101 protein-coding genes (2 of these 101 running past the window's edge) are annotated in these 113,025 nt (G+C 71.2%); 51 read left to right on the top strand and 50 right to left on the bottom strand.

Annotation, left to right across the window (positions count from 1 at the left end; genetic code table 11):
- A protein-coding gene (locus ACWGO0_RS04740) for a PLP-dependent cysteine synthase family protein (protein WP_453527948.1) crosses the window boundary here: on the top strand, nt 1-920 show its 3' portion. Its footprint begins 214 nt before the window's first position; only the last 920 of its 1,134 coding nucleotides appear in the window; its start codon lies beyond the left edge, outside the window; the stop codon is at nt 918-920.
- A 181-nt stretch (nt 921-1,101) separates the two neighbouring features.
- On the opposite strand, the gene ACWGO0_RS04735 is transcribed toward ACWGO0_RS04740, so the two are convergent.
- The 4 genes from ACWGO0_RS04735 to ACWGO0_RS04720 form a co-directional block, all read right to left on the bottom strand.
- The gene (locus ACWGO0_RS04735) at nt 1,102-1,590 is read right to left on the bottom strand and encodes an SRPBCC family protein (RefSeq protein WP_453527945.1); all 489 of its coding nucleotides are present in this window, start codon (nt 1,588-1,590) and stop codon (nt 1,102-1,104) included.
- An 86-nt stretch (nt 1,591-1,676) separates the two neighbouring features.
- On the bottom strand, nt 1,677-3,716 hold the full coding sequence (locus tag ACWGO0_RS04730; RefSeq protein ID WP_453528135.1) for a hypothetical protein: 2,040 nt from the start codon (nt 3,714-3,716) through the stop codon (nt 1,677-1,679).
- Between the two features lie 82 nt (nt 3,717-3,798).
- Nucleotides 3,799-4,251: an SRPBCC family protein gene (locus ACWGO0_RS04725; RefSeq protein WP_453527942.1), complete on the bottom strand. Its 453-nt coding sequence runs from the start codon at nt 4,249-4,251 to the stop codon at nt 3,799-3,801.
- 76 nt (nt 4,252-4,327) lie between these two features.
- Nucleotides 4,328-5,164, bottom strand: coding sequence for a DeoR/GlpR family DNA-binding transcription regulator (locus tag ACWGO0_RS04720; protein WP_453527939.1), 837 nt, complete (start codon nt 5,162-5,164; stop codon nt 4,328-4,330).
- Nucleotides 5,165-5,410: 246 nt separating this feature from the next.
- Here ACWGO0_RS04720 and ACWGO0_RS04715 point away from each other — a divergent pair, with 246 nt between their 5' ends.
- A complete protein-coding gene (locus ACWGO0_RS04715; RefSeq protein ID WP_453527936.1) occupies nt 5,411-7,849 on the top strand; it encodes a hypothetical protein in 2,439 nt (812 codons plus the stop codon).
- On the opposite strand, the gene ACWGO0_RS04710 is transcribed toward ACWGO0_RS04715, so the two are convergent.
- From ACWGO0_RS04710 to ACWGO0_RS04695, 4 genes are all read right to left on the bottom strand, one after another.
- Complete coding sequence (locus ACWGO0_RS04710; protein ID WP_453527933.1) at nt 7,819-10,257, bottom strand: right-handed parallel beta-helix repeat-containing protein; 2,439 nt, start codon at nt 10,255-10,257, stop codon at nt 7,819-7,821. The two genes, ACWGO0_RS04715 and ACWGO0_RS04710, sit on opposite strands and share 31 nt — an antisense overlap.
- Before the next feature lie 142 nt (nt 10,258-10,399).
- A complete protein-coding gene (locus tag ACWGO0_RS04705; RefSeq protein WP_453528133.1) occupies nt 10,400-11,008 on the bottom strand; it encodes an Rv1733c family protein in 609 nt (202 codons plus the stop codon).
- 141 nt (nt 11,009-11,149) lie between these two features.
- Nucleotides 11,150-11,998 (bottom strand): MOSC domain-containing protein, encoded by an 849-nt coding sequence (locus ACWGO0_RS04700; protein WP_453527930.1) that lies wholly within the window; start codon nt 11,996-11,998, stop codon nt 11,150-11,152.
- A 20-nt stretch (nt 11,999-12,018) separates the two neighbouring features.
- Complete coding sequence (locus tag ACWGO0_RS04695; RefSeq protein ID WP_453527927.1) at nt 12,019-12,483, bottom strand: DUF6643 family protein; 465 nt, start codon at nt 12,481-12,483, stop codon at nt 12,019-12,021.
- A gap of 259 nt (nt 12,484-12,742) precedes the next feature.
- Between ACWGO0_RS04695 and ACWGO0_RS04690 the strand changes: the two genes are divergently transcribed.
- The gene (locus ACWGO0_RS04690; RefSeq protein WP_453527924.1) at nt 12,743-14,032 is read left to right on the top strand and encodes a TerD family protein; all 1,290 of its coding nucleotides are present in this window, start codon (nt 12,743-12,745) and stop codon (nt 14,030-14,032) included.
- A gap of 16 nt (nt 14,033-14,048) precedes the next feature.
- Here ACWGO0_RS04690 and ACWGO0_RS04685 read toward each other — a convergent pair whose 3' ends face one another.
- The gene (locus ACWGO0_RS04685; protein ID WP_453527921.1) at nt 14,049-15,230 is read right to left on the bottom strand and encodes a glycosyltransferase; all 1,182 of its coding nucleotides are present in this window, start codon (nt 15,228-15,230) and stop codon (nt 14,049-14,051) included.
- A gap of 58 nt (nt 15,231-15,288) precedes the next feature.
- Here ACWGO0_RS04685 and ACWGO0_RS04680 point away from each other — a divergent pair, with 58 nt between their 5' ends.
- Both ACWGO0_RS04680 and ACWGO0_RS04675 read left to right on the top strand, forming a co-directional pair.
- Nucleotides 15,289-16,074, top strand: coding sequence for a glutamate racemase (locus ACWGO0_RS04680; RefSeq protein WP_453527918.1), 786 nt, complete (start codon nt 15,289-15,291; stop codon nt 16,072-16,074).
- A gap of 70 nt (nt 16,075-16,144) precedes the next feature.
- Nucleotides 16,145-16,711 carry a hypothetical protein gene (locus tag ACWGO0_RS04675; RefSeq protein WP_453527916.1) on the top strand — a complete coding sequence of 189 codons (567 nt, stop codon included), beginning with the start codon at nt 16,145-16,147 and terminating at the stop codon, nt 16,709-16,711.
- Nucleotides 16,712-16,770: 59 nt separating this feature from the next.
- Here ACWGO0_RS04675 and ACWGO0_RS04670 read toward each other — a convergent pair whose 3' ends face one another.
- Nucleotides 16,771-17,850 carry an O-antigen ligase family protein gene (locus tag ACWGO0_RS04670; RefSeq protein WP_453527913.1) on the bottom strand — a complete coding sequence of 360 codons (1,080 nt, stop codon included), beginning with the start codon at nt 17,848-17,850 and terminating at the stop codon, nt 16,771-16,773.
- Between the two features lie 213 nt (nt 17,851-18,063).
- Between ACWGO0_RS04670 and lnt the strand changes: the two genes are divergently transcribed.
- Nucleotides 18,064-19,692: an apolipoprotein N-acyltransferase gene (gene lnt / locus ACWGO0_RS04665; RefSeq protein WP_453527910.1), complete on the top strand. Its 1,629-nt coding sequence runs from the start codon at nt 18,064-18,066 to the stop codon at nt 19,690-19,692.
- Nucleotides 19,693-19,701: 9 nt separating this feature from the next.
- Nucleotides 19,702-20,184 carry an NUDIX hydrolase gene (locus tag ACWGO0_RS04660; protein ID WP_453527907.1) on the top strand — a complete coding sequence of 161 codons (483 nt, stop codon included), beginning with the start codon at nt 19,702-19,704 and terminating at the stop codon, nt 20,182-20,184.
- Nucleotides 20,185-20,283: 99 nt separating this feature from the next.
- On the opposite strand, the gene ACWGO0_RS04655 is transcribed toward ACWGO0_RS04660, so the two are convergent.
- Nucleotides 20,284-21,672 carry an MFS transporter gene (locus ACWGO0_RS04655; protein WP_453527904.1) on the bottom strand — a complete coding sequence of 463 codons (1,389 nt, stop codon included), beginning with the start codon at nt 21,670-21,672 and terminating at the stop codon, nt 20,284-20,286.
- Nucleotides 21,673-22,012: 340 nt separating this feature from the next.
- Between ACWGO0_RS04655 and ACWGO0_RS04650 the strand changes: the two genes are divergently transcribed.
- Nucleotides 22,013-23,782, top strand: a complete 1,770-nt coding sequence (locus ACWGO0_RS04650; RefSeq protein WP_453528130.1) for an ABC transporter ATP-binding protein — start codon at nt 22,013-22,015, stop codon at nt 23,780-23,782.
- 42 nt (nt 23,783-23,824) lie between these two features.
- Here the strand turns inward: ACWGO0_RS04650 and ACWGO0_RS04645 are convergent, their stop codons facing one another.
- A complete protein-coding gene (locus ACWGO0_RS04645; protein WP_453527901.1) occupies nt 23,825-24,634 on the bottom strand; it encodes a hypothetical protein in 810 nt (269 codons plus the stop codon).
- Between the two features lie 127 nt (nt 24,635-24,761).
- Nucleotides 24,762-24,974, bottom strand: coding sequence for a hypothetical protein (locus ACWGO0_RS04640; protein ID WP_453527898.1), 213 nt, complete (start codon nt 24,972-24,974; stop codon nt 24,762-24,764).
- Nucleotides 24,975-25,040: 66 nt separating this feature from the next.
- Here ACWGO0_RS04640 and ACWGO0_RS04635 point away from each other — a divergent pair, with 66 nt between their 5' ends.
- The gene (locus ACWGO0_RS04635) at nt 25,041-25,607 is read left to right on the top strand and encodes a GNAT family N-acetyltransferase (protein ID WP_453527896.1); all 567 of its coding nucleotides are present in this window, start codon (nt 25,041-25,043) and stop codon (nt 25,605-25,607) included.
- A gap of 124 nt (nt 25,608-25,731) precedes the next feature.
- Here ACWGO0_RS04635 and ACWGO0_RS04630 read toward each other — a convergent pair whose 3' ends face one another.
- The 8 genes from ACWGO0_RS04630 to ACWGO0_RS04595 all read right to left on the bottom strand — a co-directional run bounded on the left by ACWGO0_RS04630 (nt 25,732) and on the right by ACWGO0_RS04595 (nt 33,835).
- A complete protein-coding gene (locus ACWGO0_RS04630) occupies nt 25,732-26,529 on the bottom strand; it encodes an enoyl-CoA hydratase/isomerase family protein (protein WP_453527893.1) in 798 nt (265 codons plus the stop codon).
- A complete protein-coding gene (locus tag ACWGO0_RS04625) occupies nt 26,526-27,773 on the bottom strand; it encodes a cytochrome P450 (RefSeq protein WP_453527890.1) in 1,248 nt (415 codons plus the stop codon). Before ACWGO0_RS04625 ends, ACWGO0_RS04630 begins: the two co-directional genes overlap by 4 nt.
- A 107-nt stretch (nt 27,774-27,880) precedes the next feature.
- A complete protein-coding gene (locus ACWGO0_RS04620) occupies nt 27,881-29,260 on the bottom strand; it encodes a cytochrome P450 (RefSeq protein ID WP_453527887.1) in 1,380 nt (459 codons plus the stop codon).
- Nucleotides 29,261-29,270: 10 nt separating this feature from the next.
- Nucleotides 29,271-29,831: a GTP-binding protein gene (locus ACWGO0_RS04615; protein ID WP_453527884.1), complete on the bottom strand. Its 561-nt coding sequence runs from the start codon at nt 29,829-29,831 to the stop codon at nt 29,271-29,273.
- Between the two features lie 3 nt (nt 29,832-29,834).
- On the bottom strand, nt 29,835-30,218 hold the full coding sequence (locus tag ACWGO0_RS04610; RefSeq protein ID WP_453527881.1) for a DUF742 domain-containing protein: 384 nt from the start codon (nt 30,216-30,218) through the stop codon (nt 29,835-29,837).
- Nucleotides 30,211-31,056: a roadblock/LC7 domain-containing protein gene (locus tag ACWGO0_RS04605; protein WP_453527879.1), complete on the bottom strand. Its 846-nt coding sequence runs from the start codon at nt 31,054-31,056 to the stop codon at nt 30,211-30,213. The genes ACWGO0_RS04610 and ACWGO0_RS04605 overlap by 8 nt, the downstream gene beginning before the upstream one ends.
- Entirely contained in the window at nt 31,053-32,234 is a 1,182-nt protein-coding gene (locus ACWGO0_RS04600) for an ATP-binding protein (protein ID WP_453527876.1), read from the bottom strand. Before ACWGO0_RS04600 ends, ACWGO0_RS04605 begins: the two co-directional genes overlap by 4 nt.
- A gap of 341 nt (nt 32,235-32,575) precedes the next feature.
- Nucleotides 32,576-33,835 carry an MFS transporter gene (locus tag ACWGO0_RS04595; protein ID WP_453527873.1) on the bottom strand — a complete coding sequence of 420 codons (1,260 nt, stop codon included), beginning with the start codon at nt 33,833-33,835 and terminating at the stop codon, nt 32,576-32,578.
- A gap of 57 nt (nt 33,836-33,892) precedes the next feature.
- Between ACWGO0_RS04595 and ACWGO0_RS04590 the strand changes: the two genes are divergently transcribed.
- On the top strand, nt 33,893-34,867 hold the full coding sequence (locus ACWGO0_RS04590) for a helix-turn-helix domain-containing protein (RefSeq protein WP_453527870.1): 975 nt from the start codon (nt 33,893-33,895) through the stop codon (nt 34,865-34,867).
- Nucleotides 34,868-34,886: 19 nt separating this feature from the next.
- Here the strand turns inward: ACWGO0_RS04590 and ACWGO0_RS04585 are convergent, their stop codons facing one another.
- On the bottom strand, nt 34,887-35,234 hold the full coding sequence (locus tag ACWGO0_RS04585) for a DoxX family protein (protein ID WP_453527867.1): 348 nt from the start codon (nt 35,232-35,234) through the stop codon (nt 34,887-34,889).
- Nucleotides 35,235-35,332: 98 nt separating this feature from the next.
- Here ACWGO0_RS04585 and ACWGO0_RS04580 point away from each other — a divergent pair, with 98 nt between their 5' ends.
- Both ACWGO0_RS04580 and ACWGO0_RS04575 read left to right on the top strand, forming a co-directional pair.
- Nucleotides 35,333-35,824, top strand: a complete 492-nt coding sequence (locus ACWGO0_RS04580; protein WP_453527864.1) for a MarR family winged helix-turn-helix transcriptional regulator — start codon at nt 35,333-35,335, stop codon at nt 35,822-35,824.
- A 140-nt stretch (nt 35,825-35,964) separates the two neighbouring features.
- Nucleotides 35,965-37,236 carry a lectin gene (locus ACWGO0_RS04575; protein WP_453527861.1) on the top strand — a complete coding sequence of 424 codons (1,272 nt, stop codon included), beginning with the start codon at nt 35,965-35,967 and terminating at the stop codon, nt 37,234-37,236.
- A gap of 43 nt (nt 37,237-37,279) precedes the next feature.
- Here ACWGO0_RS04575 and ACWGO0_RS04570 read toward each other — a convergent pair whose 3' ends face one another.
- Nucleotides 37,280-37,648 carry a nuclear transport factor 2 family protein gene (locus ACWGO0_RS04570; RefSeq protein WP_453527858.1) on the bottom strand — a complete coding sequence of 123 codons (369 nt, stop codon included), beginning with the start codon at nt 37,646-37,648 and terminating at the stop codon, nt 37,280-37,282.
- A gap of 89 nt (nt 37,649-37,737) precedes the next feature.
- Between ACWGO0_RS04570 and ACWGO0_RS04565 the strand changes: the two genes are divergently transcribed.
- Nucleotides 37,738-38,541, top strand: coding sequence for a helix-turn-helix domain-containing protein (locus ACWGO0_RS04565; RefSeq protein WP_453527856.1), 804 nt, complete (start codon nt 37,738-37,740; stop codon nt 38,539-38,541).
- Nucleotides 38,542-38,753: 212 nt separating this feature from the next.
- Nucleotides 38,754-42,353, top strand: a complete 3,600-nt coding sequence (locus ACWGO0_RS04560; protein WP_453527853.1) for a hypothetical protein — start codon at nt 38,754-38,756, stop codon at nt 42,351-42,353.
- A 127-nt stretch (nt 42,354-42,480) separates the two neighbouring features.
- Here the strand turns inward: ACWGO0_RS04560 and ACWGO0_RS04555 are convergent, their stop codons facing one another.
- From ACWGO0_RS04555 to ACWGO0_RS04540, 4 genes are all read right to left on the bottom strand, one after another.
- Complete coding sequence (locus ACWGO0_RS04555) at nt 42,481-43,797, bottom strand: phytase (RefSeq protein WP_453527850.1); 1,317 nt, start codon at nt 43,795-43,797, stop codon at nt 42,481-42,483.
- Nucleotides 43,798-43,911: 114 nt separating this feature from the next.
- Complete coding sequence (locus ACWGO0_RS04550) at nt 43,912-46,122, bottom strand: HelD family protein (protein ID WP_453528127.1); 2,211 nt, start codon at nt 46,120-46,122, stop codon at nt 43,912-43,914.
- 176 nt (nt 46,123-46,298) lie between these two features.
- Nucleotides 46,299-47,027, bottom strand: coding sequence for a hypothetical protein (locus ACWGO0_RS04545; RefSeq protein WP_453527847.1), 729 nt, complete (start codon nt 47,025-47,027; stop codon nt 46,299-46,301).
- A gap of 49 nt (nt 47,028-47,076) precedes the next feature.
- Nucleotides 47,077-48,453, bottom strand: coding sequence for a lipase family protein (locus ACWGO0_RS04540; RefSeq protein ID WP_453528124.1), 1,377 nt, complete (start codon nt 48,451-48,453; stop codon nt 47,077-47,079).
- 215 nt (nt 48,454-48,668) lie between these two features.
- Between ACWGO0_RS04540 and ACWGO0_RS04535 the strand changes: the two genes are divergently transcribed.
- From ACWGO0_RS04535 to ACWGO0_RS04525, 3 genes are all read left to right on the top strand, one after another.
- Nucleotides 48,669-49,217: an FABP family protein gene (locus ACWGO0_RS04535; RefSeq protein ID WP_453527844.1), complete on the top strand. Its 549-nt coding sequence runs from the start codon at nt 48,669-48,671 to the stop codon at nt 49,215-49,217.
- Nucleotides 49,218-49,410: 193 nt separating this feature from the next.
- A complete protein-coding gene (locus ACWGO0_RS04530) occupies nt 49,411-50,274 on the top strand; it encodes an alpha/beta hydrolase family protein (protein WP_453527841.1) in 864 nt (287 codons plus the stop codon).
- Between the two features lie 87 nt (nt 50,275-50,361).
- Nucleotides 50,362-51,771: a carboxylesterase/lipase family protein gene (locus ACWGO0_RS04525; protein WP_453527838.1), complete on the top strand. Its 1,410-nt coding sequence runs from the start codon at nt 50,362-50,364 to the stop codon at nt 51,769-51,771.
- Between the two features lie 23 nt (nt 51,772-51,794).
- Here ACWGO0_RS04525 and ACWGO0_RS04520 read toward each other — a convergent pair whose 3' ends face one another.
- From ACWGO0_RS04520 to ACWGO0_RS04510, 3 genes are all read right to left on the bottom strand, one after another.
- A complete protein-coding gene (locus tag ACWGO0_RS04520; protein WP_453527836.1) occupies nt 51,795-52,910 on the bottom strand; it encodes a PucR family transcriptional regulator in 1,116 nt (371 codons plus the stop codon).
- A gap of 110 nt (nt 52,911-53,020) precedes the next feature.
- Nucleotides 53,021-53,383, bottom strand: coding sequence for a hypothetical protein (locus ACWGO0_RS04515; protein ID WP_453527833.1), 363 nt, complete (start codon nt 53,381-53,383; stop codon nt 53,021-53,023).
- A 122-nt stretch (nt 53,384-53,505) separates the two neighbouring features.
- Nucleotides 53,506-54,051 carry a MarR family winged helix-turn-helix transcriptional regulator gene (locus tag ACWGO0_RS04510; protein ID WP_453528121.1) on the bottom strand — a complete coding sequence of 182 codons (546 nt, stop codon included), beginning with the start codon at nt 54,049-54,051 and terminating at the stop codon, nt 53,506-53,508.
- Nucleotides 54,052-54,245: 194 nt separating this feature from the next.
- On the opposite strand from ACWGO0_RS04510, the gene ACWGO0_RS04505 reads away from it, so the two are divergent.
- Genes ACWGO0_RS04505 through ACWGO0_RS04485 form a run of 5 tightly spaced genes read left to right on the top strand, consistent with a single transcriptional unit; the run spans nt 54,246 to nt 61,126 of the window.
- On the top strand, nt 54,246-55,403 hold the full coding sequence (locus tag ACWGO0_RS04505; protein ID WP_453527831.1) for an acyl-CoA dehydrogenase family protein: 1,158 nt from the start codon (nt 54,246-54,248) through the stop codon (nt 55,401-55,403).
- Nucleotides 55,403-57,061, top strand: a complete 1,659-nt coding sequence (locus tag ACWGO0_RS04500; RefSeq protein WP_453527828.1) for a thiamine pyrophosphate-dependent enzyme — start codon at nt 55,403-55,405, stop codon at nt 57,059-57,061. The genes ACWGO0_RS04505 and ACWGO0_RS04500 overlap by 1 nt, the downstream gene beginning before the upstream one ends.
- On the top strand, nt 57,058-58,239 hold the full coding sequence (locus ACWGO0_RS04495; protein ID WP_453527825.1) for a Glu/Leu/Phe/Val dehydrogenase dimerization domain-containing protein: 1,182 nt from the start codon (nt 57,058-57,060) through the stop codon (nt 58,237-58,239). The genes ACWGO0_RS04500 and ACWGO0_RS04495 overlap by 4 nt, the downstream gene beginning before the upstream one ends.
- Nucleotides 58,236-60,332, top strand: a complete 2,097-nt coding sequence (locus ACWGO0_RS04490; protein WP_453527822.1) for an acetate--CoA ligase family protein — start codon at nt 58,236-58,238, stop codon at nt 60,330-60,332. Before ACWGO0_RS04495 ends, ACWGO0_RS04490 begins: the two co-directional genes overlap by 4 nt.
- Nucleotides 60,329-61,126 carry a glucose 1-dehydrogenase gene (locus tag ACWGO0_RS04485; protein ID WP_453527819.1) on the top strand — a complete coding sequence of 266 codons (798 nt, stop codon included), beginning with the start codon at nt 60,329-60,331 and terminating at the stop codon, nt 61,124-61,126. The genes ACWGO0_RS04490 and ACWGO0_RS04485 overlap by 4 nt, the downstream gene beginning before the upstream one ends.
- Nucleotides 61,127-61,186: 60 nt before the next feature.
- On the opposite strand, the gene ACWGO0_RS04480 is transcribed toward ACWGO0_RS04485, so the two are convergent.
- The gene (locus tag ACWGO0_RS04480; RefSeq protein ID WP_453527816.1) at nt 61,187-62,746 is read right to left on the bottom strand and encodes an APC family permease; all 1,560 of its coding nucleotides are present in this window, start codon (nt 62,744-62,746) and stop codon (nt 61,187-61,189) included.
- Between the two features lie 134 nt (nt 62,747-62,880).
- Between ACWGO0_RS04480 and ACWGO0_RS04475 the strand changes: the two genes are divergently transcribed.
- The 4 genes from ACWGO0_RS04475 (at nt 62,881) to ACWGO0_RS04460 (ending at nt 67,877) form a co-directional block, all read left to right on the top strand.
- Complete coding sequence (locus tag ACWGO0_RS04475; protein WP_453527813.1) at nt 62,881-63,501, top strand: TetR/AcrR family transcriptional regulator; 621 nt, start codon at nt 62,881-62,883, stop codon at nt 63,499-63,501.
- A gap of 94 nt (nt 63,502-63,595) precedes the next feature.
- Nucleotides 63,596-64,990 carry a flavin monoamine oxidase family protein gene (locus tag ACWGO0_RS04470; RefSeq protein WP_453527810.1) on the top strand — a complete coding sequence of 465 codons (1,395 nt, stop codon included), beginning with the start codon at nt 63,596-63,598 and terminating at the stop codon, nt 64,988-64,990.
- Nucleotides 64,987-65,859, top strand: a complete 873-nt coding sequence (locus tag ACWGO0_RS04465) for a TetR family transcriptional regulator C-terminal domain-containing protein (RefSeq protein WP_453527807.1) — start codon at nt 64,987-64,989, stop codon at nt 65,857-65,859. The genes ACWGO0_RS04470 and ACWGO0_RS04465 overlap by 4 nt, the downstream gene beginning before the upstream one ends.
- A gap of 53 nt (nt 65,860-65,912) precedes the next feature.
- A complete protein-coding gene (locus ACWGO0_RS04460; protein ID WP_453527804.1) occupies nt 65,913-67,877 on the top strand; it encodes an oxidoreductase in 1,965 nt (654 codons plus the stop codon).
- Nucleotides 67,878-67,904: 27 nt separating this feature from the next.
- Here the strand turns inward: ACWGO0_RS04460 and ACWGO0_RS04455 are convergent, their stop codons facing one another.
- The gene (locus tag ACWGO0_RS04455; RefSeq protein ID WP_453527801.1) at nt 67,905-69,278 is read right to left on the bottom strand and encodes an MFS transporter; all 1,374 of its coding nucleotides are present in this window, start codon (nt 69,276-69,278) and stop codon (nt 67,905-67,907) included.
- A 289-nt stretch (nt 69,279-69,567) separates the two neighbouring features.
- Here ACWGO0_RS04455 and ACWGO0_RS04450 point away from each other — a divergent pair, with 289 nt between their 5' ends.
- The 11 genes from ACWGO0_RS04450 to ACWGO0_RS04400 all read left to right on the top strand — a co-directional run bounded on the left by ACWGO0_RS04450 (nt 69,568) and on the right by ACWGO0_RS04400 (nt 79,757).
- Nucleotides 69,568-71,052 carry an aldehyde dehydrogenase gene (locus ACWGO0_RS04450; RefSeq protein ID WP_453527798.1) on the top strand — a complete coding sequence of 495 codons (1,485 nt, stop codon included), beginning with the start codon at nt 69,568-69,570 and terminating at the stop codon, nt 71,050-71,052.
- 202 nt (nt 71,053-71,254) lie between these two features.
- The gene (locus tag ACWGO0_RS04445; RefSeq protein ID WP_453527796.1) at nt 71,255-72,199 is read left to right on the top strand and encodes a VOC family protein; all 945 of its coding nucleotides are present in this window, start codon (nt 71,255-71,257) and stop codon (nt 72,197-72,199) included.
- Nucleotides 72,196-72,993 carry an aspartate dehydrogenase domain-containing protein gene (locus tag ACWGO0_RS04440; RefSeq protein ID WP_453527793.1) on the top strand — a complete coding sequence of 266 codons (798 nt, stop codon included), beginning with the start codon at nt 72,196-72,198 and terminating at the stop codon, nt 72,991-72,993. The genes ACWGO0_RS04445 and ACWGO0_RS04440 overlap by 4 nt, the downstream gene beginning before the upstream one ends.
- Complete coding sequence (locus tag ACWGO0_RS04435) at nt 72,990-73,781, top strand: alpha/beta fold hydrolase (RefSeq protein WP_453527791.1); 792 nt, start codon at nt 72,990-72,992, stop codon at nt 73,779-73,781. Before ACWGO0_RS04440 ends, ACWGO0_RS04435 begins: the two co-directional genes overlap by 4 nt.
- 10 nt (nt 73,782-73,791) lie before the next feature.
- The gene (locus ACWGO0_RS04430; RefSeq protein WP_453527788.1) at nt 73,792-74,313 is read left to right on the top strand and encodes a cupin domain-containing protein; all 522 of its coding nucleotides are present in this window, start codon (nt 73,792-73,794) and stop codon (nt 74,311-74,313) included.
- Nucleotides 74,306-75,061, top strand: coding sequence for an SDR family oxidoreductase (locus ACWGO0_RS04425; protein ID WP_453527786.1), 756 nt, complete (start codon nt 74,306-74,308; stop codon nt 75,059-75,061). Before ACWGO0_RS04430 ends, ACWGO0_RS04425 begins: the two co-directional genes overlap by 8 nt.
- A 19-nt stretch (nt 75,062-75,080) precedes the next feature.
- The gene (locus ACWGO0_RS04420; protein WP_453527783.1) at nt 75,081-75,869 is read left to right on the top strand and encodes an SDR family oxidoreductase; all 789 of its coding nucleotides are present in this window, start codon (nt 75,081-75,083) and stop codon (nt 75,867-75,869) included.
- Nucleotides 75,870-75,878: 9 nt separating this feature from the next.
- A complete protein-coding gene (locus tag ACWGO0_RS04415; protein ID WP_453527780.1) occupies nt 75,879-77,504 on the top strand; it encodes a thiamine pyrophosphate-binding protein in 1,626 nt (541 codons plus the stop codon).
- 38 nt (nt 77,505-77,542) lie between these two features.
- Nucleotides 77,543-78,481: a PDR/VanB family oxidoreductase gene (locus ACWGO0_RS04410; protein WP_453527777.1), complete on the top strand. Its 939-nt coding sequence runs from the start codon at nt 77,543-77,545 to the stop codon at nt 78,479-78,481.
- Nucleotides 78,482-78,507: 26 nt separating this feature from the next.
- The gene (locus ACWGO0_RS04405; RefSeq protein WP_453528118.1) at nt 78,508-78,738 is read left to right on the top strand and encodes a recombinase-like helix-turn-helix domain-containing protein; all 231 of its coding nucleotides are present in this window, start codon (nt 78,508-78,510) and stop codon (nt 78,736-78,738) included.
- Between the two features lie 2 nt (nt 78,739-78,740).
- On the top strand, nt 78,741-79,757 hold the full coding sequence (locus tag ACWGO0_RS04400; protein ID WP_453527774.1) for a Rieske 2Fe-2S domain-containing protein: 1,017 nt from the start codon (nt 78,741-78,743) through the stop codon (nt 79,755-79,757).
- Nucleotides 79,758-79,760: 3 nt separating this feature from the next.
- Here the strand turns inward: ACWGO0_RS04400 and ACWGO0_RS04395 are convergent, their stop codons facing one another.
- The 5 genes from ACWGO0_RS04395 to ACWGO0_RS04375 all read right to left on the bottom strand — a co-directional run bounded on the left by ACWGO0_RS04395 (nt 79,761) and on the right by ACWGO0_RS04375 (nt 85,039).
- Nucleotides 79,761-81,047, bottom strand: coding sequence for a hypothetical protein (locus ACWGO0_RS04395; protein ID WP_453527772.1), 1,287 nt, complete (start codon nt 81,045-81,047; stop codon nt 79,761-79,763).
- Nucleotides 81,048-81,135: 88 nt separating this feature from the next.
- Nucleotides 81,136-81,570: a hemerythrin domain-containing protein gene (locus ACWGO0_RS04390; protein ID WP_453527769.1), complete on the bottom strand. Its 435-nt coding sequence runs from the start codon at nt 81,568-81,570 to the stop codon at nt 81,136-81,138.
- A 184-nt stretch (nt 81,571-81,754) separates the two neighbouring features.
- The gene (locus ACWGO0_RS04385; RefSeq protein ID WP_453527766.1) at nt 81,755-82,798 is read right to left on the bottom strand and encodes a M36 family metallopeptidase; all 1,044 of its coding nucleotides are present in this window, start codon (nt 82,796-82,798) and stop codon (nt 81,755-81,757) included.
- Nucleotides 82,799-82,920: 122 nt separating this feature from the next.
- Complete coding sequence (gene lpdA, locus ACWGO0_RS04380) at nt 82,921-84,324, bottom strand: dihydrolipoyl dehydrogenase (protein WP_453527764.1); 1,404 nt, start codon at nt 84,322-84,324, stop codon at nt 82,921-82,923.
- Between the two features lie 91 nt (nt 84,325-84,415).
- Nucleotides 84,416-85,039 (bottom strand): sigma-70 family RNA polymerase sigma factor, encoded by a 624-nt coding sequence (locus ACWGO0_RS04375; RefSeq protein ID WP_453527761.1) that lies wholly within the window; start codon nt 85,037-85,039, stop codon nt 84,416-84,418.
- A 78-nt stretch (nt 85,040-85,117) separates the two neighbouring features.
- On the opposite strand from ACWGO0_RS04375, the gene ACWGO0_RS04370 reads away from it, so the two are divergent.
- Complete coding sequence (locus tag ACWGO0_RS04370; RefSeq protein ID WP_453527758.1) at nt 85,118-85,957, top strand: alpha/beta fold hydrolase; 840 nt, start codon at nt 85,118-85,120, stop codon at nt 85,955-85,957.
- Here the strand turns inward: ACWGO0_RS04370 and ACWGO0_RS04365 are convergent.
- Nucleotides 85,885-86,808, bottom strand: coding sequence for a LysR family transcriptional regulator (locus tag ACWGO0_RS04365; protein ID WP_453527756.1), 924 nt, complete (start codon nt 86,806-86,808; stop codon nt 85,885-85,887). The two genes, ACWGO0_RS04370 and ACWGO0_RS04365, sit on opposite strands and share 73 nt — an antisense overlap.
- Before the next feature lie 113 nt (nt 86,809-86,921).
- Between ACWGO0_RS04365 and ACWGO0_RS04360 the strand changes: the two genes are divergently transcribed.
- Both ACWGO0_RS04360 and ACWGO0_RS04355 read left to right on the top strand, forming a co-directional pair.
- Entirely contained in the window at nt 86,922-87,776 is an 855-nt protein-coding gene (locus ACWGO0_RS04360; RefSeq protein WP_453528116.1) for an EamA family transporter, read from the top strand.
- Between the two features lie 52 nt (nt 87,777-87,828).
- Nucleotides 87,829-88,635: an NmrA family NAD(P)-binding protein gene (locus tag ACWGO0_RS04355; protein ID WP_453527753.1), complete on the top strand. Its 807-nt coding sequence runs from the start codon at nt 87,829-87,831 to the stop codon at nt 88,633-88,635.
- 38 nt (nt 88,636-88,673) lie between these two features.
- Here ACWGO0_RS04355 and ACWGO0_RS04350 read toward each other — a convergent pair whose 3' ends face one another.
- The 3 genes from ACWGO0_RS04350 to ACWGO0_RS04340 all read right to left on the bottom strand — a co-directional run bounded on the left by ACWGO0_RS04350 (nt 88,674) and on the right by ACWGO0_RS04340 (nt 92,065).
- Complete coding sequence (locus ACWGO0_RS04350) at nt 88,674-89,555, bottom strand: ABC transporter permease (RefSeq protein ID WP_453527750.1); 882 nt, start codon at nt 89,553-89,555, stop codon at nt 88,674-88,676.
- The gene (locus ACWGO0_RS04345; protein WP_453527747.1) at nt 89,552-90,463 is read right to left on the bottom strand and encodes an ATP-binding cassette domain-containing protein; all 912 of its coding nucleotides are present in this window, start codon (nt 90,461-90,463) and stop codon (nt 89,552-89,554) included. Before ACWGO0_RS04345 ends, ACWGO0_RS04350 begins: the two co-directional genes overlap by 4 nt.
- Nucleotides 90,464-90,574: 111 nt before the next feature.
- Nucleotides 90,575-92,065, bottom strand: coding sequence for an esterase (locus ACWGO0_RS04340; protein ID WP_453527744.1), 1,491 nt, complete (start codon nt 92,063-92,065; stop codon nt 90,575-90,577).
- Between the two features lie 215 nt (nt 92,066-92,280).
- Between ACWGO0_RS04340 and ACWGO0_RS04335 the strand changes: the two genes are divergently transcribed.
- Both ACWGO0_RS04335 and ACWGO0_RS04330 read left to right on the top strand, forming a co-directional pair.
- Nucleotides 92,281-92,976 carry a type 1 glutamine amidotransferase domain-containing protein gene (locus tag ACWGO0_RS04335; protein ID WP_453527741.1) on the top strand — a complete coding sequence of 232 codons (696 nt, stop codon included), beginning with the start codon at nt 92,281-92,283 and terminating at the stop codon, nt 92,974-92,976.
- 155 nt (nt 92,977-93,131) lie between these two features.
- Nucleotides 93,132-94,004, top strand: coding sequence for an aldo/keto reductase (locus tag ACWGO0_RS04330; RefSeq protein ID WP_453527738.1), 873 nt, complete (start codon nt 93,132-93,134; stop codon nt 94,002-94,004).
- A gap of 44 nt (nt 94,005-94,048) precedes the next feature.
- Here the strand turns inward: ACWGO0_RS04330 and ACWGO0_RS04325 are convergent, their stop codons facing one another.
- On the bottom strand, nt 94,049-94,531 hold the full coding sequence (locus ACWGO0_RS04325) for a MarR family winged helix-turn-helix transcriptional regulator (protein ID WP_453527735.1): 483 nt from the start codon (nt 94,529-94,531) through the stop codon (nt 94,049-94,051).
- Nucleotides 94,532-94,646: 115 nt separating this feature from the next.
- Between ACWGO0_RS04325 and ACWGO0_RS04320 the strand changes: the two genes are divergently transcribed.
- Nucleotides 94,647-95,057, top strand: coding sequence for an organic hydroperoxide resistance protein (locus ACWGO0_RS04320; RefSeq protein WP_453527732.1), 411 nt, complete (start codon nt 94,647-94,649; stop codon nt 95,055-95,057).
- Nucleotides 95,058-95,060: 3 nt separating this feature from the next.
- Here the strand turns inward: ACWGO0_RS04320 and ACWGO0_RS04315 are convergent, their stop codons facing one another.
- Both ACWGO0_RS04315 and ACWGO0_RS04310 read right to left on the bottom strand, forming a co-directional pair.
- Nucleotides 95,061-96,071 carry a PHP domain-containing protein gene (locus ACWGO0_RS04315; RefSeq protein WP_453527729.1) on the bottom strand — a complete coding sequence of 337 codons (1,011 nt, stop codon included), beginning with the start codon at nt 96,069-96,071 and terminating at the stop codon, nt 95,061-95,063.
- 132 nt (nt 96,072-96,203) lie between these two features.
- Nucleotides 96,204-98,096, bottom strand: a complete 1,893-nt coding sequence (locus ACWGO0_RS04310) for an ABC transporter ATP-binding protein (RefSeq protein WP_453527726.1) — start codon at nt 98,094-98,096, stop codon at nt 96,204-96,206.
- Between the two features lie 193 nt (nt 98,097-98,289).
- Between ACWGO0_RS04310 and ACWGO0_RS04305 the strand changes: the two genes are divergently transcribed.
- The 3 genes from ACWGO0_RS04305 to ACWGO0_RS04295 all read left to right on the top strand — a co-directional run bounded on the left by ACWGO0_RS04305 (nt 98,290) and on the right by ACWGO0_RS04295 (nt 100,239).
- A complete protein-coding gene (locus ACWGO0_RS04305) occupies nt 98,290-98,787 on the top strand; it encodes a peptidylprolyl isomerase (RefSeq protein ID WP_453527723.1) in 498 nt (165 codons plus the stop codon).
- A 99-nt stretch (nt 98,788-98,886) separates the two neighbouring features.
- Nucleotides 98,887-99,504 (top strand): DUF6629 family protein, encoded by a 618-nt coding sequence (locus ACWGO0_RS04300; RefSeq protein WP_453527721.1) that lies wholly within the window; start codon nt 98,887-98,889, stop codon nt 99,502-99,504.
- A gap of 42 nt (nt 99,505-99,546) precedes the next feature.
- Entirely contained in the window at nt 99,547-100,239 is a 693-nt protein-coding gene (locus tag ACWGO0_RS04295) for a ribonuclease H family protein (protein WP_453527718.1), read from the top strand.
- Between the two features lie 27 nt (nt 100,240-100,266).
- Here ACWGO0_RS04295 and ACWGO0_RS04290 read toward each other — a convergent pair whose 3' ends face one another.
- The gene (locus ACWGO0_RS04290) at nt 100,267-100,617 is read right to left on the bottom strand and encodes an ATP-binding protein (protein WP_453528113.1); all 351 of its coding nucleotides are present in this window, start codon (nt 100,615-100,617) and stop codon (nt 100,267-100,269) included.
- Between the two features lie 179 nt (nt 100,618-100,796).
- Between ACWGO0_RS04290 and ACWGO0_RS04285 the strand changes: the two genes are divergently transcribed.
- The 3 genes from ACWGO0_RS04285 to ACWGO0_RS04275 are packed head-to-tail and all read left to right on the top strand — an operon-like array spanning nt 100,797 to nt 103,178.
- A complete protein-coding gene (locus tag ACWGO0_RS04285; RefSeq protein ID WP_453527715.1) occupies nt 100,797-101,633 on the top strand; it encodes a Scr1 family TA system antitoxin-like transcriptional regulator in 837 nt (278 codons plus the stop codon).
- Between the two features lie 53 nt (nt 101,634-101,686).
- Complete coding sequence (locus ACWGO0_RS04280; RefSeq protein WP_453527712.1) at nt 101,687-102,778, top strand: PP2C family protein-serine/threonine phosphatase; 1,092 nt, start codon at nt 101,687-101,689, stop codon at nt 102,776-102,778.
- Nucleotides 102,779-102,836: 58 nt separating this feature from the next.
- The gene (locus ACWGO0_RS04275; protein ID WP_453527709.1) at nt 102,837-103,178 is read left to right on the top strand and encodes a YkvA family protein; all 342 of its coding nucleotides are present in this window, start codon (nt 102,837-102,839) and stop codon (nt 103,176-103,178) included.
- A gap of 3 nt (nt 103,179-103,181) precedes the next feature.
- On the opposite strand, the gene ACWGO0_RS04270 is transcribed toward ACWGO0_RS04275, so the two are convergent.
- Nucleotides 103,182-104,522: a DUF6777 domain-containing protein gene (locus tag ACWGO0_RS04270; protein WP_453527706.1), complete on the bottom strand. Its 1,341-nt coding sequence runs from the start codon at nt 104,520-104,522 to the stop codon at nt 103,182-103,184.
- Between the two features lie 144 nt (nt 104,523-104,666).
- Here ACWGO0_RS04270 and ACWGO0_RS04265 point away from each other — a divergent pair, with 144 nt between their 5' ends.
- The gene (locus tag ACWGO0_RS04265; RefSeq protein WP_453527703.1) at nt 104,667-105,980 is read left to right on the top strand and encodes a streptophobe family protein; all 1,314 of its coding nucleotides are present in this window, start codon (nt 104,667-104,669) and stop codon (nt 105,978-105,980) included.
- On the opposite strand, the gene ACWGO0_RS04260 is transcribed toward ACWGO0_RS04265, so the two are convergent.
- Genes ACWGO0_RS04260 through ACWGO0_RS04250 form a run of 3 tightly spaced genes read right to left on the bottom strand, consistent with a single transcriptional unit; the run spans nt 105,977 to nt 109,996 of the window.
- Nucleotides 105,977-106,990, bottom strand: coding sequence for a serine/threonine-protein kinase (locus ACWGO0_RS04260; RefSeq protein ID WP_453527701.1), 1,014 nt, complete (start codon nt 106,988-106,990; stop codon nt 105,977-105,979). The two genes, ACWGO0_RS04265 and ACWGO0_RS04260, sit on opposite strands and share 4 nt — an antisense overlap.
- Nucleotides 106,991-106,996: 6 nt before the next feature.
- Nucleotides 106,997-107,614 (bottom strand): hypothetical protein, encoded by a 618-nt coding sequence (locus ACWGO0_RS04255; RefSeq protein WP_453527698.1) that lies wholly within the window; start codon nt 107,612-107,614, stop codon nt 106,997-106,999.
- Nucleotides 107,615-107,623: 9 nt separating this feature from the next.
- Nucleotides 107,624-109,996 (bottom strand): FHA domain-containing protein, encoded by a 2,373-nt coding sequence (locus tag ACWGO0_RS04250; protein WP_453527696.1) that lies wholly within the window; start codon nt 109,994-109,996, stop codon nt 107,624-107,626.
- Nucleotides 109,997-110,101: 105 nt separating this feature from the next.
- On the opposite strand from ACWGO0_RS04250, the gene ACWGO0_RS04245 reads away from it, so the two are divergent.
- Entirely contained in the window at nt 110,102-110,695 is a 594-nt protein-coding gene (locus ACWGO0_RS04245; protein WP_453527693.1) for a GNAT family N-acetyltransferase, read from the top strand.
- A 60-nt stretch (nt 110,696-110,755) separates the two neighbouring features.
- On the opposite strand, the gene ACWGO0_RS04240 is transcribed toward ACWGO0_RS04245, so the two are convergent.
- A protein-coding gene (locus ACWGO0_RS04240; protein ID WP_453527690.1) for a carbohydrate binding domain-containing protein crosses the window boundary here: on the bottom strand, nt 110,756-113,025 show its 3' portion. It continues 757 nt past the right edge of the window; 2,270 of the gene's 3,027 nt are visible here — the last part of the coding sequence; its start codon lies beyond the right edge, outside the window; it ends in the stop codon at nt 110,756-110,758.

The following is a 113,025-nucleotide window of genomic DNA, read 5'->3' as shown; positions in this document are numbered from 1 at the left end:
GCAGCCTCAAGCACCGGCTGGCCCGTTCGCTGTTCCTCTACGGGCTCTGCAACGGCTGGATCCGCAGGGGCAAGCCGGTCATCGAGGCGTCCAGCGGCTCGACGGCCGTGTCGGAGGCGTACTTCGCGAAGCTGATCGGTGTGCCGTTCATCGCGGTCATGCCGCGCACCACCAGCCCCGAGAAGTGCCGGCTGATCGAATTCCACGGCGGACAGTGCCACTTCGTCGACGACTCCCGGAAGATGTACGAGGAGTCCGCGGCGCTCGCCGCCGAGACCGGCGGCCACTACATGGACCAGTTCACCTACGCGGAGCGGGCCACGGACTGGCGCGGCAACAACAACATCGCGGAGTCCATCTACCAGCAGCTCAGGCTGGAGAGGTACCCGGAGCCCGCCTGGATCGTCGCCACGGCGGGGACGGGCGGCACATCGGCGACGATCGCCCGCTACGTCCACTACATGCAGCACGACACCCGGATCTGTGTGCCCGACCCGGAGAACTCCTGTTTCTTCGACGGCTGGACCAACCACAACCCGCTGGCCACCAGCGACTGCGGCTCCCGTATCGAGGGCATCGGCAGGCCCCGGATGGAGCCCAGCTTCGTACCCGGTGCCATCGACCGGATGATGAAGGTGCCGGACGCGGCCAGCGTCGCCGCGGTGCGCGCACTGGACCGCGCCATCGGCCGCAAGGCGGGCGGCTCCACGGGTACGGGACTGTGGAGCGCGTTCAAGCTGGTCGCCGAGATGGTGGAACAGGGCAGCACCGGCAGCGTCGTCACGCTGATCTGCGATCCGGGCGACCGCTATCTCGACAAGTACTACTCCGACAGCTGGCTCAGCGGACAGGGCCTGGACATCGCCCCGTACACCGAGACCATCGACCACTTCCTGGCCACCGGGAACTGGCCGGGCTAGGGCCTGTCCGGCGGATCAGGGCCGGATAGGACGCGGCGTCTGGTGCGGTGCATCGCAAGGCGCCGGAGCGTCCTAATAGCGGAGCTATTCGGTCGTTTCGGCAACGCCGCGAGGTGCCGTGCCAGACGCCGCGGCCCCGGCCATGATCCGCCGGACAGGCCCTAGGGGCCCTCTGTCTGGATCAGGCGGCGGTCCCGGCCAACCGCTTGTCGAGCCTGCCCACGGCCCCGCGGAAGGCCCGGCCGAGCCCTGCCCGCCCCAGCCGCACCGCGAACCGGAACAGTGCGCCGCCGTCCGTGGCGAACGTCCACTGCACCCGCGTCCCGGTGCCGGCCGGAGTGAGCCGCCACTCCTCCAACAGGGCCGACATTCCGGGCGCGTTGGTCTCGTCGACCCGGTACGCGTACCGCTCGCCGGGTTCCTTCGCGAGGATCGTCTCGCGGAACACGGTGCCGCCCTTGAGCCGCACCTCCCGGCCCGCGCCCCCGTCGGCGCCGGCCAGGGGGCGGGCCCGCGTCACCGACGTGAACCAGGCGGGCCAGGACTCCACCTCCTCGGCTAGCGCCCGATACACCACGTCCACAGGCGCGGACACCTCGGACGCGAAGACCAGGCGCAGCGGGGCGGAATCGACGAAGTCGAGCCCCACGGAGCGGAGTCGGCGTGTCATGACGCACCTCCGGTGCTGTCGGCTGCGGGCGGAACCGCGCACACCATAGCGGCCGGAGCGCCAGATGTCCGCCGTGCCCCCGCCTCTCATCTCACGGCGGACAGCGTCCCGCCCGTACGCAGCCGGGCCGTCAGGCCGACCGAAGCGCCCTGCGGAGCCCGTACCGCGAGCGTCGTACCGTCCGCCGCGCCGCTGGCCTCGCCGCGCGCCTCGATCCGGCTCACCGCCCGGCTGCCGGCCGCGAGCACGTACCAGCGGCCCGACGGGGCCTTCCAGTGCGTGCCCGCCAGGATGTGCTGCCCGAACCTGCTGCACAGCGCCGTGTCACCGCGGTCGGCGACCACCGTGGCCGGAGCCGTGCGTGAGGGGCCGGGCTGGGTGAACTGCACGAGTACACGGCCGGGTCCCCGCCAGGTGTCCACCCTGGTGCACAGCCAGCCCGCCGAAGCGCGGGTCTCCGGCAGGGTCTGCTCGGCGAACTCCCAGTTGTTGACTGCGCGGACGCCACTTCCCCGTACCGCCCGCAGCGAGCAGGCCGTGCGCGCCCAGCTCAGCAGCGCCGGAGCACTCGTGGCCTCGCGCGGCTGACGCGGTGGCGCCCCCTCGCCCGGCCGCGGCGTGTAGGTCAGATGCGCGGGAGCCAGATCGCCCAGATCGGTGACGAGGAACGAGTGCTTCTCCACGATCCTTTCCGAGGAGCGCAGTTGGAGGACCGGCCAGGTGTCGCAGGTGCCGCCCGGCGCGGGACGCGGCACGGCTGCCGTCACCCCGTCGCGGCCCACGCCCAGCGCGCGGGCCGGGACGTCCGGAGCGAGCAGATCGCGCGTGGCGCTCTCCGCGATCCACGGAGCCAGCAGGAATCTGGCCCGGTCGCCGCCGCGGCTGACCACCACGGCGGCGCCCGTCGTCACACCGGCGTCATCGGTCCGCGCGAAGTCCAGCGCCGGTTCGCCCGGCCCGGACAGCGACTCCGCGTACCGCACGAGACGTACGCCGCCGTCGTGGAGGAGCACCACGGCCGCACCGTCCACCTCGCCCGCGTACAGCAGCCGGGGCGGCTGCGCGGGCGGCGCCGCGACCGTGCCGGGGGTGGTGGAGACCGCCGCGGTGCGCGGCGTCTGCCCCCAGAGGCGCAGGGCCCGGCCCAGCAGCTCCGGGTCGTCGGTACGGTCACCGCGGGCGGGCCACGCGGTGAAGTCGACGCGCGAGGTGTCCGCCCACTCCTCCGCGGCCGCCCGCAGCAGCCCGGCAGGTTCGAGCGCCGGAGCGGACGCGAGGAGCGCCGTCGACCCGCCGTCCGTGACACCCGTGGAGCCGTCCTCGGCTCCGACGACGAGCGCGCCCGCGACCACGCACAGCGCGGCTGCTGCGGCCGCTGCCCGCAGCCGGTGCCTGCGCCGCAGCAGGTCGCTCGGCCGCGTCTGCACCGTGCACGGGTCGAACTCGCCGGAACGCAGCAGGACTTCGGCCCCGGCACGGTCGGCGCCGGCCAGCCGCCCCGCCGCGCGCACCGCGAGCGCCGGATCCGTGGCACCCGCCTGCGCGAGCAGCGCACGGACCTCCGCGTCGGACAGCGCCTCCAGCATCTGGAGGGCGAACGCGGCGCGTACGGCCCCGGGCACATGGGAGAGCGCCCGGTCCAGCACCAGTTCCTCGACGCCGCCCGCCCGGGGGAAGAGCCGCAGGCCCCAGACGACCGGAACGGTCGGGCGCAGTTCGGCCGGCGCGGGGAGCCGGGCGGGCCACCAGCGGGGCCGCCGCTCGTACGCCAGCGCGGTACGGAGTACCCGCAGCCGCATCCAGACGTACGCGGGAGCCTCCGGGGGCCGGGCCGCGACCCCTGCCGGTATGGCGCCCCGGGTCTGTGCCGGAACCCGGGAGAGCACGGGAACAGGGGGCTGCTCGGGGCTCGTTCGCGGACCGGGCAGCGCCCGCTGCACCGCCCCGTGCGCGGCGAGAACCCGCCGGTGCCGGCCGAGCGACGGCGGAAGGACGAGGTAGGCGAGCCGGACGAGACGCGGATAGTGCTCCACGAGCGCGGCCTCGGCCTGCTGCACTCCGGAGTGGCCGTCGCCTTCGGACAGGCGCTGCGGGTGTCGCGGTTGCTGCGGGTGGTGGATCGGCATGGAATCGGTGCCCTCTGAGCCGTAGGCGAAATCCGTCACACCGACAAACGAGTCGATCATGTGACGGTCACATCGCCCGCCGCTACGGGTGGTGTACCGCTGCCTCTTCGAGCAGGCTGTCGAGGACCCGGCTGAAGGCCCGGCGGCCCGCGGATGCGACCAGTGGATCGCCCCACCGCGGGAGCCACCGGACACGAAGCTCCTCCACCCACACCACATGGGAACCGGAACTCGTCGGACAGACATCGATCGCCGCCCGGCCCAGCACCACCGAACCTCGCTTCTCCAGCCGGCAGAGGCCCGCCCGCCCGGCCTCGGGCGGTGTCCACCGCACCACTTCCATCGGATCGTCGAACGCCAGCGGCCCCAGACCGGTCCTGGCCACGAAGACGCTGCCGATCCGGACGGGCAGACCGGTCGGAACCGTCACCGAGGTGAGAGGGACGAACGCGCCGTGCCGCTCCCAGTCGGTCACCCGGCGCCATGCCTCGGCGGCGGGGAGGGGAGTGAAGCGCTCGATCCGGAAGACGGCCACGGCACGATCCTAGGACGTCCCGGGCCCGCCGCGAGCTGAACGGAACCGCCGGGCAGGAGCTTCAGGACTAATACGTCTAGAGCACCGCGTCGGCGGGGCCGCCCGCCACCACCAGGCCCGGCAGATGCTCCTCGATCTCCGCGCGTGTACCGGCGGAGAGCCCGGAGTCGGTGACGAACGTGTCCACCTCGTCGAGCGCGGCGAACGAACTCAGGCCCACCGTGCCCCACTTGGTGTGGTCGGCGACCACCACGACCCGCCGTGCGGCCCGCACGAAACGACGGTTCGTCTCGGCCTCCGCGAGATTCGGGGTCGAAAGCCCGGCCTCGACCGAGATGCCGTGCACCCCGAGGAACAGCACATCGAAGTGGAGCGAAGCGATGGCCTGGTCGGCGACGGGGCCGACGAGCGAATCCGAAGGCGTACGCACCCCACCGGTCAGCACGACCGTGGCCGCTCCCGTCCGGGAACCGCCCGCGGCGGCCGAGCGCTGCGCGCCGTGGAACACATCGGCGACCCGCACCGAGTTCGTCACGACCGTCAGATCGGGTACGTCCAGGAGCAACTGGGCCAGCGCGTACGTGGTCGTCCCGCCGGACAGGGCGATCGCGCTGCCGGGCACGGCCATGGCGGCGGCGGCCCGCGCGATGTCCTCCTTGGCGCTCAGCTCCAGCGCCGACTTGGCCTCGAAACCGGGCTCGTGCGTACTCGTCTCGACCAACGGAACCGCACCGCCGTGCACCTTCTCGATGACACCCTGACGGGCCAGCGCGTCCAGATCCCGACGGATCGTCATGTCGGAGACATTCAGCCTGCGGGTCAGTTCGTTGACCCTGACCCCGCCACGCTTGCGCACCTCGTCGAGGATCAAGGCACGCCGCTGCTCCGCGAGCAGGTTCTGATTCTCGCTCAACGCCGGGTCCGTTCCTTCCCTCTGGTCGTACGGTCCCGCAGCGGCCTGCCGGACGTGCTCATCCTGCCACGCACCCCCTTCTTCCGCGTCACTGGGGAGATTCGGTGAGACCGGTGCCACGCGCGGCCCCCGTCCGCGATTCTGGAGACCGCGCACGCACCGGGGACCCGCCGGACAGGTCCCAGCGGTCCCCGTCCCTTCCCCGCCGGTCCACGGACCACGCGGCACAGAGAGCGAGTCACCGAATTGCCCCCTGCCATCCAGCCCCCGCAGAGCACCGGGGCCGCGCTGGAACTCCTGGTCCACGGTGTCGGCGGAGCCACTCCCCAGGAGATGCTGCGCGACCCCCGCACGACCCGCGTCACCGGTGACACCACCGCGGCCATCTACCGGCGTACCGAGGACATCGCAGCCGAGCAGGATCCGCAACGGCACCGCGACGAACCGGTCGCGGAGGCGTACTGCTGGTCCAACCTCACCTCGGGCAACGGCTCCCGTGCCCTCTGGCTGCTCCTGCTCCCCTTCATGGTGGTCAACCTCGCCCACTGGATGCGGCCCAGCGCCCCCGGCCGGACCCGCGCGATCCGCCTGTACGGGCTGCTGGTGCGTCTGGTCGCGCTCAGCCTCACCGTGCTCCTCACGGCGGCGGCCTGCGAGGTCGCACTCGACCTGGCGGCCTGGCAGTGCGCGGGCGAACCGGAGTGCTCCGGACAGCGCTCCTGGCTGGGGTTCCTCTCGACGGACCAGGGCGGCTGGTGGTCGCAGCCCGGCCGTCGGCTCGTGGTGGCCGCACTCGTACCCACCGCCCTGGTCGGGCTGCTCTGGTACTTGTCCAACCGGACCTGGAGCGCGTACGAGTCACAGCGCCCCCTCTCCGGCGCCGAACCGGAGCCGGACCCTGGGGAGGGCAACGGAGTGGCCCCGGCCCCGTCCCCGGACCCGTCCCCGGCCCCGTCCCCGGACCCGTCCCCGGACGCGGCTCCGACGGAGACCGCCGTCCCGCCCGCCGTCCGCCCCGCTCTCGGCAGGCCCGGTTTCTGGTACGGACGCCGGCTCGTCGCCCGGCTGCGCGCCGCGCACACCGCCGCCGGATTCCTCACCGTCGCCGCCGCCGTCGGGGGCGCGGCGGCCCGCCACGACCGGACCGGCGACAGCCCCGTATCCGGCGTCCTGGGCGGCCTGTTCGAAGCGGCGCTCGTGACGTGCGGCCTCGTCGTCGTCCTCGTGGTCTGCCGCCGGGGCCGCAGCGAACGCCGCCTGGACAACACCCTCGACCGCGCCGTCATCACCTTCCTGCCCGGCACCGCGCTCGCCCTGCTCCTCATAGGCGCGCTGTACGCCTCCTGGTCCCGCCCCGGCTGGGTGTCCGACGGCGCCCTGCCAGGGGAGGTCACCTTCCGGGTCCTCGCCATCGGCCAGGGCGCGCTGGTCGTCGCGCTCGCCGCCGTCGCCCTGAGCCTGTACGCCCGAAACCCCGAACCCCGCACCTCGCTCCACGGCCTGGGCGGACCCGCCGTGGCGATGCTCGCCTGCGCACTCGGCGGCGTCATGACCGGCGGGGTCGCCCAGCGCGTCGCCGACTGGCTCGACGGCTCCGGCACCCCCGGCATGGGCCGGAGCTCCGTCATCGAGGGCCCGCCCGTCCTGCTCAGCTGGCAGGCATCGGTCATCCCGGTCCTGCTCCTGCTCCTGCTCGTCCCGGTCCTCGTCCTGATCGTCCGCACCGCGCGCAGCGCCCGCCGCATGGGCCTCGCCGTCGAGGAGGAGTACGGGGAGAAGCGCCCCGACCCCGTACGCACCCGGCGGATCGCCCGGACCCGGGCCACCGCCGCGCTCACCGACTCCGCACCCCGGCTGCTCGGCGCGCTCTCCGGCGCCACCCTGCTGCTCGGCGCCGGAGCGGTCGCCGGGTCCTGGGCCACCGGCCAGGTGCCGGGACTGGCCACGGACGGAGCCAGCCCCTTCGTCGAATCGCTCGCCGAAGCCGCGCAGTCGACCGGCTCCTGGATGATCGGCGTCGGCTTCATCCTCTTCGTCACCTGGGGCCGGCGCGCCTACCGCGACGTCAACGCCAGGCGCACGATCGGCATCCTCTGGGACGTCGGTACGTTCTGGCCGCGCGCCGCCCACCCCTTCGCCCCGCCCTGCTACGCCGAGCGAGCCGTCCCCGACCTGTCCTCCCGGATGTCGGCCTGGACGGCACGCACCCGCGGCCGGCTCGTCATCTCGGGCCACTCCCAGGGCAGCGTCCTGGCCGCGTCCGCGGTCTGGCAGCTCCCCGACGCGACCCGGCGCCGGGTCGCGCTGCTCACCTACGGCTCACCGATCGAGCGGCTGTACGGACGCTGGTTCCCGGCCTACTTCGGCCCCGTACCCCTGGCGGGCCTGCACCGCTCCGTGCACTGCTGGCGCAATCTGTGGCGCGCCACGGACCCGATCGGCGGCCCGGTGCGTATCGAGGAGGGCGAGAGGCCCGAGGTCGACCGGGGGCCGCTCAAGGACCCGCTGGTCTACGGCCGCACCGCCGAACTCCCGCTGCCCGAACCGATCCTGGGGCACTCCGACTACCAGGCCGACCCCGTCTTCGCGCAGGAGCGCGCCGCGCTTCTGGAACGGCTGGACGCGGTCCTGCCCCGGCAGGCCGACGGGGAGGTTCAGGGCAGCTCGGGCAGGTCCTCCGGATAGAGCAGGGTGAGGTCGTCCGTGCTCGTCTCGGCGAGCTGGGCGACCCTCCCGGCATGCCGTTCCACCATCGACTCGAAGGTCTGGCGTGCGGTGCGGCCGTTTCCGAAGGCGGGGCCCTTGGGGAGCTCGGTGAAGTACTTGAGGAGCGCTTCCCCGGTGCCGTCCGCCAGGCTGTACTCGTGCTCGTCGGCCTGCTGCTCGACGATGCGCAGCAGCTCCTCGGGAAGGTAGTCGCTGAAGGTGATGGTCCGTGAGAAACGGGAAGCCACACCGGGGTTGACGGTGAGGAACCGCTCCATCTCGTGCGTGTAGCCGGCGACGATCACCACCACCGCGTCCCGGTGGTCCTCCATGAGCTTCACCAGCGTGTCGATCGCCTCGCGGCCGAAGTCCCGGCCGGAGTCCTCCGGAGACAGGGCGTACGCCTCGTCGACGAACAGGACCCCGCCGCGTGCCCGGTCGAACGCCTCCTGGGTCCTGATGGCGGTGGAGCCGATGTGCTCGCCGACGAGATCCACCCGGGACACCTCGACGAGGTGGCCGCGCTCCAGCACTCCGAGCGACGCCAGGATCTCCCCGTACAGCCGTGCCACCGTCGTCTTGCCCGTACCGGGGGAGCCGGTGAAGACGAGGTGGCGGCGGACCGAGGCCGCCTTGAGCCCGGCCTCCTTGCGGCGCCTGCCGACCTCGATCATGTCGGTCAGGGCCCGCACCTCGCGTTTGACGCTGTCGAGGCCCACCAGCGCGTCCAGTTCACCGAGGACGGCCCCGGAGTCGCGTACCGGTTCGGCCGGAGACTCGGGGGCGGGTCCGGCGGCGGGCGCACGCTGGTCGGGCAGCGCACTGAGCAGCCCCGGCGTCGACTGGGTCGCCGTCAGTACGGCGGGAGCCGGGGCACCGGCCCCGCGCAGACCGCTCTCGTCGCTCGTGCAGTCCTCCACCACGGGACCCGTCCCGTGCGCGTCGTTCGGGGACGCGCCGCCCTCGGCGAATTCGTAACCGCCACGGGCGCAGCGTTCCGTACGGCAGCGGGTGAGCGTGGTGCGGCAGCCGTCCATGACGTGGAAGCCGTAGCCGTCGCTGCCCGTGACCCGGCAGCTGTCGAAGGTGCCGCGGCCCTCGGCGGAGACGTAGAAACCGGCCTCGGCGGGCGAGGTGACCGTGCACCGCTCGATGGTGGGGTCGGCGCCCTTGGTGACGATGACACCGGTCTGCGCGGCGTCGATGGTGCAGTTGTTCAGGGTGCCGCCGCTGCCGTGGTCGCGGAACCAGGCGCCCGTGGACGCCTCCCGGATGCGGCAGTCGTCCAGCTGGGCTGTCGCCCCGTCGCTCACCGACACGGCGGTGTTGCGGATCTGCGAGAGGTCGCTGTCCACCACATCGGCGCGGGAGCCCCGGTCGAGGACGAAGATGGCGTCGGGCACGTCGTGGACGCGGCACGAATCCAGTATCACGGTCGCGCCGTCGCTGACCCAGACCGCCGGGTAGTCGCCCGTACTGTCATGGATCTCGCACTGGTTGGCGTCGACCCGCGTGCCCGGGTCCCAGACCGACAGTCCGTTGCGGCCGAACCTGCGCACGGTGGAGCGGGTCAGCGTGAGGACGGAACGGGACCGGAGGTCGACCGCGTTCTCCGGGATGTCGTGGATGTCGCAGTCGGCGAGCGTGAGGACCGCGTCGGTGTCCAGCGTGATGCCGTCCGCGGCGGTGCGGTGCACGGTGCAGTCGGTGAGATGCGCGGTGCCGCGGGCGGTGATCTGGATGCCGCTGCCCTTGATCTCGTACACCTCGCAGCCCACTGCCTCCAGCGAACTGCCCTCACCGGTCACGCTCAGTCCGGCGCCCGACGTGTGGTGGACGCGGCAGCGCTCCAGCCGGGGGTGCGCTCCGTCGCGGACGCAAACGCCGGACTGCCCGGCCGAGACGATCTCGCACTCCTCGAACACACCGCCCGCTCCGTCGAGCACGGCGATGCCGACCCCGGCCGGATTGTCGACGGTGCAGCGGCGCACGGAGGGCCTGGCGGCGCCCCGCACCTCTATACCGGCGGCCGACCGCGTCACGATCCGCAGATCCGAGAGCTCCGGCGTGCCCTCCTCGACGAGCAGACCGGGGGCGGCCGAGTCCTGGCCCTCCACATGGAGATCCTGGATGACGGCGGAAGCCCGCACGGTCAGGGGTACGCCGTCGATCGGCGCGATCCGCACGGAACCGACGGACCCTTCGGGGCCGCGCAGCGTCACCGCGCGGTGGACCACAAGATTCTCCCGGTACGTGCCGGGGGCGATGGTGAGCACATCGCCGTCGGCCGCGGCCTCCAGGGCTGCGGTGAGCGAAGCGTATTCACCCGTGCGGCGCCGCCATCGCGATGTGCCGGTGTGCGTCACCTGGACCGTGCCCTGTGCCATGGCGCTGCTGTGCCCCCACCTCGTGCTGTGTGCGCTGCCTCGTGCGGCCGGTCCACCGTAGCGCGCGCGGCGGGCGGGAGTTGACGAGTCGGCTGCTCATCAGTCGCACGGGGGCCGGCCGGCGGTCCCGGGAACCGCTGCGTCAGCTGCCCGTACCGGTCCTGCCCCAGTCCGGACCGGCCTTCGCCCAGGCCCGGTCCAGCTGCGCATACCGCCGCAGCGTCAGCCGCCAGACGATCAGCCGGCGGGCCGCCTCGACCAGGGCGGCGGAGAGGAGGAACACACCGAATCCGGCCAGTGCCGCATGGGTGTGCGCGGTGGGTGCGTCCATGGGCCGCAGCGCCGGCCTGCCCCGGTCGTCCGTCCAGATCCGCACCCGGGAACCGGGTCCTGTGACCCGGGAGGCCGTCGCCACCTTCCCCGTTCGCGTCGTGCCGTCGGGGGTACGCCAGCGGGCCACCACCGAGGTCAGCGCGGCCCGCTCCGACGCCACTTCGGAGTCGCCGACGAACTGGCCGGGGTGGTCCGCCCGGCGCACCACGACGGCCGTCGTGACATGGCGCTCGGCGCGCTGGGCCCGTACCGAACGCTGGAGGGCGTCGTCCGTGAGCGAACCGCACATCCAGCCGGTCACCGGCGCCGCCAGCAGCATCAGGAGCAGGGCGAGCAGCGCCACCCACGCCTCGAAGCGATCGGTGGCACGGCGCAGGGGATTGTGCCGCCAACGCCAGACTCCCGAGACCGCTCGCACGTTCGCCACCCCCTTCCGTATCCGTGATAACCCGATACGGAAGGGTTCGCACCCCGGAGCGGCGAAGAGAGAGCAACCTCACGCCGTCCAACGTCCGGACGGCCCGGGAGAGTTCCTTCAGCCCGTTGGCCGGCCAGCCGGTCAGTCGAGCACGCGGACAGGGTCCCCGACCCGGATGACCCCGGTCCCGTCGGGGATCAGATAGCGCCCGAAGACGAGGTCGTTCCCGATCCGGCGGTGGCGGGCGAGCGTCCGCAGGGGCTCCCTGCCACGCTCCGCCGTCGCCTGGTCCGTGGTGGTGATGGCGCAGCGCCCGCAGGACTTCACCGCCCGGAAGGAGACCTCGCCGATGGTGATCCGCCGCCAGTCGTCCTCCGCCCAGGCGGCGGTGCCCGCCACGACGGCATTCGGCCGGAACCGGTTCATCGGCAGCGGCCCCTCGTCCGGGCGCTCGCCCTGCGCGACGAGGGAGTTGAGCGCGTCCAGCGAGGCGACGGTGGTGAGCAGGAGCGGAAACTCGTCGGCGAGGCTGACGGTCTCTCCCGCTCGCGCGTGCGCCGGGTCGAGGAGCCTGTGGTGCTCGGGCGGAATCGGCCTGCGGTGCGCGGGCGCGTCGAGATGGACGAGCCGGACGTCCGCTCCGAGAAAGGCGCGGAACCACTCGTGGGCGGCCGTCGCCGCCTCCGCGACCTCGATCTTCTGCTTGAACAGGTCCACGGCCACCGTGCGGCCCGGTGCGGGCACAGCCACGGTCAGCGGGGCGCTCCCCGGCGCCGACAGCTCGATCCCACCGCCCGGCAGGGGCACAGCGGATACCAGCGCCATGCGGGGCCGCTGACGCTGGGTGACCGCTTTGTCCGCCGCGTCGACGAGCATCCAGCGCCGGTCACCGTCGAGTCCCCATGGCTCGACGGCGGCCTCGCTCCGCGCGCACGCGGCCAATGACTTGACCGGATGGACATGGACGGACTGGAGCACGGGAAGATCCATGCGCCCATCCTGCCAGCGGGTCAGTACCCGCGGCCCTGGTAGGGGCGGTTGTACGGATCCTCGTACGGAGACGGCACCGGAGCCGGCCGGGGCGCAGCCGGACGCATCGACTCGTAGCCCGTGCCCGGCGCGGGGCGCTGCGGCTGGGGCTGCTGCTGATAGCCGCGGGGTGCGTGCGGCTGCTGCGGGATGTACGGCGCGGGGGCGTGCTGCAACTGCGCGGGCTGCATCGGCGCCTGCTGGTACTGCTGCGGCGCCTGCTGCTGATACCCGTACGACGGCTGGGACGGAGCCGCGGGCAGGGCCGGCAGCGCCGACGGCAGAGCCGGCAGATAGCTGTTGCCGGTGTCATAGGCGGCAGGCACTCGGATCGGCGCGATCTGAGGCGTGCCCCGCTCCGCGACCAGCGAGTCGTAGATCGGAGTGTCGGGGAACGACGGCGCGGCGTAGTAGCCGCCGCCGTAGGTGGAGCGGGGGGAGGTCATGGCACATAAGTTAAGCCCACGATGTGCTGGTTGGGGAGCCCGATAAGAGGGTTGTTTTACGTGTTGTGAGTGAACAGCGATCCCCAATGCGAGCGAACTTGGGAAAATAGGGCACCCGGCGGCGCAATGATCGTGTAAAGGGCGAGTTCACGGGGGGTTACCGGCGGATCGCCCGGCCGGACGCGTCACGGCTGTGGGCTCCCCGGCGCACCGGGGATTAGGTTGTCCCGGGAAAGGCTTTCGGGCAGCCGGACTCGCGATGGGGGCGAGCATGACCATGCTAAAAGGAACCAATGTTCCGGTGCCGGCTCGGGCCGTGCGGGTCGAATTGGGGTGGCGCACGACCCCGGGGGCACCGGACGTGGATGCCTCGGCACTCCTTCTCGCCGCCGGAAAGGTACGCAGCGACGCGGACTTCGTCTTTTACAACCAGCCGGCCCACGCATCGGGCGCGGTGCGTCACGAGGGCAAGGCGGCCGACGGCGACCGGGTCACGGACACCCTCGCCGTCGACTTCTCGCGTATCGAGCCCGCCATCGACCGCATCGTCGTCGCGGCCTCGGTGGGCGGCGGGAGCTTCGGCCGGGTCACGGGGCTGTACGTACGGGTCGTGGACGCGGCGAGCGGCGCCGAGACCGCCCGGTTCGAGAGCACCGACGCGACCGTCGAGACCGCGTTCATTCTGGGCGAACTGTACCTGCGCCAGGGAGCCTGGAAATTCCGGGCCGTCGGCCAGGGATACAGCACCGGACTCGAAGGTCTCGCCACCGACTTCGGTATTTCCGTCGACGAACCACAACAGGCACAGCAGCCTCTCCGGCCCCAGGCATCACACGTGACGCCGAGCGTGTCCCCGCCGGTCCCCATGACACCGCCGCCCGTACCACCCGCTCCGCCCGCATCACAGCCCGTGAGACTGACGAAGGTCACCCTCACGAAGGAAACGCCATCCGTCTCCCTGGCCAAACAGGGGGGCACCTCGGGTGCCCTTCGGGTGAATCTCAACTGGGAAGTGCGCAAACAGTTCAAGAGCTGGGGCGCCAAACTCGGCCGGGCCGTCGCCATGCACGCCGACCTCGATCTCGATCTCTGCGCCCTCTACGAACTCACCGACGGCAGCAAGGGAGTTGTCCAGGCACTCGGAAACGCCTTCGGCTCTCTCGGCCGGCCGCCCTATATCCATCTCGACGGAGACGACCGCACGGGCGCCCGCTCCTCCGGCGAGAACCTCACGGTCAACCTCGACCACAAGGACCGGCTGCGCCGTCTTCTGATCTTCGTCACCATCTATGAGGGCGCCCGGAGTTTCGCCGATCTGCATGCCACCGTCACCCTCCAGCCCCAGCACGGCGCGGCCATCGACTTCTCCCTCGACGAGTGCACCGTGCCCTCCACCGTCTGCGCGCTCGCACTGATCACCAACGACGGGGGAGACCTCACCGTGCAGCGGGAAGCCCGCTATCTCGTCCCGCAGCGCGGAGTGAGCCCGCAGCGCACCATCGACGCCGCCTACGGCTGGGGAATGAACTGGACCCCGGGCCGCAAGTGAGCCCGCGCCGCACGCGTCACCGGTCCGGTGCGGCCTCGGGACGGGCATACGTACGCCCCTTCCAGGCCGCACCGCGCCCCCGGTGGTGCTGCACCGCCGAATCGACCGTCATCAGGAGATACAGCAGCGCGGTGACCGGCAGCAGCGGCGCGAGCCAGAGCGACTGCCGGTAGTACGCCAGCATCGGCATGTACGTCCCCGACATCACTGCCCACGCGGCCCCGCCCGCCCACGCCGCCACGGCGTCCCCCGTCAGCAGCCCGGTCACGAGCGTGACGGGCGGGGCGAGATAGACGAGCGCGAGCCCCGGCACGGTCCCGGCGAGCAGCAGGGGACTGTGCCGCAACTGGGTGTACGCGCTCCGCGAGACCATCCGCCACAGATCCCCGAGCCGCGGATACGGGCGCACACTGTCCACCCGCTCCGCCAGCCCCAGCCAGATCCGGCCACCGCTGCGCTGCACCGCACGTGCCAGCGACACGTCGTCGATCACCGCATGCCGGATGGAATCCGGGATCCGCGCCCGCTCGGCGGCCTCGGTGCGCAGCAGCACACAGCCGCCCGCGGCGGCTGCCGTTCCCGAGCCGGCCCGGTTCACCCGGCGGAACGGATAGAGCTGGCCGAAGAAGTAGACGAACGCGGGCACGATCAGCCGTTCCCAGCCGCTGACCACCCGCAGCCGGGCCATCTGCGAGACGAGGTCGAAACCGGCTCCGGTGCCCGCGGTCGCGGCGGCGACCAGCTCCCGCAGGCTGTCCGGCTCATGCGCGATATCCGCGTCCGTCAGCAGCAGGAATTCCGGCTTCCGGGCCTTGGCCAGCGTGATCCCGTGCCGCACCGCCCAGAGCTTGCCCGTCCAGCCCGCCTCCGGCTCACCCGGCGAGGAGACCGTGAGCGGCAGCCCTCCGTACCGTACGGACAGCGTGCGGGCGAGATCCCCGGTGCCGTCCCTGCTGCAGTCGTCGATCAGGAAGATCTCGGCCTCGCCCGGATAGTCCTGGGCGAACAGCGAGGGCAGACTCACCGGCAGCATGCCGGCCTCGTCCCTGGCCGGAACGACAACGGCCACCGAAGGCCAGCGCGCGGGGTCCGCGCGCCGGGGAAGCCGCTGGTCGGTGCGCCAGAAGAAGCCCTGCCCCACCAGCAGCCACACCCACACGACCAGCGAACCCACGGCGATCCAGGCAACGGCGCTCATCCGCCGAAGTCTGCCCCACTTCCGTGGGGCCGCAAGGGGTGTCGACTATGGTGGCCGGGTGAAGATCGCCCTGATGGACTCCGGAATCGGCCTGCTCCCGACGGCGGCGGCGGTGCGCCGGCTGCGGCCGGACGCCGATCTGGTGCTCTCCTCCGACCCGGACGGGATGCCCTGGGGGCCGCGTACACCGGAGGATGTGACCGCGCACGCGCTCGACGTGGCCCGCGCGGCTGCCGTCCACCGGCCCGACGCACTGATCGTCGCCTGCAACACGGCCTCCGTCCACGCACTGCCCGCGCTCCGTGCCGCACTGGAACCCGCGCTGCCGGTCATCGGCACCGTACCCGCCATCAAACCGGCGGCCACGGGCGGCGGACCCGTCGCCATCTGGGCCACCCCGGCCACCACCGGCAGCCCGTACCAGCGCGCACTGATCCGTGAATTCGCCGGTTCCGTCGCCGTCACCGAGGTCCCCTGCCCCGGTCTCGCCGACGCCGTGCAGCACGCCGACGAGCCGGGCATCGACCGCGCCATCGGCGCGGCGGCGGCCCTGACCCCGCCGGACGTGCGGACCGTCGTCCTGGGCTGCACCCACTACGAGCTGGTCGGCGAACGCATCCGCGCGGCCGTCCAGCAGCCCGGGAGCGCCCCGGTGACACTGCTCGGCTCGGCCGACGCCGTGGCCGCCCAGGCGCTGCGCCGTATCGGCGCCGGTACCGCTCCGTCGGCCGAACCGGCCGGCACCCTCGCCGTCATCCTCAGCGGACGCGCCGCCGAGCTGCCGGAAGCCGCCCTGGCCTACGAGGAAGGGCGTCTGCTGAAGGCGCTCGCCCCCGTCCGCTGACCGTCCTGACCGCCTCCGGACGGGCTCATGGCCCCTCCCCGGCGGGCGGAATCTGAGTACGCTGCTTGGCATGAGGGACCACACCGGTAATGGCACCCATGGTTCGAGCCAGGCCCCGCCCACGGTCTGGACCGGCCGCGCGACCAACCGTGCCCAATGGCTGCTCGCAGCCGCGGGCGCGGGGTGCATGGCCCTCGGTATCCAGCTCGCGGTCGGCTCCGCCTGGACCTCCGGGATCGCCCCGCTGCTGATGTCCGTGATCGGCTGCGTCGCCGCCGGACTGCTCATCCTGTTCGGAACCCTCGCCTTCGTCCACGTGGCGGTCAAGGTGGACGGGGACGCGCTGGAGGTGCGCTGCGGTCACATGGGCCTGCCACGCCGCCGCATCCTGCTCACGCATGTGGTGGGCGCGGAGTTCGCACCCAGGGTCACCCCGCGCGAATGGGGCGGCTGGGGATACCGCTGGCGTCCCGAGCAGGGCACAGCCGTGGTGGTGCGCAGGGGCGAGGGCGTGGTGCTGAGGCTCGGTGACGGCAGGACCTTCACCGTCACGGTGGACAACGCGGAGGCGGCGGTACGGTTCATCCGCGACCGGCTGCACCTGCCGGCGACGGGGCCCAGCCCCAAGGAGGCCTGAACCGGAAGGGCGGCCCGGCCGGCTTTGGCGGGCTCATTCGGACGGCTCATGCAGACGGCTCATGCGGACCGGCCTGTCCGCTCACCCGGCAGCCCTGCGTCCTCGCCCGGCCCGGCGTCCTCGCCCACCGGGCGCCGTGCCGACGCCAGCCCCGCGAGCAGCCCCGCCCCCACCGTCACCGGAGTGAAACTGAGGGCGTTGCCGACGACCGCCAGGGCCGCCAGGGCGGTGAGCGCCGCGCCCGCCGTCAGGACCACGGCCGTGGCCCGGGGCGAACGCCACAGCACGTACAGCAGCCAGCCGAACGCGGTGCCCAGCAGCGCGACGCCCACCACTCCCTGCTCGGCTGCCTGCTGGAAGGGCGCGGAATGCGGTTTGCCGTCGGAGCGCAGGGACTCCCGAGCGGTGGGGCTCAGCTCGCCGAAGCGGTCCGGTCCCACGCCCAGCAACGGGTTCTCCTTCGCCAGCTCCACGGCGTCGTGCCAGAGCAGCACCCGGTTCTGGGTGAGCGGCCCCTCCAGGGAGACCGCGAGGCCCTCCGGCAACGCGTCCTCGGCCACCGCCCAGGACAGCCCCACCATCAGGCCGGCGGCCAGTCCGAGCCCTGCGAGGCCCAGCAGCCTGCGGCGCATCCGGGTGGCGGCCAGCGAGCAGAGCAGCACCCCGAGGGCCGCCATGAAGCCGAAGACCGAGCCGAGGGTGAGTGCGGCGCACGCGGTGCCGAGCGCGAGCAGCCGCAGGGTGACGCGCAGCGAGGTCCGGCCCGCCGCGGCCGCCGCGCAGCACGCCGATCCCGCGGCCAGGACCAGGAGGGCCGCCGCGGCCCCGGTGTGGCCGGGGGTGATCTCGGCCGCGGCCGTGGCGCCCGGCATCCCGTGGCGCGAGACCAGGGCCATGACGAGGGCGGCGAGCGCGGCGGCCGAGGCGCCGACGACCGGGAGAAGCGTCCCGCAGATCCGGCCGCAGGTGAATCCCGCCGCGACCGCCAGCAGCGCGAGCAGTACGCCTTCCGGTCTGGTGTCGCGGCCCGCGGCGCTGACCAGTGACCAGATCGCGCAGGCGGCGAGAATCACGGCCCCGGCAGCGTCCGAGGCGTTGCCGCGCTCGCTCGCGCCGTACCGGCCCACCGTTGCGGTCATCGTGTCGACCCCCCGACCTCGACCGTCGCGCCCACGACGGCCGGATCAGGCCGGTCGGCAGCGACTGGCGCACACGGTAACGGGCGTGTGGCTCCGGTGTGGGGGAATGACGAAGAAACGTTGCGGCGTCATGTGCTCCCACTCCGTCACCGCACGACGGCCGGGACGTCCCGGGCTCCGGCGCCCACAGCCTGCCGCCGTAGACTCCGGCAGGTGAGCGCCACCATGACCTCCGTAGACGAACCGCCGCCCGCCCCCGTGTCCCGCGGCCGAAAGCTGTTGCCGCGGCTCTTCCGCCCGGCCGCCGCCGTACTCTCCGGTGCGCTGCTGTACGCGAGCTTCCCGCCGCGCCCCCTGTGGTGGCTGGTTCTGCCCGGTTTCGCCCTGCTCGGCTGGGTCCTGTTCGGACGCCGTCTGCGCGCCGCGTTCGGGCTCGGTCTCCTCGCGGGCCTCGGTTTCATGCTGCCGCTGCTCCACTGGACCGGGGAAGAGGTCGGCCCGGTGCCGTGGCTGGCGCTGGCCGTCGCCGAGGCGCTCTTCATCGCGGTGGGCTGCGTCGGGATGAGCGCGGTCACCCGCCTCGCCTTCTGGCCGTTCTGGGCCGCCGCCGTCTGGACCCTGGACGAAGCGCTCCGGGCCCGCGTGCCGTTCGGGGGTTTCCCCTGGGGGAAGATCGCCTTCGGCCAGGCGGAGGGCGTGTTCCTGCCGCTCGCGGCCCTCGGCGGCACCCCGCTGCTCTCCTTCGCGGTCGTGCTGTGCGGCTTCGGACTCTTCGAAGCGGTACGCCGGTTCCGTCACTACCGCGCCACCGGCACCGTCCCCCGTGCCGCGGTCGCCGCGGTTGTCGTCACCGTTGTCGCACCCGTGGCGGCGGCCTTCGCCGCACTGCCCCTCGTCGACGCGTCGGCCGAGGACGGCACCGCGACCGTCGCCGCGATCCAGGGCAACGTGCCGCGCCTCGGCCTCGACTTCAACGCCCAGCGCCGCGCGGTCCTGGACAACCACGCCCGCCGCACGGAACAGCTCGCCCGGGAGGTGAAGGCGGGCAAGGTGCCCCAGCCCGACTTCGTCCTGTGGCCGGAGAACTCCTCCGACCTCGACCCGTACCGCAACCCCGACGCCCGGATCGTGATCGACGACGCCGTCAGGGCGATCGGCGTCCCCACCGTCATCGGCGCCGTCGTCTCCCCCGAAGAGGGCCCCCTGCGCAACACCCTCATCAAGTGGGACCCGGCGGACGGCCCCGTCGCCACGTACGACAAGCGCCACATCCAGCCGTTCGGCGAGTACATGCCGATGCGGTCGTTCGTCCGTATCTTCAGCAAGGACGTCGACCGGGTGCAGCGGGACTTCGGACCCGGCGACAGGGTCGGCGTGTTCGACCTCGCGGGTACGAAGGTCGGGCTCGTCACCTGTTACGAGGCGGCGTTCGACGACGCGGTACGCGACACCGTCAAGCACGGGGGGCAGCTCATCGCCGTACCGAGCAACAACGCGACCTTCGGGCGCAGCGAGATGACGTACCAGCAGCTGGCCATGAGCCAGGTGCGCGCGGTCGAGCACGGGCGGTCCGTCGTCGTCCCGGTCACCAGCGGGGTCAGCGCCGTGATCCGGCCGGACGGGAAGATCGTGCAGAAGACGGAGATGTTCACCCCGGCCGCCCTGGTCGACGAGGTCCCGCTGCGGTCCTCGCTGACGCCCGCGACCCGCATGGGCCCGCTGCCCGAGGGAATCCTCGCGCTGCTCGCCGCGGCCGGCCTCGGCTGGGTGACGATCCGGGGCGTGCGCGCCCGCAAGCTGCGCGGATCCGGCGCCCCCGTGGCCGGTGGTACGGACACGTAGGCTCGGCGCATGCCTACTCCCGACTTCATCCGCGACATCCGCGCGACCGCGGGCCATCAGCTGCTCCTCCTGCCCGGGGTCACCGCGGTCGTCTTCGACGACGAGGACAGAGTGCTGCTCGGCCGGCGCTCCGACACCGGCAAATGGGCCGTCATCGGGGGCATCTGCGAACCGGGGGAGGAGCCCGCGGCGACCGCCGAACGCGAGGTGTACGAGGAGACTGCCGTGCACTGTGTGGCGGAGCGGGTGGTGCTCACCCAGGCGCTGCAGCCCGTCCAGTACGCGAACGGCGACCGGTGCCAGTACCTCGACATCACCTTCCGCTGCCGGGCAACCGGCGGTGAGGCGCGGGTCAACGACGACGAGTCGCTGGAGGTGGGCTGGTTCTCCGTCGACTCGCTGCCGCCGCTGAACGAGTTCGCCCTGTTCCGGATCAAGCAGTCCCTCACCGACGGACCGACCTGGTTCGAGCGCACCGCCCAGCAGCCGTAAGGCGCGGTCCGCCGACCGGACATGGACGGGCCGCCCGCCACCTCATCGGTGGTGGGCGGCCCGTCCGATTTTCCGGCCCGACGAGGTGGAACGAACCCCTCAGACGCTGCGGGCGTCGGCGGGCAGCGGGGCCGACGCGCCGGGTCGGTCCTCCGGATCCGCACCGATGTCCGACAGGTCCCGGTTACGGGTCTCCTTCGCGCACAGGATCGCCACCATCGTGAGCAGCGCGGCGGCGATGACGTACAGGGCGATCGGCGTCGAACTCCCGAAGTCGTTGAGCAGCGCGGTGGCGATGAGCGGCGCCGGCGCACCCGCCGCGACCGACGAGAACTGCGCGCCGATGGAAGCACCCGAGTACCGCATCCGCGTCGCGAACATCTCCGAGAAGAAGGCCGCCTGCGGTGCGTACATGGCGCCGTGGAAGACGAGCCCGACCGTGATGGCGAGCAGCAGATTCCCGAAGCTCCCGGTGTCGATCAGCGCGAAGAACGGGAACATCCACAGCCCCACGCCGAGCGCGCCGATGAGGTAAACCGGCCTGCGCCCTATCCGGTCGGACAGCGCGCCCCACAGCGGGATCACCGCGAAGTGCACGGCGGAGGCGACGAGTACGGCGTTGAGCGCCGTCTGCCTGCTCATCTCCACGGCAACGGTCGCGTACACCAGGATGAACGCCGTGATGACGTAGTAGCTGATGTTCTCCGCCATACGCGCGCCCATGGCGATCAGAACGTCCCGCCAGTGATGGCGCAGCACGGCGACGATGGGCATCTTCTCGGCCGCCGCGTCGGTCGACTTGCGTGCCGCTGCCTGCGCCAGAGCGGCCTTGAACACAGGCGATTCATCGACAGAGAGACGAATCCACAGGCCGAGGATCACGAGCACACCGGAGAGCAGGAAGGGGATGCGCCAACCCCAGGCCAGGAACGCCGAGTCGGACATCAGCGCCGTCAGCGCGGCGAGCACCCCGGTGGCCAGCAACTGCCCCGCCGGAGCCCCGGTCTGCGGCCAGGAGGCCCAGAAACCACGCCGCTTGGCGTCACCGTGCTCCGAGACGAGCAGCACGGCCCCGCCCCACTCACCGCCGAGTGCGAAGCCCTGCACCAGACGAAGGACGGTGAGCAGCACCGGGGCCGCGGTCCCGATGGTCGCGTGCGTCGGCAGCAGCCCGATGGCGAACGTCGCGCCACCCATCAGCAGCAGACTCAGCACCAGCAGCTTCTTGCGCCCGAGCCGGTCACCGTAGTGCCCGAACACCAGGGCGCCGATGGGCCGGGCGGCGAAGCCGACCGCGTACGTGAGGAAGGAGAGCAGGGTGCCGACGAGCGGGTCGCTCCCTGGGAAGAACAGCTTGTTGAAGACCAGCGCGGCGGCCGATCCGTACAGAAAGAAGTCGTACCACTCGATGGTGGTGCCGACGAGACTCGCGGCGACGATCCGGCGAAGGTTCGAAGGTGCTGGTGGCGAAGTTGCTGGCGCGGCCATGGGTACCACTTCCGGGCGGTTGGCGGGGACGTTTCCGTGTCGCCACACCGTAGGAAGGCGCAGGTCGGGGGCGAATGTGGCGGGACACCATAGTTTTGGTGTCGGGTGTGCGTGCGGGCACTACGGGATGCCGCGTCGGCACCGGCAGGACTGACGCGTTTACGGCGTTGCCGTTGGCCGAGAAAAACGCGTGGCCCGGCCGGACGCCCTCGCGGGACACTGCGATTCCAGGCCTCCCGTACTCGCGCGGACACGTCGCCGCGAGCCGCGCAGGCTCCGTCGACCAGGGGTGGGAACGGGATTGCCTGAAGCGCGTGAGGAATCGCCGGGCAAGGGGGCGGTGCTCCTGGCACTGCGTTACTACGGAAGAGAGTTGGCCCGGCACCGGTGGCTGACGGCCCCCGCGATGCTGTTGCCGGCCATGGGCAACATCGGCATCAACTACATCGCGCCGCTGATCGTCGCGAAGCTCGTCGGCCACATTGCCGGCGACGGCGGGACCGATCTCGGCGCGACGATGCCTTACGTGCTCGGCTTTGCCGGTGTTCTCCTTCTCGCGGAGGCGCTGTGGCGCATCGGACTGCACTTTCTCAACCGCCTTGACGCCCGGGGTATCGAGCACCTCTACGTGGTCGGTATGGACGAGCTGTTCGCCAAGGACGCCACGTTCTTCCACGACAACTTCGCCGGCTCACTGACCAAGCGGGTCCTGAGCTTCGCCTCCCGGTTCGAGGAGTGCGTGGACACCCTGACCTTCTCGGTCGTGGGCAGCTTCGTGCCGCTGTTGTTCGGGTCGGTCGTGCTGTGGAGTTACGAACCGCTGCTCGTCGTAGGTCTCCTGACGATGATCGCGCTGACAGCTCTGTGTGTGACGCCCCTCATCCGTCGTCGCCAGGCGCTCGTCGACCGGCGCGAGGAAGCGATTGCCCAGGTGTCGGGTCACGTCGCCGACAGCCTGATGAACATGGACACGGTCCGGGCCTTCGCCGCCGAGGAGCGCGAGGCCGCCGAGCACCGGTCCCGCGTCGCGGAGTCACGGCGGCTCACATTGCGCTCCTGGGACTACGGCAACCTGCGCATCGACACGCTGGTTGCTCCGATGTCCGTACTGACCAACGTGATGGGCCTGCTGCTCGCAGTGAGTCTCGGCGGGGGCGAGCACGGCGTGGAGGCCGTCGTTGTCGCCTTCACGTACTACACCAACGCGACGCGCATCATGTTCGAGTTCAACCAGATCTACCGCCGTCTGGAAAGCTCGTTGACCGAGGCCGGGCAGTTCACAGAACTGCTGCTGGCACAGCCGACAGTGCTCGACCCGACATCGCCGGAGCCGCTGCTGTCCAAGGCCGCCGATGTCCGCTTCGAGCAGGTGACCTTCGCCCACGCGGGTGCGAAGCCGCTCTTCGAGCGTCTCGACCTCGATGTGAGCAGTGGCGCGAAGATCGGGCTCGTGGGCCGGTCCGGCGGTGGGAAGACCACGCTCAGCCGCCTGCTGCTGCGTATGACCGATATCGACGACGGCCGGATCCTGATCGGCGGGCAGGACATCAGCAGGCTCCGCCAGGCCGATCTGCGCAGCCTGATCGCCTACGTGCCGCAGGACCCGGCGATGTTCCACCGCACGCTCCGGGACAACATCGCGTTCGCCCGGCCCGACGCCACCGAGGCCGAGATCCGCCGTGCGGCCGAGGCGGCTCATGTCACGGAGTTCGCCGACGCGCTGACGGACGGCTTCGACACCATGGTCGGCGAGCGGGGTGTCAAGCTGTCCGGCGGCCAGCGGCAGCGGGTCGCCCTCGCCAGGGCGATTCTGCGCGACGCGCCGATCCTCCTGCTCGACGAGGCGACCAGCGCACTGGACTCCGAGAGCGAGGTCCTGGTCCAGAAGGCGTTGTGGCACCTCATGGAGGGGCGTACGGCGCTGGTGGTGGCGCACCGGCTCAGCACGGTCGCCACCATGGACCGGCTCGTCGTCATGGACCGTGGGCGGATCGTCGAGCAAGGCACGCACCATCAGTTGCTCGCGGCGGACGGCGCCTACGCGAAGCTGTGGCAGCACCAGTCGGGCGGCTTCCTCGACGACGCCCCCGCGCAGGCCGACCTGACCTGAACCGCATGGGCCGCAACCCGCGTCGGGAGGCCCGGACGGGCGTCAGCCCGGAGGGGCCTCCGACGCGCACCAGGCGGCGGCGAGCCCTTCCAGCCATGCCGGGGGGAGTTCCGCGTGCTCCCATTCCGCCCGGAGCGCGGATGGTGCGGCGGTGAGGCGTTCGAGTACGGCGATGCTCGCGGGGGAGTGCAGTAGCGAGTAGCGGCTGTGGACGGCGGTGCGGCTGCGGGGCCCGTACTGTGCGTACAGCTCGGCCAGCCGCTCCCGATGGTCCTCGGTGAACTGCTCCAGCCGTCCCGCGTACCCGACCCGTCCCACGACACTCATCGTGCCGAGTACCGGGGCGAGGACCTCGTCCGACACCTCGGGGTCGAGATCCGAGGCGTCGCTGAGTGAGAGATAGAGCGGCGTCGCGGCCACCTTCGCACGCTCCACGTCCACCTTGCCGACGGGGTGACGGCCTCCTACGGCGTCCTCCGCCGCGTCGGACGCCGCAGGGCCGATGGCTCGCTCAAGGGCTTGCTCGGCAAGGCGGGCGAGTGCGTCACTCACGGCCCGGGCGCCGTCGTGCCAGCCGATGCCGTACGACTCCCCGTCCCTGTCCGGGGCACCCTCCGCTTTCCCCACCTCGCTGTGCGCGTCCGCGATCGCGCCGGCTTCGACGAGCGTGATCAGCTCTTCGGCTTCGTCCCGGAAGACTCCCGCGCGGCCCAGGAGTTCGAAGAGGGTCTTCTTCGCGTTCATGACACTGGCGGAGTCCAGCGGGTGCCGGCCCGTCGGGGCGGTTCTCATCGTGTCCTCCTCGTCGGCCTTGGCCTGCTGCTTGCGCTGCGCCGCTGCCCAGCTTCTCAAGTCTCTACGACACGAACGGCCGTCACCGCGCCAGGGGCAGGCCGAGAATCGCTGCCCCGTGCACTGCCTCGGATATCGTCGCGGGCGTTCCACTCCCACCGGCGCGGAGGTCCAGGCGGTTCGCATGTCACGTATCCACGAGTCGAGTGCCGTCGGGATCGCCGACCGGGCCGAGGTCCTCGTACGCGCCGAACTCGACCGGGCGGGTGGCCCTCCGGTGGACCCCGATGTCGTATCCCGGGCGGTCGAGGAAGCATCGGTCGGTCTCCACCGCCCTGTCGCCGGCGGTGGCCGTGGCCCTCGCCGGATCGCACGTCGCCGCCGTGGGGGCGCGGGGCAAGCGCCCCCGGCGGACCTCTTGAGCAACTAGAGTTTCCGTGTTCCGGTGCGGTTGCGAGGAGGCTCGGTGATCACATGGCGGCGGGTGGCCGAGGGGGACTTCGGCCTGTTGCGGCAATGGCTCGCGCAGCCGCATGTGGCGCGGTGGTGGCACCACGAGACGTCGACGGAGGCCGTCGCGCGGGACTTCGGACCGGCGGCGCGCGGGGAGGAGCCCTCCGACGACCTGCTGGTCATGCTGGACGGCAGCCCGGTTGCCCTGGTGCAGCGGTGCCGGTTCGCGGACTACCCCGAATACTGCGCGGAATTGGCCGGCCAGGCCGAACTGCCCGACGGGGCGGTCACGATCGACTACCTGCTCGGTGACCCCGAGAAGGTGGGTCAAGGGCTGGGACCGCGCATCATCCGGGCGGTCGTAGAGGCCACATGGACGGACTGGCCGGAGGCGTCCGCCTTCGTGGTCCCGGTCCACGCGGCGAACCGCGCCTCGTGGCGGGCGTTGGAGAAGGCCGGGCTGCGCAGGATCGGCACCGCCGACCTGGAGCCCGACAACCCGGATGACGACCGCGCCCACTACGTCTACCGCATCGACCGGCCCATCCCCGCGATCCCCGGCCCGGCGCCATTGTCCTGACCGTGGCCCACGGGGTGGTGACCGGCGTGGGACCGACCTGGCCTCCACGGACCGGGGGCCGTACCGGAGTGATCCGATACGACCCCCTTTCGCGCCGGTTCAAGAAGGCGACCAGGTGTTCAGGTCACCGGGCTCCTGCCGTACCTGTTCCTCGGTGCTGATTGATGTGGCCTGTCAGGAGGTGGGAGTCGAGCAGGGATACGTCCGCCGTGCGGTCGGCCCGCGCGTAGCCGGCGAGCATGCGCTTGGTCAGGACGAGGGCCTCGGGCGAGCGCCGGACGAGCGGCCTCGTCCAGGCGTCGATGGCCTCGTCCAGCCGGTCGAGGGGGGCGGTCTTGTGGAGGAGGCCGAGCCGGTGGGCGGTGGCCGCGTCGAACACGTCGCAGGTGAGGAAGAGTTCGCGGATCCTGGCGGCGCCGGCCTCGGAGACCAGACGGCCCATCGCACCTCCCCAGGCCGGTGGGAGTCCGATGCCGACCTCCGGCATACGGAAGCGGCAGGTGTCCGCGCCCGCGCGCAGATCGCAGAACGAGGCGAGTGCCAGCCCGGCGCCGATCACCCGGCCGTGGAGCCGGGCGATGGTGACCGCGTGCGTGTTCTCCAGCGCCTGGCACAGACGCTGGGCCTTGTCCCCGATGCGCCGCAGTGCGGCTCCGGTCGGATCGGCGGCGAGCGCCGCCTCGTACTCGCTGCGGTCGGCGCCGAGGCAGAAGTCGGTGCCCAGGGACGACAGGGTCAGTATGCGGATGTCCGGGCGTTCGTGCAGATCGTCGAGCAGGAGGAGGAGCTCGTCGAGGGCGTCGACGCCCAGTGTGTCGTCCTGCTCCCAGGGGTTGAGGCGGACATGGAGTACGGGACCGTCCTGCTCGACGCGTATCGCCTTGCGGGAGGGCCTGGCGAGGGTGCTGGCTGTTTCGCTCATGCGACGGCGACATCCAAGTTCAGCAGGCGCCGGAACGCCACCCGGGGCGCCATCGTAGGCCGGCGTACGAGGGTGAGGCGGGGAAGGCGCCGGACGAGTTGACGGAGCAGGGTCTGGGCCTCCAGCCGGGCCAGCGGCGCGCCGAGGCAGTAGTGGATGCCTCCGCTGAAGGCGAGGTGGGCGGGCTTGCGCAGCACGTCGAACCGGTCGGGGTCCTTGTGCCTGGCCGGGTCCCGGTGCGCCGCTCCCACCATGAGGTGGACCATCTCGTCCTTGCGTATCTCCATTCCGTTCAGGAAGCAGTCCTCGGCGGCGACCCGGCTGATGACATGGGTGGGCGGGTCGTAGCGCAGCGTCTCCTCCACGAACGCGGGTATCAGGTCGGGGTTGTCGGCGACCAGGTCCCAGCGCTCCGGGCTCTCGACGAGCAGGAGCGTCATGGTGGTGAGGAGCGTCGAGGTGGTTTCGAGGGCAGCCAGGACGACGAACAGCACCAGCAGGTAGACGGCCTCGTCGGCCTGGTCGCGGTCCGCTTCCATGGCGTCCCACGTCTCGATCCAGCGGGACACCGGATCCTCGCCCGGACGGGCTCGCCGCTCACGCACCAGATCGACGAAGTACGCGCGCAGTTCGGCCGTGGCCGCGTCGGACCCGGCCAACTGGCTCGCCGATGGCAGCAGTTCCTGGGTGAAGACCTGGTCGTGGGTCAGCTCCCGCAGACGGGGCCAGTCGGCGGCGGGCAGCCCGAGCCAGTCGCCTATGGTGGCGACCGGCAGTTCGTCGCCCACGAGTGACGCGAAGTCCGCCTCCCCGTCGCGCAATCGCTCCGACAGGGAGTCCAGTAGCCGGTCCGTCGTGCTGGTCACGTTCCGGCCGATCCGCTCCACGGTGGCCCGGTCGAACGTGCCGGCCGCCCGGCGCGCCCGTGAGTGCTCCGGGGCGTTGAGCGCGGCCAGCGTATTGCTCATCTCCCGTGAGGACGGAGCGTTCCAGCGGGTGCCCGAGCCCTGTCGCTCGCGCCACCGTTTGTCGGGCTCCAGCCAGTCACGGCTGCGCAGTATCTGATCACAGACGGCGAAGCTGGTGACGACGGAGCCGCCCCAAGGGGCGGGGAAGACCTCGCCCCTCGACAGCAACTCCTCGTATATCGGGAAGGGATCGGCCTGCCCCCTTGACGTCCGCAGACGCGAGAAGAGGGAGGCGGACGCCCTGCGGTCATACGACGGAGTCGTGACAACACTCATGATGGCGGCTCCTTTCTGAGAACCAGCCGCCATGCATACCCACAAGATCACTGAAGCATCCGGTGACACAGGGGTCTCAGGAGGTTACTTAAATCACTCCTCTAAAATCACTCTCCCCTTGTCCATGCCAGGAATCGGCTGAAAAGTCCTCCCTTGTGCTGCGGTGCCTCGGCAGCCCCGGGCCCGGATGCCCGGGTGGCGGAACGCTGTTCGCCGGGCGCCGACTGCTGGGCACCCTGGCCTGCCTGCGGGCGGGCGGGCTCGGTGGCCGACTGCACCGTCCGCGGGCTGAAGCGGATCGGGAGGGTCACCAGCGAGCGGCTCCACGGGGTCGGCGCCCAGGCGAGGGTCTTGAACGGAACACGCATCTCGACGTCGGGCAGCCGGTTGAGAAGGGTCTCGACGGCAGTGACCGCGATCATGAACGCCGGGTCCTTGGCGGGGCACGCGTGCGGACCCGCGCCGAAGGCCAGGTGCGCCTTGGCGCTGAGCTGCTGGCGGTGCTCGGTCAGCTTGGGGTCGGTATTGGCCGCGGCGAACGAGACCAGCACCGGGTCGTTGGCCCGGAGCACCCTGCCGCCCAGCTCGACGTCGTGAGTCGGATAGTGGGCCGCGTAGTTGGCGATCGGCGCGTAGTTCCACAGAGTCTGCGCCACGGCGTCCTCGACCGGCAGCCCGGTCTGCCACTCCTCACCCAGGTAGAGCGCACTGCTCGTTCCGATGGCGGCGGTCAGAGGTGCAGTACCGCCGGACAACAGGGTCACGAGCTGGTGCAGGATCTCCTCGTCGCTCAGCTGCGCCGAGTGCTCCATCAGACGTGTCGTCAGGTCTGCTGCCGGACGGCGCCGCTTGAGAGCGATGAGCTCGGAGAGTGCCCCGCCCAGCACCTCGTCGGCGCCCGGGGTGCCCTCGAAGATGCCGCTGATCCCGGCGATCACACGGTCGCCGATCTCGGGCGGGCAGCCGAACAGGTCGCTGAAGACCAGCAGCGGCAGCGGCTGGGCGTACTCGGCCATCAGCTCCGCCTGGCCACGGGGCTCGGAACTGAAGCGGCTGATCAGGTAGTCGGCGGACTGCTGCGTCTGCCTGACGAGCTGGCGCTCGTTGACCGTGGCGAGGCTGTCGGTGACCGCCTGGCGCAGCCGGGCATGCGCCGCGCCGTCGCTGAACAGCGCGTTGGGGCGGTAGCTCATCATGGGCAGGGCGGGGCTGTCCGCCGGGACACGCCCTTCGTTCAGCGCGTTCCAGCGGCGGGAGTCGCGGACGAAGGAAGAGGGGTTCTGCAAGACGTACAGGGCGGCGTCGTAGCTGGTGATCAGCTCGACCTCGACATCCGGGGCGATGTCGACCGGTGCGCTCAGGCCGAACCCACGCAGATGCGCGTAGTGGCCGTCGGGGTCCGCTCCGAACGAGGGGCCGTACAGCTGTACGTTCCCGTGCGCGGGGCATCCGGGAGGTATCTCCTGCGGGTCAAGAGGCTGTTGCATGACGGCGCTCCTAGCCGAGTAGGGACATGAGGTGTTTGACGAGGGTGATGAGTGCCTGCGCCGAGGTGTTCTCGTCGCGTACGTCGCACTTCACGACGGGGGTGTCGGCAGTCAGGTTCAGCGCCTCGCGGACTTCGTCGAGCGGGTAGTCCGTGGTGCCCTCGAAGTGGTTGACGCCGATGGCGTACGTCAGACCGAAGCTCTCGACCAGGTCGAGGACCGGGAAGGACTCGTGCAGCCGCTCGGGGTCGACGAGTACCAGCGCGCCCAGCGCGCCCCGGGACAGCTCCTCCCACATCTCCTTGAAACGCTCCTGGCCGGGCGTTCCGAAGAGATAGAGGACCAGCGTGTCACTGAGGGTGAGACGGCCGAAGTCCATCGCCACCGTGGTGGTCTTCTTGTGAGGCGTGCCCGACAGGTCGTCGAAACCCTCGCTCGCCTCGGTGATCTCCTCTTCGGTCCGCAGCGGCTCGATCTCGGAGAGACTTCCGATGCAGGTGGTCTTGCCGACCCCGAAGTGGCCCACTATGAGGATCTTCACCGCCTGTGAGACGTCTGGATCCAAGTACACGCGTTACGCTCCGAATCGATTCTTCAGGCCCTCGAGCACGGCGCTGACCAGTTCTCTGTCGACACGCTCGGCGCGTGGTATCGGTCTCCTCACGAGGATGAGACCGTCCTCCTCCAGCTGCGCCAGCAGGATGCGCACGATGCCCAGCGGCAGGTGCGTGTGGCCGGCCACTTCGGCCACGGACAGGAAGCCCTCGGCGACCAGGTCCAGGACCTGACCCGTTTCCGGTGAGAGCGTGCGCGCCGCGGCCGACGCGTCCTGTGCCGCCATGACCAGGGTGGTGTGCTCGTACTCGTGGTCCGGGGGCAGTGCACGTCCGTTGGTGATCACGAAGAGGGGGACTAACGGGGACGTCAGCTCCAGCTCCTGCTCGGGCTCGTCAGGCATGGCCTGCTCCCTCTCCCCGCGCTACGGGCGTGGTCAGTTTCGGGATGACTTCGTGCAGGCGCGTGGTGAACTCCTCGATGTCGCAGTCGTGCTCGGCAGCGGCGGCCAGGAAGGCCCCCGTACCGGCCGATATCAGGAAGATCCAGCCGTGCTGGAACTCGATGACCGTCTGCCGCCACTCGGCGTCCTCGAGAACGCCCGCGAACTGCGAGGTGACCCTGCTGTAGGCGTGAATGCCCGTCATGGCCGCGGAGATCGTGTCCGCCAGGTCCCTGTTCAGCCCGCTGGTCGCCCCGCGGGGCAGACCGTCGGAACCCAGGAGTACGGCGTGACGGGCGCCCCGCACATCGGCGATCACCCGGTCGAGGTCGGCGATCACGAACCCCGAATCGCCCGTGCTCTCACGCCTGGCCCCGCCCGTGCCCCGCGTGCCGGCATCGTCCTCCGTGCTCACCCTCGGCGGCGTGGTGAGGTTGTTCCCCAGCCGGGCGACGAGGCGGTGCATACGGAAGGAGATCTGCTGCATGTCCACATCGGGCGCCGCGGCGGCGGCCAGATAGGCACCCTGCCCCGCTCCGATCAGGAAGCTCCACCCGTGGGAGAACTCGATGATCGTCTGGTTCCACTGCCGGTCCTCCTCCGGCCCGGCGAAGTGGGCCGTGGCCCGGCTGAGCGACTGCATCCCGGCCATGGCGGCGGAGATGGTACGTACCTCCTTCTCGGCCAGGCCCTCCGTGGCCCCACGAGGCAGGCCGTCCGCGGACAGCAGGACGGCGTGCCGTGCCCGGGGCACGTTGTGCACGATGTCCTCGAGCATCCACGACAGGTCGGCGGTCATGCGTCTTCGGACCCTTCGAGCGACGTGGGATCGAGGTTGCGGCCCGAGAGCGTGCCGCGCTGGAAGGCCCCCAGGCTGCGCCCGGAGGAGCGGCCGGTCTCCTGGGGGGCCCGTGCCGCCGGCAGGTCGGCCTCGGGGTCGGGCACGCTCGCGATCGGCGCCTGGCGCGCTCCGCGCTTCGGCAGGCCGTGCGTCGTACGCGACGTCCCGCTCTGCGGCCGTCCTTCGGCACGCAGGATGCTGCTGACGGGAGCCTCCTTGGCCGGTGTCTCCTCCATGGTCCACAGCTCCTCGGGCAGCAGGACGACGGCACGGACGCCGCCGTACCGGGAGACTCCGGTGACATCCACCTTGAAGCCGTACTGACGCGCGATCAGGCCGATCACCGGGAAGCCGAACTTCGGCTGGTTGCCGAGCTGCGAGAGACGGGGGACGACATCGCCCGCGAGCAGCTCCGTCGCCCGCTGCCGGTCCTCGTCGCTCATGCTGACGCCGGCGTCGTCGATGACGATGCAGAGGTTGTTCTGGATCCGCTGGAACGTCACCTCGATCGGTGCGTCGTGCTGGGAGAAGCTGGCGGCGTTGTCGAGCAGTTCGGCCACGGCGAGGGCGACGGGCGCGACCGCGGACGCCTTCAGCGCGAGCCCTGCCTGCTGCATGATGGCGACCCGGTGGAAGTTACGGATCTGCCCCTGGGCGCTGCGCACGACGTCGTAGACGCTGGCTGGCCTGTTGCGGCGGCCGAGCGGCGCACCGCACATGACCGCGATGCCCTGAGCCTTGCGCGCCATCTGCGCGTTGGCGTGGTTCACTTCGAGAAGGTCGCTGAGCACGGCGTGACCGCCGTACTTCCGCTGGATGCCGTCCAGGAGCGTGGTCTGCTCCGCGGCGAGGCTCTGCAGGAAGCTGGCGGCCCCCTTGAGGACCGCCTTCGTGTTCTCCTCCGCCGCTTCCTTGGCTTCCCGGAGGGTTCCGTCCTGCTCGTTCCTGAACTTCTGCAACTCTCCGCGGGAGAGGTGGAACTGACTGTCGGATATCTGGAGCTGGCGCCTCAGCTCGGCCTCGGTCTGCTGCTTCTTCGCCCCAAGGGCTCTGTTGCGGGCGGCGAGTGCCACGACCGCGACGACGGCTATCGCCGCCACCGCAACCAGGCACCACACAAGTGTGTCTCGAATCATGGAAACCTTTCCCGGCGCATGGCAGGAGGACGGCGACGGATACACCTCGCGAGGACCCGCGACACGGCCGCTCGGCACTGACCGGCCGCTGTTGCGCGGAGAGCAGGCCGCCGATCGCAAATCAGCATCTGAATCCAGTGGATCAAGATCACAGATGCCGGGATGCTATCACCGGATCCCTGCGTCGGCCGAGGTCCGTCATGGCTCCGGATTCAACCAACACGCGTTCCATACAGGCACGTTGAAGAGCGAGTTAGCCGCCGTGGCGGCCGGACCTCGTGCCTCTCACTTCCGGCCCCCCGAGTTGTTCAGGCGGTCTTCACAAGAGGAGTGACAATCTCTCACATGCCGTTGTCCCGTTGGCAACCGGTGTCCCCGCCGTGCGGAGCGACGAGGTGGCGGACCAGGGCGACGGCCGCCAGCAGTGCCACCAGCGTGCACACGGCCCACCACCCGGCCCTGCCGTAGACATGTACGCCGAGCCAGGAGCCCCCGCCGCCGCCGAGGTACGCGCAGCTCATGTAGGCGGTGTTGAGCCTGCTGCGGGCTTCGGGGAGCAGGGCGAAGACCCGGGTCTGGTTGGCGACCATGCCGGACTGCATCGCGACATCGAGCAGCAGCGTGCCGAGAACCAGAGCGGCCAGGCCCCGTGCCCCGCCCAGGGAGCCGGCTGCCAGGACCGCGGCGGAGAGGAGAACGCCGAGCATGCAGACCAGGTTCACCGGGCCGGGCCCCCACCGGTCCACCAGACGGCCCGCGTACGGGGTGCAGAGCATGGTTGCCGCTCCGACCAGGGCGAGCATTCCCACGGCCTGGGCTCCCAGGCCGTAGGCCGGGCCGCTCAGGAGGAGTGCCAGGCAGGTCCAGACGGCCGAGAACCCGGCGAAGACCGTGGCCTGGTACAGGCAGGACCTGCGCAGATCCGGTTCGGTACGCAGCAGGCGCAGGCACTCGGTCAGGAGCGCCGGATACGGCCGGCGCGAAGGCGAAGGCGAAGGCGAGGGCGAGGGCGGGGCCGTGTCCGGTACGGCGAAGGCGAGGACGGCCGCGAGGACCAGGGACACGACGGCGGCCACCAGGTAGGGGGCCCGCCACCCCAGCCATTCGCCGATCGCGCCGCCGAAGGTGCGGGCCAGGAGCATGCCGCCGATCGAGCCGCTCAGCAAGGTGCCCATCACCGCGCCGCGACGCTCTGCGGACACCAGACCGGCCGCCAGCGGGGCGACGATCTGCGCGGCCACGGTGGTGACGCCGACGAGGACACTGGCGGCGACGAGTGACGACAGACCGGGCGCGCACCCCGCGGCGAACAGGCCCGCGCCGGTGAGGGCGAGCAGAGTGACGAGGAACGGGCGATGCGGGAGCCGGTCCCCGAGCGGTACCAGCAGAAGGATCCCGGCCGCGTAACCGGCCTGGGTGGCGGTCACCGCTTGCGCGGCGGAATCGGGGGACACGCCCAGTCCGGTGGCGACCAGCGGGCTGACGGCCTGCGGGAAGTAGATGGTGCCGACGGCCACGGAGCAGGTGACGGCCAGGATCAGGATCAGCCGGCGGCTCATCCCGGTGACCCGGCCCGGCGGTGCGTGCGTTGCGGGTGTCATGGGAAAGCAGTTCACGGCACCCGCCGTCAGGGGCCAACAGATGTAGCGTACGGCTTAATGATCAGCTTCGAGCTCGGCGTCGAGGACCTGGCGGACACCCGGTTCGCGGTCTCACCGCTGCAGGAGACGGTGCTCAGCCTGCGGGTGCTGCGTGATCCCGGACTGTCCGCGCTGCACCTTCCGTGGCGCAGGTCCGTCCTCGGCGGACTCGGGCCGCTCGACCGGGACCTGCTGATGTCCTTGGTCGCGAAGAGGCGTACCCTCCCCGACTTCCTGACCCCGCGCCCCGCGAGCTTCGCCCCCGGCTTCGAGGACGAACTGGCCGTCGTCCGCCGGACCCCGCCCGGTCTGGTCCGCCGCGATCTGCTGGCCACGCACGTACCGGACCCGCTGCCCGCGGCCCTTCACGATGCGACCGCCACCGAAGACGCGCCCCTGGTCGCACTCCGCGATGGCATCTGCGCGCTCCTGCGGCAGTACTGGGAGATCGCCATCGAGCCGATGTGGCGGCAGATGCGGCTGGTGCTGGAAGCCGATATGACCTACCGGGCCCGGCAACTGGCCGTGGGCGGTGCGCGGCTGCTGTTCGCCGACATGCACCCGAATCTGCGCTGGCACAACGGTGTGCTGGACATCGACCGGATGATCGGCAGCCACCGCGTCGCGGCGTCCGGCCGGGGGCTGCTGCTCGTACCGTCCGTGTTCGCTCACAAGCCCGCGCCCCCGGCCGGCCCGGACGAACCGCCGGTGCTGGCGTACCCCAGCCGAGGGGTGGCGACGCTCTGGACCCCGGCGCCCGTCGCGGACGCGCCCGCTCTCGTGTCCCTCATGGGCGCGCCCAAGGCGAGGCTCCTCGGCCTGCTCGGTGAGCCACTGCCCACGGTCGAGATCGCCCGCCGCCTCCGGGTCACCCCGAGCGCCGTCTCCCAGCATCTGCGCGTGCTGTACGCCACCGGCCTCGTCACCCGGGCCCGCGACGGCCGGCAGGTCCTCTACCGCCGCAGCCCCCTCGGCGACCAGCTGACCGGCTGACCGGTTAGCCGCTGAGGGCTCAGGCGGACATCACCCGCAGGACGAGCGCGGCAGCGGCCACGAGGGCCAGGACCACCGGTGCCGCGATCTCGAAGTCCTTCGCGCGCAGGTGAGTGATGACCGCGCCGATGAAGTAGAGGGCCGCTCCGATCGCGGCGGCCGATCCGATCAGCGGCACCGCGAGTCCGACCACGAGTCCGACGGCGCCCGCTGCCTTCAGCGAGGCAAGCCGCGGGAACCAGGAATCGGGTACGCCCACCTTGCTCATCGAGGCCGTGACTGCCGCGTTGCGGGTGAAGGTCAGCGTGGCCGAGGCGCTGAGGGCGAGGGCGAGAAGGATGCCGACTATGGCGTAGGCGACGAACATGATTACCTCAAGGTCTTCAATGGTGGATGGCGAAATATCGTTGAACAGTAACAACGATTGATCGTGTCGCACAATAGAGGCCCTGTTACGGTATGGGTATGGCAGCGCAGCGCAGGGTCACCCAGCAAGCGGCGGGGTCCTCCGCGTCCCCCGGGGACCCGGACTACCGCCTCGGATTCCTGCTCGCCTACCACGGCGGTATCACCGAGGCGCTGATCCGCAAGGCGCTCGCCGTCACCGGGCTCGCACCGCGTCATGTGATGACGCTGCTGCAGCTCTCCGAGGGTCCGGTCACGCAGAAGGCGCTCATCGAGAAGCTCGATGTCGACCCGAGCGTGCTCGTCGCCCTGCTCAATGACCTCGAGGGCGACGATCTCGTGCGCCGCACGCGCGACCCCGCCGATCGCCGCCGGCACATCGTGGAGATCACCCCGGAGGGGGCCTCGCGCCTCGGGGCGTCGGACATCGCGCTCGACACCGTGGAGCGAGAGCTGTTCGCGGACCTGTCCGACGGTGAAATCGCCGCGCTGCGCGGACTGCTCGGCAGGCTGCGGACATCGCCGGAGGACTTCACCTGCACGGAGGGCTGACCGTCCTGGTGCCCGTCCCCGGGGGCTGGTCCGTACCAAACTCTTGACAGCCCTATCGTTCACTTCTTAAATCACGGAGTGAACTAAGCGTCCCCCAGGGCGAGTTCCCACCCCCCACCGTGTTCCATGAAGGGACAGTCATGGATTCCCCACGTTTATCCCGGCGCCTGCTGGTATCGCTCGTCTCGGTCCTCGCCCTCGCATCGCTCTCCACCGGACTGGCGCAGGGCGCACCCCCGCCTCCGGCGGAACCCTCCGCACGTACCGCCTCGGCCGCCGCAGTCACGTTCGCCGACGAGTTCGACGGACCCGCGGGCTCCGCCGTCGACGGCGGGAAGTGGCAGGTCGAGACGGGCGACAACGTTGCCAACCACGAGCGGCAGTTCTACACCGCGGGCAACCGCAACGCCGCCCTCGACGGGCAGGGCCATCTGGTCATCACCGCCCGCCGGGAGAATCCGGACAACTACCAGTGCTGGTACGGGCGTTGCGAGTACACCTCCGCCCGGCTGAACACCGCGGGCAGGTTCACCACGACGTACGGACGCGTCGAGGCCCGCATGAAGATCCCGCGCGGGCAGGGCATCTGGCCGGCGTTCTGGATGCTGGGCAACGACATCGGTCAGGTGGGCTGGCCGAACTCGGGCGAGATCGACGTCATGGAGAACGTGGGCTTCGAGCCGTCCACCGTCCACGGCACGCTCCACGGACCCGGCTACTCCGGCTCCGGCGGCATCGGCGCCGCCTACACCCTGCCGGGCGGCCAGGTGTTCGCCGACGCCTTCCACACCTTCACCGTCGACTGGAGCCCGAACGCGATCACCTGGTCCGTCGACGGCACCGTCTACCAGCGGCGCACCCCCGCCGACCTCGGCGGGCGCCAGTGGGTCTTCGACAAGCCCTTCTTCCTGATCCTCAACCTCGCGGTCGGCGGCTACTGGCCCGGAGACCCCGACGGCAGCACGGTCTTCCCCCAGCAGCTCCTGGTCGACTACGTCCGGGTCAGCACCGACACCGAACAGCCGGGCGGCAGCGGCCCCATCACCGGCATCGGCGGCAAGTGCGTGGACGTGGCAGGCGCCAACAGCGCCAACGGAACACCCGTGCAGCTCTACGACTGCAACGGCAGCGCGGCTCAGCGGTGGAGCGTCGGCGGCGACGGCGCGATCCGGGCCCTGGGCAAGTGCCTGGACGTGGCATCGGGCGGTACGGCGGACGGCACCGCCGTCCAGTTGTGGGACTGCAACGGCACCGCCGCACAGCAGTGGGCCGTGCCCGCGGCCCGCGACATCGTCAACCCCCAGGCGAACAAGTGCCTCGACGCCAGTGGCGGCAGCTCGGCCAACGGCACCCGGCTGCAGATCTGGACGTGCACCGGTAGTCCCAACCAGAAGTGGACGGTGACCCGCTGACGGAGAGCCACCGCGCGGCGTGCCGGGCGCCGCGCGGGCCGGCTCACAGAGTCGCCACCGGATTCGGACCATCTGCCGGGATCTGTTCGACGACCTCCCAGCGCTCGGCGATCAGGCCGTCCTGGAGACGGAAGACATCGGCCACCGCGATGTCGAGCTCGCCCCCGGGCAGCCACCTCCGGGAGAACATCGTCACGTAGTCGCCTTCCGCCGCGAGACGGCGGATGTCGGTCCGGATCTCGGCGAGGGGCAGCAGCCGCGCTGCCGCGAGCCAGTCCGCCTTCGTGGAGGTCCGGAACGGCAGCCCGTGATCCACGTAGTCGTCGCGCAGGAGCGGTGCGAGGGCGTCGAGGTCGCCCTTGGCGTACAACTCCAGGCAGGTGAGGACGAGTTGCTTGTTGTCAGTGCTCATGCCGAGGAGTGTGGCGGCGACTTGTCGCGGCTGTCGATGAACTCGGAGTTCATGGACCCTGGCCGGCCGGTGAGACTAGGGTCCACGCTGTGGAGACGGTAGGCGGCCTGCTGCGCGAGTGGCGGCACAAACGACGGCTGAGCCAGCTCGATCTCGCGCTGGCGGCGGGCGTTTCACCGCGCTACGTCAGCCTCATGGAGACGGGCCGGTCCCGTCCGAGCGCCGACATGGTGCTTCGGATCGCCGCTCAGCTCGACGTCCCGCTGCGGCACCGCAATCGGCTGCTCGTGGCGGCCGGGTTCGCACCGCGGCATCGCGAACAGCCGCTCGACGAGCCGGACATGTCGGCCGTCCGGGACGCCGTGGTGCGGGTGCTGCGTGCGCACGAGCCGTATCCGGCGCTGGTGGTGGACCGGCGCTGGAACATCGTGATGGCCAACGCACCGGTCGAGCACTTCCTCGCGGACGTCGATCCCGAGCTGCTGCGCGCTCCCGTCAACATGGTGCGGCTCGGGCTCGATCCACGGGGTCTCGCCTCCCGGATCGTCAATCTGGCCGAAGTCCGCGCGTTCTTCCGTGCCCGGCTGTCCCGCCAGGTCGCCAGGACCGGTGATCCGGTGGTCGGCGCCCTGTACGACGAGTTCTTCGCGGAGCACGAGCCGGAGGGCCCACCACCCCGGCCGGAGTCGGAGGTGGCGATTCCGATGATCTTCCGCCTCCAGGGGCGCGAGCTGAGACTGTTCTCGACCATCACGACGTTCGGAACCCCGCAGGACATCACGCTCGAAGAGATCTCGATCGAGTCCTACTATCCGGCGGACGCCGACAGCGCCGCGACTCTGCGAAGCATGGCCGGCCCGGCGGGGACCAGGCGCGACCACGAAAATCTGTGAGGCCCGAACCGCCGACGGTTCGGGCCTCACAGGCGCGTGGGGGGTCGCGATGCCATGTGCGCTTCGTCCTTCTCAACGCCGCACCGGCGCATTCGGTTACGGGGGTGGAGCGCCCAATGCGCCCGGCGCACGCCTTACGGGGGCGGTGTCAGTGCCGTGTGCTGAGATATTTCACGACGCCTGCCAGATGATCGAACGGGGGGACGGGCGCGATGTCTCAAGCACGTACGGATGCGGCCGGACCGCGACGCGCGGTTCTGGAGCTGCTGACCCACGGCACGCCCGGTGAGGAACGCGGGGAGTCCGGGCGCGCCGCAGCATCGCTCCGCGCAGCGCTGTCCGAAGGGAGCGCTCCGGTCCCGGCCCGGCTGGTCGCCGCCGCTCGCACCGTAGGTGAGCTGGGCGACGGCCTCGCCACCGAGTTGGTCCGGCGGGCGCGTCCGGCCCGCACCCTGGCCGGACATCTCCTCGGCGCGCTGCGGCCTGGAAGCGCCGCCGATGCCCTGCTGTGCGAGCTGACCGAGCAACATCTCGCGGGGGACCCCGAGCGCTGGCGCGGACTGCACGACGCTCTCGCGACGTCCCGGCACACCCTGCCGGAACTGCTCGCCGCGCGCCCCGCACCCGCCGACGGCCCGACAGTGCTGCCGCCGAAGTCCGTCTGCGACACGCTGGGGCTCCTCCTGGAGCGGACGGTGCCCCGGCACGCCGCCGCCGCGCTGACCGCACTGCCGGACCGCACAGTGGAGGGACTGCTGGCAGGGGGCTCCTTGCCGGGCCCGGTGCTGTCGGCTGCCGTCACGCGCCACGGCGACAGCCGGGCGCGGACGGTTCTTGCCCGCCACCCCCGGATCGATGCACGCGTCCTCAAGGAACTCGTGGCAGCGGACGACCCAGCGGTGAACGCCGCCGTGTACCGCAACGCGCGCTGCACACCGTCCCTGCGGCGGGCCATCGTCCACGCGATGCACCGTGTCCCGTTGGACGAAGCGCTGCGGGCGGAGCTGCTGTCGGCCACCAGCAACGAATCACGCAGCCGGGCGGCGCCGCTGCTGGGCAGCGGTGATCTCCTGCTGGCCTCCAAGGCCCTGGCCTGGGGCGTACGAAAGGTGGCACAGCGGTATGCGTTGCTGCGCGTGTGGGAGTGCCAGGGGCCCGACGCCGTGCGCACCGCGCTGGCCGACCCGGTCGTCGTCCAGTACGTCCACGAGAGCATCCGGACCGAGGTGGCCGCCGCCCTCGCAGCACCCGATGGGCCGGCCGTGCCGCGAGCGGCAGCGATCGCGTACGAGGACCCGGCCGCGCTGCCGCAACTGCTCAGCGTCTGCCGCGGCACCAGCACACTGCGCGATCTGCTCAACGAGCCGTACGCGCACGACTTTCGCGCCCTCGCAGCCGCCAACCGCCAGACGCCGTTCATGCCGAAGGCTGCCGAGGAGCTGATCCGGCACGAGGACGCCACGGACGCCGAGCGCGCCGAATTCCGGCTGACTCTGCTGAACGCGCCGTGGCGGGCCGGCGGGCGGATCGCCGGGAACCTCACCCCGCCGTCCCGGCGACTGGCCGAGGAGTCGTTGGACGCCCAAGCCGCGGAGTGGGCCGTCGGCGTCGTACGGGCCGGACTCCTCGACCCCGCGGAACTGGTCACGACGGCACGGCCCGCAGCACTGGCGGCGCAAGCCCTGTTCGCCCTGGCCGAGCACGGTCTGTGGGGTGGTCAGGTCCACGACGAGTTGGCTGCCCGGCCCGACGCCTGGGCGGTGCTGCTGGAATCGCTCCCGGAGCATCCCGGCACCCTGGCGGAGGCGATCGAGGAGGCCATCGATGAGGCCGCGCGGCTGTTGGGGAACGGCGGGGTGACGCCGACAGGCCCTAGGTCGGCCGCCCCGTACGAGCCGCCTGCGGAGCCTGTGGGGCACGCCGGGTGTTCCGCGCTCGGTGCGGTCGACCTCCTCCTGTCGCTCGTTCCGGCCGGAACCGCCCCACTGCCTCAGGACCCGGCGGTCCTGCGGTATCTGGCGGCGCACCGTGTGGCGGACGCGCCCGGATGGCGGCATCCGGACTGGCTGTGGAAGGCGTGCACGGACCGGGGGCTGGAGGACGTGGCTCATCGGTGCGAAGCGCCGGAGCGCGAGGAGGTGCTGGCCAGCTTCGAGGGTGCAACCCCCACCGATTCCGTCGCCCGTGCCGCAGAACGGGCCTATCTGCACGGCATCGTGCAGGCCGACGACCTGCTGTGCCACCTGCCCGCTGCCTGGCTGCTCCACCTGCCCCACGGCTGGGAGGACTTCGCCTTCACCGCGGCCTGGCGGCGCGCGCTGGCCGCGTTCCTCGATCGGGAGCTCGGGACCGATGCGGACGCCTGGCTGCGGCTCGCCGCGACAGCGCGCGGCGCGGCGGCGACCGACGGCGACCCCCATGGACCGGAGCGGGCAGCCACCTGGCCCCGGCTGTTGGAGCGCTCACGTCGGGAAGGCCCGTACGGCACAGGCAGGTTGAGGGAGCTGTGCGCGGGGGTCGACACCGTCTCGACGTTCGCGCCCACCCTCGCGCCCACCACCCCGAAGGCCGCAGGGGACCTGCTCGCCCGCGGCAACCACCTGTGGGCCTGGCCTCTGGGTACGTTGCTGTGTGCGGCCGGGCCGGGAATCCTGGCCGAGGTGCTGCCCCGCTACGGCCCGGACGGACCGTGGATGCTCGCCGCGTTCCTCCTGCGTTGCAGGCCGACCCCTCACGTGCCCTTCGAGTATCTGCTCCGCTCGCGCGACCGGGCGGCGTTGCGGGTCCTCTCCGAGCACGCCGGGCGGCTGGGAGCGGATCAAGTGTCGCGTCTGGTGGACCTGGCCGATCCCGAAACCGACCTGGCCGTGCTGCGTAACACATCCGATCCGCGTGTGCTGCGCCGAATCGCCGCCCGGCCCGGTTCGTTGGCGCCACGCCTCGTCGAGGAATTGCGCTCCGATCCGCTCGCCCACGCGCCCGGTGGCACCGTATGGCTGGAGTCGGCCGAACCCGACCTAGTGGAGCTCGTCCTGACCAGATCGGGCAAGCGCCTCAACCTGGCACAACAACTCGTGGGCTGTCTGAACCTGCTGCGCAGTGGAGGCCCCGAGCGCTTGGCGGCTCTCGCCGGGAGCGGAGTCCTCGGGACCACCGCGACACGGCTGTGTCAGAAGGCACTCGCCGCCGATGACCCGGCCGCGCCCCTGAACGCGCGCACAGAGCGGGAGCTGTCGGCGGAACGTCTGGCGAAACGCCTGCGCCGCGCCCAGGGGCACTGGGTCACCCGGGAAATCCTCGACAGCACACCGGCGCTCCCGGACTGGGACGGACTGCAGGCCGAGCACAGCAGAGAACCGATCCCGGGGTGGGACCAGGTCGTCAGGCACCCCGATGCCCCGCACGCGTTCGTGGTCCGCAACGCCGCACATCTGTGGGAGCTGTCACTCCGGTCCGCACCGCCGGGGAGGGAGCTGACCGTGGCACGCGCCAGACACGGGCTGGGCGGGCATCGGCGCGAGCCCGTCGACGTCGTGCTCGACCATCTCCTGCGGACAGGACGGCTGACCGCGCGGGACCTGATACACGAAGCCGCGCCCGCTGCCGTCGTGCTGGGCTACCTCAATCGTGCGCGCCGCCGGTCCGACGCCCCCGAGGAGGTGCGCACCGCCTTGGGGGAGGTCGCCGAACTGGTGCGCGAGCGGCTCGGCGACGACACCGGTGCGTGGTACCGCGTCTTCGCCCGGCTCACCGAACGGGAGCAGCCGGACCGGGTGCCCGCCGCGGTCTCATCGCTCCTCGCCGCGCCCTGACGGCCGTCGAGGGCGGGGCCGTCCCGCGCTCGCATACGCACGTCGGAACGAAGCGCGCCGAGCGGCCGGAGCCGAGCAGCTGCGCCCGGCCCCGGCCGCCCCGGGGGAGTGGTGGAGCGTTCCCTGCTCAGTCGGTGTCGCGCGGGTCGAAGGACTCGGTGTCGGTCGTCAGGGGCTCGGGGAACGCACCGGCGACGGCGTCCCACGGAGTGAGCTTGAAGTTGGTGCTCTCCCTGTCTCCGTCCGCCGGGGTCGCCTCACCGTCATGGGTGATCAGCAGGCCCTTCGGGAAGGCCGGGCCCAGGGGCACGTTGACGACGGTCGAGCCGTCGGAGTGCTGCACCCCGTCCGTGGCGGCGCTGTCGTTGACGGCGAACGAGCCGATGTAGCGGTTGGCGCCCTCCCGCTCGTAGACGGCGAACGCGTTGTCCCCCTGGCTGGAGGCGAGTACGTAACCGGCGCCGTCGGCCGCGTGGTAGACGGTGACGCCCTCGGCGTCCGCGCTCAGGTTCCTGCCACCGAAGCCGGGATCATTGGCGGTGTCGAGGACGCACTCCTCCTCCGCGGCGTCGTACGTCCACGGCGTGCCGTACTCACGGACCCGGTCCATCAGCTCCGGGGCCTCGAACTCCTCGTCGTCGAGTTCGATGCGCCACAGGCCAACGGCCTCCTGCGCGGCATAGAGGACGTGCTCCTCCTGGTCGACGGCCATGCCTTCGACCTGCGGGCGCTCGCCGGGGTCGGCGCAGGGCGTCCAGTCGGTCCCGTCGGGCAGCTCGAAGGCGCCGGGGAGGTCCAGCGTGTCCTCGGTGACGTAGCCCACCCGGCCGCCGATGTCCTTCAGTTCGAGCAGGCGGAGCCGGCTCTCCTCGCGCTGCGACACCACGGCATAGGCGTCCTCGTCGTCACTGAAGGCGGCGAGGCCGTAGGACGTGCGCTGGTCGTCCACCTCCGACTCGCTCGTGGCGAAGACCGGCTTCACGTCCGCTGCCGTCACGTCCTTGAGCGGCGGCCTTCCCGCCGCGACGGCGGCAGGGTCGATCCTGAAGGCACGTATCCGGTCCCGGCCCCGGTCGCTGACCAGCGCCAGGTCCGTCTTCCTGCCGCCCAGTTCGAAGCCGTAGACGATGTCGACGTTGTTGAACCGGCCGGGCGAAGCGTCCTCGCCGGGCGCCGCCGGAGCCGCGATGTGCTGCAGCCTTCTCCCGTCGAGACCGTAGACGTCCAGGCCGGCTTCCTTGAGTGTCCCGATCACGATGCTGCGCCCCGGGTGGGCGGGGTCGACCCAGACGGCGGGGTCGTCGGCATTGGCATTACCGCCGGCCTCGTCGTCGTACACGGCAGGTGTCTCCACACGCGCGTCGACGGAAACCGGGGGCTGTGCGGTAGCACCGGAGACCATCACCAGCGAGGCGGCCAAAGCTGTCAGAGCGGAAGCGCTCACGATACTCCTCAGTAGCGTTGTGGACCTGCGCGACGCTATGGGTGACCGGTGTGGAGAGCGGAACGGCACGATGAACTGCGGACGGCCCGTCAACTACGGTTGTTCAGACAGGAGTTAACGCAGGGCCTCAGGGAGCTCCTTTCGGTGGACAATGCCCAGGCGCTGCGTGGCACGGGTCAGAGCCACGTACAGGTCACTGGTCCCGAACCCGGCGGGCTCCACGACCAGCACATGGTCGAATTCCAGCCCCTTGGCCTGTCGCGGTGCGAGCAGGACCACCGGACGGGTCAGATCGGGCTCGGCACCGGCCGTGACTCCGTCCAGCGGAGCCGCGATCTCCTCGTGGAGCGCCGACGGGGCGATCACCGCCAGGCGCCCTTCCTCGGGTGTCAGCTCCGAGACCGCGCGGGCCACCGCGCCCGCCAGATCCTCGCCGGATTCCCTCGTCCACGGCGCCTCGCCGGTGGAACGCACCGAGCCGGGAGGCTCGAACGAAGGGTCGTCGGCGCGGAGAACCCTGGCGGCAAGCCCCATGATCTCGGCGGGCGTACGGTAGTTGACCTTGAGCCGGACGTGCTCGAAGCGGTCACCGACGTACGGCTCCAGGATCTTGTCCCACGACCCGACGCCCGCCTCCTCGGAGGTCTGGACCGGGTCACCGACCAGGGTCAGCGAGCGGGTCGGCGAACGGCGCATCAGCAGCCGCCACGCCATCGGCGACAACTCCTGCGCCTCGTCGACGATGATGTGCCCGAACGCCCAGGTCCGGTCGGCGGCTGCGCGCTCCGCCGCACTGCGGTGATCGATCTCCTCCTGCCGGTCCGCCATCCGCTCGGCGTCGATGATGTCGTGGGCGGCGAGGATCTCGGACTCCTCGTCCTCGAACTCGTACGTCTCCGAGCCCCTCGACAGCGCCAGCACACCCTGCGCGTACGCGATCCGCTCCTGGCGCTCCGCCTCGGCGGCGGCCCGCTCGGCACTGTCGTCGACGCCGAGCAGCTCCGCCGCCTCGTCGAGCAGCGGAACATCGGCGGGGGTCCACGTTCCTTCGCCTGGCGTGCGGCGGATGGCTTCGGCGTCGGCCTCCGGTACGTACACGGGGTCGGCCAGATAGTCCCTGAGGAACTCCTCCGGAGCGAGCTCGGGCCACAGCCCGTCGATGGCGGAGTGCACCTCCTTGCTGAGCGCGACGCCCTTGCCGAGCTGGGCGATGTCGTCGGGGCCGAGGAAGTTGGGACCGCCGTACGGATCGGCGCCGATGCGCTCGGTGAGCTGCGAGGTGAGGGCGTCGATGATCCGGAAGGCGAAGTGCGGGCGTGCGAGGTTGTGCGGCAGGAGCGTGTCGCGGGCCGCCTGCCGGGCCTCGTAGGCGATCTCCCAGTCGAGGACGAGGTCCCCGTCGTCGTGCGCGATGACCAGCGGGGCGCCGGGTTCGGGCAACTGCTGCCGGTCACGGACGGCGAGGGCGAGCGCCTCCGCCATCGGCACACCGCCCTTGACGGCTGCGGCGCGCGGTGTGTCAGTGCCCCGGGCGTGCACACCGGGGAAGAGCTCCCCCGGTGTGGCCAGCAGGACCCCGGTCTCGCCCAGCGCGGGCAGCACCTCGCCGATGTAGCGCAGGAAGGCCGGATTCGGGCCCACGATCAGGACGGCGCGCTTGGCGAGCAGTTCGCGGTGCTCGTACAGCAGGAAGGCCGCGCGGTGCAGCGCCACCGCCGTCTTTCCGGTGCCGGGACCGCCCTCCACGACGAGGACTCCGCGGTGCGGGGCGCGGATGATGCGGTCCTGCTCCGCCTGGATGGTCCGCACGATGTCGCCCATGCGGCCCGTGCGGGCGGAGTTCACGGCGGCGAGCAGCACGGCGTCGCCGCTCGGGTCCTCGAAGCCTGTGCGCTCCCGGTCCCCGACGTCGAGGATCTCGTCGTGCAGTTCGGTGACGAGACGGCCCTCGGTGGTGATGTGCCTGCGCCGCCGCAGCCCCATCGGTGTGTGCCCGGTGGCGAGATAGAAGGGGCGTGCGACCGGTGCGCGCCAATCGATGAGAAGAGGTGTACGAGCGGTGTCGTCCTCGCGGATTCCGATACGGCCGATATGGTGCGCGGCGCCGTCCGAGAGATCGATGCGGCCGAAACACAGTGAGCCGTCCACCGCATTCAGGGCGGCGAGCAGCCCTGAGCGTTCGGCGACGAGCACCTCACGTTCGAGACGTGCCTGCTGACCGGTACCGACGGGCGTCAGCGCGTCCTCGACGTGCTGTGCGGCGACTCCGCGCAGCGCGTCGACACGGTCGTAGAGCCGGCCGATGAATTCCTGCTCCTTATGCAGTTCGGCACTTTCCCGAGTTGACAACATGACTCCCTGACGGATATGGTGTTGCTTAGTGGCCCCCTTTGTGGGGCCTTTTCTGTGAGTACACAGAAACGCTCAATATACTCTTGAGAATGCCCGGTCCGCAATTGCGGACCGGGCATTCTTGTTGCCCCAGGGAACGACGGCCGGCCTCAGGCGACGCTGTCGCCGGGCGCCACCGGGTATGCCTCCAGTTCCGGAGCGGCCAGCAGTTCGGCGATCAGTGCTCGGGACCCGCCGATGTATGTGCTCACCAGGTCCACGTCACCGCCCAGACACCAGGCGCGGTCCTGCGGCCACCACAGGTCGGGCAGTTCGGCGAACTCGTCCAGGGATACGGGGGAGACGGCGTCGGCCAGTGTGCCGGAGAGCAGCACCTCTTCCCGTTCGGGAGTCTCGAAGGTCGGTACGTGGTCGAAGTCCCACCGCCCGTAGCCGTGCCACAGCCCGAACCAGCAGCGCTCGGCCGTCCCGGTGTGCCGGGCCAGGACAGGGATCAGGGCCTGGGCGACGGCGGGCGGGGTCGGGCCCTCCTCCGGATGCTCGTCCCAGACGCCGGGCAGGCCGTACTCGGACGCGTTGTAGTAGTCCTGGTCCATCCCGGCCACCTCGTGCCAGCGGCTGCCCGGCGCCACCTCGCGTCCGTACGCGGCGGCCACCGTCGCCCACCGGACCGGCCGCTCGTCCAGGGAAGCCGGGTGCAGCACCCGGGCGTAGGCTTCGAACCCGGGTGCCGCGACGCCCGCCACCGTCCCGAAGTCGCCCTGCCCGGGCGCGCGTTCGGTGAGCCAGCGTGCGGGGTCGAGACCGGATGTCTGTACGCGCAGGTGTCCGTACCGTTCGGGAGCGGGCTCGCGGTCCACCGGGGGATAGTCGTTCATTCCGCACAGTCTGCCCGGCCGGACCGTGTGAGCGACGCACTGTGCCCGGTCAGCGCTGGAAAGGCATCGTCCAGCAGTTGGAGACGACCGCCTTGCCCGAGAGCCGGTCGGTCAGCCAGGAGATCGCCTCGCCCTGGTCGGTGATCAGGGGCACCACGTGGTTGGTGAGGAGCTTGTCCCCGAGGTTGGGCAGCTCGATGGCGTCGTACGTGACTCCGGCACCCTTGCGGCACCAGTCCACGGCCAGTTGGCGGGCCTGGCCGTGCGGCACGATGTCGTCCTGGACGCCGGTCGCCACCCGTACCGGGCCCGCGGGCTTCAGTGTGCCGATGCGCTGCTTGTCGAGCGCCGCACGCGCCCGCGGTTCCGCGGCGATGACGTCGCCGAGCGACGTGCCGCTGGTCGTCCACTTGGCGCTCTTCGTGAAGCCGTAGCCGAAGATCGCGTCGCCGACGCACATGGTCGACGCGTCCTTCAGCGCGGCCCGGCCGGTGGCGTTGATGTTCTTCTCGACGACCTCGCGCAGATCGGGATCGGCCTGCGCGAAGCCGTTCACCGACCAGGCCAGCGCACCGGCCAGAGCGCTGCCGTCGATGCCCTTCATCACCGCGGTCAGGTCCGCGGGCGGCGCGCCGGCATAGGTGCCGGCGACCTTGACGTCGGGTGCGTACGAGGGCTGGAGCTCGGCGGCCGACGCGCTGGCGCCGCCGCCCTGGCTGTAGCCGTACAGGCCGACGCGCGAGTCTGCGGTGACCGACGCCCCCGGTACGGCGCGCGCGGCGCGGGCCGCGTCCAGGAGGGCGTGTCCCTGGTCGAGGCGGTTGACGTAGGTGTGGAGCCGGTCGGTGGCGCCGAGACCGACGTAGTCGGTGACGACGACCGCGGCTCCGGTGGCGAGCAGGCGGTAGATCGCCAGGGCCTCGTAGCCGACCGACAGGGTCTCGCCGGTCAGCTTCAGCGGGTACTGCAGCGACAGCGAGGGTGCGCACTGGTCGCCCTGGCCCACGGTTCCCGAGGCCAGCGCCACCAGCGGGCGCGTACCGCCGCCCTTCCAGGCCGCCGACGGTTCGATGTAGGCACCGGTCACCGCGACCGGCTGCCCGGTCGAATCCGTCGACCTGTACATCAGCCGGGTCGCCGTGCCCGGCATCGGGCGGCCGTCGAGGCCGGGAATGGACAGACCGAGCGGCAGTGCCTCGCTCCGGATCAATGCGCCGTTGGCCGTGGGGAGTCCGGCGGGCGGATTGTAGAAGGCGGGAATGGTCACGCCCCTGGAGACCACGGGCTCCGATCCCGTTTCGTCGGCGGAGGCCGGGACGGCGTACGTCCCCACGCAGGCCGCGGCGGCCACCGCGACGGCCAGCACGCGCAGGGTGCCCGGCGCGTGCCGGGGGTGGGGGGAGACCGCGGGATGTGCGGTGCTCATGGAACGCGAACGGGTGCTCTTGCGGCTCACAGTTCACTCCTCGCTCTGCTCCGATGCAGGTGAGCGCAAGCTAGCAACGATTACTTACCGAAGGTAACTCGTCGGTAAGTTACGCTCTAGTAACTATTCGCTTCGGTCCATCACCAGGTTCGGCCGCGGGAATGAGGCCATAGGCTGCCAATCGGCACCGGCCTCGACCCAGGAGCGCGCACACCATGTCCGACCCCGTTCAGAAGTACCCGTTCCCCGACGCCCTCCGAGCGGACGAAGCGCCCGCGCCGCATCCGCTGCTCGCGCCGGTGCTCGGGTTCCTGGGCACCTGGGCCGGCCGGGGCAGCGGCGGATACCCCACGCTCGACGCGGAGTTCGCGTACGCGCAGGAGGTGACCTTCAGTCATGACGGGCGGCCCTTCCTGCAGTACGAGGCACGCGCCTGGCTGCTCGACGCGGACGGCGCACCGCTGCGGCCCTCGGCCCGCGAGAGCGGCTGGTGGCGGCTCCAGCCCGACGGGCGCGTGGAGGCACTGATCACGCAGCCCACCGGAATCGCGGAGATCTCGACCGGCCGCGCGGGCGACGGGTCCGTCGACCTCGCCACCCAGCAGGTGGCCTGCACACCCACCGCCAAGGAGGTCGCGGCCACCCAGCGCCGCTACACCCTCACCGACGAGGACACGCTCGACTTCGTCCACGCCCTGGCCGCGGTCGGACAGCCGCTGCAGCACCACCTCTCGGCGCGGCTCCGGCGCGCCGCCGGAAGCTGAGCACTCCGGGCGCACGCGGGCACGCGGTCACGGGGCGCCGACGTCACGTCTGTCGGTAAGTTGCACGAACCCGGCCTTCGGTGATTGCCGCGATTGCGCAGAGACGGCCGTCCGCCGTTGCTTCAGGATTTGCGATCAAACGCAGATGTGAGCCGGACGAAACATCCGGTTCACCTTGACGTCTGGAGTCGCCGTGGTGTGGAAGAAGAACCTTCTCGTCCCGTTGATCGCGCTCACCCTCTCGCTGTCCGCCTTGGCCGGCGGGGGCGCCGCCTCGGCGTCCGCCCCCGCCGAAGCCGTCGCCGCCACCAGTGACTACGGGGCCCCCGGCCCCTACGCCACCGAAGTGGAGGTCGGCGCGGTGACCACCCTGTACTACCCGCGGGACATCGCGCAGAGCAACCGCCGCCACCCCGTGATCGTGTGGGGCAACGGCACATTCGCCTTCCCCGTCGTCTACCGCGACCTGCTCCTCCACTGGGCGAGCCAGGGCTTCATCGTCGCCGCCGCCAACACCCCGCAGTCCAACCTCGGCATCTCCATGCGCGCCGGTATCGACATGCTGACCCGCAGGAACGCCGACCCCGACAGCATCTTCCGCGACCGGGTCGACCTCGAACACATCGGCGCCTCTGGGCACTCGCAGGGCGGGGCGGCTGCCATCGTCGTCGGCGCGGACCCGCGCGTGGACACGATCCTGCCGATCCAGCCGGGGCCGCTGGCCAACATCAACGACGCACATGTCCCCGCCCTCCTCCTGGCGGGCCAGAAGGACAGCATCGTCTTCCCGTTCCTCGTCAAGGCGTTCTACGACGCCGCCGACCACATCCCGGCCGTCTACGGCGAATTGCGCGGGGCCGACCACTTCACGGTCGTGGGCGACCCGGGCCCGTTCGCCGCGCCGACCACCGCGTGGTTCCGCGCGCAGCTCATGGGGGACCAGGCGGCAGGCACCGAGTTCTTCGGCCCCAACTGCGGCATCTGCGTCGACACCACCACCTGGTCCGACGTCCGCCGCAACGACCTGGCAACCCAGTACCCCTCCGCCGCCCGGTAGACCGGCACCGGCGCACCCTCGCGCTCCGCCCCGGGCGCTCCGGCGCCCAGGGGCGGTTCGCCGACCGCTCATCGCGAAAGGACCGAGATGGACATCATGGCGACCACCTGCCGGGGGAGGATCCGGGGACGGGTCGAGGACGGGGTCGCGGCCTTCCTCGGAATCCCCTACGCCGCCCCGCCGTTCGGCGCCCACCGCTTTCGCGCTCCCGCTCCCGTCGAACCCTGGGAGGGTGTACGCGACGCGGTGGAGCACGGGCCGACCGCCCCCCAAAGGCCCTACCGGCCGCCGCTCGACCAGTTGATTCCCGAGCGCGACATCCCCGGGGACGGCTGCCTCAACCTCAACGTCTGGACTCCGGCAGCCGTCGGCGATCCGCTTCCGGTGATGGTCTGGATCCACGGCGGCTCGCTCCGTAACGGCTCGGCGAGCCTGCCGCTCTACGACGGCCGCGCCTTCGCCCGTGACGGCGTGGTCCTCGTCTCGGTCAACTACCGGCTCGGAGTCGAAGGGTTCGGGGTCTTCCCCGACGCACCCGACAACCGCGGTCTGCTGGACCAGATCGCGGCCCTCACCTGGGTGCGGGAGAACATCGCGGCCTTCGGCGGAGACCCGGGGAACGTCACCGTGTGCGGAGAGTCGGCCGGAGCGATCAGTGTCGCGGCCCTGATGAGCAGCCCCCGGGCGGCCCGACTCTTCCACCGGGCGATCCTGCAGAGCGGGCCGCCGCACACGGTGCCGCGCGCCGAGGGCGCGAAGATCGTGCGCTCGATGGCGAAGGCCCTGCGGGTGCCGGCCACGGCGGAAGCCTTCGCGGCTGTGGACCGCGAACGGCTGCTGGACGCGCAGGCCACGGTGGTCGGCAAGGCCGACCCGATCAGCGGCGGCCCCGGCTTCCACATCGTGGTCGACGACGACGTGGTCCTCGCCGACCCCCCGCTCCCCGAGGCCGACCTGCTGCTCGGGTGCAACCGGGAGGAGTACCGCCTGTGGTTCGTACCGACCGGGGCGGTGGACCGCATCAGCGCCCTCACACTGCGTCTGGCCCTGCTGAAGTTCCGCATACCGGGGAAGGTGGCCCGCCTCTACCGCTCCACCCGGCCGGGAGCCCGACCCGGAGTGATCCTCGGCGAGATGGCCACCGACCTGCTGCTGCGGGCACCCCTCAACCGGCTCGCGGACTCCAGGCCCTCCCGGACGTACGTCTACGAGTTCGCCTGGCGCTCGCCCGTGATGGACCTCGGCGCCTGCCATGCGCTGGAGATCGGCTTCGTCTTCGACAACCTCCGCCACGGTGAGTCGCTGACCGGGCCCGGCGCTCCGCAGCCGCTGGCCGACAGCATGCACCGGGCCTGGGTGGCCTTCGCCGCCTCGGGAGACCCCGGCTGGTCCGCCTGGGGATCGCACCTGCCGGTCATGGTCTTCGACCACCCCGGCACGGGCGTGACACTCGCGCCCCGGGAGGAGGAAATGCGCATGTGGCTCCAGCGGCCCTAGGGGCCTGCCGTCTGAATCAGGCCCTAGGGGACCAGATCCCGCGCGACCAGTGCCGCCTGGAGCAGCCGCGCCTCCGCCGGGACCGCGAGGTCCAGGCCGGTCAGGGTGCTCACCCGGTGCAGCCGGTAGTCCAGCGTGTTGCGGTGGACGCACAACTCCATCGCGGTCTGACGGCGGTTGTGCCCCCGCTCGACGAACACGCGCAGTGTCTCCAGCAGGTACGGATGCCGGTCCAGGGGATCGAGCTTCCCCGCCAGCCGCGTCAGCGCCTCACCGGGACGGGCGAGCTGGTACTCGAGCAGCACGTCGTCGAGGCGGTACAGGCCGGGCGGGCGGCCCAGTCGCCGGACGAGTTCCAGTACGCGCCCGGCCTCCTCCGCCGCTGCCGGGACGGCCGCCGGTTCGCCGGCCGGAGCGGCGGCGGCGAACACCGGCTGCGCCGTCTCCCGGGCGAGCCCGGCCAGCAGACCGGGCAGATCGGAGCCGGCCGGCAGCAGCGCGATACCGGCGACGTGGTCCATCAGCACGGGGATGCCCACGTGGGCGTCGAGCGACGACTGCACCAGCCTGGCCGGCGGATTCGACTCGAAGGCCAGCACCACGACTTCGTGCTCGCCTGACACCGTGACCCGCGCCGCCTCCGCCAGGTCCTCGTACGGCCGGCCTGCCAGGAGAGCGGTCAGCAGAGCCCGCCGTACCCGCTTGTCCTCGCTGTGGAGGTCCTCCTGGACGTTCAGGTGGGCGAGCACCACGGCGGGCATGGCCGCGTGCAGGCAGGCGAGCAGTTTCGTACCCGCCCCGGCCAGTTCCCCGGGCTCCGCCGTTTCGGTCAGGACCTGCCACCAGGCCTCGGCGCCGATGAGATAGGCCGCGGTCACGGCCTCCAGGGGGACGCGCTCCTCGGCCCGGCGTGCGGACCACTCGATGATCCGGGTCAGATCGCCCGGCCCCATCGCGCCACCGTCCCGCAGCGCACGGAGCAGCAGGCCGTGCACGGCCGTGATCGAGCGCGCCACCTCGCCTTCGAGCGTCCGGCGCGGCAGTTCCCCGTAGAACGGCACCTCCGCCGCGCAACGGGCGACCACGGCCGCGGTGAGGTCGCTGCCCCGGGAGGCCATCCGGGAATGTAGGTCGGGCATCGGCGAATCGTCACACCGCCCGACCCTGCCGTCAATCATCGCCCGGCGGCGGAGCGGCCGGGCGGCTCGTCCAGGAACGGACAGGCCCCCCGACCGCCCTCGTGTGTGCGTCAGTTCAGCGGCGCGGGGGGCTGCGGGCCGTAGAACGTGAGCGGCGGCCAGCCCTTCGACTCCGCGATCGCGGACAGCGCCTCGGCGACCTCCAGAGGAGTGATCTCGTACGCCGACGGGTAGCCGTTGGGCCAGTCCACCCGCACGCTGAACGTCATCTCCATCATGAGATCGTCACCCGTGCTGGCGCTGGCCTCGAACTTGCTGCCCGGCGAGAACTCCGCCGCGGTCGACTGCGCCGCCTCCGCGCCCTCGGCCGCGTCCGTACCTTCGGCCGCGGCCGTTCCGGCGGTCGCGAACACAGCGCCCGCCGCTGCCGTCCCCGAATACCCCAGCAGTGACCGTCTGGAAATGTTCGACATGGGTCCCCTCCTCCTGTCGTTCCCCCGCGTCACGAGGGAGCCGGGAATGATCATAAGAACGACTCCTCGGCGGACGGGTGGCTTCCGGTGATGAGGGGCGAAGAAGGGGTGACACCGGGCCTCTACTGCGTGGTGGAGCCCGGCTCCTCGTCGGAGTCGATGATCGACTCCTCGAGCTTGCGCAGCAGTCGCGCGAGCTGGCGGCGCTCGGAAGGCGACAGCCCGCCGAGCATCCGGCGCTCGTTGTCGAGGTGCTCCGCGAACACGGTGTCCACCGTGGCGAGGCCCTTCTCCGTAAGGCGCGAGTAGACGACTCTGCGGTCCTCGGCGTCCCGTTCGCGCACGATGAGGCCGTCCTTCTCCAGACGGTCGATCCGCAGCGTCACACCGGCCGAGGAGACCAGTCCGGAGTCGGCGAGCTGCCCGGCCGTCAGCCGGTACGGATCTCCCGAACGCCGCAGCGCGGTCAGTACGTCGAAGCCCGCCACGGACAGACCGTGGCGATCGATCGATGTGGTGAGCCGGGTGCTGTAGCGCAGGAAGGAGCGGTGCAGCCGTGCGAGGACCTCCAGGGGGCTGGTGTCCAGCTCCGGCCGTTCGCGCGCCCAGTCCTCGATCACGCTCGCGACGGCGTCCCGGTCCACCGGCCTCGATGCAGCCATGCCCATCCCCTCGTACTCCATCCGTCAGATTCTCACGGCACTGAGAATCTTACCGCTGAGGGGATGGAGCACAGCTGGGGGACGGGCCGCGCAGTTCTCGAAGGCATTGGACGAACGCGTTGACAGCGCCGCTCGCGGCTCCCGATACTGACTGTTGGTTCAGTCAGTACCAGCCGTTGCCGACCGCATCTGGAGGCACCATGTCCGACCTGCCCACCGAGCTGATTCCCTTCACCCCCGAGCAGCGCGGCATCGTCGAGCTCACCCGGGCCTTCGCCCGCGACGAGATCCGCCCGCGGGCGCGTGCCGTGGACGAGGCCGATGTCGAGACGCCCTGGGACCTGTGGCACAAGGCCGCGAAGGTCGGCATCACCGGCTTCATGCTTCCCGAGGAGTACGGGGGCGGTGGCTTCACCGATGTCTTCACCCAGTGCCTGGTGCAGGAGGAGCTCTGCGTCGGTGACCTCGGCATCGGCAATCTGCTCTGCTCCAACGGCTTCTTCGCCGACCCGCTGCTCGCCCTCGGCACCGAGGACCAGAAGCGGACCTGGCTCACCCCGCTGACCGGCCCCGACACCCCGATGACCGCCCTGGCCACCACGGAACCCGGCGCGGGCTCCGACGCCGCGTCCATCGTGACGACGGCGACCCGCACCGACGGGGGATACCTGCTCAACGGCCAGAAGGCGTGGATCTCCAACGCGGGGGAGGCCGGGCAGTACGTCGTGTTCGCCAAGACGGACCCGGCGCAGCGCTCCCGGGGCGTGACCGCCTTCCTCCTCCGCAAGGGCACTCCCGGGGTGACCTTCGGCGAGCCCATGCGGAAGATGGGGCAGCGTGCCATCGTCTGCCGGGAGATGTTTCTGACCGACGCCTTCGTGCCCGAGGAGAACCGGCTCGGCGAGGAGGGGCAGGGCTTTCAGGGGCTCATGGGGACCTTCGACATCTCGCGTGTCGTACTGGGTGCGGCGGCGACAGGCGTGGCGAGGGCCGCGTACGAGTACGCCCGTGACTACGCCCGTACCCGCGAACAGTTCGGGAAGCCGATCATCGAGCACCAGGCGGTGGCCTTCCGGCTGGCCGACATGCGGACCCGTATCGAACAGGCCCGGCTGATGACCTGGCGCGCGGCCAAGCGCCTCGACGCGGGCCTGACCGCGACGACCGAGGCGGCCATGGCCAAGCTGTCGGCCTCGGAGACGGCCGCGTACTGCACATGGGCGGCGGTGCAGACGCTCGGAGGCTGGGGGTACTCGCGTGAGTACCCGGTGGAGCAGTGGATGCGGGACGCCAAGCTGGAGGAGATCGAGGAAGGCACGTCGGACATCATGCGGCTCGTGATTTCGAGGGGCCTGTGATGACCCCGACGTCGCTCACCGGTGGTGAGGCGGTCGCGCGCGCGCTCGCCGCGCACGGTGTCGCCCATGCCTTCGGTATCCCGGGCACGCACAACCTCGAGATCTACCGGCATCTCCAGCCGTACGGCATCAAGCATGTGACGCCTCGTCACGAACAGGGCGCGGGGTACGCGGCCGACGCGTACGCCCGGGTGAGCGGCCGGCCCGGTGTCGCGATCACCACCACCGGCCCCGCTCTGCTCAACATCGCGGCGGCGGTTGGCCAGGCATACTCCGACAGCGTGCCGCTGCTCGTCGTCTCGCCCGGCATGCCGTTGCGCCACCCCCGCCAGTCCACCGGCCTCCTCCACGAGATGCGCAGCCAGACGGAGGCGATGCGCGGTGTCGCGGCCTTCAGCCACCGGGTGGGGTCGGTCGACGAGATCGGCGCGGCGGTGGCGCGGGCCTTCACCCTCTTCCGCGCCCAGCGGCCACGGCCCGTACACATCGAGGTGCCGCTCGACCTCCTGGAGGCGGTGGAGCCGGTGGGCGCGGTACGACTCGCGCCGCCCGCCGGACCCCCGGTCCCGGATCAGGCGCTGGTGGGGGAGGCGGTCGAAGTCCTGCGCGGGGCCCGCCGCCCGGTGCTGGTCCTGGGCGGAGGGTCACGGGCAGCGGATGCCGCCTGTCTGGCGCTCGCCGAGGAGCTGGGGGCGCCGGTGGTGAGTACCGCCAACGGCAAGGGCGTCGTGGACGAACGCCATCCGCTGTCACTGGGCGTGTCCCTGCACAGCCCTGCCGTGCAGAAGTGGCTGGCGGACCGCGACGTGATCCTTGCCGTCGGCACGGAGCTCGCCGAATCCGACGTCTGGGGACCGCTGCCGGCCCTGACGGGCACCCTGATCCGCGTCGATGTGGACCCCGCCCAGATGTACGGGGGGCTCCCGGCGGACCTTGCCCTGGTGGGCGGCGCGCGGGCCGTGCTGGACGCGCTCCTCGCCGCGTACCGGGAGGGAGGACCGCGACAGGAAGCCGAACCGGGACACGAAGCTGAACCGGGGCACGAAGCCGAACCGAGCAAGACGGCCGCACCCGCCGACGTGACGGCGCTGCGCGCCGCGCGTGACGACGAGACCCGCACCCGGGACGCGCGCTGGCTGCCGTACCTGCGGGCGATGCGCCGCGTGCTCGCCGAGGACGCCGTCATCACCTCCGACAGCGCCCAGTGCTGCTACTACGGGGCACTGCCCCATCTGCCCCTGGGCCCCCGTGGCCGCTATCTGCACCCCACCGGATTCGGCACCCTCGGCTACGCCCTGCCCGCCGCGATCGGCGCGAAGACCGCCTGCCCAACGCGGCAGGTCGTCGCGCTGAGCGGCGACGGCGGTCTGCAGTTCTCCGTGCAGGAGCTCGCCACCGCCGCGCAGCTCCGCCTCCCGCTCCCCGTCGTGGTGTTCGACAACGGCGGCTACGGCGAGATCCGGGAGGAGATGGCGGCCCGCGGGGACATCCCCACGGCCGTCGGCCTGCCGCCCGTCGACCTGTCCGCGCTCGCCCGTGCCTACGGCGGGCACGGCACGACGGTCCGTACGCCGGAGGAGCTCGCCGACGCCCTGGCCGACGCACTGAACACCACCGGACCCACCATCATCACCGTGCCCGAGGAGACCTCCCGATGACGACCGACCCTCTGATCTCCCTCACCTGGACGGATCATGTCACCGGCCGCCAGGGCCATCTGGTGATCGACCGGCTGGTACGCGGCGTGTCCAGCGGCGGCCTGCGGATGCGCGCGGGCTGCACCCTCGCCGAGGTCGCCGGACTGGCCCGGGGCATGACGATGAAGGAGGCCCTGCACTACAACCCCGAGGGCCGGTACATACCGCTCGGCGGGGCCAAGGGCGGCATCGACTGCGACCCGCACGACCCCGAGGCGTACGGGGTGCTGGTGCGCTACCTGCGGGCGATGCGCCCGCACATCGAGTGCTTCTGGACCACAGGAGAGGACCTCGGCCTCACCCAGGACCTCGTCGACAGGGCGGCGGCCGAAGCCGGTCTGGTCTCCTCGATCCAGGCCGTCTACCCGCTGCTCGACGACGAGGCCGCCGCCCGGCGCCGGCTCGCCGACGCCTTCGCCGTGGAGGTGGACGGCATCGGTCTCGACGAGCTGGCGGGCGGCTGCGGGGTCGCCGAGTCGGTGCTGACGGCGCTGGACCGTGCCGGAGTCCCCTACGAGGGCACGCGGATCAGCGTCCAGGGCTTCGGCACCATGGGCGGGGCGACCGCCCGCTTCCTGTCGCGGGCCGGGCTGAAGGTGGTCGCCGTGGCAGACGTCAAGGGGACGATCGCCAACCCGGAGGGCCTGGACGTGGAGGCGCTGCTCGCCGCGCGCGACACGTACGGAACGGTGGACCGCGCCGCCCTGCGCGCGGGCGACACCGAACTGCCCGGGGACGCCTGGCTGTCCGCGGACGCGGAGGTACTGGTCCCGGCCGCCGTCTCGTACGCCATCGACACGGCCGGCCAGGCCCGTGTCACGGCCCGCTGGATCGTCGAGGCGGCCAACATGCCGGTACTGCCGGCGGCCGAGGAACTGCTGACGGCGCGCGGGATCACCGTACTGCCGGACGTGGTCGTCAACTCCGCTACCAACGCCTGGTGGTGGTGGACGCTCTTCGGCGACGTCGAAGCGGACGCGGACGAGGCGTTCGCGCACATCCGGCGCTCCATGCGCGCCCTGGTCGAGCAGGTACTGACGCGGGCCGAGCTCGACGGGACCACCCCGCGCGCCGCGGCGCACGGCGTCGTCGCCGACCGTCTGCCGGTGATCGCCGAACGCTTCGGCTGGTACGCATGAGCCTGGACGCCCTCTTCGACCCGCGCTCCGTCGCTGTCGTCGGTGCCTCCGCCAACCCGGCCAAATGGGGCTACTGGCTGGCCTCCGGCGCCCTCGCCGGACGTTCCCGGCGCACCGTCCACCTCGTCAACCAGCGGGGCGGCGGCCTCGACGGCATACCCTTCCTGCCTGACCTCGGCTCCCTGTCCACCGTTCCCGAACAGGTCGTCGTGGCGGTGCCGCCGTGGCACGTACGGCCGGTCGTCGTCGAGGGACTCGCGGCGGGCGCGCGGTGCTTCACCGTGATCACATCCGGCGGGGCCGACCCGGAGGAGGAACGGGAACTCGCCGCCCTCGTCACCGCGCACGGCGGGCGCCTGCTCGGCCCCAACTGCATGGGCGTCGTCGACACGACCACTGAACTCAGGCTCAGCTGGGGCGACTTCCCGGCAGGCTCGGTGGGACTCGTGTCGCAGAGCGGCAACCTCGCACTCGAGATCGGCAGACTTCTCGCACGGGCCGGTCAGGGCTTCTCCCGCTTCGTCTCGCTCGGCAACCAGCGCGACATCGACGCGGCCGACGCGCTCGACGCGCTGATCGCCCACGACGCGACACGCGTGGTCGCCGCCTACGTGGAGGACTTCCGGGACGGGCGGCGCCTGGCCCGCACCCTGACCGCCGCGCACGAGGCGGGCAAACCTGTGCTGCTGCTGACGCTCGGCCGCAGTGAGGCGTCCGGCCGTGCGGCGGCCTCGCACACGGGCGCGCTGGTGAGCGCCAGGGCCGTGGTGGAGGCGGTCTGCCGCGACGCGGGGGCGCTGCTGCTGGATTCGGCGGGCGAACTGGTCGACATGGCCGTGCTCCTGACGGCCGCGAGCCACCACCCGGGGCACACGGCGACGGGGGCCGTGGCGCCGGCCGTCGTACACCCCGCGGAGCCCGGATCCCCGCGAGCCCTGCGTGTCGCCGTCGTCGGCGACAGCGGGGGCCAGGGCGCGCTGGCCGCCGACGCGCTGGCCGCCCGCGGGCTCGACGTCCCCGTCCTCGGCGAGGCCACCCGGGCCGCCGTCGCCGGACACCTCCCCGGCCGGGCCGGATGCGGAAACCCTGTCGACCTCGCGGGCGCGGGCGAGTCCGACCTGCGCAACTACGCCCGCATCACCCGGGCGCTGCTCGACGGCGGCGACACCGATGCCACCCTGCTCACCGGCTACTTCGGTGACTACGCCGCCGCGAACCCCGGCCAGGCCCGCCAGGAATGCGAGGTCGCCCGGGAAATGGCGGAGGCCGCACGGGACTCCGGACGGCTGCTCGTGGTCCACACCATGGCCCGCGACACCCCGGCCCTCACAGTGCTCCGCGAACAAGCCGTACCGGTCTACGAGCGCATCGAGCAGGCCGCGACCGCCCTGGCACACGCGGCGCGGTCGGCCCGGACGGTACCGATGGAGCCCCCGACGCTACCGGCCCCTGCACCTCGCCCCGTCCCTGACGGGGGTTACGAGACCGTCCGCACCCTCCTCGCCTCCCACGGACTCGCCTTCCCCGCCGCCGAGTTCGTCACCACGGCCGACGAGGCGGTCACTGCTGCCCGCCGCACCGGATACCCGCTCGCTCTCAAGGCGATGGGCCTGGCCCACAAGACCGAGGCGGGCGGGGTGGCCCTGGGCATCGCCGACGAGTCCGCGCTGCGCACCGCCTTCGCCCGGATGCGTCACTCCACCGGCGCCACCCGCTACGCGGTGGAGGAGATGGCCGTCCATCCGCACTCCGTCGAACTCATCGCCGGGGTACGGCGGGACCCGGCGTTCGGGCCCGTCGCCATGGTCGGCCTCGGCGGGGTCACCGCCGAGCTGCTCGCCGACACGGCGCTCACCCTCGCCCCCCTTACCCGGCGGCGTGCCCGCGACCTGCTGCTCGCGCTCCGGCACGCACCGCTGCTCACCGGCTGGCGGGGCGCCCCCGCCGTCGATCTGGACGCCGCCGCCGACGCGCTGTGCGCACTGGCGCGGGCGGCGGTCGAACACCCCGAGCTCGCCGAGCTCGAAGTCAATCCTCTGCTCGTCCACCCGGGCGGCGCGGTCGCCCTCGATGCCCATGGAGTGCTGACATGACCTCGGAATTTGGCCGCTTCGCGGACCGTACGTACATCGTGACGGGAGGCGGCAGCGGCATCGGCCGCGCGATCGCGCTCGCACTGAGCGGGGAGGGCGCGCGGGTCGCCGTGGCGGGCCGTACCCCGGAACGGCTGGAGGAGACCGTCGCCCTGATCGAGAAGGCCGGCGGCGAGGCGCTCGCGGTTCCGACGGACGTGCGGGACCCGGACGCCGTCGACGCGCTGGTGACGGCTGCGGCGGAGCGGTTCGGCCGACTGGACGGTCTCGTCAACAACGCGGCCGGTAACTTCGTCGTGCCGGGCATCGACCTGTCCCCGGGCGGCTGGCGGGCCGTGGTGGACATCGTCCTCAACGGGTCGTACTACTGCACCCGGGCCGTCGCCCGCAGACTGCGCGAGCAGGGCACGGGCGGCTCGGTCCTGTCGGTGATCGCCTCCTACGCGTGGCACGGCCACCCGGGGACCGTCCACTCGGCCGCCGCCAAGGCCGGGGTGCTGGCCATGACCCGGACACTCGCGGTGGAACTCGCCCCGCTGGGCATCCGGTTGAACTGCATCGCCCCCGGTCCGACGGAGACGGAGGGGGCGGGCGCGGCCCTGTGGGCCACGCCGGAGGCGCGTGAGGAGGTCCTCGCCACGGTCCCGGCGGGCCGGTTCGCCGACCCGGCGGAGATCGCGGACGCTTCGCTGTTCCTGCTGGGCGACCGGGCGTCGTACCTGACGGGCGAGTGCCTGACGGTGGACGGCGGCCAGTGGCTGGGCAAGCAGGTGTACGGGCGTACGAGCGTCTAGGGCCTGTCCGGCGGCACACCAAGGGGGCGGCCCGAGGGCCGCCCCCTTGACCGCGTGCCCTCAGCGCTTGGTGCGGCGGGTCTTCGCGCCCAGGGCGTAGAAGGCCAGGCCGATCCCCGCGATGATCAGCAGGGGTACGACCTGGCTCAGCGTGTACGCGAGGCGCTGGCCCGCGAAAGCCTCCGGCAGTGAGTCGGCGGCGGAGCCCTCCGTACCGAACCAGCCCACCCCGAAGCCCGGCCAGATCAGCACGACCACGGTGAAGGCGACCAGGCCGGTCGAGAGGGCGGTGACCGTCCACACGCCGAGGCGTCCGCCCGGCACGGCGTACGGGCGCGGGGTGTCCGGGTACTTCCGGCGCAGCACCACCAGGCTGGGGAAGGTGATGACGTACGAGATGAAGGTGGTCGAGATCGTCAGGCCGAGGCCCGCGGCGAAGTACTTCTCGCCGTCGCCCCCGGAGAGGTTCAGGGCGACCACGAACAGGAGGGACGCCAGGACCGCGGAGAGCAGGTTCACCCGCACCGGCGTGCCGTACTTCTCCGAGATCGTGCCGAGCCAGGCAGGACCGGCGCCGTCCGCGCAGGCGACGGCCTGGGCGCGGTGCGCACCCATCGCCCAGGTGACACCGGAGGTCAGCAGGCCGATGATGAGGCCCGCTGCGGCGATGCCGCCGGACACCGCGCCGGCGCCGGTGAGGGTGACCGTGCCGTCGGCGGCGATGGAGCCTCCGTAGACCGTGAAGACGGACTTGCAGGCGTCGATGAAGCCACCGAGGCTGCCGATCCTGTCACTGGGCAGGACGAAGAGGATGCCGAGGATCGGGCCGCCGTAGAGCAGCAGTGCGGCGAAGCCGGAGCGCAGGATGGAGAGCGGTATGTCGCGGCGCGGGTTGCGCATCTCCTCGGCGGCGGAGCTGGGCAGCTCGAATCCGACGTAGTTGAAGATCAGGACGGGGACGAGAGCGACGAAGCCGACGTAGGTCGGCGTGAACTCGCCTGCGGGCAGGGCGTGCACACCGTTCTGGAAGGCGAAGACGACGACCGAGACGAGGAAGAAGCCGAGCAGCGCGATGCGCGCGACGGCTCCGGCGATCGGCACCCACTTGCCGACCCGGACGGACTGGACGACGGCAAGGGCGCCCGCCCAGATGAAGACCAGTCCGGCGGCGTACTTCCACAGACCGGGCAGCGGGGTGAAGAACTCCTCCCAGGTGGTGAGCGCGAGGATGCACAGACTCCCGCCCACCCAGACCGGGTTGGAGATCCAGTACAGGACCTGGTTGAGGCCCGCGGTGAGCCGGCCGAAGGCGAGCCGCGTCCAGACGTACGGGCCGCCCTGGACGGGGAAGGCGGATCCGAGCTCGGCGACGAGGAGGCCGTAGGGGAGGAAGAACAGGACCGCGAGGATGGCCATCCAGGTCAGTCCCTGCGGACCTTGCGCAGCGACGGAACCGATGGTGTCGAGGCCGACGAGGGTGCAGATGAGGAACAGCAGGACGTCGAAGCGGCGCAGCTCCTTGCGGAGCCTGCCGCGCTGTTCGCTCCAGCCCTCGGAGAGGTCGGGGGTTTCGGAGGAGGGCTCTTCGGCCCTGCTCGTGGTGGAAGGTGCTTGGGTCACAGGGGGACTCCTACGGCGGCACGGGGGAGGGTTCTCGTACAGGCGCGGCACAGCTGTTGACTGAACAGCCAGTCAGTAGCATGCACTGTGAGTCCGGCCACACCGGGCTGTCAAGAGCTGTGTAGGGTAAAGCCGTGGCCAGAATCCGGTTGAGCGCGGAAGAGCGGCGCGAGGAGATCCTGCGCGTCGCCGTCGAGCAGATCGAGGCCCGCGGTGTGTCCCACGTGCGTATCGCGGACGTGGCCTCGGTGCTCGGAGTCAGCAGTTCGCTGGTGCTTTACCACTTCTCCACCAAGGAGTTGCTCGTCGCCGAGGCGTTTGCCCACGCCGCGCAGGGAGACCTCGCCCACCTGCGCAAACTGCTGAGCAAACCCCGCGCCGACGCGACGACCCGGCTGCGCTCGGCGGTGCGCTGGTACGCGCCGACCGGACAGTCCAAGGGCTGGCTTCTGTGGATCGAGGGCTGGGCGGCCTCGTTGCGCGAACCCGCGCTGAGGAAGGTCACCCATGACCTCGACCAGCAGTGGAAAGCGGCGATCGCCGAGGTCGTCGCGGAGGGCGCGGCGGCAGGGGAGTTCGAGTGCGACCACCCCGCGGACGCCGCATGGCGCCTGACCGCGCTGCTGGACGGACTGGCCGTCCAGATGACCTCCTACAAGGCGTCTCTCAGCCGGGCCGCGATGCTGGAATGGGTGGACGACGCGCTCGTCCGTGAACTGGGCATCGCACGCGAGGACCTGACGACCGGTCGGTGACTTCGGTGGGCCCCGCTGACTTCGGTGGCCCCGTTTCATTCGACCCATCGCAACCATTGACGGGTCCGTCAGTGTTGCCTCATCCTCTCGGGGTATGGAGAGAACGAGCGGAAAGCACCTGAGCGAAACCGAGGTCGTTGTGGTGGGCGGCGGGTACGCCGGCCTCGCCGCGGCGCTCCGACTCTACGACAACGGCGTCGACTTCACCCTGGTCGAGGCCGCCGACCGGATCGGCGGGCGGGTCCTGACGCAGACCCGCGCCGACGGCGTGGTCCTCGATCACGGCGGCCAATGGGTCGGCCCCACGCAGACAAGTCTGGTCGAGCTCGCCTCGCGATTCGGCTGCCGGACGTTCCCGACCTGGGAGAAGGGCAGGCACATCGAGGTGTGGCACGACGGCTGCCAAGTCCCCTACACGGGCGCGGCACCCGCCGAAGGACCGGGCATCGCCGAGTACGTCCGCGTGACGGAAGTCCTGGACGAACTCGCCCGCGGTGTGGACACCGACCGCCCGTGGCGCACGGCCCGCTTCGCGGAGTGGGACGCCCTGACGGCGCAGTCCTTCTTCCGCTCACAGACCGATGACGCGGACGCCCTGCGCCGGCTCGATCTGGCGGTGCAAGGACTGTGGTGCACGGAGCCTGACGACATCTCACTTTTCCACGTGCTGTTCTACATCGCCGCGGCCGGCGGCTTCGAGCAGCTGATGGAGACCCGCGGCTGTGCCCAGGACAGCCGGTTCACCGAGGGTGCGGCCGGACCGGCCCGTTCCGTCGCGGCACTGCTGGCGGAGCGCGTCCGCCTCGCCGATCCGGTGCGGGCGATCGAGTTCGATGCCCAAGGCGTCCGCGTCCACACGGAATCCGCAGTGATCCGGGCCCGCCGGGCGATCGTGGCCGTGCCCCCGCACGCCGTACGCGCCATGGGCTTCACGCCACCGCTTCCCGAGAGCCGGGACGGCTGGCTCTCGCACAGCCCGATGGGACGCGCCGCCAAGATCCATGCCGTCTACGACACTCCGTTCTGGCGGGATTCTGGGCTCTCGGGCGTGGCGACCTTGTACGACGACGGGCCGGTCGGGGTGGTGTTCGACAACTCTCCGGACGACGGCTCGTGCGGCATCCTCGTCGGATTCGTCTACGGCGACCGTCTGGACCGCTTCAGTGCCCTGGACGAGGGCGGTCGCAGGACCGCCGTACTGCGCAGCCTCGTCTCCGTGGCCGGAACGCGGGCCGGGGACCCCCGCGACTACACCGAGAAGATCTGGACCCAGGACCCGTTCGCCCGGGGCGGTTACGAGGCGTACCTGACACCCGGCGGATGGAGCGCCTACGGCGAACACGGCTGGCGGGAGCCGACCGGGACGCTGCACTGGGCGGGGACGGAGACCGCGTCGCGGTGGAACGGCTACATCGACGGCGCCGTGTCGTCGGGCTACCGGGCCGCCGACGAAGTCCTCGCATCCCTGCGGAAGGACGCGGCCCGATGACGTCGGCGCGGCAGGCGGACGAGGCGGGAGCGGTGGCGGAGCGCGTACGTCTGGTCGTGGGGTCGGCGCCGGTCAGCCAGCGCGGGTTCGCCGAACGCATCGGTATGGACCCCACCGCGCTGTCCAAGTCCCTGAACGGCAGCCGCCGCTTCGCCGACCACGAACTGGCCGCCGTCGCACGGGCCGGCAAGGTGTCACTGCGCTACCTGCGTACCGGGCAGGGACGCCCGCCGGCCGCCGCCGCGGACCCTGCGGGCCCGGACGCGCGCCGCCGGGCCAACGCGGTGGACGCGGACGTCCGCAAGGCCCAGATCCTCGAAGCGACGGCACGCCTCATCGCCCGCCGCGGCTTCCACCGGGTCCGGGTCGCCGACATCGCCCGCGCCTGCGGGACCAGCACGGGCACCGTGCACTACCACTTCCCGACGAAGGGCGACGCTCTGCGCGCCGCCCTGCTCCACTACGCCGACCGGCTCCACCAACGCCTCGAAACCGAGTTCCGGGAGACGGACAGCCCGGCCGAGAAGCTGCGCAGGCTGATCGAGGTCCAGCTGATCACCGGCGACGAGGACCGCGACGAGTGGTCGGTGTGGGTGCAGTCGTGGAACGAGGCGATCGTCGACCCCGCCCTGCGGGAAGGCCAGCGCGACATCTATGCGCGGTGGCGGCGCACGGTGCTCGACCTGGTGCATGCCTGCCAGGACGGGGGCCTGGCCACGGACGCCGACGCGGAGGCGCTGACGAGCCGGTTCACCGGCCTGGCGGACGGCCTGGCCATCCAGGTACTTGCGGGGAACGGGGACATGTCCGTGACGCGGATGCGTGAGCTGCTGCTCGACGCGTTCGAGCCGCATATCACGCTGCGCTGACGGCCGGGCCGCCGGCGCGGTGACACGTACGCAGGACCGAGGAAGGACGTTCCGTGACAGCACAGTTCCCGCACCTGTTCAGTCCGCTGCGGATAGGTGACATCAGGGTGCGCAACCGCATCCTGTCCTCCGGCCACGACACGGTCCTGGCCAGGGACGGCGCGGTCACCGATGACCTGATCGCCTATCACGAAGCCCGCGCCGCGGGCGGTGCGGGACTGCTCGTGCTCCAGGTCTCCGGCGTGCACGAGTCCGCCCGCTACACGAACCATGTGCTGATGGCGACCGACGACGAGTGCGTCGCCGGCTACGCCCGGCTGGCGGAGGCGGTGCACCGGCACGGGGCGAAGGTCTTCGGCCAGCTGTTCCACCCCGGCCGCGAGATCCTGGAGTCCGAGGACGGCACGGCTCCGGTGGCCTGGGCGCCCTCCGCCACCCCGAGCGAGCGTTTCCACGTCATGCCGCGCGCCATGACGGATGCGGAGATCCGCGAGGTGGTGATCGGCTACGGCCAGGCGGCCCGCAGGCTGCGCGAGGCCGGACTCGACGGCGTGGAGGTCGTCGCCAGCCACGGCTACCTGCCCGCGCAGTTCCTCAGCCCCCACGTCAACGTCCGCACCGACGGCTGGGGCGGCGACCGGCAGGGCAGGCTGCGCTTCCTGCGCGAGGCACTGCTCAGTGCCCGGGAACAGGCCCGGCCCGGCTTCGCCGTGGGCCTGCGCATCTCGGGCGACGAACTGAGCCACGACGGCCTGGACACCGAGCTGGTACTGGAGTCGGTCGCCCAGCTCGATGCCGAAGGGCTGCTCGACTACGTCTCGGTGTGCGCCGGCAGCTCGTCCAGCCTGTCCGGCGCCGAGCACATCGCCCCACCCATGTTCCGGCCCGCCGGATACACCGCCCCGCTGTCCGCGAAGGTACGTGCCGCGGTGGGCGTCCCTGTGATGGTGGCAGGCCGGATCAACCAGCCGCAGGAGGCCGAGCAGATCATCGCGAGCGGCCAGGCCGACGCCTGCGCGATGACCAGGGCGCTGATCTGCGACCCGGACCTGCCCGCCAAGACCGAGCAGGGCAGGACCGAGGAAATCCGCGCCTGCATCGGCTGCAACCAGGCGTGCATCGGCCACTTCCAGCTCGGGCACCCCATCTCCTGCATCCAGCACCCGGAGACCGGGCGGGAACGCCGCTTCGCGGTCCTGGCGGCCATCACACGACGTAGGAAAGTGCTGGTGGTGGGCGGCGGACCCGCCGGTCTCAAGGCGGCGGCAGTGGCAGCGGAACGCGGCCACGAGGTGGAGCTGCACGAAGCGGGCCGGCGCCTCGGCGGTCAGGTGCTGCTCGCCGAACAGCTGCCCGGACGTGCCGAGTTCGGAGGCGTGATCACCAACCTGGAGGGCGAGGCGCGCCGGGCGGGAGCCCGTATTCACACGGGTTCCCGGGTCGACGCCCAGGTCCTCGCCGCCGCGGCACCGGACGCGGTGGTCCTCGCTGCCGGAGCGCTGCCCCGGCGCCCCGGGCTGGAGCTGATGGACGACCCGGTGGTGCTCGACGCCTGGTCGGTGATCCGCGGCGAGGAGGTGCCGCGAGGACGGATCGTGGTGGCGGACTGGCGCGGTGACTGGATCGGCCTGGGCGTCGCCCTCCAGCTCGCGGAACTGGGCAGGAAGGTGACACTCTGCGTGACCGGATTCGCGGCCGGCGAGCACCTCCAGCAGTACGTGCGTTCCGCCATGGTGGCCCAGGCCGTCCGGGCCCGGATCAAGATCGTGCCCAACGTGCGGCTCTACGGTGCGGACAGCGACACCGTCTACCTCCAGCACACCCTGACCGAGGAGCCGGTGCTGCTCGAAGGCATCGCCGGTGTCGTACTCGCCCAGGGCCACGCCCCGGTCACCGACCTCGACCCGGCCGCCTTCGGCATCCCGGCCGACCGCGTCTTCGCCATCGGCGACTGCGTCACCCCGCGCACCGTCGAGGAAGCGGTACTCGACGGCCTGACCGTGGCGTCCGGACTCTAGGGCCTGTCCGGCGGATCATCGCCGGGATCAGGAGTTGAGCTCCTCCAGCGTCCTGCCCTTGGTCTCCACGGCGAACCAGGCGATCACAGCGCCCACCGCGGCCACCGCGGCGAGCTGTGCGAACACCAGGGTCAGGCTGCCGCCCGCCCCGAGGATCGCGCCGACCGTCACCGGGCCGAGGATCACACCGATCCGGTTCCACAGCCCGCCGAACGCCGCGCCCTTGGCGCGGTTGTGCGTCGGGTAGAGCTCGGGTGAGTAGAGGTAGAGCCCCGCGTTGACCGCGTACAGGAAGAAGGTCGTACAGGACGCGAAGACCGCGACCTGTACGCCCGAGGTGGCCCCGGCCAGGGCCAGCACGCCCAGGGAGAGCATGGTGCCGACGAGTGCGCCCATCAGCGCGGGCCTGCGGCCGATGCGGTCGACCAGCATGGCCACGACGAAGGTGCCGAGCAGACCGGTGACGTTGCTGAGCAGTGTGTAGACGAGCGCCGTGGTCAGGTCGAGACCGAACTGCTTGGTGTAGAGCGACGGCAGCCAGGTGGAGATGCCGTGGTTGACGTAGTACGCGACGAACCAGAGACCCGACAGCACCGCCGTACGCCGCAGATAGCGACCCCGGAAGAGGTCGGCGAGGCGGCCCTGGGGCGTCTCCTCGGGGATGCTCGACGCGGGGGCGGGCGCGGGCAGTTCCTCGCAGGTGGCGCGGGCCACCTCCGCCTCGATACGGGAGATCGCCGCTTCCGCCTCGGCCGTACGTCCTCGGGCCAGCAGCCAGCGCGGCGACTCCTCGACGTGGCGGGGGAGCAGCGCGGCGATCAGGACGGGCAGCGTGCCGACGACGAACATCGCGCGCCAGCCGAAGTTGGGGACCACCCACACGGCGAGCAGGGTGGCGGCTGCGAGTCCGGCCGGGAAGATCATCTCGTAGAGCAGGACGAATCGGCCCCGTTTGTCGGAGCGGGCGATCTCGTTGATGTACGTGGCCGCCACGGGCACGACACCGCCGATGCCCAGTCCCTGCACGAACCGGAACAGCGAGAAGGTCTCGATGCTGCCGGAGAGGGCCACGGCGAGGCTGGCGAGGCCGGTGATCGCGACACCCAGGGCGACAGTGCGCACCCGGCCGATCCGGTCGCCCAGCCAGCCGGCGGCCAGGGCTCCGAGCAGCATGCCGATGGAGGCCGAGGTGACGGCGAAGGTGGCCTGCCCGGTGGACAGGTTCCACTCCTTCATGAGGACGGGCAGCGCGGAGGCGGCCAGCAGCTGGTCGAACGCCTCGAAGAACGTGACGGCGCCGATCAGGAACCGGACCTTGATGTGCCAGCGGGAGTGCGGCAGTCGTTCAAGTCTCGCGGCTATGGAGCCGCCGAGTGCTGGCTTGCCGGCCACAGTCGTCATGGAGGGGATCCTTCCGCGGGCAGTGGGGTTGCCGAGACAGTAGGGGCAGTTATCTAAGTGGTCAATGGTTAAGCGGTTAGGAGTCTCGTTTCTGGCAACCTGCGCTCCATCGTCGGCGCCGACGGGGCTCAGCTCAAGGGAATGCGGGCAACGATTTCGACCCGGGGGGTTGTGCCGAGATAGTTAAGCGCTTAGATTCCTAGCACTTCAGCAGTTCCGGATGGCGGCAGAGGCCCGAGCCCGTCCCCGCATCCGCCCCCTTCCCGCCGCCTCGCCCGGAGGTCCACCCGTGCCGCAGTTCCCCACCGACATCCTGATCGCGGGCCAGTGGCGACGTGGCGCCGGCGATCCCGTCGACACGGTCGACCCGGCGACCGGGCGCCTGCTCGCCACCGTCCACTCCGCCTCCGCCGAGGAGGTCGCCGAGGCGGCCGAGGCCGCCGCCAGGGCGGTGGCCGACCCCGCCTGGCGTGATCTGCTCGCCCACGAACGCTCCCGGCTGCTGTACCGCATCGCCGAGCTGACCGAGGAGGCGGCCGACGAGCTCTCCGCTCTGCAGACCGCCGACACCGGCAAGACCCTCACCGAGACCAGGGCCCTCGCGCTCAGCGCGGCAGGCACCTTCCGCTACATGGGCGCCGCACTGGAGACGGCGGAGGACACGCTCACACCCTCCCGCGGCCCGTACGTCACGATGAGCCTGCACGAACCGCTCGGCGTCGTCGGTGCGATCAACCCCTGGAACTCGCCCGTGGCCAGCGACGCCCAGAAGATCGCCCCCGCCCTCGCCGCAGGGAACGCCGTCCTGCTCAAGCCCGCGGCCTGGACCCCGCTCGTCTCGCTGGCACTCGGCCGGCTGATCACCCGGGCACTCGACGAGTTCCGCCTGCCCACCGCCCTCCTTTCGGTGCTGCCTGGGAGCGGCCGGGTGGTCGGCGACGCCATCGTGCGCCACCCGCTCGTCGCGCGCATCGGATTCACCGGCGGTACGGAGACGGGGCGGTCCATCGCCGAGGCCGCCGCCCGGAGACTGGTCCCCGCCTCACTGGAGCTCGGCGGCAAGTCGCCCACGATCGTGCGGGCCGACGCGGACGTCGAACAGGCCCTGGCCGGTGTCCTGTTCGGGATCTTCTCGTCCAGCGGCCAGTCCTGCATCGCAGGTTCCCGGCTCTTCGTGGCCCGCGAGATCTACGACTCCTTCGTCGGCGAGCTCGTCGCACGCGTGGCGAAGCTGCGCGTCGGGCCCGGCACGGACCCGGCCACCCAGGTCGGTCCCCTGGTGCACCACCGCCACCGCGACTCCGTCGCCTCCTACGTGGACCTCGCCCGCTCCGAGGGGGCCAGGGTCCTGTGCGGAGGATCGGCGCCCGAGGGCGAGCGGTACGCGGACGGCGCGTATTACCTGCCGACGGTCCTCGACGGGCTCGCCAACACCTCCAGGACCTGCCAGGAGGAGATCTTCGGCCCGGTCCTGGTCGCCCTGCCCTACGAGGACGAGGACGACCTGGTCCGCCAGGCCAACGACTCCGTGTACGGACTGGCCTGCGGAATCTGGACCCGGGACCTGCGGGCCGCGTGGCAGCTCGCCCGCCGGATCGAGGCGGGGACCGTCTGGATCAACACCTACAAGCAGTTCAGTGCCGCCACCCCGTTCAGCGGGTGGAAGGACAGCGGCCTCGGCACGGAGAAGGGCCGCGACGCGATCCGCTCCTACCAGCGCCAGAAGTCCCTGTACTGGGGCACCTCCGGCCACCCGCTTCCCTGGGCCGCCTGACCAGCCCCCACCTAGGGCCTGTCGTTTGGATCAGGCCGGGCTCGCGGGGCCTGGCACGCGCATCTGTGGCGTTGTCGTCAGTCACCAACGCTCCGCGTTGCCTCCCTCCTCCGCCTTGCAGCTGCACGCACCAGACCCCGCTCCCTGATCCGGCCTGATCCAAACGACAGGCCCTAGTCCGCCCGCCCGTCTGGAGAGACCGATGCACCAAACACCCCCCGGTCCGATCGCCCGGCTCCGCTCACTGCGCTACGTCGAGCTGCACACCCCGGCCTTCACCGAGACCGCCGACTTCTACGAGGAGGTCTGGGGCCTGGAGACCGTCGAGTCCGACACCGGCGCCCGCTGGCTGCGCGGCACGGGCGACGAGCACCACGTCCTCCACCTCGCCGAACGGGACCGCGTCGGCCTCGGCCGGATCGCCTTCGCCGTCGCCACCCCCGCCGAGGTCGACGAAGCGGCGCGGCGCCTCGAAGCGCGCTCCATCGTCCCCGTCGCAGGCCCCGGCCCGCTGGACCAGGCGGGCGGCGGCTACGGGCTGCGGTTCACCGACCCCGAGGGGCGTCTCATCGAGATCAGCGCCCAGGTCGAGGCGGTCGTCCCGCGCGGCCGGGACGGCGCAGTGCCGGTCGGAGTGACGCACGCCGTCCTCAACACCACCGACATCGACGCCGCCGTCACCTTCTACCGCGAGGTCCTCGGTCTCCGCGTCTCCGACTGGTCCGAACACCAGATGGCGTTCCTGCGCTGCAACGCCGACCACCACTGCATCGCCTTCAACCAGGCCGAGTGGACCTCGTTGAACCACGTGGCGTACGAGATGACCTCGGTCGACCACTTCATGCGGGGCCTGGGGCGGCTGCGCCACCACGGCATCACTCCCCAGTGGGGCCCCGGCCGGCACGGCCCGGGGAACAACACCTTCTCCTACTTCACCGACCCGTCCGGTCTGGTCTGCGAGTACACCTCCGAGGTCGCCCAGATCGTCGAGGACGCCTGGATCGCCCGTGTGTGGCGGAGGGTGCCGGACCTCTCGGACCTGTGGGGGACGGCCGGGCCGCCGTCGAAGGAGATCCGCTGCCACATGGCGGGCGCGCCGGACCCCGGCCCGCTCGCTTCCCTCGACATCCAGGAGACCGGAGCATGAGCACCGTACGCAAAGTCGGCATCGTCGGCTGGGGAGCCATCGGCCGGGTGGTCGGCACCGCCCTCACCGAAGGGCAGGTGAAGGGCGCGGAGCTGGTGTGCGTCGTCGACAACCGGCCGCTCGGTGAGGCCGCGCCCGCCCGGCAGGTCTCCTTCGAAGAGGCCCTGGACACCTGCGACCTGATCGTGGAAGCGGCAGGCCAGGGCGTCGTACGCGAATGGGGCACGCGGGTCCTGGAGTCCGGCACCGATCTGCTGATCGCCTCCACCGGCGCGCTGACCGACGACGAGCTCGCCAAGCGGCTGCTCGCGGCCGGCCCCGGCCGGGTGTACTTCACCGGTGGCGCGGTCGGCGGTCTCGATCTGCTCCAGGCGGTCCGCTCGTTCGGCCCGCTGACCGAGGTCAGGCTGACCACCACCAAACTGCCCTCCACCCTCGAACAGCCGTGGATGGACGAGGAGTTGCTGCATCGGATGCGGACCGCGACCGGACCGGTCGAGGTCATGTCCGGCACCGCACGCGAAGTGCCGGTGAAGTTTCCCAAGTCCACGAACGTGGCCGCCTCGGTCGCGCTGGCCGTCGGTGACCTGGACGCTGTGCGGGTCCAGGTCGTCGCCGACCCGGCGGCGCACCGCACCCGCCATGTGATCGAGGCGTCCGGTGCCTACGGTTCGTACCGCTTCGAGGTCGCCCACCTGCCCGACCCGGGCAACCCCGCCACCAGCCAGGTGGTGCCGTACGCCGTCCTGCGCAGCCTCGCCGCGCTCGCCGGCCGGACCGGGCAGATCCTGTGAGCGGCGCCGACACCGCGATCCACGTCGAGGAGGCCGGTGACCAGGGGCCGCTGCTGCTGTGCCTCCACGGCATCGGCTCCTCGTCGGCCGCCTTCGCCCCGCAGCTCGCCGAACTCTCCTCGTACGTGAGGGTCGTCGCCTGGGACGCCCCGGGATACGCCAAGTCCGCCGACCCTGCCGCCCCCTACGGCCTCGACGACTACGCGGACGCGGCAGCCGCACTCATCCGCGAACGCGCCACCACCGCGCACGTCCTCGGCGTCTCCTGGGGCGGAGTGATCGCGCTGCGGCTCGCCACCCGCCACCCCGAGCTCGTCGCCTCGCTGATCGTCGCCGACTCCAGCCCCGGTTCGGGCACGGACGAGGAGAAGGCGCGGGGCATGCGGGCACGCGCCACCGACCTGGCCGAGCTCGGCCCACGGGCCTTCGCCGAAGCCCGCGGTCCCCGCCTGGTGTCACCGAACGCACCGGACCGACTGGTGCGCGCAGTCGTCGAGAACATGGCCGCTTCGGTACGGCTGCCCGGCTACGCGTACGCCGCCGAGTCCATGGCCTCCACCGATCTGCGCCCCGAACTTCCCTCGATCGCCGCACCCACCCTCGTGCTCTGCGGCGAACAGGACCGGGTCACCGGCGTCGAAGCGAGCCAGGCCATCGCCGGGGCCATCCACAAGACCGCCTACGTGATCGTCAAGGACGCCGGTCACCTGGCCAATCAGGAGCAGCCCGGGCACTTCAACGCCTGGGTGCTCTCCCACCTCCGTATCACCGCCTCCATCCCCGAGTAGGAGCTCTGCCATGCCCCTGACCACCGACGCGTACGACAACGGCGACGACCTGTCCGCGTACACCGACTCCCTCATCGCCACGAAGGCCTCGCGGGTGGCCGACTTCGACACTCTCTCCTTCCAGGAGAAGGCGGGCGCCCAGTTCCGACGCGGCCAGATCCGTTACGTCGGGTCGGGCGCCACCGGCAACCACGAGAGCGACAGCCGCATCCTCCCGTCCGGCGGATTCACCTTCTCCAACATGCTGCTGCCGCCCGGCGCCGAGGGCCCGGCCCACACCCACCACGACGTCGAGGAAGCCTTCTTCGTGCTGGAGGGCGAGGTCAAGGTCGGCATCCACCGGGGCCCCGACGAGGCCGAGTACCGCACCCTGGGCTACCGCGACATGATCGTCGTCCCGGCCGGAGTGACCCGTTCCCTCAAGAACGAGGGAGAGACCGACGCCCTGTTCTGCGTGGTCATCGGCACGCAGAAGCCGCAGGTGCCGACCTACCCCGCATACTCGCCGATGCACGGCGTCACCCGTGGCTGACCAGCCCCCGGCCGACGTACGCACCGTCGTCGTCACCGGTGCGGGCCGTGGCCTCGGACTGGCCATGGCCCGCCGGGCAGGCACCGACGGCTTCCGGGTCGTCGTCGCCGAACTGGAACGGGAGCGGGGCGAGCACGCCGTCGCGGCACTGTGCGCGGAGGGCATCGACGCCCACTTCGTACGCTGCGACGTCGCCGACCCCGCTTCGGTGGACGCCCTGGCGGTGGCCGTGCGCGAACTGGGCCCGCTGTACGGCCTGGTCAACAACGCGGCCCTCGCCAACGGCGTCGGCGGCAAGGAGTTCCAGGACCTCGACGTCGAGGTGTGGGACCGGCTGATGGCGGTCAACGCCCGCAGCCCCTGGCTGGTCTCGAAGGCGCTGTACCCGCTTTTCGCGGCACCCGGCCGGATCGTCAACATCGCATCGGACGCCGCCCTGTACGGCTCCCCGCGCCTCGCCCACTACATCGCCTCCAAGGGCGCCGTCATCGCCCTCACCCGGGCCATGGCACGCGAGCTCGGCGACAAGGGGATCACCGTGAACGCGGTCGCCCCCGGGCTCACCGAGTGCGAGGCGACCGAGGCGGTGCCCGCCGGACGCCACGACCTCTACCGCTTGAACCGGGCCATCTCCCGACCGCAGCAGCCGGACGACCTCACCGGGATCGTCTCCTTCCTGCTGGCCGAGGAATCCCGCTATCTGACCGGACAGGTGATCGCCGTCAACGGCGGCTTCACCATGAACTGAACCCCAGGAGACACGAGTTATGGATCTGGGCCTCGCCGACCGCACCATCCTTGTCACCGGCGGCAGCTCGGGCGTCGGCCTGGCCACGGTCCGCGCCCTGCTGCACGAGGGAGCGCGCGTCGCGACCTGCGGCCGTGACGCCGACCGGCTGGCCAAGGCCGCAGCCGGCCTCGGCGCCGGCCACGACCGCCTGCTGACCGGCGTCTGCGACGTACGGGACGCCGACGCCGTACGGGACTTCGTCCACCGCACGGCCGAGAAGTTCGGCTCCGTCGACGGACTCGTCAACAACGCCGGACAGTCCCGCATGAAGGGGCTCGACGACTCCACCGCCGAGGACTGGCGCGACGAGCTGGAGCTGAAGTTCGCCGGGGTGCTGAACCCCCTCCAGGCGGCCCGCCCCCACCTCGCCGCCTCCGGCACGGCGAGCGTCGTCAACATCAACGCCGTCCTCGCCAAACAGCCCGAACCCCGGCTGATCACCACGAGCGCCGCCCGCGCCGGCATCCTCAACCTCTCCAAGTCCCTGTCGGTCGAACTGGCCGCCGACGGCATCCGGGTCAACTCCGTCTGCCTCGGACTCATCGACACCGGCCAGTGGACCAGGCGCCACGCCGCCGCGGACTCCGGCATGACATACGAGGACTGGCAGGCCGAACTCGCCGCCGACCGCGGCATCGCGCTCGGCCGCCTCGGCCGGGCCGAGGAGGTCGCGTACGCCGTCCTCGCCCTCCTCTCACCCCGCGCCTCGTACATCACCGGCACCAGCATCGACGTCTGCGGCGGCGTCGGCCGCTCCATCCTCTGAGGAGACACCATGCGACACGACAACGGAGGCGATCTCCTCGTCACCGTCCTGCGCGAACTCGGCATCGACACCGTCTTCGGCATCGTCAGCGTGCACAACCTGCCGCTCGTCGAGGCCGTCGACCGTGACCTGCGGTTCGTCCCCGTACGGCACGAGGCGTCCGCCGTGAACGCCGCCGACGCCTACGGACGTGCCCGCGGCACCCTCGGCTGCGCGCTCACCTCCACCGGCACGGGAGCCGGCAACGCGGCCGGATCGCTGATCGAATCGCTCAGCGCGGGCAGCTCCGTACTGCACATCACCGGGCAGGTGGAGAGCGAATTCCTGGGCAGCGGCCGCGGTTTCATCCACGAGACCAAGGACCAGCTCGGCATGCTGACGGCGGTCTCCGCCTACGCCGCCACCGTGCCGGACGCCGAGCAGGCGGGCCGAATCCTGCGTGAGGCGGCCCGCGCCGCGCTCACCGCGCCGGGCGGCCCGGCGAGCGTGGAGTGGCCGATCGACCTCCAGTTCGCCGCCCAGACCGACGAGTCCGCCCAGCTCCCCGCAGCCGCCGCCCCGACTCCCTCGGCCGGCGAACTGGCCGCGGCCGGCAGCCTGCTGGCCGCCGCCCGCCGCCCGCTGATCTGGGCAGGTGGCGGCGTGGCAACCGCCGGGGCCGAGCTGGCCGGGCTGCTGGAGGCGACGGGAGCGGGACTGCTGACATCGAACTCCGGGCGCGGCGCGGTGCCCGAGGACCACGAGCAGGTCGTCGGCAACTTCGCCACCAGCCCCGCGGTACGTGCCCTGCTCGCCGACGCGGACGTGCTGCTCACCATCGGCACGCACTTCCGCTCCAACGAGACCGCCGACTACACGCTGGAACTCCCCGGGTCCCACATCCAGATCGACATCGACAAGGACGCGCTGGGCCGGGTGTACCCCGCCACCCACACGCTGCACGGCGATGCCGCGGCCACGCTCGCCGCTCTGCTGCCCCACGCCCGGCCCGCGGAGAGCGGCTGGACGGAGCGCGTCGGCGCCGTACGCACCGAGGTGCGGGCACTCCTGCACGACAACATCGGACCGCAGGCCGCGATCTGCGACGCTATCCGCGCCGCCCTGCCCCGCGAGGCCGTCGTCGCCCGCGACGTCACCATCCCCTCCAGCAGCTGGGGCAACCGGCTGCTGGAGATGTACGACCCCCGGGACAACGTCTTCCCGCGCGGCGGCGGCATCGGGCAGGGGCTCGGCATGGGCATCGGTGCGGCGCTCGCAAGGCCCGGCGCGCCCACCGTCGTGCTGGCCGGGGACGGCGGACTCGCCGTCCACCTCGGCGAACTCCTCACCCTCGCCCAGGAACGCCCCCGCCTCACCCTGATCGTCTTCAACGACGGCGGATACGGCGTACTGCGCAACATGCAGGACCGCTACAGCGAGCGCCGTTCAGGGGTCGACCTGGCCACCCCCGACTTCGAACTGCTCGCCAGGGCCTGCGGGTTGCCGTACCTGCGCATCGCCGCGGTGGAGCACGCGGGCCCGGTGCTCGGTGAGGCCATCGCCTCCGAAGGTCCGACGCTCGTCGAGGTCGATCTGACGGCACTCGGACCGATGAAGGTCCCGTTCACCCCACCCGTGAGGATCCCGGGCCAGTAGCCCGGTCGCGCGTACTGCTGGTAAGGAGGCAACAGGCCATGAGTGAGCATTCGCTGCAGCTGGTCGTCCATCGAATGACCTGGGAGGCGGAGGGCGTACTCTCCGTCGAACTGACCCACCCCGACGGCAAACCCCTGCCCGCCTGGACCCCCGGCGCGCACCTCGACGTCCATGTCGGCGGACAGATCCGCCAGTACAGCCTGTGCGGCGACCCGCACACCGGCGACGTCTACCGCATCGGCGTACTCAACGAGCCCGCCTCGCGCGGCGGTTCGCGCCATGTGCACACCCAGCTGCGCCCCGGACAGCGGGTCACCGTCTCCGAACCCCGCAACCACTTCGCGCTGGAGGACGCCGACGGCTACGTATTTGTCGCCGGCGGCATCGGGATCACCCCGCTGCTGGCCATGGCCCGGGAGGCCGCCCGCCGCGGAGCCGCGTGGCGGATGGTCTACGGCGGCAGGAGCCGCGCCTCCATGGCGTTCACCGCGGAACTCACCGCGCTCGGCGGCGACGTCACGCTCGTCCCGCAGGACGAACAGGGCCACATCGACCTCACCGCCGAACTCGCCGAGCTGCCCCCCGGCACGCTGGTGTACTCCTGCGGCCCCGAACCGCTGCTCACCGCCGTCGAGGAGCGCTGCCCCGGAGACCGGCTGCGCCTGGAGCGGTTCGCCGCTCCCGTCGTGGAACACACCGGTGAGGACGAGGCGTTCGAGGTCGAGTGCCGGGCCTCCGGAGTGACGCTCACCGTCGGCGCCGGCACCTCCATCCTCGACGCGGCGGAGGGCGCCGGACTCACCGTGGAGAGCTCGTGCCGCGACGGGATCTGCGGATCCTGCGAGACACGGGTGCTCGACGGCACCCCCGACCACCGCGACTTCCTGCTCAGCGACGCCGAGCGCGCGGCAGGCGCCACGATGATGATCTGCGTCTCGCGTTGCGCTTCCCGCAGCCGGCTCGTTCTCGACCTGTGACCCCCACGACCGCACTCCCAGGAGACATCACCGTGACCGACACCTGGCCCTACCTGGACGTCCACCAGTCCCGTACGCATGAGCCGACCCCGTACGAGTACAAGCTCGCCGCGACGCTCGAAGAGGTCTTCACCCACGAGGGACACGAACTGACCGACGTCGTACGCGGACTGAATAGCCGTCAGGTACACGCCGCCGACGGTACCCCGTGGACCGAGGAATCCTTCCGCGCCGAGATGAACCGACTGGGAGCCTGACCATGACGCTGTCGACCTCCGCCACCGCGGACCACATCTACGCCACCGGACTGCGCAATCAGTGGCACCCGGTCGTCCCCTCGCACTTCGTGGCCCCGGGCGCGATGCGCAAGGTGACCGCGCTCGGCGAGCAGTGGCTGCTCTTCCGCCGCTCCGACGGCGCCCTGTCCATGCTCGCCGACCGCTGCCCGCACCGCGGCGCACCGCTCTCGCTCGGCAAACACCTCGGCGACCGTGTCGCCTGCTGGTACCACGGCGTCGAGGTCGAGCCCGACGGTACGGTCTCCTCCGTCCCCGGCCTGCCGGGCTGCAGCCTGGAGGGCAAGAAGCTGGTCACCTCCCTGCCGGTACGCGAGGTCGCCGGCGCGATCCTCGCCTACTTCGGCGACGAGGAGCACCCCGAGCCCGCCGGACTGACGCTCCCGGAGCCGCTGACGGACCCCGAGGTGGACGCGTTCCTCTGCTACGCCGAGTGGGACACCCCGTGGCGCTACGCCGTGGAGAACCTCCTCGACCCGATGCACGGCGCGTTCCTCCACCACGACTCGCACACGATGTTCGACGGGGACACGACGGCCAAGTTCCGCATCCGGGAGACCGGCAGGGGCTACTTCTTCGAGAAGACCGACCAGCGTGGCGTCAACTTCGACTGGGTCGAGCTCTGCCGCACCGGTGTGGACTGGGTCGACCTCTCCATCCCGTATCCGCCGTCGGCGGGACCCGGGGGAGCGTTCGGCATCGTGGGCATGGTCTGCCCGGTGGACGAGCGGCGCAGCGGTGTCTTCTTCTGGCGCTACCGCCGTGTCCAGGACTGGCAGCGGGCCTCCTGGCGCTTCCTGTACCGGACGCTGATCGAGCAGCGCCACTGGGACGTCCTGGAGCAGGACCGCGTGATGCTGGAAGCCATGCCGGCCGACGCCGACCAGCGGGAGAACCTCTACCAGCACGATCTGGGCGTGGTGCGGCTGCGCCGCCTCTACCGTGCGGCGGCCGAGGCCCAGTCCTCGGCCGGGGCCTGACCTCTACGCGGTGGGAGCGCGCTCCGGTTCCTCGCCGAGGAAGTCGGCGACCGCGAGGGCGAGCAGCAGCGCAAGGGCCAGGCCGAGGACGACCCACCCCGTGGGGTGGGGCCACAGGACGTAGGCGAGAACCGCCCCCGCGACGAGGATCCAGGTGATCCAGCCGCGGTGGCGGTGCAGATACGGTCCTACCGGGCCGGTACGCAGGCCCGCACCGTTCGCCGTGGCTCGGCTCGCGGCGATGCCCGAGTGCCAGAGTCCACGGGCCAGCGTGGCGTACCTGCCGGGCCCCGAGAGCCAGGCGGCGAGGGCGAGGACCACGCCGAGTGTCGCGACCATGCGGACCGTCGTGCGCAGGAAGTGGATGAGGGCGTCGTAGACGGATGCGGCGGCGGCCTCGGAGATACCGGCGGGCAGGGCGTTGAGGTAGACCGTGCGGAAGACGGTGAGGCCGGTGCCGAGGACCAGGGCCGCGACGGCGAAGCCGAGGGCCGAGGCGATCAGGGCGCGCCTGCGGCGGGCGGAGAGCAGGACGCCCGCCCCGGCCAGCACCACGGCGAGGATGGGGAGCCACAGGCCGACGAGCTGAAGGAGCCGGAAGCCCGTCTTCACCTTGCCGATGTCCTCGGCCTGCAGAACCGTGAAGTCGGTGTGCACTTCGGGGATCTTGCCGGCGGCCGTGAGTCCGGAGTCCACGAGCCGCTCCTTGACCCGTTCGATCACCGGGGCCAGATCCAGCGTCACCGAGTCGTCCTTGATCTTCACCGCTCCGTCGCCGCTGCCGGTCAGGGCCCGTACCACGGAGGTGTGGATCTGCCGGTTGGCGCCGGTCCAGATCGTCGCGAAGGCGTCGGAAGCGGCGACGTCCTGCGCCTTGTCGTGGACGAAACTGCGGACCGCGTCGTTCAGGGAGCCGCCGAGCTGCCCCAGCGCCTTGCCGACCAGCGGGCGTTGGTCGGGGGCCACGCCCTCCAGGAGGGCATTGAGATCGATGTACTCCATCACCGCGTCGGTGACGCGGTTGGCGACGGCGGCCTGGATATCGGGGTCCGAGGCGAGCGGTGCGACCGTCGCGACGTAACGGTCGGTGTCGCCGATCTCGTCGGCGGTCCAGGCCGCGACGATGCCGAGCGGAGCGAGCACGCAGCCGATGACGATCAGCAGCGCGGCGAGGAACGAGCGCGTACGGTGCCGGGGTGGCCGAGGCTTCGTGGCTCCGGCTTCCGACTCCAGCGCGGCGACCCTCGCCCGCAGCGCGTCTAGCTCGGTCGGTTCGTCGCCGTCGCGCATGTGCGGACCTCCTTGAGCACCGGCCATCAGCCAATGCGGCGGCGATGTCTCCGGCAAGGGGAGCGGGGCCGAACGGGTGACGCCGTCCCTAGGTCCTGCGGACCAGCTGTCCGAGCATGTCCAGCTCCTCGGAGGGGCACGAGGCGGTGAGCTTCGGGAACAGCTCGGCCTCCTCCTCACGCACATGGGAGGCGACCTCGAACTTGAGCTTCGCGACCAGGTCGTTGAAGTCCGGGTCCTCGGCGTTCCGCCCTTCGAGGTCCTTGAGCATGCGCTCGATCCTGCCGTGGTCGGCGATCTCCTGGTCCGCGAGCGCGTCGCCGTCCGGGACATATCTGCGTACGGACGGGTAGAGGTGTGTCTCCTCGGCCACCGCGTGCCGTACGAGCTCCGAGGTCAGCCGGTCGGTCAGGTGCCGCCGCTCCGGATGGCCCACGGGCTGCGCGTCGATCCGCGCGAAGATCTCCTCCACCTCGCGATGATCGGCAGTGAGCTCCGCGATCACGTTTCCGCCGTGTCCCATGGCCGTTCCCTCCTGTGGTTCCGCTGCCCCGCACCGCGGGTGCCGACACCAAGCCAACAGGTCGGGGCGGCGAACCCGGGCGCCGCGGCCGTCGACAGACCCGGCTCTCACCTCTCCGGCCCAGGGAACGGGGCCGCGCCGGGTGACCGCCCCCGCACAGGGGCGGTCACCGTGGGAGTCCGGCCTACTGGATACCCGGGATCTCGCGCCCCGCGAAGCCGGCACGGACCGCGTCCGCCGCGCTCTTGCCGTACATCCGCTGAGCGGTCGCGATCGTCGTCAGCGCCGCGTCCTGGAAGCTGGTGTCGGGCGCGAAGCCGAACTGGGCGTTGATGATGACCCGGTCGGCCACCCGCGCACCGAGTGCCTTGCGGATGTCGAGCAGCGCGCGGGACCAGATCTCGCCGTCCGCGTGGACCGAGCCCACCCGGTCCCCGTACACCTTGTCCTTGTCGATCCGGCGCAGGCAGTGCGGCGCGCTGCTGTAGCTGACCGAGTCCCAGTCCGCCACGCACGCCGCGTCGGCCTTCAGCGGCCAGCCGTACTTGGAGGCCGCGTGGCTGCCGACCTCGACCGCGAGGTAGTCACCGAACGCCTCACCGATGGCCCCGGCCTCCACCGAGGTCCCGAAACCGGGCACCTGGGCGTGGTGCACCGCGTGCCCGTACTCGTGGACGATGACCTCGGCGTCCTCGGCATCGTCCACCCCGCCCTTGCCGAGGCGGATCTCGGCCTTCTTGTCGGTGAAGTACGAGTTGTCCGCGCCCCACTGGTTGATACGGACGGGCTGTGCGCGGTCGTTGGCGCCGGGCAGTTCGCTGCCGAAGCCGAGGCCCTGGAGGTACTCCTGTGCCTCGTTGGTCCAGAAGTAGGCCATGACCTGTTCGAACTGGTCGTCGTGCCGGGTGTACGTGCCGGCGTCGGCGGTCTTCGCGGAGGCACCGGTGTCCGACCTGACGTAGACCCACCGTCCGGAGAGTCCGCCACTGCCGTCGAGATTGCGCAGCGCGGCCGAGGCGTAGGCCGTCGCGGGTACGGCGGCGGCCGAGTCCTTGGCGTCGACGAGCGACTGATCGCCCGAGGACTGGACGGGGTTGACCATGAACACGCTGGCCTGCGGTTCGGCCGGGGCGGGGGCGGCCCCGGCCGAGGCGGCTCCTGCCGTGGTGAGCAGAGCCACGATGGCGGTGGCCGAGGCGATCAGCGCGCGGGGTGTGCGGCGAGCCATGTACATCCTCCCGTTGTGGTGCGGGGTACGCCGGATGCGGGGGGTGGCGCGGGCGTGATCATTGCGCACACGCCCGGCTTTGACCAGACCCCGGCCCCCGAACCTCTGCCCCTGCCCTCGTCTCAGAAGTTGATCATGTGCCCGGCGAGACCGTGGACGGCCTCCTTGACGGCCTCGCCCAGGGTCGGGTGGGCGTGCACGTTCCGCGCCACCTCGTGGACGGTGAGGTCCCACTGCTGAGCCAGCGTCAGTTCCGGCAGCAGCTCGGTGACATCGGGGCCGATCAGGTGCGCGCCGATGATCTCGCCGTACTTCGCATCGCTGATGATCTTCACGAAGCCGGTCGAGTCGCCGAGGCCGTGCGCCTTGCCGTTCGCCATGAAGGGGAACTTGGCGACCTTCACGTCGAAGCCCTGCTCCCGCGCCTGCGCCTCCGTCCAGCCGAAGCTGGCGATCTGCGGCTGGCAGTAGGTGGCGCGCGGGATCATCCGGTAGTCGAGCTCCATCGTCTCGGCGTCCGCGATGGTCTCCGCCGCGATGACACCCATGGCCTCGGCGGCGTGCGCGAGCATCAGCTTCGCGGTCACGTCACCGATGGCGTAGATGTGCGGCACGTTGGTGCGGCAGCGGCCGTCCACGTCGATCGCGCCGCGCTCGGTGAGGGCGACACCGGCCGCCTCCAGGCCGAAGCCGGTGACGTTCGGCGCGAAGCCGATGGCCTGGAGGACCTTGTCGGCCTCCAGGATCTTCTGCGCGCCGTCCTTGCCGGTGACGGTGACGCGGACCTGGGTGCCGGACTCGTCGATCGACTCGACGCGGGTGGAGGTCAGCACGTCGATCCCGAGCTTGCGGTACTGCTTCGCGAGTTCCTTGGAGACCTCCTCGTCCTCCAGCGGTGCGACACGGTCCAGGAACTCGACGATCGTGACCTTCACGCCGTAGTTGCGCAGGACGTACGCGAACTCGATACCGATGGCGCCCGCGCCCGCGATGACGATCGACTGCGGTACGCCGTCCGCGAGGATCTGCTCCTCGTACGTCACCACGCGTTCGCTGCGGGCGGTGCCGGGCAGCAGGCGCGGGGTGGCGCCCGTGGCGATGACGCAGTTGTCGAACGTGACCGTCTGCGTGGTGCCGTCGGCCCCGGCCACCTGGAGGGTGTTCGCGTCGAGGAACGTGCCCCGCCCGTCCAGTTCGGTGATGCCGTTCTTCTTCATCAGGAAGTGGACGCCCTTGACGCGGCCGTCCGCGACGGTGCGGCTGCGGCGGAACGCCTCGCCGTAGTCGAAGGAGACCGTCCCGTCGACCTTGATGCCGAAGGTCTTGGCCTCGTCGTTGACGATGTGGGCGAGTTCGGCGTTGCGCAGCAGGGCCTTGGTGGGGATGCAGCCGACGTTGAGGCACACACCGCCCCAGTACTTCTCCTCGACGACCGCGACCCGCTTGCCCAGTTGGGCGGCGCGGATGGCGGCGACATAGCCGCCGGGGCCGGCTCCGAGTACGACGACGTCGAAGCGCTCATGCATGACAGGTCCTTAGGGGTCGAGGGTGTTCCGGAGCCGAGGCCGACGAGCTGGCCTTCCTCACCCTAGGGCCTGTCAGGGGCCTGTCGTTCGATCAGGCCGGGCTCGCCGCCGGGTCGTCGCCCTGGAGCCGCGCGCGCTGGATCTGGCAGGCGAGGGCCCGGCGTGACGATGCCGACGCGTTGCCGGTGGTGACCTTCGCGGGGACGTCCAGGCCGCGGCTGATCCTGTCGTACGCCTGACGGTGACCGCCCGGCAGCGACGTCCGGTGCGCTCTCAGGTCCTCCTCGACGAGGCGTCGCAGTTCGTCGACGTTCTGCGGCGTGAAGCGCTTCTTCCCCCTGGCGACGGCGTGGACGTACGGGCCGCAGCGGGCGGCGTCGCCGAGGGTCTCCGAGATCTCCTCGGCGAGACCCCACAGGCGGCCTTCGAGCCACGGGATGTCCTGCTGGTCGAGTGCGAGCTCCACCGGCGGCGGTTGATCGTCCGCCCTGTACTTCGCCACCTGCTTCGACACCGCCGGCTGGCTCATCCCGGTGAGCCGCGCGATGCGCTCCTGGGTCCAGCCGAGACCCGCGAACACCGGGATCATGTCCGCGCGCAGCTTCCGCATCTCCTCGCCCGCGCGGATCACCTCGTTCATACCGGCGAGCATGCGCTCGGCCTGCTCCTCGGTCAGCGTTTCGGGGTTCTGGTGCCTGTGCTCTTCGCCTGCCACGAACCGGTTATACACCCGGGCGGGATCACCGTCATAACCGAGTTGTATAACCTGGTTATGTCTGACAGGGTTCCGGTCATGCCTACTTTCTCCGCAACCGATGGAACCCGGCTCGCCTACCGCGTGACCGGAGAGGGATCCCCGGTCGTCTGCGTCCCCGGGGGCCCCGCCGACGCCGTGTACCTCGGCGATCTCGGCGGACTGTCGAAGCACCGGCAGCTGATCACCCTGGACCTGCGGGGTACGGGTGGGTCCGCGGTGCCCGAGGACCCGTCCTCGTACCGCTGCGACCGCCTGGTCGACGACATCGAGGCGCTGCGCGTACACCTCGGGCTGTCCCGGATGGATCTGCTCGGTCACTCCGCCGGAGCGAACCCGGTGACGCAGTACGCCGCCCGGTATCCGGACCGCGTCGCCAAGCTCGTCCTGATCGCTCCCGGCACCCGCGCTGTCGGCATCGAGATCACCGGCGAGACGCGCCGCGAGCTCGCGCGGTCGCGCCGGGACGAACCGTGGTTCCCCGCCGCGTTCCCCGCGCTGGAGGCGATCACGGAGGGCAACGGCAGCGACTGGGAGGCCATCGCACCCTTCCTCTACGGCCGTTGGGACGACACCGCGCGCGACCACCACGCGGCGAGCGGTCCGGCGAACATGGAGGCCGTACGTCTCTTCGCGGCCGAAGGCGCCTTCGACCCGGCGGCCACCTGTGCGGCGCTCGGCGCCTGCGCGGCCCCTGTGCTGGTGCTCGCCGGTGAGTTCGACCTCAACAGCCCGCCACGGTCGGCGACGGAACTCGCGGCGCTGTTCCCCGACGCCTCGCTCGTCGTGCAGCCGGGAGGAGGCCACTACCCCTGGCTCGACGACCCCGGCTTTTTCGTCGTTGCCACCGAGGCATTCCTGGACCGTCCCTCGCGGTAGAGGTCGGTGAGCAGGGCCACGGCCGCGTGGGTGGCGGGGTGGGGGTCGGGGCGGCGCCAGATGAAGTGGACGGGGACCGGGTCGGCGTCGCGCAGGGGGCGGTAGACGATGCCGTCGCGGCGGTACTGCGTGGCCGTGGACCGGGGGGTGACGCCGACGCAGCGGCCGGTGGCGATGGCGGCGAGCCAGTCGTCGATGTCATGCGTGTACTCGACGGCCGGGCGGACGCCCTCGGGCCACAGGTCCAGAGTGGTCGTGCCGGTGCGACGGTCCACGACCAGGGTGCGCGTGCGCAGTTCGTCCAGACGAACGCTCCGCCGCCCGGCCCACGGGTCGTCGGAGGCGAGCGCTACACAGCGGTCCTCGCTGCCGACGAGGGCGTGGGCGTAGCGACGGGTGTCGACCGCCGTGCGCAGGACCGCCAGATCGCACAGGCCCTCGGCCAGACCGGCGGTGGGTGTGTTGTGCCGGATCAGATGGAGCTCGACATCGGGATAGCGGGCGTGCCACCGCCGCTGGAACTCGGCGGTGTGGCGGCCCATCGCCGACCAGGCATGGCCGATGCGCAGCCGGGTGTGGCCGGTCGTGGCCTGGCGGACCAGCTCATCGGCCTCGGCGAGCAGGTGGCGGGCGCGGGCGAGGACCTGCACTCCGGCGGTGGTGGGGGTGACGGTCCGGCTGGTGCGGTGCAGCAGGCGCACACCGAGAATCCGCTCCAGCGCGAGCAGCGTGCGGGAGGCCGAGGCCTGGGAGATGCCCAGCTCGATAGCGGCATCGGTGAAGCTTCCCGTGTCGACGATGGCGACCAGGCAGCGCAGGTGCCGCAGCTCCAGTTCCGTACGCGTATTCATGCGTCCAGCGTATAGGTGAGCCGTCCGATGCATTTTGCGTATGGACGGGCCCGGCGGATGGTCGTGCGATGGCAGACGACATGCACGCAGGGACGACGGCCACCGCGGACCGGATGTTGCCCCGGACACCCGCCCGGTGGTCCGGGACGGCGCTGATGGTGGGCAGCGGTCTGTCCAACCAGGTCGGGGCGTCCGTCGGCGCGCTCGCCTTCCCGGTGCTCGGGCCGGTCGGCGTGGTGGCGGTACGTCAGTGGGTGGCCGCCGCCGTTCTGCTGGGCGCCGGCCGTCCCCGGCTGCGCGCGTTCACCGCCGCCCAGTGGCGTCCTGTGCTGGGCCTCGCCGCGGTCTTCGCGGTCATGAACCTGTCGCTCTACACGGCGATCGACCGGATCGGCCTCGGACTCGCGGTCACCCTGGAGTTCCTCGGCCCCCTCGCCGTGGCGCTGGCGGGCTCCCGCCGCCGTATCGATCTCTTCTGTGCCCTCGCGGCAGCGGCGGCGGTCATGGTCCTGGCCCGGCCGCAGCCCAGCACCGACTACGCCGGCATCGGCCTCGCCCTCCTGGCCGCCGTCTGCTGGGGCTGCTACATCCTGCTCAACCGCACCGTGGGCGAACGCCTGCCCGGGATCGAGGGGTCGGCCGCCGCCGCGGGCGTCTCCGGCCTGCTCTACCTGCCGGTCGGCGCCGTCGCGCTGTGGCTCCACCCGCCCACGGCGGGCGCGCTGCTGTGCGCCCTGGCGGCGGGCGTCCTCTCCTCCGCCGTGCCGTTCCTGGCCGATCTGCTCGCGCTGCGCCGGATCCCCGCAGGCTTCTTCGGGATCTTCATGAGCGTCAACCCGGTGTTCGCCGCACTGGTCGGCGTGCTCGTCCTCGGCCAGCACCTCGCGCTGTCCTCCTGGCTGGCCATCGCCGTCGTCGTCACCGCCAACACCGTCGCGGTCGGCACAGCGGTCCGGCGATCGTCTTGACCTCAAGTCGAGTTGAGCTTTTAGGGTCGCGGGTGACGAGAGGGAGTCAATCGTGACGACATTGGTTACGGGTGCCACCGGGAACACCGGCAGGCACGTGGTGGCAGAGCTGGTCCGCCGAGGAGAGCGTGTCCGGGCACTGACGCGCGATCCGGTCGCGGCGGCGGGAACGTTCCCCGCGGAGGTGGAGGTGGTGGCCGGTACGCACACGGCGCCGGAGGGTCTGGACGCCGCCCTCGACGGCGTCAGCCGTCTGCACATCACGGTGACGGCGGGACTCGCCGAGGTCGGGCCCGAGTTGGTGAAACGGGCCGTCGGCGCGGGAGTGCGGCGCATCACCGTGCTGTGGGGTGGCGGCGTGGGGCCGGTGGAACAGGCCGTGGCGGACTCCGGGGTGGAGTGGACGCGCCTGGAACCGCAGGAGTTCATGTCCAACACACTGACCTGGACCGAATCGATCCGGGCCGAGGGAATCGTGCGCGAGCCGTACGACTTTCCGAGCGCGATCGTCCACGAGGCCGACATCGCGGCGGTCGCGGCCGTCGCGCTGCTCGACGAGGGCCACGCGGGGCGTGCCTACAACATCACCGGACCCGAATCGCTGACCACGAGCGAACGGCTCGCCATCCTGTCCCGGGCCGTCCGCCGCGACATCGCCTTCGTCCCGATCACGCACGAACAGGCTATCGACAGACTGACGGCCACCGGTGTGTCCCGGGCGGACGCCGAGTATGTCGTCGGCTGGTACGCCGCTGCCGACGAGGACTCCAGGACCGTCGTCGACACCGTCGAGCGGCTGACCGGCCGCCCGCCGCGCACGTTCGCACAGTGGGCGGCGGAGCACGCGGAACGCTTCTGACGGGACGGCTGGATTATCGAGCTTGTCCGGCCAACCGCTTACACGTCCCGGCGGTGTACGACGGTCACGGCGACGACCACCGCGACCAGGGACCACGCCCCGAACACGATCCACGCCTCGGCGACCGTCACCGGGTACTTCTCCACGATGTGGTCGCGCGCCGGATTCCGTACGAGGGCCTCCCACGCGGTGAGCGGCATCGCGTTGCCGATCTCCGTGACCCACCGGTACGTATCGCCCCGGAAGAGTGCCGGCAGGAGCAGGAGTACGCCGACGACCGCGGCGACACTGCCCGCGGCGTGCCGGACGAGGGCGCCGAAGGCCATACCGACCAGGGCGCACACGGGGGCGAGCAGCGCGGAGGCGGCGACGGCCCGCAGTGCCCCCGGTGAGCCGATGGACATGCCGTGATGGTCCTGGAGGATCGCCTGGGTCACACCGAACGAGGTACCCGCGACAACCGTCCCGAGGACGAGCATGACCGCCGCCAGGAGCACCGCCTTCGCCGCCATCACCGCACGCCGTGCGGGGACGGCGGCGAAGGTGGTGCGGATCAGCCCGGTCGTGTAGTCGCCGGAGACCACGAGAGCGCCGAAGGTCCCGGCGATGACCATGAGGAGCTGCCAGGCCGGGTCGACAAAGGCGGCAGACATGGGATCGAACAGCATCGCGGGCTTTGCGGGGAATCCGGGCGGCGGCGCGGGCGGCAGTTCGGGCTGGTGCGCCAGCCGGTCGGCGTTGGACAGGGCGGAGTTCGCATTGATCCCGATGACGGCCAGGGAGCCGATACCGAGAACCCAGTAGGTGGAGCGCAGCGACCACAGTTTGATCCACTCGGCGGTGAGGAGGTCGCGGAACCGGGCGGGGGAGTGGAGGGCGGGCGCGTACGCCTTCGGCCCGGACACCGTCTGTGCGGTCATCGGGCCTCTCCCGCGCTGTATTCGACACTGTCGGCGGTGAGTCCCATGAACGCCTCTTCCAGGGAGGCCGCCCGTGGGGCGAGTTCGTGCAGCAGGACCCGGTGGCGGAAGGCCAGCTCCCCGATGCGGTCGGCGCCCAGGCCGGTCACCGTGCACGAGCCGTCGTCCTCGCGGCGGACGGCCGCGCCCTCCTCGGTGAGGACGGATGTCAGCCGGTCGGCGGCGGGCGTACGGACGGTCACGCTCAGCCGGGTGCCGCGGGCCGCGAACGCCGACAGGCTCTCCGCGGCGATCAGTTCGCCCCGGCCGATGACGACCAGCTCCTGGGCGGTGTGTTCCATCTCGCCCATCAGATGGCTGGAGACCAGCACCGTACGGCCCTCCGCGGCCAGCCGCCGGAAGAGGCCGCGCACCCACAGCACACCCTCCGGGTCCAGCCCGTTGAGCGGTTCGTCGAACAGCAGGACGGGCGGGTCACCGAGCAGCGCCGCGGCGATGCCGAGCCGCTGCTTCATCCCCAGCGAGAACCCCGCGATGCGGCGCCCGGCAGCGGTCGTCAGCCCCACCTCCTCCAGGACCTCGTCCACCCGGCGCCGAGGCAGCCCGTTGCTGTGCGCCAGCGCCGAGAGATGCGCCCGTGCGCTGCGTCCGCCGTGCACGTCATGGGCGTCGAGCAGCGCTCCGACGTACCCCAGCCCGCGCGCACGCCCCCGGAACGCATGCCCGTCCACGGTGACGGTGCCGCCGCTCGGGTCGTCCAGGCCGAGGATCATCCGCAGCGTGGTCGACTTGCCGGCGCCGTTCGGACCCAGGAACCCGGTGACATGGCCGGGGCGGACGGTGAAACTCAGGCCGTCGACGGCGGTGGTGGCGCCGTACCGCTTCGTCAGTTCATTGGCTTCGATCACCCGACCACCGTGCCGTGAGCGGTGCCCGCACGGCATCGGCACAGGGGCCACACCTGCGGCAGAGCAGGGGGCCCGCGGGACTACGCCCGCGTGCCCCCTGACTACGCGTCACTACTCGTCGATCGAGGCCCCGTACGCCGCGTCCGTCGCCGGAGCGCCGAGCGAGCCGCCGCCGTACGTCCACGAACCGCCGGCCGTGATCCCGCCCGCTCCGGCCGAGAGCACCCACACGACCCCGTCGTTGGTGTTCTCGCCCGGCGCGGAGGCCAGCAGACCGGAGCGGCCGTCACTGTTCGGGTCGGTCAGCCTGACCTGGCCGCCCCAGCGGTCGGCCTTCTCCGCGGAACCGGGCACGTTCGTGGAGTTCTGGTCCCACGACCTGACGCCGGTAGCCGTGAGTCCGCCCGCCGCGCCGCGCAGCACCCACACGGCGCCCGCGTCCGCGACCGTGCCGATGTCCTCGCCGGACGCGCCGATCGCCACGTCCGCGTAACCGTCGCCGTTCGTGTCCGCGACGGAGAGGTCCGTGCCCCAGCCGTCACCGCGCTCGGGCGCCCCGGGGACACCGGCCGTGCCCTGCGTCCACCACTGCGGCGGACTGTCCGCGCCGTCGACGCCGAGCGGCCCGTCGGCGCTGCCGTAGTAGACGCCGACCAGACCGCCGGTCATCGTCTCGCCACCGTCGTCGGGGCTCTTCGGCTCGCCCGTCACGAGGTCGTCGTAGCCGTCCCGGTTGATGTCGCCGGACGCCGCGACCGGGCCGCCGCGCATATCGCGCTCGTACACGAGTCCCTGGACCTGGCCGGAGAAGAAGGACGACCAGCCGTGGCCGGGCTCATCGCCCGCCGTGACGCCCGAGACGATCAGATCGGCGAGGCCGTTGTTGTCGTAGTCGCCCGTGGTCAGGGACCTGGGCCGGATGTCGCGTTCCTCCGCGACCGCGGAGAGGCGGCTGCGCGAGGTGCGCTCCAGGGGCGCGGACTGCAACCGCGGGGAGGTGTCGTACATGAACAGCTGTACGAAGTCACGGTCGAGGACCGCCAGTTGGTCACCAGGGCTGTCGGGGCTGAAATGGCCCGCGGCCAGGGCGCTGCCGAACTTCTCGTGGGCCACGGGCTCCTCGTTCTCCAGCCAGGCGCTGTTCGCCCCGTACAGGCCGGTCGAACCGCCCCACAGGACGGCTACGCCGCCCGCGTCCACCCCTGTCCCGATGTCCTCGCCCGGGATGCCGACGATCGCGTCGTCGTACCCGTCGCCGTTGAGGTCGCCGGTGGCCACGACGCGGCCGAAGCCGTCGCCCGCCTCGGCCGCGCCGGCCACGCCGGTGGTGGACTGGCTGAAGACCGCGGAGCGCTTCGTGCCGATCCCGGACGACGAGCCGTACTGCACGGTGACGTACCCCGCGCCCTTCTTTCCGTTGACGGTTCCGCCCGGCGCGCCGATGAGCACGTCCTCGTAGCCGTCGTCGTTGAAATCGCTGTTGCGGTCGCTTGCGTGGGTCGCGCCGGAGGTTCCGGCGTAGGCGGAGGGAGCGGCGATGACCGCGCCCGCCAGCAGGAGAAATGAGGCCGCGGCAACTGCGGCCGAACGTCGAGTGCGCACGAGCGGCTCCTCTGGACGAAGGATGACCGGGCGAGTGCGGGGGTGGCCGGAAAGGGCCCGTTCCTTCCTGGCGTCCAGTTTGACCGCGCTGGAGGCATAAGGGTTGTACGGCGGCTTTGGGCTTCCGGCGACCGGCGGTCTATGTCCTGTTTGATGTTCCTTGGTGGGAACTTCCCGCCGGGCCCGGTCGGGCCCATCCCTCGGAGAAGAGCGAAATGTCGAAGATTCTGTTCGTAGTCACCGGCGCGGACCACTGGACCCTGGCGGACGGCACGAAGCACCCCACGGGCTTCTGGGCCGAGGAGGCCGCCGCCCCGTACGAGGCGTTCAAGGCCGCGGGGTACGAGATCGTCGTCGCCACCCCCGGCGGCACCGTACCGACCGTGGACCGGGGCAGCCTGGCCCCCGAGTTCAACGGAGGCCAGGAGGGCGCGGACCGGATCGCCGGTGTCCTCGCGTCCTTCACCGAACTCCGGCACCCGATCGCGCTGCGGGACGTGGACCTGGACGACTACGCCGCGGTCTTCTACCCGGGCGGTCACGGCCCCATGGAGGACCTCGCCGTGGACGCGGTCTCCGGCGGTCTGCTGACCCGGGCGCTCGATTCCGGCAAGCCCCTCGGCGTCGTCTGCCACGCCCCGGCGGCACTGCTCGCCGCACGGAAGGAGGACGGCACCAACCCGTTCGCCGGCTACCGGCTGACCGGCTTCACCAACGAGGAAGAGACCCAGGCCGGTCTGGCGGACAGGGCGAAGTGGCTGCTCCAGGACCGCCTCGTCGAGTTCGGCGCGGACTTCCAGGAGGGCGAGCCGTGGGCCCCGTACGTGATCGTCGACCGCAACCTGGTCACCGGCCAGAACCCGGCCTCGTCGGCCCCGCTCGCGGCCGAGCTGCTCAAGAAGCTGGGCTGAGCCTCCGGACGGGCTCCCGGGTGGTCAACGCTCCATATGCGCCCCGGCATTGACCGGTTTCAGCCCCCGGTTCCGGCGGTCCGGCTGCGCTCGTCCGACTACCGTCGAGCGCAGCCGTCCCACCCGTCCGCCTCCTGTCCGGAAGGACCTTTCGCATGAACGCTCCGCACCCGTCCCGTCCCGCCGAAGCCTCGGGCACCTTCGCCATCGGCGGGGATCTGCCCGTCAACCGCCTCGGATACGGCGCGATGCAGCTCACGGGCCCCGGAATCTGGGGCGAGCCCAAGGACCCCGCCGAGGCCGTGCGCGTCCTGCGCCGCGCCGTCGAGCTGGGGGTCACCTTCATAGACACCGCCGACTCCTACGGCCCCTTCGTCAGCGAGCGGCTGATCCGCGAGGCCCTGCACCCGTACGCCGACGACCTGGTCATCGCGACCAAGGGCGGCTACACCCGCTGCGGACCCGGCGACTGGCGTCCCGTCGGCAGGCCCGAATACCTGCGCCAGCAGGCCGAACTGAGCCTGCGTCACCTCGGTCTCGAGCGCATCGACCTCTACCAGCTGCACCGCATCGACGCGGCCGTGCCGCTCGCCGACCAGCTGGGCGAGCTCGTCCTGCTCCAGCAGGAGGGCAAGATCCGCCACATCGGGGTCTCCGAGGTCACCGTGCGCCAGCTCCAGGAGGCACGGAAGATCGCGGACATCGTCTCCGTACAGAACCTGTACAACCTCGCCAACCGCCGCGCCGAGGATGTCCTGGAGTACGCCGAGCGCGAGAACATCGCGTTCATCCCGTGGTTCCCGATCGCCACCGGCGAACTCGCCCGCCCCGGTGGCCCGCTCGACGCCGCCGCGAAGGAGCGCGGTGCGAGCCCGTCCCAGCTCGCGCTGGCCTGGCTGCTGCGCCGCTCGCCGGTCATGCTGCCGATCCCCGGCACGTCCCGCGTCGCCCACGTCGAGGAGAACACCGCCGCCGCTGCCGTCACCCTCACCGACGAGGAGTTCACGGCGCTCGCGAAGGCCGTCTGACCGCGGCCGACCGCTCCGAACGCCACCGCCTCCGGCGGTGGCGTTCAGCCGTCGAGTGCCGAGGTGAGCCGCCCGAGGACCTCTTGCAGGGCGACGATCTCCCGTACCGAAAGACCGGTGGCGTCGAGGATTCTGCGAGGGACCGGCAGTGCCCGCTCCCGCAGCCCGGCGCCGGCGTCCGTGAGCCGGACGGTCACGGAGCGTTCGTCCTGCGCGCTTCGTCCGCGAGTGACGAGACCGGCCGACTCCAGCCTCTTGAGCAGCGGGGACAGGGTCCCGGAGTCGAGATGGAGGCGCTCGCCGATCGTCTTCACCTGCTGCGGTCCGTGTTCCCACAGCACCATCATGACCAGGTACTGCGGATAGGTCAGGCCCAGGTCCTTCAGTGCCTCCCGGTACACCCCGCCGAAGGCGCGGGAGGCGGCGTGCAGCGAGAAGCAGACCTGATGATCCAGGCGCAGCAGTTCCGCGTCCGGCAGTCCGGGCGGAAGGGGCGGGTCGGGGGCGGAGGTCGGCGAGGGCGTCATGGAACCAGAGTATCTCCTTGCGCCCGATTCAGTTGTGCACAATTGAATTGTGTGCAACTGTTTGATGCGAGGGGTGACCGGGCCGGTCACCGCGACAGGAGAGAAGGTCATTTTCATGAACGCGCTCTACACCGCTGCCGCCACCGCCAACGGCCGGGAGGGCCGGGCCGTGAGCTCGGACGGTCAGATCGACCTGGCCCTGGCACTGCCGCCCGCGCTCGGCGGTAACGGCAAGGGCACCAACCCCGAGCAGCTGTTCGCCGCCGGGTACGCCGCCTGTTTCGCCAGTGCGATGGCATCGGTCGGCCGGGAGATGAAGGTGGACACCAAGGACGTCGCCGTGACGGCCGAGGTCTCGATCGGGAAGGACGACACGGGCTTCGGCCTCGCCGTCGTCATGCGGGTGGAGCTGCCCGAGGCCCTTGAGGGCGAGACCGGCCGCAAGCTGGTCGACGCCACCCACGCCTACTGCCCCTACTCCAAGGCCACCCGCGGCAACATCGAAGTCGAGCTCGTCATCGAATAGATCTCATGATCCGCCGGTCCACTCCAGCAGCCGGTCCGCGCTCCACGACGTGACGACACGTTCCGCCGGCACCCCGCACTCCTCCGCTCGCGCGCAGCCGTAGATCTGCCATTCGAGCTGGCCAGGGGCGTGCGCGTCGGTGTCGACCGAGAACAGGACACCCGCCTCGACGGCCTGCCTCAGCAGGCGCCGGGGCGGGTCGAGCCGTTCGGGCCGGCTGTTGATCTCCACCGCGGTCCCGGCCTCCGCGCACGCGGCGAAGACCTGGTCCGCGTCGAACTCCGACTCCGGACGCCGGCGGCCGGACAGCAGGCGTCCCGTGCAGTGCCCGAGGATGTCCGTATGCGGGTTGCGGACCGCCGCGACCAGCCGCCGGGTCATCGCACCCGCGTTCATCCGCAGCTTGGAGTGGACGGACGCGACCACCACGTCCAACTGCTCCAGCAGCTCCGGCTCCTGGTCGAGGGAGCCGTCCGGCAGGATGTCGCACTCGATGCCCGTGAGCAGCCGGAACGGCGCCCACCGCTCATTGAGTCCGGCCACCTCGGCGAGTTGCCGGCGCAGCCGCTCGGGCGACAGTCCGTTGGCCACGGTCAGCCGGGGTGAGTGATCGGTCAGGACCGCCCAGTCGTGGCCCAGCTCCCGCGCCGCACGGCCCATCTCCTCGATCGGGCTTCCGCCGTCCGACCAGTCCGAGTGCATATGGCAGTCGCCCCGCAGCAGTGCGCGGAGCTCTTCGCCGCCCTCCGCGAGCGGTCCCGCGGTCTCCGTCTCCAGCCGGTCGAGGTACTGCGGAACGGATCCGCCCTGTGCCTCCCGGATCACCTGGGCCGTCTTCGGCCCGATCCCGTCCACCGACTCCAGCGACCCATGGGCCACCAGCGTGGCCACGTCGTCCTCCGGGATCGCCGCGATCGCCTCGGCCGCCCTGCGGAACGCCCTCACCCGGTACGTCTCGGCCTGCGAGCGCTCCAGCAGGAACGCGATCCGACGCAGTGCGCTCACCGGATCCATCAGCACCTCCGAGGACGCCCCAGGACCGGGGCCTGCAATCAGCTTCGCCGAGTCCCGCCCCGTCCGCACAGCGAAGGCGCGGACATACGGGGCGGGACCCGGCGTGACTTGGCGGGCGGCTCGGCGGACGGCTCAGCTGACGGGCTGCGCCTGCTCCTCCGTTTCGGGGCGCTCGAACTGGGTGCGGTACAGCTCCTCGTACCTGCCCCCGGCGGCCAGCAGTTCGGTGTGCGTCCCGCGTTCCACGATCCGGCCCTCCTCGACGACCAGGATCAGATCGGCGGCCCGCACCGTGGAGAGCCGGTGGGCGATCACCACGGCGGTCCGGCCCTCCAGCGCCTCGCCGAGGGCCTCCTGCACGGCCGCTTCGGAGGTGGAGTCGAGATGGGCGGTCGCCTCGTCGAGGATGACGACCCGCTGGCGGGCCAGGAGCAGCCGGGCGATGGTCAGCCGCTGCCGTTCGCCTCCGGAGAGCCGGTAGCCGCGTTCGCCGACGACCGTGTCAAGACCCTCGGGCAGCGAGGCGACCAGGCCGTCGAGGCGGGAGCGGCGCAGGGCGTCCCAGATGTCGTCCTCGGTGGCGTCCGGCCGGGCGAGCAGCAGGTTGGCGCGCACGGACTCGTGGAAGAGGTGGCCGTCCTGGGTGACCATGCCGAGGGTTTCGCGGATCGAGTCGCCGGTGAGGTCGCGTACGTCGATGCCGTTCAGCCGTACGGAACCGGCATCGGTGTCGTACAGCCGGGGCAGCAGCTGCGCGATCGTCGACTTGCCCGCTCCGGAGGAACCGACCAGGGCCACCATCCGGCCGGGCTCGGCGCGGAAGGACACGTCGTGCAGGACCTCCGTACCCTCGCGTCCGTCGAGCGTCGCGACGTCCTCGAGCGAGGCGAGGGAGACCTTGTCTGCGGACGGGTAGCCGAAGGAGACCCCGTCGAACTCGACGGACACCGGGCCTTCCGGCACCCGGCGGGCATCGGGCTTCTCGGCGATCAGCGGCTTCAGGTCCAGGATCTCGAAGACCCGCTCGAAGCTGACGAGGGCGCTCATCACCTCGACGCGGGCCCCGGCCAGCGCGGTCAGGGGTGCGTAGAGACGGGTGAGCAGCAGCGCGAGGGCGACGATCGCGCCCGGGTCGAGACTCCCGCGCAGGGCGTAGTACCCGCCGAGTCCGTAGACCAGGGCGAGCGCCAGGGCCGAGACCAGGGTCAGGGCCGTGATGAAGGTGGACTGGGCCATGGCCGTACGGACACCGATGTCACGCACCCGGCCGGCACGTGCGGCGAACTCCGCCGACTCGTCGGCGGGGCGTCCGAAGAGCTTCACGAGGGTCGCGCCCGGTGCGGAGAAGCGCTCCGTCATCTGCGTGCCCATGGCCGCGTTGTGGTGCGCGGCCTCGCGCTGGAGCGCCGCCATCCTGGAGCCCATCCTGCGGGCCGGGACGACGAACACCGGCAGCAGGACCAGGGCGAGCAGCGTGATCTGCCAGGAGATGCTGAGCATGACGGCGAGCGTCAGCAGCAGGGTGACGAGGTTGGAGACGACGCCGGAGAGCGTATTGCTGAAGGCCCGCTGCGCGCCGATGACGTCGTTGTTGAGCCGGCTGACGAGCGCACCGGTCCGGGTCCGGGTGAAGAAGGCGACCGGCATCCGCTGCACATGGTCGAAGACCGCCGTACGCAGATCGAGGATCAGCCCCTCACCGAGTCCGGCCGACAGCCACCGGGTGAGCAGTCCGAGCCCCGCCTCGGCCACGGCGATGACCGCGATGAGAGCCGCGATCCGGGTCACCACGCCGGTGTCCCGGCCCTGGATGATCGCGTCGACGACCTGCCCGGCCAGTACGGGTGTGGCGACCGCCAGGAGGGCGGTGATCACGCTGAGCGCCAGGAACCGGTAGATCTGCCGTCTGTGCGGATGGGCGAACGAGGCGATGCGGCGCAGCGTCTTCCGGGAGAAGGGCCGACGGTCGTCCTGTGCGTTCATCGCGCTGTGCAGTGACGACCACGCGGTCATTTCCATGCTCATGAGGGTCTCTCCGGGATATGTAGGCGACGCGGTACCCGTCGGCCGTACGGCCCCGGGGTGTGCAGACTGAACGCTAGGACCTGAAGCAAGGTTGAGGTCAACCGCTTCGGGAAACCGCCGACCGGACGGTCCGCGACGCACCGGCAGGGGGTGCCGTGCATCCGGAGGTGCCGGGGAATGTCAGGATGGCTTCATGACAATCAAGACCTACTTCGACATCACCATTGACGGCAAGCCCGCCGGGCGGATCGTCTTCAACCTCTTCGACGACGTCGCGCCCAAGACGGTTGAGAACTTCCGTGCGCTGTCCACGGGCGAACAGGGATTCGGCTACGCCGGCTCGCCGTTCCACCGTGTCATCCCGGACTTCATGCTCCAGGGCGGCGACTTCACCCGCCAGAACGGCACCGGCGGCAAGAGCATCTACGGCGAGAAGTTCGCGGACGAGAACTTCACGCTCAAGCACACCAAGCCGGGCCTGCTTTCGATGGCCAACGCGGGCCCGAACAGCAACGGTTCGCAGTTCTTCATCACCACCGTGGTGACGCCGTGGCTCGACGGCAAGCACGTCGTCTTCGGCGAGGTCGCCGACGACGCGAGCATGGAGCTGGTCCGCACGATCGAGTCGTACGGCTCGCGCAGCGGCCAGACCAAGGCCGAGATCGCCGTCTCCGCCTCCGGTCAGCTCTGATCCGTTCCACGCGTCACCCTGTTCGACCCTGAGCGCCCCGGCCGGTGATCACACCCGCCGGGGCGCTCCGGTTCACCCGATTCCCGGCCGGAGTGAGACATGTGCTGGAGCGCGACGGCCGATCTGGTGGCCGGCACCGGCATCGTGGCGATCGGTGTGACCAGTGTGGTGGTTTCCCGCCGCGCCCGTGATCTGCCGCTCGCCGCACTCCCGTTGCTGCTCGGCGCCCACCAGATCGTCGAGTCCGTGGTGTGGAGCTCCGGTGGCGGTACGGGTCCCGCCACCGTCGCCTGGGCGGTGATCGCCCTCCCGCTGCTGGCGCTGTGGGTGCCTGCGGGAGTCCTCTGCGCGGCCCCGGCCCGCGTACGCACCCGGCTTGCACTGCCGCTGGCGGTCGGAGTGCTGACGGCCGCGTACCTCTCGTACGGCCTGGTCACCCGGCCCGTGACGGCCGAGATCCGCGGCCATACCCTCGGCTACGTCCTCGACCTGCCGCACGCGGAGCTGGTGATCGCGGGCTATCTGCTGGCCACGGTCGGCTCGCTGCTGCTGTCGGGCGACCGTTGGCTCAAGGCGCTGGGGGTGCTCGTCGGGATCGGTGCGGTGATCTGTGCGGCACTGTGGCGCCTGGAGTTCGTCTCCACCTGGTGCGCCTTCGCGGCGGTCTGCTCGGTGATCCTGCTCGGCTGGTCCCGCCGCGCGATCCCGGCGAACTGACCGGCGGAATCGCACCCCTGCGGGACTGGCATGATCAAGGGTATGGACGAGTGCATCATCGCCGCGTGTGACGGGGCGTCGAAGGGGAATCCGGGGCCTGCCGCCTGGGCATGGGTCGTGGCCGACGCGCAGGGACGGCCGCTGCGCTGGGAGGCCGGGCCGCTCGGTACCGCCACCAACAACGTCGCCGAGCTCACCGCCCTTGCGGAGCTGCTGGAATCCACCGATCCGGCCGTGCCCGCCGAGGTCCGCATGGATTCGCAGTACGCGATGAACGCGGTGACGAAGTGGCTGCCGGGCTGGAAGCGCAACGGCTGGAAGACCTCGGGCGGCAAGCCCGTCGCCAACCAGGACCTGGTGACCCGCATCGACGCCCTGCTCAGCGGGCGGAGCGTGACCTTCCGATACGTTCCCGCCCACCAGGTGGACGGTGACCCGCTCAACGCACTCGCCGACCAGGCCGCCAGTGAGGCCGCCGTGACCCAGCAGGCGGCGGGGACGGCGCACGGCAGCGCCGATCTTCCCGTGCCCGCACCCACCCGTTCCACGAAGGTGCGTGCCGACAGTGGGGCGGCGACGGGCGCGAAGGGCGCGGCGCGCACCGGGCGCACCGGAACGATCCGGGCGAAGTTCGCGGGACGGTGCCACTGCGGGAAGTCCTACGCGGCGAAGGACATGATCGCGAAGAACCCGAACGGCTGGGGCCACCCGGAGTGCCGGACCGCGCCCGCGTAGGGCGGAGCCCGTTCCCTTATATATCCGCTATATATCGGCCCAGACCAGGCGGCCCGTGAGCCCTGCGCTCGTACCCCAGCGGGCGGCCAGGGCGTCCACGAGCAGGAGACCTCTGCCGTCCTCCGGCAGCGTCTCCGGGGTGGTTGCCAGGTCCCCCGGTGGGGTGGGGGACGGGATGCGGCCCCTGCCGCGGTTCCACACGCAGATGCGGACCCCGCTGTGCGAACGCAGCAGCCGGCAGCGGATCCGGCGGCTGCTGGTGTGCTGGACGGCGTTGGCGACCAGTTCGGTCACGACCAGGGCCGCGGCTTCGATCCGGTCGCTGGGTTCACCCCAGTCCCGCATCGCCTCCTGCACGCGGCGCCGTGACTCCGGCACACCGTGGGGGACGCGGGGTATCCACCAGTTGTGTGCGCGCCTGCCACCCGCGTCCTCGGGGGCTCGTGGCGTGCACGTGTCTATTTCCGACATGTATGTACTCTCGGTGCAAAGGGCATACTTTGCAAGCGACAGAATGTGCCACGCTCCGTGCTGGGGCCATGGAGGAAGGTACGAGCATGAGACCCCGGTCCGGTCCCACCGTGGAGCATCGCGTCCTCGCGGCCCGTCTCCGGCTGCTGCGCGAACGGGCGGGCGTGAGCCTGAGCGCCGCTGCGCGGGCGCTGGACGCCCACCCGGCGACCGTACGACGCATCGAGCGCGCCGAGACCGGACTGGACGCACGCCAGGTCCGCCTGCTCCTCGACTGTTACGGGGTCCCGGCCGCCGAGGCCGAGCCGGTCATCGCGGGCCTCGGCGCCGCGAGCCTTCCCGGCTGGTGGCACCAGTGGCGCGACGCGATGGAACCCTGGCAGCAGGACGTCATCGGCATGGAGTCCTCGGCCGGCCTCGTGCGGACCTGGCACCCCGCTCTCGTACCCGAACTGCTGCGCACCCCCGCCTACGCCGAGGCCCTGGACCGTGCGCTGGACCCGATGGGAGACGCGGCCCTGCGGCAGCGCCGCGTCGAGCTGCTCCAGGAGCGGCAGCGCCGCATCGGTTACCGGGGAGCCGCGCTGTGGGCCCTGCTCCCGGCCGCCGCGCTCCACACCCTCGTCGGTGACGAGGGTGTGATGGACGAGCAGCGCCAGGCACTGGCCGAGGCCGCGCACCAGCCGCACGTCACCGTGCAGGTGGTGCCGCTCGACCATCCTCCCCACCCGCTGACCGGGGTCCCGCCGCTGCATCTGCTGCGCGTCTCCGCCCCCGAGATCGGCGACCGGGCGATCCTGGAGACCCCGGGTGTCCGCGTCGACATCGTCGACGATCCGGACGCCGTGATGAACCACCGCATCCGCATCGACGCCGCCTGCGCCGCCGCGCCCCGGCCGGGCACACCGCTTCCCGTCTCCTGAGCGCTCCACGGCCCCGGGATGCGGCGTACGCCCGTTGCGGCCAGCGTGGGGGAGTGGTGCAGCGGAGCAAGGCCCAGTGGATTCCCGCCGGTGTGATCGTGCTGGCCGTGGTGCTCGACCTGGTGACCCCGACCGAAGTGACGTCAGCCCCGCTCATCATGGCGGCGCCCGTCGCCGCCGCACCCCTCCTTTCGCTGCGCGGCATCATCCTCACCGGCCTCGCCTCGATGGCCGTGCACGCGGGTCTGGCCTGGGTGGACGGCACCTTCGGCTGGCACCGCGGTCTGGCGAACCAGCTCACCCTTCTGGCCGTAACCCTGCTGGCCGTTTTCATCAACCGCACGCTCGCAAGCCAGGCCGGCCGCACCCGGCGCGCCCTGCGCGTCGCGGCCATCGCCCAGGGCGCCGTGCTGCCCAGACCACCCGCGCGGCTCGGGGACCTGCACATCGCCGCCCGGTACGTGCCGGCCGAGGACGAGGCCATGATCGGCGGCGACCTCTATGTCGTACAGGACACCCCGTACGGCACCCGCGTCTTCGTCGGTGACGTGCGGGGCAAGGGCCTGGGCGCCGTCAGCGCGGTCTGCGTCGATCTCGGAGCGTTCCGGTACGCAGCCGACCAGGCCGAGGATCTACCGGAACTGGTGCGCTCGCTGGAACAGGCACTGCTGCGCGAGGGCGGCCGACGGGGCGGCGTCGAACACGAGGAGGGTTTCACCACCGCCCTGATCGCGGAGTTCGCCACCGACCTCAGTGCCGTACGCATCATCAACCGTGGCCACCCGCCGCCCCTCCTCATCGACGCGCAGGGCACGGCCACCCTCCTCGAACCGTCGCAGGAAGCGCCCCCGCTGGCGATCGGCGCACTGGACCACTGGCCCGCACCGGTCGACACGTTCCCGTTCCCGCCCGGCGCGACCCTGCTCTGCTACACCGACGGCGTCACCGAATCCAGGGACACCGAGGGCGTCTTCTACGACCCCGCGATGCGCATGCCCCTCCTGCTGCGCCACCGCGCCCGGTCCGGCGAGGAGTCCACACCGGCGCAGGTTCTGGAGATGCTGATCCGCGACGTGCGACGCCACTCCGGCGGCCGGCCCCAGGACGACCAGGCCCTCCTCGCCCTGCGCCGCTCACCGGGCTGACGCGGCCGAAGGCGGCCCCGGGCGGTGGTCCGCGCGCCCGGCGGGTACAGGATGAGGCATGGACACCAAAGCCTGGCTCATCCTCGCGGCAGTCCTCGTGCTGCTCACCATGGGCATCGCCGCCGTTCTCCTGGTACGGGTGCTCCGGGCCAGGAAGCTGCTGCTCGACGCGGGAATCCCCCTCCGCAACAAGGCGCTCGTCTGGGCCGCCGTGATCTACACGGTGTCACCCGTCGACCTGCTGCCGGACCCCGTCTACCTCGACGACATCGGATTCCTGATGGTGGCCCTGCACTCCCTGCACCTCGCCGCTCGTACCGCCGGAACGGCGGTGACGGGTGCGCGGACCGCGCACAAGGAGGCCCGGGGAGGCAACGTCTCGGTGCCCGGCGGCCCCTGACGGTCAGGCGCGCGGTGAGGGGAGGGAGCCGGCCGGCGGAAGCGACCCCGGTGACGCCGGCGGCGGGGGCGGTTCGGAGGAGGGCGGGGGCTCGGGCGAGGGTTCCTCCGACGGCGGCTGCTCCGTGGAAGGCGAGGACGGGGCGTCGGAGGACGGTTCGTCCGAGGACGGCGTGTCCGACGGCGGCGACTCGGAGGGAGAATCGGAGTCCGACGGGCAGGGGCTGTCGGGATTCCCGGAGCGCGGTCCGGACTCCGGTTTCCCGGACTCCCCGTCGCGCGGCGGGCACGGCGAAGACGACGTGGTGTCCGGCGGCTCGGTCTTCTTGTCGTCCTTCCCGGTGTCGCCGGACTCGCGGGCGAACCAGTCCCCGGACTCGGGGTCGATCATGACGAACACGTTCACCACCGTGGTGGAGGGCGTCACCCTGACGATGTCCGAGGACCGGTAGCCGGGCCAGGAGGTGCCCTTCACCTTCGGGGTGCTCTGCTGGGCGACCGGCGGAAGCAGCGGATTGCCGCAGGCGCACCGCACCCGGGGCACTCCTCGGTCGTCGACCAGGACGGCCGTTCCGGCTTGCAGCACCGCCTGGTACGGGCGGGGGGAGCCGTCCTTGTAGCCGTGGTTGGTCACCCAGGTGTCCGTCTGCAACTGGACCGGGGTGAGCGAGCGCAGATAGCCCGGAACCGTGGAGGGCTCGATCCGCAGGGCCGAGGCGAAGGCCCGGTTCTTGTCCGGTGCGGCGGAGAGCGCGCTGATCTGCTTCTCCACGTCGCAACTGGCGGTGTTGCGCGTGCCGCCGTACAGCCCGGGCGCCGAACCCTTGACCGTGCGAGGGCCATTGGAGGAGGCCGTGGCGCTCGGTACGGCCGTCGGTGTCGCGGGCGCCTCCTCCTTCGTGGCCGTCGACTCGGTGAACGGGTCCTCGCCCGAGGAGCCCGCCGCCTCGAGGAACACCTCGCCGCCCGCCTTCGTACCCCCGTCGGGGCGGGTCAGGACGACGGTGAGCACGACGGCCGCGACGATCGCCAGCGTGATGACGGCGACGCGGGGAGCCGAGCGCCACCAGGCCCGGTCGGGACCGGAACCGCCCTGGCCACCGCCGCCGGACGGCTGACCGCCGCCACCACCACCGGAACCGCCCTGGCCACCGCCGCCGGAGCCACCGCCGCCCCCGTAGCCGCCAGTGGAGCCGGGTGCCCCCAGCTCGCCGCCGCTGGGCGGGCCCGGCGGCGGACCGGTCGGTGTCTGCGGCGGCGGGGTCGGACCCGGCTGCGACGGCTCCGACAGCGGGCCGGAAGGGGGTCCTGTCGGGCGGCCGGACGATTGCGATTGCTCACTCACGGGCTCTTCTTCCCAAGGTCAGGAACCAGTCCCAATAGCGTTCTTATGGACCTCATTGTCTGCCTCGTACCCCGACGGCCCGCAAGCGGACGCGGTCGGCCCACACCAGAGGCGGAGTGCCCGCGTCCTGCTTAGCGTGGCACCGTGAACAGCCCGCGAAGCAACGGCAGGAACGAAGCGCCCCGCCCCGTACACGGCTGGGCCGACGCCCTCGTGGCCGTGCTCGCCGGGATGATCGCCATGATCGTCGTCGCCGCGCTCGGCCTGTGGGCCGCCGGTGCGGGTGAACTCCCCGGCGGTTCCTTCCCCCGCGTGGTCGCGGCCGTCGTCGTGATGGCCGCCGGCGGATCCGTGGCGGTGGCAGGCGACGCCGGGGCCATCGCCGAGACGAACGCGGACCTCTCGGTGCTGCCGCTGTCGGTGACGCTCGTCGGCGCCCTCGCCGTCGGCGCGGGATTCCTCCGGCCGCTGCGCCACCGTGCCGTCGCCGGCATCCGGGAGCTGGGCGACTGGGCCGCCCGGGTCGCGGTGCTGTGGCTCCTGGCACTCCTCGCCCTCTGCCTCCTGGCCCGGCAGACCTTCACCCTCCCGGTCGAGGACCCCACGGGCGGCCTCGTCGAAGCACTCGACGCCACCCCAGAGGTCGGATTCCGGGCCGATATCGCGCTCAGCCTGATCTTCGGCCTGCTCTGGCTCGTGGGTGTCCTCCTGATGGCCCTGCTGGTCTCGCGCGGCGCCCCGCTCCCCGCCCGGCTGCTGCGCTTCCAGGAGCCGGTGCGGCCCGCGGCCCACGCCATGGTGGTGCTGCTGCTCGGATACGTGGTGCTGGGCGCGGTCGTCGGACTCGTCGTCGTGGTGACGAAAGGACACCCCGCCGAGACGTTCGCGGTGATCCTGCTGGGGCTGCCGAATCTGGTGTGGCTCGCGTTCACCCTGGGGCTCGGTGCCTCCTGGGAGGGCAAGGTCGACGGCCCGTTCGGACTGCCGATGCCCCAGGTGCTCGACTCGGTGCTCCGTACGCCGGACATCTCGACGCTCGACGTCCGGACGCTCGCCGAACAGGACGGCCGCGCGTGGTGGCTCGTCGTCGTCGCGGCGGCAGCGGTCCTCGCCGCCGCCTTCCTCATGGCCATCCGCTCACCGGCCAGGACACGCGCCTGGCAGCACGCCGTGCACATGGCGGTGGCGCTTGCCCTCACGGTGCTCTTCGTCTGCCTCGTCGCGCAGGTCTCCGCGCATCTGGGCCTCTCGCTCCTGGGCCTCGGAGACGTGGGCGGAGGGCTCGGCGGCGAAGTGCTCCTGCGTCCGCGCCTGTGGTCGGCGCTCGGCATCGCGCTCCTCTGGGGCGCGGTCACCGGCTTCCTCGCCGGTCTGCTCGCCTCGCGGGTCCACCGCCGTGGTGAGGCGGACACCCCCAAGGGCGCACCCAAGGACACCCCCGACGACAGCGCCGGCTAGCGGAAGACCGGCAGGGCCCAGCGGGGCGGCGCCGGAGGTGGTTCGACCGGGCCCGGCCAGGGGGCCGGGCCGCCGTCCACCCGGGTCGGCGGATGGGTGTCCGGGCCGACGCCCGCAGCCGCGGCGCGCAGAGCCGCGACGAACTGCAGGCAGGAGTCGTAACGGTCGTCCGGGCTCTTGGCGAGGGCCTTCGCCAGTACGCCGTCCAGCGCGGCCGGGAGACCGGGGCGCTCCTCGCTCAGCGGCGGCGGGGGATCGTACTGGTGCGCCCAGAGCAGTGCCATGTCGTCGTCCCGCCGGAAGGGCGGGGCGCCGGTCAGCGTTTCCTGGACGACACAGGCCAGGCTGTAGACGTCGCACCGGCCGTCCACCGGGCGCCCCGAAATCTGTTCAGGCGCCACATAGTCGAGCGTGCCGACGAACTGGCCCACGGTCGTGAACCCGGTCAGAGACAGCGACTTCTTCGTCAGCCCGAAGTCCGTGAGGTACACATGCTCCGGGTGGTCGCTGTCCGTGCCCGCGGCGACGAGGATGTTGCCCGGTTTGACGTCGCGGTGGACCAGGTCGTGATCGTGGGCGGCGTCGAGCGCCGATGCCACCTGCGAGGCGATCCGCACCGCGGTGGTGACAGGCAGCGGGCCCCGGCGGTCGATCAGGACCCGCAGATCCTGTCCCGCGACGAAACGCATCGCGATGTAGAGCAGCCCGTCCGTTTCGCCCGCCTCGAAGACCGGCACGATGTGCGGGTGGTCGATCGCGGCGGCCACGCGCGACTCGTGCGTGAACCGCTGCCGGAAGGTGTCGTTGCGCGCCAGTTCCGGTGCGAGCAGCTTCAGGGCGACCGTGCGGTCCAGCCGCAGATCCTTGGCGCGGTACACGACGGCCATGCCGCCGCGGCCGATCTCGCTCTCCACCAGGTAGCCCGCGATCTGCTTCCCCAGCAGGTCGCTCTGCCGCCCGGCAGGAAGCTCGGCCTCGTGCGACGGGGGCGGGGGAGGGGGAGGTGCCATCGGAGGTCACCGGACCGACCGGGTCGGCGGTCCCGCGGAAGGGCCCGTGGCCGGACCGGCGTCGGAGACGACCCGGGTGGGCTCGTGGCCCCCGTCCCGTACCGCTCCCGAACCGGACGTGCCGGCCGCCGCCCCCGGTCCGGGGCCCGCCGACGCCGCGTACGTACTGAGCTGCTTGCCGTCGCAGTACACCCAGCGCTCGTGTTCCGCGTCGTACAGCCACACCGCCTCGCCGTCGACGATCACGCCCACCCGCAGCCCCTGGGTGCGCAGCCGGAAGTTCTCGCCGTCGAGTTCACCGTCCGCCAGCTCCTGCGCCGCCCGCCGGTACTGGTGGAGCGCCTCGTCGGTCCTGGCCAGCAGAGGACCCGGGTCCGCCGTGCGCGCCAGCGGCTGGTGGGCGGCCGGCGGATCCTGCGGTACGGGGACGAGCAGCCTGCCGTCGATCCACGCGGACCAGCCGTTGGCGCACGCGATGAATCCCCAGTCGCCCCGCCGGTCGAGGAGCTGTACGGGCAGCAGGGGGTCGAGCGGCATGGTCGGCCGGGCCACGTCGGGAGCCTCCCAGGCGGGCATTCCGTCCGGGGGGACGACATGGGTGGGGCGGAACTCCGGAGTCGCCATGGGCCGCCCCTACTTCCGCATGATGGCGGGTTCGTGGCGGCGCAGGAGCTTCGCGACCACATAGCCGAAGACGAGCGAAAGGACGATCAGCATCCCCATGTTGAGCAGCCACACCCCTGCGGAGTGCTCGAACAGGGGATCGGACGTCAGCTTCCCCGGGACGATCGCGGAGAGGTCGATGGTTCCGGCCATCGCGCCCAGGGCCCACCGCGAAGGCACCAGCCACGCCAGCTGCTCGACCCCGATCACCCCGTCCAGTTTGAGCAGCGCCCCGCAGAACACGACCTGGACGATGGCGAGGAGGACCAGCAACGGCATGGTGACCTCCTCCTTGCGCACCAGCGCGGACACGAGGAGTCCGAGCATCATCGCGGTGAAGGAGAGCAGCGCGACGGCCAGGGTGATCTCCACCAGGGGTGGCAGCAGCACACCCTTGTCGCCCGGCGCGTTGAGATCGACGCCGACCAGACCCACCAGGGTCAGCACGACGGCCTGGAGCACCGTGATGACGCCGAGCACCACGACCTTGGACATCAGGTACGCGGATCTGGAAAGCCCGACCGCACGCTCCCGTTGGTAGATCACCCGTTCCTTGACCAGCTCCCGCACCGCGTTGGCCGCGCCCGTCAGCACGCCGCCCACACAGAGGATGAGCAGGGCGTTCATCGCCGTTTCCCGGGTCAGCTCACTGCCTGCCAGGGCGCGGGCCATCGCTCCCATCACGAACGGCAGCGCGATCATGATGACGAGGAAGGTCCGGTCGGCGCTCAGGGCGGCGGCGTACCGGCGTACGAGCGTACGCAGTTGACCGCCCCAGTTCCGTGTCTTCGGCGGCGGCGCGACGGGCGCCGCGGCCGGGGCCTCCGGCAGATGCGGCTGGGCCGTGGAGTTGAGGATGTACCGGCGGTGGAAGGCCGATTCCTGGTACTGCCCCGCCCAGTCGCGGTCGCGGTCGTTCTCGAAGGCTTCGAACGCCTCCGGCCACTCCTCGAAGCCGAAGAAGGCCAGCGCCTCGTCCGGAGGACCGTAGTAGGCGATGCGCCCGCCCGGCGCGAGGACGAGGAGCCGGTCGCAGACGTCCAGGCTCAGCACACTGTGCGTCACCACGATGACCGTACGGCCGTCGTCGGCGAGGCCGCGCAGCATATGCATGACGGAACGGTCCATACCCGGGTCGAGGCCCGAGGTCGGTTCGTCGAGGAAGAGCAGCGACGGCTTCGTCAGCAGCTCAAGGGCCACGCTCACCCGCTTGCGCTGGCCCCCCGACAGGCTGTGGATCGACTGGTCGGCGCGCTGTTCCAGGCCCAGTTCACGAATCACCTCGGCGACCCGGGCCTGTCGCTCGGATGCGGCGGTGTCCTGCGGGAAGCGCAGCTCGGCGGCGTAACCGAGGGCCCGGCGGACGGTCAGCTGTGCGTGCAGGATGTCGTCCTGCGGCACGAGCCCGATGCGCTGGCGCAGCTCGGCGAAGTCGCGGTAGAGGTCACGGCCGTCGTACAGGACCCTGCCCCGGTCGGCGGGACGCTGTCCCGTCAGCGCGTTGAGGAGGGTGGACTTCCCGGCGCCGCTGGGACCGACCACCGCGAGCAGGCACTTCTCGCCGACGGGGAACGCCACCTCGTCGAGGAGCGTCTTGCGGCCCCGGTCCACGGTGACGGCCAGGTCCTGCACGTCGAGCGAGACCTCACCGGTGTCGACGAACTCCTGGAGTTCGTCGCCGACCAGGCAGAACGCCGAGTGGCCGATGCCCACGATGTCCCCGGCCGAGACGGGCGCGCGGTCCACCGGCGTGCCGTTGAGGAAGGTTCCGTTGTGGCTTCCCAGGTCGACGATCTCGTACGTACCGTCCGCGAGGGCGCGCAGTTCGGCGTGCCGGCGCGAGACGACCAGGTCGTCGATGACCAGGTCGTTGTCGCTGCCGCGGCCGATGCGTACGGTGCGGGCGGGCAGCGGCCGTACGGTCGTCGGCTGCCGGAAGGTGCCCGTCGCACCGGGCATCGAGACACTGGACGGCCTTTCAGGTGCCCGGACTTCAGGTGCCCGGACTTCGGTGGCCGGGGGCTCGGTGCCGACGAGCAGGGCGCGCGGACCGTCGGAGGCGTTTCCGAAGCGGATCACACTGCCGGGGCCGACGTCCGACTCATGGATGCGACGGCCCTCGGTGTACGTGCCGTTGGTGCTGTTCTCGTCCTCCAGCAGCCAGTGGTCCGCCTCGGGCCGCAGCACCGCGTGGTGCCAGGAGACCCGGATGTCGTCGATGACGATGTCGCTCAACGGGTCGCGGCCGACGTGGTAATCCCGGCCCGGCCTCATCACTGTGGAGCCTTGATCGGTCTCCAGGACGAGCTCGGGCGCAGTCGCCGCCATAGGCCGCTGTCCCATGCTCGAAAGTGTAGTCAGGGCGCCGGAGATGCGCGCGCCAGCCGCGCTATTTGCACTAGTGCATAAATGCTTTAGAGCTAGTCCGAACTGGGTTAGGCTTACGTCATGCCTGCTCAGATACCCACGCCCGTCACGCTGACCGGTCGGCATGTGACCCTCGTGCCGCTGACCATGGACCATGCCGAAGACCTCTTCGCGGCCGGTGGCCGCGACGACGAGGTCTGGCGCTGGCTGGGCGAACCGACGCCGCAGTCCCGGGACGAACTCGCCGGGACGATGCGCGCCCTGCTCGACTCCGCCGCTCAGGGTGCGTACGTTCCGTACGCCGTCATCCACCGCGCGAGCGGCCGGGCGGTCGGCTGGACCTCGTTCATGGATATCAGCGCGTCCGACGAACGGCTGGAGATCGGCTGGACCTGGTACGGCCGCGACTTCTGGCGGTCGGCGGTCAACAGTGAGACGAAGCTGCTCCTGATGACCTACGCCTTCGAGGAACTGGGCATGGGGCGGGTGCAGTTGAAGACCGATCACCTGAACCACCGTTCGCAGGAGGCGATCGCCCGCCTCGGTGCCCAGCGCGAAGGGGTGCTTCGCCGTCATCGCAGGCGCCACGACGGCACCTGGCGGGACACCGTCTACTTCTCGCTCCTCGCCGACGAATGGCCCGAGGCCAAGAAGCGCCTCGGCGCCCGGCTCTGAGGTGTCGCGGTGGGGAGGCCAGCCAGTGCTTGCAGAGCACCGACTCGCCTCCCCCGTGGGCTACTTCAGATACGTGCCCGCGGTTCCGATCTTCCCCGGGGCGGCGTTCTTCCCGCCGAGGTCGAGCACGTACACCCGCAGATTCCCCTTGCCGGGGGCAGGCACCGCGAGCGTGCCGCTCGTGACCACCTGGGTGTTCCCGGTGACGGCGTCCTTGTAGGTGCCGTTCGGGATGCCCGTGTACGTGGCACCGCCGCTGACCGTCACCAGGGCGAAGCTGTCGGTGCCGCTCGCCGCGTCGGTGTAACGGCGCTTGTACGCCATCGAGCCGGTGATGCCCTCCGTGGAGTACTGGCCCATCTGGAGCGCGGGCACCGCGCGCCGGATCTCGTTGAGCCGCTGCACGTGCTTGACCAGCGGCTTGTCGAGCGTGGTGGCGACGGCTCCGCCGGCCGATGCGACCTTGCTGAAGTCCGAGGCCGTCACGCTGCCCGCGAGATGGTCCCCGAAGTAGGCACGGCCGGTGGTCGCCAGCGGACAGGTCGGGCCGCAGTCGATCTTCTTTCCGGCCTGGAACTCGATCTCCGAGCCGTAGTACAGCGTGGGGATGCCGCGGAACGTCCACATCAGGGACATGTTCTCCGCCCAGGCGTCGGTGCCGCCCGCGTAGCGCTCGCTGCTCTTGTTGGGGCCGTAGTCGTGACTGTCGACGTAGACGACGTTGTACGTGGCGTCGTTGTAACTGTCGTCGGAGTCCTTGCCGTTCTGGTACGCGTTGTTGGCGTCACCGAAGTTCATGTGCATCCGCATGTCGATGACGTTCATACCGGAGAACTTGCTGTGGTCCGGTGCGTGATACGCGTTGCCGTTCAGGAAGGCGTTGTTGGAGACGGGCTGTGCACCCGTGCCCTGCTGCTGCTCGTAGTCGTACATCTCCAGGGCGGCCTTCTCGTCGTCCGCGTTGTACTCCTTGCGCTCCTTCCAGGTGAAGAACTGGGCGGAGTGATTGACCGAGCCGCGGTTCCACTTGTCGTTGACGAACGCGGCCACCTCACCGAACACGAAGAAGTTCTTCGCGGCCTCGGCCCCGAACTGTGAGGTGACGCGCTCCTGGATCGCGGGCAGGAAACGCCGGTTCCAGGTGGTGCGCGGGATGTGGACCGCCGTATCGACGCGGAAGCCGTCGACCCCCATGTCGATGTACTTGTTGTGCGCGCCGATCAGATAGTTCTGGACGGGCGTGCTCTCGGTGTTGAAGTCGGCGAGATCGTCGTGGAGCCAGCAGCTGCGCGAGTCCTCGCCCTCCCAGTTCCCGATCCAGCAGTTGTGGTAGTACGCCTTCGGGAACATGCCCGAAGTGGGGTTGGGCCACTGGCAGTTGTAGATGCGGTAGCCCTCGGGCGAGGTGTACTGGGTGGGCTTGCCCCAGTTGACGCAGGTGTTGCCCGACGGCTCCGCCGTGGACCACAGATCACCGTTGTAGTACGACTTCCCGGACTTGGTCTCGACGGTGAGACCGTCGTACTCGAAGCCCTCGTTCTTCTCGTCGTAGTACCAGCTCCACTGGGTGTCGCGCACTCCGTAGGCCTTGGGGGTGAACAGGCCCTTGGCACCCCAGCGCGAGGAGTGGTTGTAGACGACGTCCTGGTAGATCTTCATGCCCTTGGCGTGGGCGGCGTTGATGAGGTCCTGGTACGAGGCTCCGGCGGACTCCAGCCGGGAGTCGACCTTGTAGAAGTCGTACCCGTGGTAGCCGTGGTAGTCGTAGTCGGACCGGTTGAGCACCACCGGGGTGATCCAGACGGCCGACATGCCGAGACCCTTGATGTAGTCGAGCTTGTCGACGAGGCCCTTGAAGTCGCCGCGGAACATGGGGTCGTTGTTGGCCGCGTTGCCCGACTTCGTGTGCTGGCTGCCGCCCCGGTTGTTGGCGCTCTCCCCGTCGTTGAAGCGGGCGGTGAGCACGAAGTAGATCGGGTCCTTGCGGGGGTCGGTGCCCAGCGGTGTGCCGGAGGCCGGGGCCGTGGGCTTGTCGCCCGTGGTGGCGGTCGCCGGGGCAGATGCGGCCGATACGTTCCCCGCCGCGTCGACGGCCTTGACGGTGTAGGTGTAGGCGGTCCGCTCCTCAAGGCCGGTGTCCGAGTGGACGGTGGAACCGACGTCGGTGACGACCGTGCCCTTGGTGCCACCGGTCCTCGTCACCTGGTACTTCGTCACTCCGCGGTCATCGGTGGACGCGTCCCACGACAGCACGACGGACACGCCGTCGGCGTCGGCCGTCACCTTCGACGGGGCGGTCGGGGCCTCGGTGTCCGGTACCTCGGCGGCGC

This window comes from Streptomyces sp. NPDC055749, from assembly GCF_053617235.1.
This window is presented reverse-complemented; position numbering and strand designations above follow the sequence as displayed.

Bases quoted from the DNA above. Each gene is read 5' to 3' on its own strand.
- ACWGO0_RS04260 (WP_453527701.1), bottom strand. From the start codon at position 106,990: ATGGCACCTCCCCCTCCCCCGCCCCCGTCGCACGAGGCCGAGCTTCCT.
- ACWGO0_RS04500 (WP_453527828.1), top strand. From the start codon at position 55,403: ATGACCCCGACGTCGCTCACCGGTGGTGAGGCGGTCGCGCGCGCGCTC.
- ACWGO0_RS04305 (WP_453527723.1), top strand. From the start codon at position 98,290: ATGACAATCAAGACCTACTTCGACATCACCATTGACGGCAAGCCCGCC.
- ACWGO0_RS04250 (WP_453527696.1), bottom strand. From the start codon at position 109,996: ATGGGACAGCGGCCTATGGCGGCGACTGCGCCCGAGCTCGTCCTGGAG.
- ACWGO0_RS04485 (WP_453527819.1), top strand. From the start codon at position 60,329: ATGACCTCGGAATTTGGCCGCTTCGCGGACCGTACGTACATCGTGACG.
- ACWGO0_RS04455 (WP_453527801.1), bottom strand. From the start codon at position 69,278: ATGACGACTGTGGCCGGCAAGCCAGCACTCGGCGGCTCCATAGCCGCG.
- ACWGO0_RS04685 (WP_453527921.1), bottom strand. From the start codon at position 15,230: ATGAGCGCCGTTGCCTGGATCGCCGTGGGTTCGCTGGTCGTGTGGGTG.
- ACWGO0_RS04300 (WP_453527721.1), top strand. From the start codon at position 98,887: ATGTGCTGGAGCGCGACGGCCGATCTGGTGGCCGGCACCGGCATCGTG.
- ACWGO0_RS04295 (WP_453527718.1), top strand. From the start codon at position 99,547: ATGGACGAGTGCATCATCGCCGCGTGTGACGGGGCGTCGAAGGGGAAT.
- ACWGO0_RS04310 (WP_453527726.1), bottom strand. From the start codon at position 98,096: ATGAGCATGGAAATGACCGCGTGGTCGTCACTGCACAGCGCGATGAAC.
- ACWGO0_RS04415 (WP_453527780.1), top strand. From the start codon at position 75,879: ATGCGACACGACAACGGAGGCGATCTCCTCGTCACCGTCCTGCGCGAA.
- ACWGO0_RS04320 (WP_453527732.1), top strand. From the start codon at position 94,647: ATGAACGCGCTCTACACCGCTGCCGCCACCGCCAACGGCCGGGAGGGC.
- ACWGO0_RS04400 (WP_453527774.1), top strand. From the start codon at position 78,741: ATGACGCTGTCGACCTCCGCCACCGCGGACCACATCTACGCCACCGGA.
- ACWGO0_RS04610 (WP_453527881.1), bottom strand. From the start codon at position 30,218: ATGCCTGACGAGCCCGAGCAGGAGCTGGAGCTGACGTCCCCGTTAGTC.
- ACWGO0_RS04595 (WP_453527873.1), bottom strand. From the start codon at position 33,835: ATGACACCCGCAACGCACGCACCGCCGGGCCGGGTCACCGGGATGAGC.
- ACWGO0_RS04700 (WP_453527930.1), bottom strand. From the start codon at position 11,998: ATGGATCTTCCCGTGCTCCAGTCCGTCCATGTCCATCCGGTCAAGTCA.
- ACWGO0_RS04390 (WP_453527769.1), bottom strand. From the start codon at position 81,570: ATGGGACACGGCGGAAACGTGATCGCGGAGCTCACTGCCGATCATCGC.
- ACWGO0_RS04620 (WP_453527887.1), bottom strand. From the start codon at position 29,260: ATGCAACAGCCTCTTGACCCGCAGGAGATACCTCCCGGATGCCCCGCG.
- ACWGO0_RS04245 (WP_453527693.1), top strand. From the start codon at position 110,102: ATGCCTGCTCAGATACCCACGCCCGTCACGCTGACCGGTCGGCATGTG.
- ACWGO0_RS04420 (WP_453527783.1), top strand. From the start codon at position 75,081: ATGGATCTGGGCCTCGCCGACCGCACCATCCTTGTCACCGGCGGCAGC.
- ACWGO0_RS04350 (WP_453527750.1), bottom strand. From the start codon at position 89,555: ATGACCGCACAGACGGTGTCCGGGCCGAAGGCGTACGCGCCCGCCCTC.
- lpdA (WP_453527764.1), bottom strand. From the start codon at position 84,324: ATGCATGAGCGCTTCGACGTCGTCGTACTCGGAGCCGGCCCCGGCGGC.
- ACWGO0_RS04580 (WP_453527864.1), top strand. From the start codon at position 35,333: ATGGCAGCGCAGCGCAGGGTCACCCAGCAAGCGGCGGGGTCCTCCGCG.
- ACWGO0_RS04545 (WP_453527847.1), bottom strand. From the start codon at position 47,027: ATGAACGACTATCCCCCGGTGGACCGCGAGCCCGCTCCCGAACGGTAC.
- ACWGO0_RS04315 (WP_453527729.1), bottom strand. From the start codon at position 96,071: ATGGATCCGGTGAGCGCACTGCGTCGGATCGCGTTCCTGCTGGAGCGC.
- ACWGO0_RS04600 (WP_453527876.1), bottom strand. From the start codon at position 32,234: ATGATTCGAGACACACTTGTGTGGTGCCTGGTTGCGGTGGCGGCGATA.
- ACWGO0_RS04255 (WP_453527698.1), bottom strand. From the start codon at position 107,614: ATGGCGACTCCGGAGTTCCGCCCCACCCATGTCGTCCCCCCGGACGGA.
- ACWGO0_RS04570 (WP_453527858.1), bottom strand. From the start codon at position 37,648: ATGAGCACTGACAACAAGCAACTCGTCCTCACCTGCCTGGAGTTGTAC.
- ACWGO0_RS04385 (WP_453527766.1), bottom strand. From the start codon at position 82,798: ATGGCTCGCCGCACACCCCGCGCGCTGATCGCCTCGGCCACCGCCATC.
- ACWGO0_RS04440 (WP_453527793.1), top strand. From the start codon at position 72,196: ATGAGCACCGTACGCAAAGTCGGCATCGTCGGCTGGGGAGCCATCGGC.
- ACWGO0_RS04515 (WP_453527833.1), bottom strand. From the start codon at position 53,383: ATGTCGAACATTTCCAGACGGTCACTGCTGGGGTATTCGGGGACGGCA.
- ACWGO0_RS04495 (WP_453527825.1), top strand. From the start codon at position 57,058: ATGACGACCGACCCTCTGATCTCCCTCACCTGGACGGATCATGTCACC.
- ACWGO0_RS04335 (WP_453527741.1), top strand. From the start codon at position 92,281: ATGTCGAAGATTCTGTTCGTAGTCACCGGCGCGGACCACTGGACCCTG.
- ACWGO0_RS04395 (WP_453527772.1), bottom strand. From the start codon at position 81,047: ATGCGCGACGGCGACGAACCGACCGAGCTAGACGCGCTGCGGGCGAGG.
- ACWGO0_RS04590 (WP_453527870.1), top strand. From the start codon at position 33,893: ATGATCAGCTTCGAGCTCGGCGTCGAGGACCTGGCGGACACCCGGTTC.
- ACWGO0_RS04690 (WP_453527924.1), top strand. From the start codon at position 12,743: ATGGGGGCGAGCATGACCATGCTAAAAGGAACCAATGTTCCGGTGCCG.
- ACWGO0_RS04625 (WP_453527890.1), bottom strand. From the start codon at position 27,773: ATGAGTGTTGTCACGACTCCGTCGTATGACCGCAGGGCGTCCGCCTCC.
- ACWGO0_RS04505 (WP_453527831.1), top strand. From the start codon at position 54,246: ATGTCCGACCTGCCCACCGAGCTGATTCCCTTCACCCCCGAGCAGCGC.
- ACWGO0_RS04535 (WP_453527844.1), top strand. From the start codon at position 48,669: ATGTCCGACCCCGTTCAGAAGTACCCGTTCCCCGACGCCCTCCGAGCG.
- ACWGO0_RS04695 (WP_453527927.1), bottom strand. From the start codon at position 12,483: ATGACCTCCCCCCGCTCCACCTACGGCGGCGGCTACTACGCCGCGCCG.
- ACWGO0_RS04510 (WP_453528121.1), bottom strand. From the start codon at position 54,051: ATGGGCATGGCTGCATCGAGGCCGGTGGACCGGGACGCCGTCGCGAGC.
- ACWGO0_RS04630 (WP_453527893.1), bottom strand. From the start codon at position 26,529: ATGAGCGAAACAGCCAGCACCCTCGCCAGGCCCTCCCGCAAGGCGATA.
- ACWGO0_RS04330 (WP_453527738.1), top strand. From the start codon at position 93,132: ATGAACGCTCCGCACCCGTCCCGTCCCGCCGAAGCCTCGGGCACCTTC.
- ACWGO0_RS04540 (WP_453528124.1), bottom strand. From the start codon at position 48,453: ATGAGCACCGCACATCCCGCGGTCTCCCCCCACCCCCGGCACGCGCCG.
- ACWGO0_RS04660 (WP_453527907.1), top strand. From the start codon at position 19,702: ATGCCTACTCCCGACTTCATCCGCGACATCCGCGCGACCGCGGGCCAT.
- ACWGO0_RS04465 (WP_453527807.1), top strand. From the start codon at position 64,987: ATGACGTCGGCGCGGCAGGCGGACGAGGCGGGAGCGGTGGCGGAGCGC.
- ACWGO0_RS04370 (WP_453527758.1), top strand. From the start codon at position 85,118: ATGCCTACTTTCTCCGCAACCGATGGAACCCGGCTCGCCTACCGCGTG.
- ACWGO0_RS04655 (WP_453527904.1), bottom strand. From the start codon at position 21,672: ATGGCCGCGCCAGCAACTTCGCCACCAGCACCTTCGAACCTTCGCCGG.
- ACWGO0_RS04325 (WP_453527735.1), bottom strand. From the start codon at position 94,531: ATGACGCCCTCGCCGACCTCCGCCCCCGACCCGCCCCTTCCGCCCGGA.
- ACWGO0_RS04675 (WP_453527916.1), top strand. From the start codon at position 16,145: ATGAGGGACCACACCGGTAATGGCACCCATGGTTCGAGCCAGGCCCCG.
- ACWGO0_RS04735 (WP_453527945.1), bottom strand. From the start codon at position 1,590: ATGACACGCCGACTCCGCTCCGTGGGGCTCGACTTCGTCGATTCCGCC.
- ACWGO0_RS04525 (WP_453527838.1), top strand. From the start codon at position 50,362: ATGGACATCATGGCGACCACCTGCCGGGGGAGGATCCGGGGACGGGTC.
- ACWGO0_RS04585 (WP_453527867.1), bottom strand. From the start codon at position 35,234: ATGTTCGTCGCCTACGCCATAGTCGGCATCCTTCTCGCCCTCGCCCTC.
- ACWGO0_RS04575 (WP_453527861.1), top strand. From the start codon at position 35,965: ATGGATTCCCCACGTTTATCCCGGCGCCTGCTGGTATCGCTCGTCTCG.
- ACWGO0_RS04285 (WP_453527715.1), top strand. From the start codon at position 100,797: ATGAGACCCCGGTCCGGTCCCACCGTGGAGCATCGCGTCCTCGCGGCC.
- ACWGO0_RS04710 (WP_453527933.1), bottom strand. From the start codon at position 10,257: ATGGCACAGGGCACGGTCCAGGTGACGCACACCGGCACATCGCGATGG.
- ACWGO0_RS04470 (WP_453527810.1), top strand. From the start codon at position 63,596: ATGGAGAGAACGAGCGGAAAGCACCTGAGCGAAACCGAGGTCGTTGTG.
- ACWGO0_RS04275 (WP_453527709.1), top strand. From the start codon at position 102,837: ATGGACACCAAAGCCTGGCTCATCCTCGCGGCAGTCCTCGTGCTGCTC.
- ACWGO0_RS04410 (WP_453527777.1), top strand. From the start codon at position 77,543: ATGAGTGAGCATTCGCTGCAGCTGGTCGTCCATCGAATGACCTGGGAG.
- ACWGO0_RS04445 (WP_453527796.1), top strand. From the start codon at position 71,255: ATGCACCAAACACCCCCCGGTCCGATCGCCCGGCTCCGCTCACTGCGC.
- ACWGO0_RS04605 (WP_453527879.1), bottom strand. From the start codon at position 31,056: ATGACCGCCGACCTGTCGTGGATGCTCGAGGACATCGTGCACAACGTG.
- ACWGO0_RS04365 (WP_453527756.1), bottom strand. From the start codon at position 86,808: ATGAATACGCGTACGGAACTGGAGCTGCGGCACCTGCGCTGCCTGGTC.
- ACWGO0_RS04360 (WP_453528116.1), top strand. From the start codon at position 86,922: ATGTTGCCCCGGACACCCGCCCGGTGGTCCGGGACGGCGCTGATGGTG.
- ACWGO0_RS04670 (WP_453527913.1), bottom strand. From the start codon at position 17,850: ATGACCGCAACGGTGGGCCGGTACGGCGCGAGCGAGCGCGGCAACGCC.
- ACWGO0_RS04490 (WP_453527822.1), top strand. From the start codon at position 58,236: ATGAGCCTGGACGCCCTCTTCGACCCGCGCTCCGTCGCTGTCGTCGGT.
- ACWGO0_RS04730 (WP_453528135.1), bottom strand. From the start codon at position 3,716: ATGCCGATCCACCACCCGCAGCAACCGCGACACCCGCAGCGCCTGTCC.
- ACWGO0_RS04430 (WP_453527788.1), top strand. From the start codon at position 73,792: ATGCCCCTGACCACCGACGCGTACGACAACGGCGACGACCTGTCCGCG.
- ACWGO0_RS04520 (WP_453527836.1), bottom strand. From the start codon at position 52,910: ATGCCCGACCTACATTCCCGGATGGCCTCCCGGGGCAGCGACCTCACC.
- ACWGO0_RS04560 (WP_453527853.1), top strand. From the start codon at position 38,754: ATGTCTCAAGCACGTACGGATGCGGCCGGACCGCGACGCGCGGTTCTG.